Origin of the sequence: Dyadobacter sediminis (genome assembly GCF_005860765.1) — a bacterium.
Lineage (GTDB): Bacteria > Bacteroidota > Bacteroidia > Cytophagales > Spirosomataceae > Dyadobacter > Dyadobacter sediminis.
Genome location: NZ_VCEI01000011.1, coordinates 1,095,756 through 1,211,098 on the forward strand (window position 1 = coordinate 1,095,756; position 115,343 = coordinate 1,211,098).

The 115,343-nt window shown below is 43.6% G+C and carries 75 protein-coding genes (2 of these 75 cut by a window edge); 22 read left to right on the top strand and 53 right to left on the bottom strand.

Annotation, left to right across the window (positions count from 1 at the left end):
• The 10 genes from FEM55_RS05275 to FEM55_RS05320 all read right to left on the bottom strand — a co-directional run.
• A protein-coding gene (locus FEM55_RS05275) for a DarT ssDNA thymidine ADP-ribosyltransferase family protein (protein WP_171036473.1) crosses the window boundary here: on the bottom strand, positions 1–3,959 show its 5' portion. It extends 481 nt beyond the left edge of the window; 3,959 of the gene's 4,440 nt are visible here — the first part of the coding sequence; it begins with the start codon at positions 3,957–3,959; its stop codon lies off the left edge, out of view.
• Positions 3,952–7,413: a DEAD/DEAH box helicase gene (locus tag FEM55_RS05280; protein ID WP_138280237.1), complete on the bottom strand. Its 3,462-nt coding sequence runs from the start codon at positions 7,411–7,413 to the stop codon at positions 3,952–3,954. The genes FEM55_RS05275 and FEM55_RS05280 overlap by 8 nt, the downstream gene beginning before the upstream one ends.
• A 169-nt stretch (positions 7,414–7,582) precedes the next feature.
• Positions 7,583–8,581, bottom strand: coding sequence for a GIY-YIG nuclease family protein (locus FEM55_RS05285; protein WP_138280238.1), 999 nt, complete (start codon positions 8,579–8,581; stop codon positions 7,583–7,585).
• Between the two features lie 87 nt (positions 8,582–8,668).
• On the bottom strand, positions 8,669–9,322 hold the full coding sequence (locus FEM55_RS05290; RefSeq protein WP_138280239.1) for a hypothetical protein: 654 nt from the start codon (positions 9,320–9,322) through the stop codon (positions 8,669–8,671).
• A 34-nt stretch (positions 9,323–9,356) separates the two neighbouring features.
• Entirely contained in the window at positions 9,357–12,731 is a 3,375-nt protein-coding gene (locus tag FEM55_RS05295) for a TM0106 family RecB-like putative nuclease (RefSeq protein ID WP_138280240.1), read from the bottom strand.
• Positions 12,732–12,761: 30 nt separating this feature from the next.
• Positions 12,762–13,418: a DUF4391 domain-containing protein gene (locus FEM55_RS05300; protein WP_138280241.1), complete on the bottom strand. Its 657-nt coding sequence runs from the start codon at positions 13,416–13,418 to the stop codon at positions 12,762–12,764.
• Positions 13,418–16,645, bottom strand: a complete 3,228-nt coding sequence (locus FEM55_RS05305) for a helicase-related protein (protein ID WP_138280242.1) — start codon at positions 16,643–16,645, stop codon at positions 13,418–13,420. The genes FEM55_RS05300 and FEM55_RS05305 overlap by 1 nt, the downstream gene beginning before the upstream one ends.
• Positions 16,646–16,660: 15 nt before the next feature.
• A complete protein-coding gene (locus FEM55_RS05310) occupies positions 16,661–18,295 on the bottom strand; it encodes an ATP-dependent nuclease (RefSeq protein WP_138280243.1) in 1,635 nt (544 codons plus the stop codon).
• A gap of 30 nt (positions 18,296–18,325) precedes the next feature.
• Positions 18,326–21,445, bottom strand: a complete 3,120-nt coding sequence (locus FEM55_RS05315) for a type III restriction-modification system endonuclease (protein ID WP_138280244.1) — start codon at positions 21,443–21,445, stop codon at positions 18,326–18,328.
• Between the two features lie 3 nt (positions 21,446–21,448).
• Positions 21,449–23,422, bottom strand: a complete 1,974-nt coding sequence (locus FEM55_RS05320) for a site-specific DNA-methyltransferase (RefSeq protein ID WP_212748291.1) — start codon at positions 23,420–23,422, stop codon at positions 21,449–21,451.
• 295 nt (positions 23,423–23,717) lie between these two features.
• On the opposite strand from FEM55_RS05320, the gene FEM55_RS05325 reads away from it, so the two are divergent.
• Positions 23,718–24,818, top strand: a complete 1,101-nt coding sequence (locus FEM55_RS05325) for a Fic family protein (protein WP_138280245.1) — start codon at positions 23,718–23,720, stop codon at positions 24,816–24,818.
• Between the two features lie 35 nt (positions 24,819–24,853).
• Here the strand turns inward: FEM55_RS05325 and FEM55_RS05330 are convergent, their stop codons facing one another.
• From FEM55_RS05330 to FEM55_RS05385, 12 genes are all read right to left on the bottom strand, one after another.
• The gene (locus FEM55_RS05330) at positions 24,854–25,186 is read right to left on the bottom strand and encodes a hypothetical protein (protein WP_138280246.1); all 333 of its coding nucleotides are present in this window, start codon (positions 25,184–25,186) and stop codon (positions 24,854–24,856) included.
• Positions 25,187–25,210: 24 nt separating this feature from the next.
• Positions 25,211–25,480 carry a hypothetical protein gene (locus FEM55_RS05335; RefSeq protein WP_138280247.1) on the bottom strand — a complete coding sequence of 90 codons (270 nt, stop codon included), beginning with the start codon at positions 25,478–25,480 and terminating at the stop codon, positions 25,211–25,213.
• Positions 25,481–25,526: 46 nt separating this feature from the next.
• Positions 25,527–26,411 (bottom strand): hypothetical protein, encoded by an 885-nt coding sequence (locus FEM55_RS05340; protein WP_138280248.1) that lies wholly within the window; start codon positions 26,409–26,411, stop codon positions 25,527–25,529.
• Positions 26,408–27,232, bottom strand: coding sequence for a relaxase/mobilization nuclease domain-containing protein (locus tag FEM55_RS05345; RefSeq protein WP_138280249.1), 825 nt, complete (start codon positions 27,230–27,232; stop codon positions 26,408–26,410). The genes FEM55_RS05340 and FEM55_RS05345 overlap by 4 nt, the downstream gene beginning before the upstream one ends.
• A complete protein-coding gene (locus FEM55_RS05350) occupies positions 27,229–27,873 on the bottom strand; it encodes a hypothetical protein (RefSeq protein ID WP_138280250.1) in 645 nt (214 codons plus the stop codon). Before FEM55_RS05350 ends, FEM55_RS05345 begins: the two co-directional genes overlap by 4 nt.
• A gap of 172 nt (positions 27,874–28,045) precedes the next feature.
• Positions 28,046–28,579: a hypothetical protein gene (locus tag FEM55_RS05355; RefSeq protein ID WP_138280251.1), complete on the bottom strand. Its 534-nt coding sequence runs from the start codon at positions 28,577–28,579 to the stop codon at positions 28,046–28,048.
• Between the two features lie 5 nt (positions 28,580–28,584).
• Entirely contained in the window at positions 28,585–29,280 is a 696-nt protein-coding gene (locus FEM55_RS05360) for a P-loop NTPase family protein (protein WP_229209096.1), read from the bottom strand.
• Between the two features lie 2 nt (positions 29,281–29,282).
• Positions 29,283–29,630: a hypothetical protein gene (locus FEM55_RS05365; RefSeq protein ID WP_138280252.1), complete on the bottom strand. Its 348-nt coding sequence runs from the start codon at positions 29,628–29,630 to the stop codon at positions 29,283–29,285.
• A gap of 232 nt (positions 29,631–29,862) precedes the next feature.
• Positions 29,863–32,487, bottom strand: a complete 2,625-nt coding sequence (locus tag FEM55_RS05370; RefSeq protein WP_138280253.1) for a BT4734/BF3469 family protein — start codon at positions 32,485–32,487, stop codon at positions 29,863–29,865.
• A 64-nt stretch (positions 32,488–32,551) separates the two neighbouring features.
• Complete coding sequence (locus FEM55_RS05375; RefSeq protein WP_138280254.1) at positions 32,552–32,842, bottom strand: helix-turn-helix domain-containing protein; 291 nt, start codon at positions 32,840–32,842, stop codon at positions 32,552–32,554.
• Positions 32,843–32,976: 134 nt separating this feature from the next.
• Positions 32,977–34,464 carry a hypothetical protein gene (locus FEM55_RS05380; protein WP_138280255.1) on the bottom strand — a complete coding sequence of 496 codons (1,488 nt, stop codon included), beginning with the start codon at positions 34,462–34,464 and terminating at the stop codon, positions 32,977–32,979.
• Positions 34,452–35,678 (bottom strand): site-specific integrase, encoded by a 1,227-nt coding sequence (locus FEM55_RS05385; RefSeq protein ID WP_138280256.1) that lies wholly within the window; start codon positions 35,676–35,678, stop codon positions 34,452–34,454. The genes FEM55_RS05380 and FEM55_RS05385 overlap by 13 nt, the downstream gene beginning before the upstream one ends.
• A 2,345-nt stretch (positions 35,679–38,023) precedes the next feature.
• Here FEM55_RS05385 and FEM55_RS05390 point away from each other — a divergent pair.
• Both FEM55_RS05390 and FEM55_RS05395 read left to right on the top strand, forming a co-directional pair.
• A complete protein-coding gene (locus tag FEM55_RS05390) occupies positions 38,024–41,071 on the top strand; it encodes a SusC/RagA family TonB-linked outer membrane protein (protein ID WP_138280257.1) in 3,048 nt (1,015 codons plus the stop codon).
• 20 nt (positions 41,072–41,091) lie between these two features.
• Entirely contained in the window at positions 41,092–42,720 is a 1,629-nt protein-coding gene (locus tag FEM55_RS05395) for a RagB/SusD family nutrient uptake outer membrane protein (protein WP_138280258.1), read from the top strand.
• A 239-nt stretch (positions 42,721–42,959) separates the two neighbouring features.
• Here the strand turns inward: FEM55_RS05395 and FEM55_RS05400 are convergent, their stop codons facing one another.
• The 5 genes from FEM55_RS05400 to FEM55_RS05420 all read right to left on the bottom strand — a co-directional run bounded on the left by FEM55_RS05400 (position 42,960) and on the right by FEM55_RS05420 (position 49,002).
• Positions 42,960–44,162, bottom strand: a complete 1,203-nt coding sequence (locus FEM55_RS05400; protein ID WP_212748292.1) for a YncE family protein — start codon at positions 44,160–44,162, stop codon at positions 42,960–42,962.
• Positions 44,163–44,305: 143 nt separating this feature from the next.
• Complete coding sequence (locus FEM55_RS05405) at positions 44,306–44,779, bottom strand: DUF4625 domain-containing protein (protein ID WP_138280260.1); 474 nt, start codon at positions 44,777–44,779, stop codon at positions 44,306–44,308.
• Positions 44,780–44,872: 93 nt separating this feature from the next.
• A complete protein-coding gene (locus tag FEM55_RS05410) occupies positions 44,873–45,850 on the bottom strand; it encodes a DUF4625 domain-containing protein (RefSeq protein ID WP_138280261.1) in 978 nt (325 codons plus the stop codon).
• Positions 45,851–45,869: 19 nt separating this feature from the next.
• On the bottom strand, positions 45,870–46,577 hold the full coding sequence (locus tag FEM55_RS05415; protein WP_138280262.1) for a DUF4625 domain-containing protein: 708 nt from the start codon (positions 46,575–46,577) through the stop codon (positions 45,870–45,872).
• Between the two features lie 40 nt (positions 46,578–46,617).
• Complete coding sequence (locus FEM55_RS05420; RefSeq protein WP_138280263.1) at positions 46,618–49,002, bottom strand: TonB-dependent receptor; 2,385 nt, start codon at positions 49,000–49,002, stop codon at positions 46,618–46,620.
• Between the two features lie 202 nt (positions 49,003–49,204).
• On the opposite strand from FEM55_RS05420, the gene FEM55_RS05425 reads away from it, so the two are divergent.
• Positions 49,205–50,215 carry a succinylglutamate desuccinylase/aspartoacylase family protein gene (locus FEM55_RS05425; RefSeq protein WP_171036474.1) on the top strand — a complete coding sequence of 337 codons (1,011 nt, stop codon included), beginning with the start codon at positions 49,205–49,207 and terminating at the stop codon, positions 50,213–50,215.
• A 212-nt stretch (positions 50,216–50,427) separates the two neighbouring features.
• On the opposite strand, the gene FEM55_RS05430 is transcribed toward FEM55_RS05425, so the two are convergent.
• The 6 genes from FEM55_RS05430 to FEM55_RS05455 form a co-directional block, all read right to left on the bottom strand.
• The gene (locus tag FEM55_RS05430; RefSeq protein ID WP_229209097.1) at positions 50,428–52,050 is read right to left on the bottom strand and encodes an FAD-dependent oxidoreductase; all 1,623 of its coding nucleotides are present in this window, start codon (positions 52,048–52,050) and stop codon (positions 50,428–50,430) included.
• Positions 52,051–52,122: 72 nt separating this feature from the next.
• The gene (locus tag FEM55_RS05435) at positions 52,123–52,845 is read right to left on the bottom strand and encodes an SGNH/GDSL hydrolase family protein (protein WP_138280266.1); all 723 of its coding nucleotides are present in this window, start codon (positions 52,843–52,845) and stop codon (positions 52,123–52,125) included.
• Positions 52,846–52,850: 5 nt separating this feature from the next.
• Positions 52,851–54,281 carry a RagB/SusD family nutrient uptake outer membrane protein gene (locus FEM55_RS05440; RefSeq protein WP_138280267.1) on the bottom strand — a complete coding sequence of 477 codons (1,431 nt, stop codon included), beginning with the start codon at positions 54,279–54,281 and terminating at the stop codon, positions 52,851–52,853.
• 31 nt (positions 54,282–54,312) lie between these two features.
• Positions 54,313–57,705, bottom strand: coding sequence for a TonB-dependent receptor (locus tag FEM55_RS05445; RefSeq protein ID WP_229209098.1), 3,393 nt, complete (start codon positions 57,703–57,705; stop codon positions 54,313–54,315).
• A 184-nt stretch (positions 57,706–57,889) separates the two neighbouring features.
• Positions 57,890–59,005, bottom strand: a complete 1,116-nt coding sequence (locus FEM55_RS05450; RefSeq protein WP_138280268.1) for a FecR family protein — start codon at positions 59,003–59,005, stop codon at positions 57,890–57,892.
• Positions 59,006–59,121: 116 nt separating this feature from the next.
• Positions 59,122–59,721 carry an RNA polymerase sigma factor gene (locus tag FEM55_RS05455; protein WP_138280269.1) on the bottom strand — a complete coding sequence of 200 codons (600 nt, stop codon included), beginning with the start codon at positions 59,719–59,721 and terminating at the stop codon, positions 59,122–59,124.
• A gap of 486 nt (positions 59,722–60,207) precedes the next feature.
• Here FEM55_RS05455 and FEM55_RS05460 point away from each other — a divergent pair, with 486 nt between their 5' ends.
• The 3 genes from FEM55_RS05460 (at position 60,208) to FEM55_RS05470 (ending at position 63,349) form a co-directional block, all read left to right on the top strand.
• The gene (locus tag FEM55_RS05460; protein ID WP_138280270.1) at positions 60,208–60,564 is read left to right on the top strand and encodes a DUF305 domain-containing protein; all 357 of its coding nucleotides are present in this window, start codon (positions 60,208–60,210) and stop codon (positions 60,562–60,564) included.
• Positions 60,565–60,587: 23 nt separating this feature from the next.
• Positions 60,588–60,932 carry a four-helix bundle copper-binding protein gene (locus FEM55_RS25505; RefSeq protein WP_138280271.1) on the top strand — a complete coding sequence of 115 codons (345 nt, stop codon included), beginning with the start codon at positions 60,588–60,590 and terminating at the stop codon, positions 60,930–60,932.
• Between the two features lie 395 nt (positions 60,933–61,327).
• Positions 61,328–63,349 (top strand): BCCT family transporter, encoded by a 2,022-nt coding sequence (locus tag FEM55_RS05470; protein WP_138280272.1) that lies wholly within the window; start codon positions 61,328–61,330, stop codon positions 63,347–63,349.
• A gap of 546 nt (positions 63,350–63,895) precedes the next feature.
• On the opposite strand, the gene FEM55_RS05475 is transcribed toward FEM55_RS05470, so the two are convergent.
• From FEM55_RS05475 to FEM55_RS25465, 4 genes are all read right to left on the bottom strand, one after another.
• Positions 63,896–64,573 carry a potassium channel family protein gene (locus FEM55_RS05475; RefSeq protein ID WP_138280273.1) on the bottom strand — a complete coding sequence of 226 codons (678 nt, stop codon included), beginning with the start codon at positions 64,571–64,573 and terminating at the stop codon, positions 63,896–63,898.
• Positions 64,574–64,584: 11 nt separating this feature from the next.
• On the bottom strand, positions 64,585–66,324 hold the full coding sequence (locus tag FEM55_RS05480) for a TrkH family potassium uptake protein (protein WP_171036475.1): 1,740 nt from the start codon (positions 66,322–66,324) through the stop codon (positions 64,585–64,587).
• Positions 66,325–66,448: 124 nt separating this feature from the next.
• Positions 66,449–66,610, bottom strand: coding sequence for a hypothetical protein (locus FEM55_RS25460; RefSeq protein WP_308420189.1), 162 nt, complete (start codon positions 66,608–66,610; stop codon positions 66,449–66,451).
• Positions 66,607–66,861 (bottom strand): alanine:cation symporter family protein, encoded by a 255-nt coding sequence (locus tag FEM55_RS25465; protein WP_138280275.1) that lies wholly within the window; start codon positions 66,859–66,861, stop codon positions 66,607–66,609. The genes FEM55_RS25460 and FEM55_RS25465 overlap by 4 nt, the downstream gene beginning before the upstream one ends.
• Before the next feature lie 160 nt (positions 66,862–67,021).
• Here FEM55_RS25465 and nhaA point away from each other — a divergent pair, with 160 nt between their 5' ends.
• Positions 67,022–68,272 (top strand): Na+/H+ antiporter NhaA, encoded by a 1,251-nt coding sequence (gene nhaA, locus FEM55_RS05495; RefSeq protein WP_229209099.1) that lies wholly within the window; start codon positions 67,022–67,024, stop codon positions 68,270–68,272.
• An 82-nt stretch (positions 68,273–68,354) separates the two neighbouring features.
• Here nhaA and FEM55_RS05500 read toward each other — a convergent pair whose 3' ends face one another.
• The 8 genes from FEM55_RS05500 to FEM55_RS05535 form a co-directional block, all read right to left on the bottom strand.
• Positions 68,355–68,552, bottom strand: a complete 198-nt coding sequence (locus tag FEM55_RS05500) for a hypothetical protein (RefSeq protein WP_188584474.1) — start codon at positions 68,550–68,552, stop codon at positions 68,355–68,357.
• Positions 68,539–69,633, bottom strand: a complete 1,095-nt coding sequence (arsB, locus tag FEM55_RS05505) for an ACR3 family arsenite efflux transporter (RefSeq protein ID WP_138280276.1) — start codon at positions 69,631–69,633, stop codon at positions 68,539–68,541. The genes FEM55_RS05500 and arsB overlap by 14 nt, the downstream gene beginning before the upstream one ends.
• A gap of 8 nt (positions 69,634–69,641) precedes the next feature.
• The gene (locus tag FEM55_RS05510; RefSeq protein ID WP_138280277.1) at positions 69,642–70,055 is read right to left on the bottom strand and encodes an arsenate reductase ArsC; all 414 of its coding nucleotides are present in this window, start codon (positions 70,053–70,055) and stop codon (positions 69,642–69,644) included.
• A gap of 78 nt (positions 70,056–70,133) precedes the next feature.
• Entirely contained in the window at positions 70,134–70,724 is a 591-nt protein-coding gene (locus FEM55_RS05515) for a DUF6428 family protein (protein ID WP_229209100.1), read from the bottom strand.
• 55 nt (positions 70,725–70,779) lie between these two features.
• On the bottom strand, positions 70,780–71,112 hold the full coding sequence (locus FEM55_RS05520; protein WP_138280278.1) for an ArsR/SmtB family transcription factor: 333 nt from the start codon (positions 71,110–71,112) through the stop codon (positions 70,780–70,782).
• A gap of 144 nt (positions 71,113–71,256) precedes the next feature.
• Positions 71,257–71,910 carry a Na+/H+ antiporter NhaA gene (locus FEM55_RS05525; protein ID WP_229209101.1) on the bottom strand — a complete coding sequence of 218 codons (654 nt, stop codon included), beginning with the start codon at positions 71,908–71,910 and terminating at the stop codon, positions 71,257–71,259.
• A gap of 202 nt (positions 71,911–72,112) precedes the next feature.
• On the bottom strand, positions 72,113–72,427 hold the full coding sequence (locus tag FEM55_RS05530; protein WP_138280279.1) for an HPF/RaiA family ribosome-associated protein: 315 nt from the start codon (positions 72,425–72,427) through the stop codon (positions 72,113–72,115).
• Positions 72,428–72,486: 59 nt separating this feature from the next.
• Positions 72,487–73,644: a baeRF3 domain-containing protein gene (locus FEM55_RS05535; protein ID WP_138280280.1), complete on the bottom strand. Its 1,158-nt coding sequence runs from the start codon at positions 73,642–73,644 to the stop codon at positions 72,487–72,489.
• Between the two features lie 804 nt (positions 73,645–74,448).
• On the opposite strand from FEM55_RS05535, the gene FEM55_RS05540 reads away from it, so the two are divergent.
• The 5 genes from FEM55_RS05540 (at position 74,449) to FEM55_RS05560 (ending at position 79,146) form a co-directional block, all read left to right on the top strand.
• Entirely contained in the window at positions 74,449–75,315 is an 867-nt protein-coding gene (locus FEM55_RS05540; protein WP_138280281.1) for an alpha/beta hydrolase, read from the top strand.
• Positions 75,316–75,339: 24 nt separating this feature from the next.
• Positions 75,340–76,635, top strand: coding sequence for a CitMHS family transporter (locus FEM55_RS05545; RefSeq protein WP_138280282.1), 1,296 nt, complete (start codon positions 75,340–75,342; stop codon positions 76,633–76,635).
• A complete protein-coding gene (locus FEM55_RS05550) occupies positions 76,635–77,978 on the top strand; it encodes an acyclic terpene utilization AtuA family protein (protein ID WP_138280283.1) in 1,344 nt (447 codons plus the stop codon). Before FEM55_RS05545 ends, FEM55_RS05550 begins: the two co-directional genes overlap by 1 nt.
• The gene (locus tag FEM55_RS05555; RefSeq protein ID WP_138280284.1) at positions 77,959–78,279 is read left to right on the top strand and encodes an AtuA-related protein; all 321 of its coding nucleotides are present in this window, start codon (positions 77,959–77,961) and stop codon (positions 78,277–78,279) included. Before FEM55_RS05550 ends, FEM55_RS05555 begins: the two co-directional genes overlap by 20 nt.
• 159 nt (positions 78,280–78,438) lie before the next feature.
• Positions 78,439–79,146: a 3-keto-disaccharide hydrolase gene (locus FEM55_RS05560; protein WP_138280285.1), complete on the top strand. Its 708-nt coding sequence runs from the start codon at positions 78,439–78,441 to the stop codon at positions 79,144–79,146.
• A gap of 560 nt (positions 79,147–79,706) precedes the next feature.
• Here FEM55_RS05560 and FEM55_RS05565 read toward each other — a convergent pair.
• Positions 79,707–81,482 (bottom strand): arylsulfatase, encoded by a 1,776-nt coding sequence (locus FEM55_RS05565; RefSeq protein WP_212748293.1) that lies wholly within the window; start codon positions 81,480–81,482, stop codon positions 79,707–79,709.
• A gap of 411 nt (positions 81,483–81,893) precedes the next feature.
• On the opposite strand from FEM55_RS05565, the gene abc-f reads away from it, so the two are divergent.
• The 6 genes from abc-f to FEM55_RS05595 all read left to right on the top strand — a co-directional run bounded on the left by abc-f (position 81,894) and on the right by FEM55_RS05595 (position 94,629).
• Positions 81,894–83,489, top strand: coding sequence for a ribosomal protection-like ABC-F family protein (gene abc-f / locus FEM55_RS05570; RefSeq protein ID WP_138280286.1), 1,596 nt, complete (start codon positions 81,894–81,896; stop codon positions 83,487–83,489).
• A 206-nt stretch (positions 83,490–83,695) separates the two neighbouring features.
• Entirely contained in the window at positions 83,696–84,625 is a 930-nt protein-coding gene (locus tag FEM55_RS05575) for a ligand-binding sensor domain-containing protein (protein ID WP_138280287.1), read from the top strand.
• Entirely contained in the window at positions 84,516–87,905 is a 3,390-nt protein-coding gene (locus tag FEM55_RS05580; RefSeq protein ID WP_138280288.1) for a hybrid sensor histidine kinase/response regulator transcription factor, read from the top strand. The genes FEM55_RS05575 and FEM55_RS05580 overlap by 110 nt, the downstream gene beginning before the upstream one ends.
• A 288-nt stretch (positions 87,906–88,193) precedes the next feature.
• Positions 88,194–91,316 (top strand): SusC/RagA family TonB-linked outer membrane protein, encoded by a 3,123-nt coding sequence (locus tag FEM55_RS05585; protein WP_138280289.1) that lies wholly within the window; start codon positions 88,194–88,196, stop codon positions 91,314–91,316.
• 30 nt (positions 91,317–91,346) lie between these two features.
• Positions 91,347–93,008 carry a RagB/SusD family nutrient uptake outer membrane protein gene (locus tag FEM55_RS05590; RefSeq protein WP_229209102.1) on the top strand — a complete coding sequence of 554 codons (1,662 nt, stop codon included), beginning with the start codon at positions 91,347–91,349 and terminating at the stop codon, positions 93,006–93,008.
• A 4-nt stretch (positions 93,009–93,012) separates the two neighbouring features.
• Complete coding sequence (locus tag FEM55_RS05595; RefSeq protein ID WP_212748294.1) at positions 93,013–94,629, top strand: glycoside hydrolase; 1,617 nt, start codon at positions 93,013–93,015, stop codon at positions 94,627–94,629.
• A gap of 175 nt (positions 94,630–94,804) precedes the next feature.
• Here the strand turns inward: FEM55_RS05595 and FEM55_RS05600 are convergent, their stop codons facing one another.
• The 6 genes from FEM55_RS05600 to FEM55_RS05625 form a co-directional block, all read right to left on the bottom strand.
• Complete coding sequence (locus FEM55_RS05600; protein WP_138280292.1) at positions 94,805–97,843, bottom strand: CBM96 family carbohydrate-binding protein; 3,039 nt, start codon at positions 97,841–97,843, stop codon at positions 94,805–94,807.
• Positions 97,844–98,937: 1,094 nt separating this feature from the next.
• Positions 98,938–100,521: an arylsulfatase gene (locus tag FEM55_RS05605; RefSeq protein WP_229209103.1), complete on the bottom strand. Its 1,584-nt coding sequence runs from the start codon at positions 100,519–100,521 to the stop codon at positions 98,938–98,940.
• 85 nt (positions 100,522–100,606) lie between these two features.
• Positions 100,607–102,172, bottom strand: a complete 1,566-nt coding sequence (locus FEM55_RS05610) for a RagB/SusD family nutrient uptake outer membrane protein (RefSeq protein ID WP_138280294.1) — start codon at positions 102,170–102,172, stop codon at positions 100,607–100,609.
• Between the two features lie 24 nt (positions 102,173–102,196).
• Positions 102,197–105,250 (bottom strand): SusC/RagA family TonB-linked outer membrane protein, encoded by a 3,054-nt coding sequence (locus tag FEM55_RS05615; protein ID WP_229209104.1) that lies wholly within the window; start codon positions 105,248–105,250, stop codon positions 102,197–102,199.
• A gap of 35 nt (positions 105,251–105,285) precedes the next feature.
• On the bottom strand, positions 105,286–106,350 hold the full coding sequence (locus FEM55_RS05620; RefSeq protein WP_138280296.1) for a sterol desaturase family protein: 1,065 nt from the start codon (positions 106,348–106,350) through the stop codon (positions 105,286–105,288).
• 545 nt (positions 106,351–106,895) lie between these two features.
• Positions 106,896–107,957 carry a helix-turn-helix transcriptional regulator gene (locus tag FEM55_RS05625; RefSeq protein WP_138280297.1) on the bottom strand — a complete coding sequence of 354 codons (1,062 nt, stop codon included), beginning with the start codon at positions 107,955–107,957 and terminating at the stop codon, positions 106,896–106,898.
• Positions 107,958–108,079: 122 nt separating this feature from the next.
• Between FEM55_RS05625 and FEM55_RS05630 the strand changes: the two genes are divergently transcribed.
• From FEM55_RS05630 to FEM55_RS05640, 3 genes are all read left to right on the top strand, one after another.
• On the top strand, positions 108,080–109,654 hold the full coding sequence (locus tag FEM55_RS05630) for a TROVE domain-containing protein (RefSeq protein ID WP_138280298.1): 1,575 nt from the start codon (positions 108,080–108,082) through the stop codon (positions 109,652–109,654).
• A 921-nt stretch (positions 109,655–110,575) separates the two neighbouring features.
• Entirely contained in the window at positions 110,576–111,814 is a 1,239-nt protein-coding gene (locus tag FEM55_RS05635) for a cation:proton antiporter (RefSeq protein WP_138280299.1), read from the top strand.
• Positions 111,815–111,944: 130 nt separating this feature from the next.
• The gene (locus FEM55_RS05640; protein ID WP_212748295.1) at positions 111,945–112,829 is read left to right on the top strand and encodes an alpha/beta hydrolase; all 885 of its coding nucleotides are present in this window, start codon (positions 111,945–111,947) and stop codon (positions 112,827–112,829) included.
• A 996-nt stretch (positions 112,830–113,825) separates the two neighbouring features.
• On the opposite strand, the gene FEM55_RS05645 is transcribed toward FEM55_RS05640, so the two are convergent.
• Positions 113,826–115,343: the 3' portion of a DUF6797 domain-containing protein gene (locus FEM55_RS05645; RefSeq protein WP_138280300.1), read on the bottom strand. The gene runs 1,266 nt beyond the window's last position; 1,518 of the gene's 2,784 nt are visible here — the last part of the coding sequence; its start codon lies beyond the right edge, outside the window; the stop codon is at positions 113,826–113,828.

The window sequence follows — 115,343 nt, forward strand, 5'->3', positions numbered from 1 at the left end:
AAATCATCAAAACCAAATTTGTTAAGCATTTTATCAATAGAACCAAATAGTGTAGCGCTTGTTTGCATATTTCCATTACTAACACAACAATTCGAACCATTCTTAAAAAGAACCTCCTTCAAAGAAAACCGAAAAAATATTGGGATCGGACATTTTGGAAAACCAAGGCTCCTTGCTTTTTCATACCAGGACACCCACCCTGTGTTCTTTTTATTATATCCATCTCCTACACTTTTACCTAGAAACTCATTATAAAATTGTGTAGGCGTCTGTGGCCGAAAGTAAAACCTCGCAAAATTGTGGGCCTCACCTCGTAAATGAACTACACTACCCGCGGCATCAGCTAATATAGTCGCTTTGTTTCTACTCTGAATCTTCCTATTTTTGATTATTTCAACTGCATTCTCAATATGTGTAAAGTGATATATGCTTCCTTTCCATTCTGACCATTGTTGTTCAATCTTATCAAGAAAAGTTAGAATCCCAGATTGTGCTATCTCATCCCTAACATAGGTACCAACCTTCTCAACTACCCCTAGATTATTTTTTAGTAGTGTCCAATTCCATGAGGTCCTAAATTTGCCAATCATCTCCTTCGAAAAATCAATATTTGGATTCGACGATATCAAATCCCAATCTAAATACTGGCTAAATTTATCCAGTATTATTTGACTCATTTGAATCTTTGAATTTTGGCACAAAAAGTTCCAATCCCATCTATGTGCGAACCGTTCAATTAAGTCCATTTCTAAAAATTCGACATCTATATTCCTTGTCACATAATCCCAATGTAACGTGTCTTCAAATTTATCAAGTAGCTGAGATGAAACCTCTAATCTAGAATGGTTAGAAATATATTTCCAATCCAAATCAAACTCCGAAGTCTGGCTAAGTATTCTATAAGATGGAACAAAACTCTTGTGCTGCGAAACGATAAACCAGTTCCATGGTTTAAGTTTAGTAGTATTTATAAACTCCTCAGTAAAATCCACATTCTCGCTACTCGACAGATATTTCCAATCCAAATCTAAATTTAACGATCTCAATATCATTTCATTAGAATAGAATAAATTAGTTCTTCGGGAGATTGCATGCCAATCCCAGTCCTTATCGATCAAATCAAACAAAAGTTCAGCTGAAATATCAGCATTCCTATTCTCAGATAGGGTTTTCCAATCCCAATTTTTATTTTTTGTAGAAACTATTAAATCACGACTTATAATTATATCTTCTCTCTTGGAAAGAAGTTCAAATTTAATCCCAGGTAGCTGAGAAATAACCTCTTGTAAATAAGTATCTCCATCTCCCTTCTCAGGTAAAAGAAAACCGCCAAATTCCGTTAAATACTCCCAATCTAAATTCTCTGACCTAAACTTCTTTATTAAATTCCGATTCGTACTAATGGATTTATGCCTAGACAATACACTCCAATCCCAATACGTCCGGAAACTCCTTAAATATCCGTTAATATTTACTAGCCATTCCTTATTACTATTCCATGTATCACGACTAAATTTTTGAATAACCAATTGACTACCAGACAAAACACTCCAATTAATTCTATGTTTGTACTTATGTAAACTGCCCATATCGGTAGGAAAGTATTTATGACCAGAGAGAAAATCCCAGTCCCAATCATAAGACTCAAGGTCATATGTCAATTCCACATAATGGAATAGTACATCAAAAGCGTATATCCTCGTCAAATATTTCCATAGCTCCGCCCTCAGTTTATGATTTAAACTAGCTATACAAGCAACGATTCGTTCGAACTCCCTACCTAGTACAAGTTCGGATTCAACGGAAAATAAATCATTAATAAGATACTTCCAATCAAGAAATGGAGATAAGTATTCCATTCTATCAAGAATGGTAACTCTATCAATCTTCCTAGTAGCAATCTCCCAATTAAATTTCTCTAATAAAACTTCCGAGTTAAGGCTCTTAGCAATAGTACTACTAGATATATTTTCAGTAACAAAATCCCAGTCCCATGGATATCGTGTATTCGATAAGACAAAATTCTCTGTCTGCAACTTGGTGAGCTCCTTCCAAAAATCAACCTGTCTCAAGCTGTCTGTTGAAATGAAAAATGAATCCAAATGTTGATTCCAAAATTCTACTCCTAGAGTCGAATTAATTAAAATATCACTCCAATTAAGATAATTGGAATATGATAGTCTCCCCAAAAAAGAATTTCTAATAAAATCAACATTTTTTATCAGATGTTCGTTTTTAGATATTCCAATCCAATTCCAGCAAAAATTAGGAAACCTTTCTATTAAGCCATAATCCGTAATTCGATTACTAACATTAAAATATCCTTTTGAAGTTTTAATTCGGCCATGATATCTCATAAAAATATCATTATCCCAATCAACGTAAACATTTGTGTCAAACCCATTAATAAATGATGCACTGTCCCATTGAATCAAATTCTCATTTTCAAAAAAATCAATTAACCCTATTGTCCAAAAATATTTTTGGTGAGCAACTACAAAGTTTAAGGGAAGATTTTTCTTTAATGCAGACCTAAACGTATGATCTTCTAAGCATTTATTGGTTATTTCTTTGTCACCAAAGAATCTTTGAAGTATTATCGGCCAATCGAATTTAACTCCTAGTAATAAGGTCTGATCATAGAGAAATTTAATATCAAACTTATTGGAAATAAATTTCCAGTTCCAGGGCTTGGCTAGTAGGGTTTTTGCGTATTCAAAATTGCTCTTCTGTCCCTTTAAAAACAAATTTCTCAAAACATGACTTTTGAACTCAGTTATTAAATAGAAGTCCCATGGGAAATCATCGATATATTCTTCAATGAAATCATCAGGTAAATTCTTTGACAAATAACTCCAATCCCAATCACGGTTCTTAAGTGTTGGCATTAAAAGTAGTGATGTTACAACTTCCTCGTCCTTATAAGATATCTCTTCAAAGTCCCACTGAATCCATTCACAATAGAGTTTAATGAATTCGCTATCAACCCTTTGCGTCAGTTCTGTCCAGTTCCAATAGTCTGTATATTCCCGAATTACTGACACAATACTCTCAACTGGCGCCAATTTTGATATTATACTCCAACTGCCGCCATCCCCATACATACGAAACATTTCAAAGACTTCCTTATCGTTCCAAGCAACCCGGGGATTTCCAGCCAACTCTTTCCAATCCCATAAGTCAACGTATGCTATAATGTCTTGTGCAGAGATTAGATTTTTACTTTTAAGAACGTAGTGATACATTCCTTTGCGCAGCAATCGGTCTTTTAAATCTTCATTATTGGGTAAATTAATTATTGCTTCAATTTCAGGCTTTATAATATCCGATTCGTAAAATTCAAATTGAAAAGAGTCATTACGTAGGAAAATCTCACATCTCACTGTAACGTCTTTGTAATTCGTCTCAGACGTACCATCCAGCAAATCAACTATTTCTCCTTTATATATATCATTTTCAAAAACCTGAAATTGGAGTCTTTGTTTCAGGTCTATATTATTAACCGATTCCGACCTCGCATTTGGCTTATAAGATAACTTATTCTCAAAATTGAATACCTTTCTAAAACAAAAATCTGCAACATCTTCTTTAACTACCTGATTTTGAAACAATTCCGTTTTAGCACAAAAGTATTTAAACTTTAATTTATCAGTTAATGCGTGTTGCCCTTGTTCAGTCAACTCTACGGAATCTTGATCAATTTTAATCAGATCATATTCCAAAATTCCACTTAGATAAGTATTGAAAATATCCGCCTCTGCCAGATCCTGCAAATTGAAACCTAATATTTTCCCTAACTCAGATATGCTTGTCCGATTCCCCCTTCGACTAATAATTGTGCAAAAAATCTCATCAGTAACCTCTACATCAAAAGCCTTTCTATAAAAGATTTCGTAGGAAGTAGATTTAACTATCCATGTAAATGAAAAAGAAGAGTATGGCACTACGACATTATCCATATTCCTCAACAGATTTGTGCAAATCTCCTGCACCAATGATTTTTCCATTCCGTTGAATAGAGTCATATACCTTTTTGTAGATATCCTTCTTACCAAAATGCTTGCCGTTACCCACTACAATCAATAATCTCCTTGCTCTTGACAAGGCAACGTTCAGACGATTTGGCGATTCGGCAAAACCTAAACTTTCTTGCTTTGGAAAGCCCAACTCTCCGTAAAAGTCTAAGTTTGGCTGTTGATCCTCTGATGCTGCGATTATATTACTTCGAACCATAGATACAATGATGATGTTTCTCTCCATTCCCTGAAATCTATCTACTGTACTTAACCGAATGGGCACATCACTATGTTTCCTTTTCAACATCTTACCTATCTGCTGAATTTGGCTGCCATAAAAACTGATAACTCCGATTTCCTTCTCTTCCACACTTTGCTTGGACAACCATTGGTCAAATTCTCTTCTCCCTTCACAATTTTTAAGCACCGTAAGAATATTACCAATAGCTTCGATCTCACCAAAATTCACCCTGGAGGTACCCTCCTGAATTTCTGGTGTCGTTACATTAATCCAAATTGTATGTATTTCTGGAGCAATGATATTTTTGTAGTTAAGCCCGTGATATCGGGAATCCCATCTATCAAATGAACTATGATATATTTCTTCTAACGGCAATCCACAATTCAATCCTCCGTCATTTTTATAAAATTGAGCAATCACATCATTGATTGCAGGGTGCATTCTGTATTGAGTATCAAAAGTCCCCTTTATGCTTTCATCTATTTGCATGAATAATCGTTCAAACTGTGATATCTGAAAATCTTTTCCTGATAGGGTTTTGGCCACATCTTGTTCACCTATTGAAACAAGCAAATCCTTGATTTCTTCACCGTCAACCATAGGGGGTAATTGTCTGTGGTCACCTACAACAATAGATTTTTTTCCGAAAAGCACAGGCAGAGCAAGTTCGGGAGGTGTGGCCTTGCTAGCCTCATCCATTATAACTGTATCAAAGCTTATACTAACTTTATTCAACTCGCTAAAATTCCTACTTTCATAGCTATCTCTATTGAAAACGTTCAAATATGATCGAAAAAATGAAGTCCACTTATTTTCTGAGTTTAATTTACCGATAGAACTTCCAGTTGCACCAATCAGGTTCGCATACTCCAAATACTTATCAGCAAATAGTTTCCTAGTTTCACCGTTTGGATTCAATAAATGATCTTTCCACTTTTCCAAGGCTGAATCTATCTTTACATCATCTTGATTTAAAACCCTGCTTACGATGTTATCAACCCAGTGAGCAACTGTATTATTCTGCTTTTCAATTCCAACTTTCCACTTCTGTATCGCTTCCAAAGAATAGAAGTAGCCCTCAGATTCTAAATTATCTGCATTTCCAAAACGAATTGGCTTTACGACATTATTATTTCCATTTTTTAGTCTATCAATAGCATTATCAACGGCAAGATTAGTTTCAGATGTTAAAAGAATTCTAGTGTTTCGCTTTTCAGTTTGAGATTGTCGAACATGCTGCCAAATAATTTCAGCTATGGCTGTTGATTTACCTGTTCCAGGAGGACCTTGTATTATTGAAAGTTCCTCGGCGTGAACTGATTTAAAAATAGCACGTTTTTGCGAATCGTTCAAAGATTTTGAAAACAGATTTTTTTCAAAATCTTTCCATTCCGAACTTGCTCTATTAAGCAGATATTCAATATTTTCAATCTTTTTCGCCTTAGATGAATCATATAAAAAAACTTTTGCATTATCATTTGGCAATTTATCCTTCGAATCAATTTTAATTCCAGTATCCTCTAAACGCTTTATTTTGTCTCTATCTCCTTTTAAATCTGGAAAAATTGCTTTTACCTCATTTTCGTTAATATTTAATTTCACCTCTTCAAGCCTCTCACTATCAACCACAAAATACAAATCAGGATAATCAACTTTTTGCAACTTTCCCAGATACAACTTATCCCTAGGAGTGCCAAAATAAAAATCCTCTCTTAGAAGATTTGAAAGCTTTTCTTCTTCCCATTCAACTTTTTTATCAAAATTTTCTTCACATAAATATTTCTCATCGAAGGTATCATTGATAATATATTTAAATTTTACAGAATCAACTACTTCATCTAGTTGATTTCTCAACCTTGCTAATATTTCAGTTTTATTTCCCGTCTTGTAAAACTGCCTAAATATCAATTTTTGACCATTTTTAGTTATTCTGGTCGATATTTCAGGACACTTTACTCTAAGAATGTCCCGCAGTTCAGGTAATCCCGTTTCAAATTTTACATTAAATTTATATGAGTGCTTATTGCCTCTATCATAGACACTAAAAAATGGAATTGATTTGATTAAACTTTGCTTTCCTAATAACTCTTCTTTCGTCTCAAAGTTAAAATAAATGGCTCTTAATGAATTATCAAATCTGAATCCTCCGTTTACATCTAACTGAGAAATATTATCTTCAAACTTTTTTTTGAGTTCTATCGCCTTATCTGACGCATAATAGTTCCAATTAAAATTTTTACAGGAATAATAATACTTAGCCGATATTTGGTAAGTCGACTCAATATAATTTTGAGTCAATAAATTTTCAACCTCTCTGATTGCTTCCTTAAATGTCGTGTGTCCAACCTTTTTCAGTTTTCTCCTTTCAAGTATGATCACTATTTCATCATTACTGATCATCGGAAAGAATCTAGTACACTCTTTAATTTTTATTCTTACTTTGTTAAGAGCACTCTCACGGTCAATAGTATCCAATTTAACATAAATCCTTACCTCCTTCGTTTCTAAATCAAAATAGGTGTTTAAGCACTGTGACACCTCACTAGATAACTCTTCTCTGCTAACAAGCCCATTATCTCCATCAAGAAAAATCTGGCTATTAAATATAGCTTCTGTGATAAACTTAGGAGAAGGACTAATATTAAATCTTGCGCTGGGTTTATCCGTTGAAGTTTTAAAACTCAATTTTTCAATCAGTTGACACTGTTCCCACTCTTCCATGGTCAAGTGTATCTCACCCTTAGATTGGAATTGATCATTATCTGGGAGTTCACCAATTATTTTTCTTAATTCCTCTTTTATTAAGCGATCGTTGCCCTCAATTGATCCTTCAATAATTGGATTCTCATTAAACTCAATGTAGCAGATTTCAGCAAGTTCTTTCAATTTTGAAAGATCCAATTGTGCTATATTTTCGCTTTCTTCGATACCCTGCAAAATGTAACCACGGCTGAAGTCAAAATCTTTAACCTTAAATATCCTTTCAACTTCTGATTGAAAAACTTTTTTGAAAATTTCTTGGTCAATTGACAAGGTCAGTTTTTGCCCTTGTAAACGCGCCTGTATAGAAGTATCTACACCAATAGGCTTGGATTTATGTGCTAAAATCTTCGATTGTGCCGTGATGTATTTTTTCCAAATATCTTTTTGACTCATCGCTTTTTTATTTTTTTCAACTATCTAGCCATAACTGACCTTCAACTCCAATTCACTCAACGCATTAGGTTCACAAAAGGTATTTTGAGAAAGAATCTCAGCTACATTCTACTCTGTATCTTTGAGAAACCAAGAGAGTACAACTTATCCGCAGCAAGACTATATACAATCAACTTACCAAGTCATTTAGACTTAACTCACTTTCGGCTAATCTCAATTGATCATTTTGCCATTCATGGTAGTTCTTCCTGGTTCCTCGTACTAACCACTCCTTACGACCATTTGCCGCTCTTGCAAATACACAAGCGGCGGCAGCACTAGGACTAGCAAATGCCACATCTTCCTGAAATACCCCCCTGGTTTTAACGTCATCAATGCGGATTTTACCTTCAACAATCAAAGTTTCAAAGAGCTTTCGATAACTATGCCCAGTAGTCCGTTCCCATGCACTTTTAGTTTCTGACCCTGCTAAAACAATAAAATCGCCATCCACTTCTTTCGCTAATGCTCGCAAATTATATTTACTGCTTATGATTTCGAAGTTGGGACCATCAATAGTATCTTGGACTGGCTGCCTGAGTTCGGTACTCCGCGAAAAGTCTTTCGATGGAAAGGGCAAGACGGTCGGTAATGTATTAGTAATTTTAGGTTTATCTCGTAAGAAATCAAGCCCAAGAACAGGTAAGACCAAACGAACTTGAGAAATAAAATATTCCATATCCGAGATATCTGCCTCCGGCAGCCCATCATTTTTGGGTGAAGTATTATTAAAAAGATTTGCAGCACCAGTCGTCTGAATAATAGAAATAAATCTTGCTTCTAGGTAACGTATGTGAGCCTTAGTGAGGTTTTGGTCTTTACTGGTTATAATACAGGCGCGCTCCCAAAAATCCTTTCCCTCATCCTTATTGTGCTGCATTAATCGGTGACCAACATTATCACTTTCTCCAACATATACCGCCAAGCGCTCCAATCCATCTGGATCTGGGCCAGTCAAAAAGTAGATCCCTGTTTTCTTCATTTCAGGGCGTTGTATAATTTCCGTAATTTTGGTACGAGGGCCCATCAAGATATGCCCCGTCCAATTCATTACTTCAAGTGTTAGCACACCATGTGAAGAACCATCTACTAAGAATAATTTGATCGATTTACCTAATGTATGGTTCATAAGAAATTTCAATAATTAAGGTTTTCACAAATGACTATATTTTTGATTATCAGAGCATTTTGTGATTTTAACAAATTCTAATAGCCCTTACCGCTTCGCATACTTACCCAAAGCAAACAAAACTCTGTCAATGTAATAACTGTAATTGTTGATTGCCCGTAACTCAGGCTGAATAATATCGGAAGATAACCAGTCAATATACTCTTTGATTAAGTCATGATGGGCGCTTGTTACTAGCTTAAAAGTCCTCCAAGGTGCTACTTCTCTCAAATTTGACGCTTTAAATATCCCAAACGCCCTCAATACATGCTGGTCAATTATGGGTTCACCACTTTTTCCAGAAAGATATTTACCAAACTGATAAAAGACAATTGCATCATCTGGCAACGTTCCACTATTAATATTTGAAGTTTCAGCTGCACCTCTAATAATGTGTTTTATTTTTTTGAGATCTCCATTTTTCCAAATCATGGCGTACAATATTTTGGTTAACGGATCTTCTATACTATCCACCCCACCTTTTACCAGTTCGTAATTCTCACTAAGTACCCCCCTCTCTTTCAGAATTTTGATTTCATTTGGTGTTATCATAAAACCAATTTTAGGGTACGTTTCCGCATCCATTTTATAATTACGAAGAATGTTACTGTTCTCAATTGAAATTAACTCCTCAATTGTCTTTGCACTTTGGATGATTCGAAATTTCTCCTTTATGAACTTTGATTTTTCTACATCTGGCATTTCTGTTGCTTAGAATGGGGTTGATAATATTTTTTTATTGAGCTAACTCTAGATACCTGCAAAACGCATTAGCCAGCCTCATCTGACCTGGGCTTTTGCACTCAGGCTCAAATAGTCTCGGGCTCGCTACTAAAATACAGGCGGACCTCGCACGTGAAACGGCTACGTTGAGCCGATTCAAACTATACAGAAACTCCATTCCTCGTGGCGCATCTTCCGGCGTTGATGTGCTCATTGAGAAAATTACCACCGGAGCTTCTTGTCCCTGAAATTTATCGACAGTTCCAATGTGAGTACCTGAGGGCAAGGCAGACTCCAAACCAACTACCTGGGCATTATAGGGAGCGATTACCATAATATCAGACAATGTCAGCACTCTCCTTACATTTCCTCCGTCAGTCCAAAACACATCTCCTTTAATTAGCTCCGAGACAATTTCATGTACACGATGAACTTCTTCCAAGGATAAACTCTGATTACCCTCATGTACCACTGGCTCATACCACAATCCAGCACCGGTATATTTTGTATTCCCGTCAAGTAACTGTTGGATCAAATGCGACTTGGAGCCTAGTCTACTTTCATAAAAAAGCTGGGACGTAAAGGCACAGATTTCTGGATGCAAGCGCCAGGTTGTATCCAAAAATATTCCCCTATCCGATGGTATCGTTTTCTGGCCATTTAGGATATGTTCAAGTGCCGAAACTTCCGTTCCTTCTGGATGACTTCCTTGTTGTGGTTGCTGTAATTGTTGCGGATCTCCTAAAAGCACGATATTCTTAGCTGAAAGTGATACAGCCAAAGTATCAATTAACGACAACTGCCCAGCCTCGTCAACGAAAAGCACATCAACAACACTTCCAAAATCTTCTCGTGCCCATAGCCAGGAAGTTCCTGCAGCAATGTTGGCTCGCCCCGTCACAAGCGCTTCTAATACTCTTTCGTTCGTTGTAACCTCCAATAATCTTGGATTCGGATTCTCAGATCTGGCTTTAACTTTTTGAACACAGGTTAATTCAACGTTTTGTTCATCGGCGGTTCTGATCACCTTATCCAATAAACCACTTATAACTTTATGACTAAGTGCTGTAACACCTACTTTTTTCCCAGCTGCCACTAATGCAATTATCATATTTGCTGCGGTATGACTCTTCCCTGCCCCAGGCGGACCTTGAATAGGCAGCACTCCCTGATTTAGTGCTAACACTATATCTACTGCCGATGTCTGTGCATCATCGGACATTTCGTAGTTATGGCTTGTACGCGGAGCATTTTTTAACAACAGATCTCGTCCTGACCGGAAAAACCCATCGGAATCAATCCCATTATCTGCTACCCAACTAGCAAGTCGAAAAATAGCTTGTTCCTTCACCGAATCGTTTACAATTGTATGTTTGAAAACAGATATGGGATGATGGTTCATAATAGCTGCCCCCTTTCTGATATTAATTACACATGTATCAAGATTGATTGCCTCAACGGTTCCCGCATTCAACCCCTCGCTATTTTTTAATGAATCTCCCTTACGAATATCACAATCTTGCGAAGGGTATTGATAAGAGTCTATAACACTTGCACCTACCTGCTCCCTGTATCCAGTAAAATTTAATCCTGAAAGAGCTGCCTTTTCTTCAATCAATTCTTCAGGAGGTAAAGACAGCATTCGGAAATACTCCCACCAAATCGCTTTCTTCTCACGCCGATACCAGTCTAGCATGTTTGCCAACAGGCACCTTGCGTGCTGCTCCTTACTTCTTTCTTCAAAATTGATTGATACATCATGTGCTAGTATATCATACAGCTCTTGAACTCGCTGCTGATGCTCAGTTAAGACTTCACTTGCTTCACCCGTACCGATTTGTGGTCTCGAAATTTCATACCCCTCGCCCAATAAGTTTTCCCGAATAGTCTCCAACCAATTCCTCAGATTCTTTGTTGATAAACAGTCCTCATGATTATAACTTTCAATAGCCTGAATTGTATCCTCCGGAATCCTGTCACGATGATTTGTTTCAATAAGTCTTTCGAAGGTTCTCAAATGCTGGGATGCATCTCTGAGCTCCATATTTCTTTGAAACTCATAAAAAACCTCCAATTCTTTCAAGGAATACCGTTCAATTCCAGCTCTTATGGCTTGTTTTACAATGCTGTATATGTCAATAAAAATATTTCCTCTAAGCATTTTGTCAATCTCAGCCTCTCGCGTTGCATACTTGCCCATCAGCCTTTTCAAAGCGCTGGGCTCATATGCCGTATAATGGTAAATATGAAGATCGGGATAAGCTTCCCATCGCTCCATGACCAGATCAACAAAAGTTTCGAAAGCATCCTTTTCTTCTGATGCGTTCAATGCCCAAATCTTGTGGTAGCGATCATCGTCTGCAAACACCCATCCAAATAAATATTCCAATCCGGTTCTACCCACAAATGGATCTCCTTCAAAGTCAAAAAAGATGTCTCCAACTGACGGTTCCGGAAGCCTGCTGACTCCAGTTAAATTTTTATGTGGCAAAAGTTCATACACTGGCACTTGTGTTTCCCGAGCTTGTAACTGAACCCTGGCTTGCTCCCGCACTCGAACATATGTTTCAATTGCACCACGTGCAGGTACTTGTGCTAACGGCAAAGCAACACCGGCAAGTTTTTCAAGTGTATCAACTCCCCATTTATTAATTTCACTAGTCTGAGAACCTGACAAACCTGCCACAAAAGAAAGATGATCATCATCTCTTCTGCGTTGATCGCATTTTTGCCACCACCTACAAATGTCGCATTGAGCCACAGGAACTGGATAAAGTTCGACGTCCGTTGGCTCGATAGCACTTAGTAATCTATTTTTAATTAGGCGGTAGTAGGCAAGATAATCGTCAAGCCTGAAAGTATGCATGCTAAATCCGTCTTCAGGAGTCATCACATGCATCTGATCTGGCATGATTCCCTGAATTTCAGAAATCAATTCCGAGTATAGACATATTTGCAAAATTGTCCCGGCACGAGTCTCGTTGGCAAGTTTGGAATCAATTACTTCATAAGACCAACTCCCCAGGTTACTCGGCTTGTCGACCTTTTTTAAAAAATCTGCACGACCTAACCAAATTTCACTTTTTAGACTCGCTTGGTAGATAATATCCACGCCAGACTTCATTGCAGAAATAGTCCGATCAATGGCATTAGTCTCTTCGACTCCTGTTTCAAAGATACTGTAACCCTGTTCGTTTAGGTGGCTGAGATATTCCAGTTCAAATTCTAAGCCGCGTTCTTGTAAGATCGCAAGTGATGGGTCCCGATAAGTTGGCTGTTCAATAAACCCATACGCAGCAGCAAGATCTAAAGATGTCAAATGACGGCATGCACTATGATTAGACAGGTCTTCCGCCGAAATAATAATTCCGTGCTCGGTTTTTCTCATAACGTATTTTTTTAGAGGGGGTCGAAAATTCTAGTTGTATTCCTTATCTAATTCTTTATACTCAGCTTTTTTCTTTTGAAGCTCAATATTTAGCTCTACTCTCTTGTTAAATTGCTTGCATTTTGCAACTTCACTTTCAAGTTTACTAATAGATGAGCTCAGTTTTTTTATTTTTTGTTCATAAATCGTTAACTCAGCCAGACCCGTTATTTTTTCTGACTTACCAGACAATTGCCGACAGAAATCAAAATACACAAAATCTAAATTCCTCCTCAGATGCAATTCAAAAGAGTGATTTTCAGTACCCAGCCATTCACTCTTGTACACCCAATCAACTATCGCTACGTCAGCATTAGTTGGGTGGGGATGTTTTTGGCACGCGGAAAACATAACTTTATCGTCCAGTACTACACAGAAGATGATTGGATATGGAACCGCTCGGTTTATTATTTCCAATAGCTCTTCAAACCCTTCATCATTCCTTAATTCAAGCAAAAAAATCTGTATCTCACGAATGTCTGTACCACTCAAATTTATGGTTTCAGAACTAAGTTTATTAGACCAGCGTATCCGCTCTACAAGATCAACAAATTTCTTTTTTTGCTGCGAAGTTGTAAATGTGTCAAAGGCATTTTTAGGAATGATCTTATCGACTCTTGTAGTTGAAGGCAAATTCAGGAGATTCATTACTTCACAACGATAAAGGTGATAAGATTAAAGTCTTCTGTACCCTTCATTCCAGCTGCATGAGCGGTGGTACCTCCGGATTTAAACAAACTAAGAACCTCTTTCTCCTCTTCCAATTTCAGTATTGAGCCAATGCTTTTCTGCAACAGCTGCGTATATACGTGCATGTCCCGGTAGTCTCTTGTCTCTTTGCTTAATTGATGACATAGCGCTTCTAATGGCTCTGTTTGCCCTTTACAAAGGACACGAATCATATCGAGTGTTTTTTTTGCATCCAAATGACCATGCAAAACTTTTCCGCTATCCAGCACATACACCAGGTAAAAAGGTGCAAGGCGATTGAGTTTATCTATGTTTACTGAATTGTTTAGATTTTTAAGAACATAAATCACTCCCCTCTTGTCGGGATCAGTAGCTTTCGTTACTGCATGCAATCCCAGCGGTATGGATTTTAGGTTACCGTATGTCTTGGTAAAGTTTGACAGGTCAACTCTAAAATCGTTTAGGCCCAGATCTGTGATACTGACGCCTTCACGTAGATCTTCCAAGTCAACCACTTCCTCCTGAAGTTTACGAAGTTGTATTTTTCGGTATTCCAGGTCTTTCTCTTCTGTGTTTAAAATGTTGTCATCCCCTGTGCTAGCGAGATTGCTAATCAACATCTTGCTTTCCACGCGCTGTTTCAGGTTGATGTAGGCGTCTAAGGTAACATCAGGCCAGAAATTCACCATTGTGATGCTACTGTTAATGGAGCCAATCCGATCAACCCTTCCAAAACGTTGAATGATACGAACCGGATTCCAATGTATATCGTAGTTCACCAGGTAATCGCAGTCTTGCAAATTTTGACCTTCTGAAATACAATCTGTTGCAATTAAAACATCAATTTCTTCCTTTATGGAAGGAAATATAATGTCCTTCCCTTTTGAAATCGGCGAAAAACAGGTTAACAATGCATTCAGATCAGACGGAATTTCTTTTGACGACGAAAGACGCTTGGAGCCCGTTATGAGTGCTGTGTTTAATCCGAAATTTGTTTTCAGATAATCCTTCAAATGTGTAAACAGGTAATTTGCAGTATCGGCAAATGCTGTAAAGACGATAATTTTTTTGTTCCCGGGATTGATCGGATTCTGGATCTTACCGGAGATAAGCTGCATGAGCTTATTTAATTTCAGATCTTCAATCCCCTTCAACGTGGTAATTTCGGTAAGAAGCTCGTCAATGACTTGCATATCAGCCGAAAGATCTTCGCCCCATCGAACCACGTCCATATCAGCGATATGTACTTTGACTTTATTGCCAAAAACATTCTCTTCCTCTCCCCACTCCGCTTCCCAGTCAAAATCTTCGGAAGAAGTATCTGCCTGGACACCTGACACAGTTTCTGCATTTTCTTTGTGAATGGCATCTAAGGCTTCCGCAATGAGCTTTCTAATATTTTGAAGGGTTAGCACAAATGAATCTACCGAGCTTTCTATACGTTTGAGCAGATTGATCCGCATCAAAAGTTGTAAACTCTTTTCCCGATCCTGCTGCCGGAAAGTTCCGGATTTTACCTTTTTATCGTAGCGTGCGGCATAAACTGGCACCCTACTTGGCAATATATAGTTTAAAGGAGAATAGACCGACAGGTTTAAAAACTCCAGCCAGTCAGCAATGTCTTTGTAATTGACACCCTTCCCTTCTTTCAGGGCACTGTGAATGGAGATAGGTTTATTGCGAATCGGGAATTTACCGATTGCAGTAGTGTCGTAATAAGTGGTTATGTGCTTGCGGGAGCGCGCAATCGTAAGACTATCCAGGATTTCAAAAAAATCAAAATCAAGCATTTCCAATAAACGTTCGGAGGTTCTTTTGTCCGTCGGATATTTTGACCAGGTATTAAATGCTTGTTGTGCCCTTCTGAAAACCAATTCTATTCCGTGTTCGGTATCAAGCTTTGCGTCAATCGTGTCAGGTGCTCCCTCGTAAGCTATTGCCAATTGATTTCTAAGATCATTAAACCGGTTATTTACCGGTGTCGCAGATAGCATCAAAACCTTTGTCTCAATACCCTCCTGAATGATTTTCCTGAGTAACTTTTGATAACGATTTTCCTTCCCGACAACAGTATTGTTATTTCTGAAATTGTGGGACTCATCTATGACCACTAATCCGTAATTACCCCAATTGACGCTTTCCAGTATGCGGCCATTACTTACACCTTTTTCACGAGAAAGATCTGTATGAAATAAAACGTCATAACCGAATTTATCTTTGGCGAGTATGTTGTTTTTGTCATTATGGCGGTAAGTATTCCAGTTGGCCTCTAATTTCTTTGGACAAAGCACCAAAACATCTTTGTTCCGCTTTTCATAGTATTTAATTACACCCAACGCTGTAAACGTTTTCCCAAGACCAACGCTATCTGCAATAATACAACCGTTGTACTTTTCCAACTTGTTGATCGCACCTAGCACAGCGTCTTGTTGAAAGTTATACAGCTTGTTCCAAATGACTGTATCTTTAAAACCAATACTTTCATTGGGTAAAGCCCCAAGGGATAGATCGTTTAAAAAATCCTGAAACAAATTGTAGAGTGTGACGAAATAGATAAATTCCGGGCTATTCTCCTTATAAGCACTTTCAAAATAACTCTGCACAGCATCCGTTACATCAGCAAGATTTTCCTGATTGTCCCAGACTTCACTAAACCACTCCAGATAGGCATTACTCTGAGGGTATTCCGTTTTTTGAATTAATGTTGGAAAACCTTTTTTTGCAGTAAAACCGAGATCAGCAGTTGTAAATCCATTTTGGTTAACATACGCAGCACCTTCTTCCTTTCCATTGCCCACATGAATCAACCCGGTCAGCGGTAAACTTGCCTGTGTGTTGGATTTGAATATTACTTTCTCCTTTACCCATTGTGCGCATTCTCTGGCAATAGCCCTTTGATTCAACTCGTTCTTGAGACGTACTTCGAATTCTCCACAACAAAGGTCTGCTTCATGAAGAACATGCGGTATATAAAATTCTCTGGATTCCTTTTTTATTTTCTCCTCTATAAAAGTCGGTGAAGTAAAAATAAATTGCAGGGAGTCAATTCCTCTCAATTCCTTTTTCAACGCCTCAAAGGCATAGATGGAGAAGCTGGAAGCGGCTATCGATAATTTACTACCCCGTTTAATTTCGGTTTTCAAGTCATCGCCCAGGCGATTAGATATATTATCAAAAAGTTTCATTACAAGACAGAATTCTTAAATTTCAAATGAAAGTTCCCACGCCTTGCTAAGTGCTTCAAAGCACACTTTCAGATCTGTTTCGAATTCTATTTGGGAAATATTAGCCCCTACATATTTTGCTAGTTGTTTCTTTTTGCGTCCTGTCATGCCATCACACTCTTCTTGACTCTTTTGCCAATTTCCATATGTTGCGCACTGCTTGTTTGGGTAACATTGTTCTAAATCTCTTTGAGCTAAAACATAAACCTGGCTATTGGCTCTCAAATGTTTATTGTTGTCCAAAAACTGATCAAATCCACCTTTTTTTTGTGCACTTGGCAAATCGAGCAAGATGATAGTTTTGTTCTTATAAATACTTCCGCTTATCGGTGTAAAAGCTTTCTCAATTGCGTTGATAGTGCGCTCCGCTTGATCTATATCTCCGTTAGCTCGCAGAATTTGAATATTCGGTTTATCCGAATAGAAACGTTTTATTACCCTGGACAACAATTCGTATTCACTCAAACCCTCCACTATGATAAAATTTTGCGGCATTAAAATGTCAGATGGACTACCACCAAGAAGCTCAAAGACAACATAGGGTTTATCACCTTCGTCAACTGGTATAATTTCCGTTACCCCTTCAATCTTTTCAGCTTTAAACAAGGACTGATTTGATAGATTATCTGCGACAAAAACAGAAGAATGAGTATTGATAAATACTTGATCGGTCTCAACAGATAAGCTGTGCAGAACGTTTTTCAATTTTCTTTGAGCAGTCGGGTGTAAATGTAATTCCGCCTCATCTATCAAAAATAGAAACGATTTTCCGAGGTCATCGTTTGCTCTCCGGAATTCGGCATAGGCTTGAATAATTGCAAGCATGAGAGCTCTCTGCATGCCATCACCTTTTTCTTCGGCCGAAGTTTCCACTCCGTCATCTATGGAGGTACTGAAATTTTTTAGCAAATCCTCAAAAGCAGGCGGACTCACTTCGAATCTTACCTTCGTAGTATCTGGAAACTGTTTTTCAAGATATCCTTTAACGCTCTTACCAATTGTTTCAAATTGAATTTTTATTGCCGATTTTTCATCTTCAAAGAGTTCATTGAATTTTTTCTGAAAAGCTAAATATTGGGGATTCTTTTCTAAAATTATCGAGAGCACCCCCGACAGCATGATCCCTATTGGGGTTGTTTTTGAGAACTTCGCTACGGCATCGTAATACTGCTTGGTGTTGATATATTCTAATTTTGGCAAAAAGTCATTCAATGCCTTATCGAAACCTGTACCTGGGCTAACCTCTTTCCCATTTACGCTCATTGTTCGTTTTGCAACATCATTACTTGATCTTCTAAATGAGACAGTATCTGACCCCGCAAGAGCCGCCAAGATCTTGGTTTTATTCGAAGGATTTTGCATAATCTCTGCTCCCCCAAGAGCACCGGTAAATTCAAGCTCTACGACAATTTCTAATCTTGAATTTCTTTTATATTTGAGATCTGTGATTGATGCTCCGCGTGATAAGCCGTTGAAGAAAAATTCTATAGCTTCAAAGAAATTTGTTTTTCCACAGTTATTCTGACCAACTAGAATGTTAAAATCCGTTGTAGCAAATTCTACACTCTGCAACGATCTAAAATTTTCTACTTTAACTTTTGATATTTTCATAGGGAGGGTTGCTTTGCTTATAATAAGACCTTACTTAACCTGTACAATCTCCAACATCTTCTCATAACTGCTCACTTTCGAAAATTGCACTTCTTGCCCACTAATGGTTTTGAAATGTTCGCCGGCGCAGTGAATCTTTAAAGCTTCAATTTTTCGAAGTTCCAGATCGGAATCGGAACCTTTGGTTTCAGCCACGAAATAAATGTGTCTTACAGATTCTTTATCAAACACAATTGCCCAGTCCGGGCTGTAATTCGCTACGGGAGTCGTGATATAAAAGCTCCTGGGCAGTTTGGCATACACATATACATTTTTACTATTTTCGAGTGCCTTAGCAAAAGTTGCTTCCGTTGTAGAGTCCGTCGTCAAATAATCGTAGATGTGTTTTCGTAGAAATTCAGACTGACGAATGGCAGACTTATCATTTGCAAATACCGTTTTGGCATCATGACGATCTTCCGTCTTATGATAAACAATATTGTTGATGATCAGGCTTGCTTTTTCCTCATTAATCAGCTTGGCAGACTTTGCGATAAATTCCTCCGGATTTTTTCTCAAAAGGAAAAACTTCTCCATATTGATAGCTTTCAATATCTCTACAACTGTACGGCGGGTCAGATTTGTTATTTTGACGATTTCACCAACTATATCATATACCGTATTTGTATAAATATCGGATTTCAGCTGTTTACTCTCTCTGTCCGTTTCCTTGAAACCTTCTTTTTGAACCAGTTCCTCTTTTGTTGTTTCTTTAAGCTCACCACTTCTAACTTCATAAGTACGCTCTGCAATATGTAACTCCGCATTGATCCTAATCTTTGCATCGTTAATTAACTTCACGGAATCAAATTGAACCTCATAAATCGTTTTCAGATTTATCTTACTCCAAAGTTCCTGAAACTCTTTCTTATAAAAATTGGGATTGATCGTGAGCGTGATTTTGTCTCTATCGTTTTCTGGCAAGATCCCTTCACCGGTATAAATAGAACGTAGTAAGCTGGTTAAGCTCGCTCGATAGGTTTCCAGATTATCCGGGATAGGAACCGTATTCCCTTCTATAAACTGACGCCCCTCAGCTGTGATCTTATCATCTTCGTCTAATACGTCGTGCTTGTATAAGAATTTATTCAGCTTCTTGGCTTCGTCTGGGGTAAGCCGTAGCTGATTTCCTTTCTCATCCGTAATCAAACGTCCAGCTAAGAATTCCACTGACGCTTTCTGTGGTCGGTCTTTTAACGTTTCTGCAATTTCACTTTGTAAGCCTTTGGCAAATGTTTCGTAGCTTTCTGAAGCAACAATTGTCAGCTTGTTAATGTCATGTACCTGCTCACCAACTGTCTCATAATCTTGCCTAATACCATGATCATTGACACAAAGGCGCATCCCACGCCCTACTTCCTGGCGACGACGAATGTTGGCGTCTGAATGTTTAAGCGTACAGATCTGGAAAACATTCGGATTATCCCAACCCTCTTTCAAAGCAGAGTGAGAGAACAGAAAGCGAGTAGGTTCCTCAAAACTCAGTAGCCGTTCCTTGTCCTTCATGATCAGATCATAGGCACTGATGTCATCTGTATCCTCCTTTCCCCGCTTTAATGCCGGATCAATGAGTTTTTTGTTTTTATCAATCGAGAAATATCCATTGTGTACACGCTCAGCATCATCACGTTGCAGATATTGGGTGTATTCATTAGGCATATAGCCCTTATGAATGTGCCCTGGATCGGTGTCATACAAATATTGGTTATAGTCCTGGTGGAATAAATCGATATATTCGTTTCGTTGAAGATTATATTCTTCTTCAAAAATCTTTGCATACTCCCCCAGCTGCTGTTCCCCATTCTGGTCATACACCCGATACTTCTCAACAGAATCAATGAAGAAAAGTGATAGTACTTTTATTCCCTTTTCGAACAGATCGCGTTCCTTACTAAGATGTGAAATAATGGTTTCACGTATTTGAATACGGCGGAAAGCTCTCTCGTCCAGATCACCTATGGCTTCGCCTGCTATAATCTCCTGTCCATTGATGATCACCTTGTTGAAATAACCATCTACATCCTGGACGATCCAGTTTTTGTATTGGGGCATTTCACCAGATAGCTCAAAAAGGTTAGCTCCTTTTTCGAGTTTTTCGCGGACACGCTTTACCGCTGTCCCACTACGTTTCTCATACTCAATAATTGCAACAGGTGCTTTGTTCGTTGAAAGCTGAATCTGCTCCAAATACAAATACCCCGTAGTGCCAGTGCTGCCTTTGAGGCTAATACCTTTAACCTGTATCTTTTTAACCAGCTTTTTATTGTATGCATCCAATGCGTCCAGCCGATACACTTTGTTGTATTCATTCTTATGCGTCGCCGAATAGCGAAGCGTAAAAAGCGGACGGAAATCCTGCATACTTTCCAACGTCTTATCTCCATCAACGGACTGAGGTTCGTCAATAATAAGTATTGGATTGGTTTGCGCTATAATTTCGATAGGACGCCGGGATGCAAACTGATCTAGCTCCATATATATCCTACGGGCATCTTTGCCTTTTGCATTAAATGCCTGGGTATTGATAATCATCACACTAATACGGCTATCGGACGCAAAATTTTCAATATCCTGGGGACGACCGGAATTGTAAATAAACGGACTGATACGGTGACCGTACAGTTCCTGAAAATGGTCTTGAGTAACTTCGAACGACTTATATACCCCTTCCCGTATGGCGATGCTGGGCACTATAATGATGAACTTGCTCCAACCATAAAGCTCATGCAATTCGTACATGGTACGGATGTAGGTATATGTTTTACCTGTTCCCGTCTCCATTTCGATGGTTAAGTTATAACCAAGTTTCAGGCCTTTGGGCCGTTCAAGCTTGTCACTTTCCGGTATATCGTTTTCGTGTTGTACAAGTTTAATATTTTTAAGCAATTGATCTTCGGTGATTTGGATTGGGCGGTTACGGTAACCAATTGTTTCCATGACATCCATCTCCAAATCCGTTTGACCAACACTTGCTGCTTTGGCTTTGCGGATAATTTCTTTACTTCTTTCGAGCGTAAAACGGTTGGTTTCTCTTGGCTGGCCCGCAAAGCAATCTGTAACCGCCTTCACTGCCTGAGCCTGAAAGTCCTGTTCCTTAAATTGTAATTTCATAGCTTAGATTACGCGCATTTCGGTTTCAGGACTCAATTGTTTCAGTAACTGCCTCACATTTTCCTTAGCAGTGTCATTCTTAAATCCTTTATCCCGGAATACGATACGCATAGGCTTATAGACAGCAACTTCCTTTGCAAACATCTCGTCGATAGTGTTATCAAAGCAAGCCATGAGTGAATTTTGAGCCACCTGAAAGACCTGTTTTCCTGAAACTGAAAGCTGATCAATTTTGTACGAAAGTGGCAAGCCCCAATCTATCATAACCTGCGCAAGTAGATCGTCTGAGGTACGATCAGGTTTTATGTTATCCGCAAAAATTTCCAGTTGCTCTTGGTTGTAATCTTGGGGACGATAATAGATATCCTGCATATTGCTTTCATCAAGTCGATAAACTCGGAAACCAGTGTCCAGATTTGCCAATCGCTCATGGTTAAAATCCAGCTCACTAGCTTTTTTTAATATTAAATCCCCTTTAATTCTTTCACCAACGCGACGGATGCGCTCTTTGCCAATTTCACAAATATTTCTATATCCAGCTTTAAAGGCCTCACTTTCCTTGTTGATAATTTCTGGTAATTGTACCATAATAAATTTTCGTGTACCACCATCCTCGGAATTAAGCTGCATAGCCGCGTGAGCAGTCGAGCCAGCACCAGAAAAGAAATCGAGAATTATTGAATCTTCTGAAGCGGCAATCTCAATAATCTTCCGTAAGAGGTTGATTGGTTTCGGAAAGTCAAAAACACCTTTGCCTAACAAATTTTGTAATTCCGCAGTGCCTTTATTTGATATAATTTCTTTGTCATTCCACACAGATTTGGCCATTTGAGTCAGCTTTCTTTCCTTCTGAAAAATCCGAATTTCCCCATCGTTTCCGTAATATGCTGCCAATTTGCTTTTTTCAAGCTCTGCTTTTTCATGTCCCCAACGCCATACACTTTTTAAACCATTTACCTCACTTGGATATACCTTTATAAAACCTTCTCGCTCTATGGTTGAAACGGGAAACATTCCATTCTCATCAGGATTTGCCACATCTATATAGAAAGGATATCTCAAATTGGGCCGGTTTAAAGAATTAAAAGCTTGTACGTTTCTATTTCTTAGTCCTTTCACATTAAAGCCTCCCTGTTGGTCATAGAATTGATAGTCGCTACCTAAAACAGTGATTTCATTCAGAACACATTCATTGGAATCCTTAGCAATCACTAGGATATATTCATGAGTTTTGGCTATATGCCCATATCGTCTACCTTCAGGCTTAACAATCACCGTAACAATTCCGACAAAATTATCCGGGCCAAATATTTCATCACAAATCTTTCTCAAATTATGTACTTCGTTATCATCAATCGAAATAAATATAAGCCCATCATCTGTTAGAAGATTACGAGAAAGCTTCAAACGAGGGTAGATCATACTCAACCAATCAGAATGGTAACGCCCTGAAGTTTCAGGGTTGGCTACTAAGCGTTGGTTTTGTGCATCAAGTAGACCGGTATCTATTTTGAATTCATTTATATCTTGAGCAAAATTGTCTTTATAAACAAAATCTTTTCCTGTATTATATGGTGGATCAATATATATTAGTTTGATTTTGCCAAAGTAACTTTCCTGCAAAAGCTTTAATACTTCCAGATTGTCCCCTTCAATGTAAAGATTCTCAGTATTATCAAAGTCAACGGAATCTTCACGTACCGGGCGTAACGTTTTGGTAGTAGGAAGATTTGCCGTTACAATCGCTTCCCGCTTTCCCGGCCATTCCAGGCGGTAACGTTCCTTATTGCCTTCGATAATCTGATGGTTTAACTCCTGTTTGAGTAAGTCAAAATCAACTGCTTTTCCATCAGCTGTTTCGGTTACGCAATTAGGGAATAAGACTGCAAGAGCTTCTATATTATGTTGCACCAAGTCGGTGCTTGCCATATCAAGGCGGTCAGGATGGGTATTTTCAGACATAAAGGGCAATTCCATACTTAATATAATGTTCTTTTATCTTAACCTATGAGAACAGGATTGCAAAGCCTGGATCTACATCAAGTTACTTACGGTTTATTCCAAAGTAAGCAATTTTAACTCAGTTTAACCTCGAAATGTTTACATAAATACGTATGATTTTAATCATCTGAATGGTATTCGAATCTCCCATATTGTATAGTATGTAAAATCATACGGCAATTAGCAACCTCATTCACCGCACAAGGTACGGCAATTATTATACTATGCGGAGAATAAACCATATATTTGTCGCATAAAATGCGGTGAAAATATGTATATCCATCAAAAATACCAGTGGCCAGACTTTACCTGGAATGCAGCTGCCACATCAGAATTACTCGGAACAGTTCGCCACAAACAAGGACGGCTGCTAGGGCGTATGGAAAGCCTCGGGTTTTCTCTAAGAGAAGAAGCGGTGTTACAAACTTTGACGCTTGATGTTCTCAAAACAGGCGAAATAGAAGGTGAAGTTCTGAATGTTGACCAGGTAAGATCATCGCTCGCCCGTAGACTTGGGATGGATATCGGTGCATTGGCGCCCGCTGACCTGCACGTGGATGGCGTCGTGGAGATGCTTCTGGATGCAACTCAGCACTTCACAAGTCCACTTTCGGAAGATCGACTGTTTGGCTGGCACTCGGCGATGTTTCCAATAGGACGAAGCGGAATGTATAAAATCACTGTGGGCCAATGGCGCGATGATGCGACCGGCCCCATGCAGGTGGTATCAGGGGCAATGGGACGAGAGAAAGTGCATTTTGAAGCTCCCCCCTCCAAACTGATTCCTGCCGAAATGAACACTTTCATCAGCTGGTTTAATGCAAACCAGGATCATGACCTTGTACTCAAGGCCGCTATTGCACATCTGTGGTTTGTGACCATACACCCATTTGACGATGGAAACGGGCGAATAGCGCGTTCTATTGCAGATTTACAACTGGCAAGATCCGACAACAGCGCACAAAGGTTTTACAGTATGTCCGCACAAATCCAGCTGGAACGAAAACACTATTACGACATCCTCGAAAAAACCCAGAAGGGTGATCTGGATATCACTGAATGGTTAGTTTGGTTTTTATCATGCCTGGATAGAGCGCTCACCGCTACCGACACGCTTCTAAATGCGGTGCTGGTAAAAGCCCGCTATTGGGAGTTCCTGGTTTCTAAAAACATCAGCGAACGTCAGAAACTGATGCTCAACAAACTTCTGGATGGTTTTGAAGGGAAACTCAATACGTCAAAATGGGCCAAGATCACAAAGGTCTCCAATGACACCGCCCTGCGGGATATACTGGATCTTGTAAATCAGGAGGTACTTGTAAAAGAAGATTCCGGCGGCCGGAGTACGAGTTACCGACTGGCGGATTTATAGGACCTGTCTTTGATTTATTCTATTGCCTTAAATCATCATACGGTCTCATTTATGCATCTGTAATAGAGATTTTTGTATTCCATGCCTACATTATAAACCTGACCCTTATTCATTTGCAGATATTTCAAAAAGAGCATGTCATAATCCTCAGACGAGAGGTTAGGGATTTTTGCTGTCTGACGATCCTCTCTAAGCATATCCATAAATTTCTCTTTAAAAGCCTTGTCAAAGGGATCTGAATACAGTCTATAATAATTGCTTTCCTTATCAATATCAGGAGACGAAAAGATTTCCCAATGCGCCAGATTGGCTTGCGCTTGGGAAATTTGTTCATTTACAAGATGCTGATTTACATCAATGTAGTCCATATTTTTTTTAGTGAATGATAATTTTTACCCCGTTTTGAAGATATCCCTTTCAACTTCTGATACTGTCATAACCCGCCCCCTTTTCAAGTCAGTTAATATCATTTCCAACACTTCAATAAGCTCTTCCTGGCTTTCATAATGCTCCAATGTTATCGGATTTTCGGTATGTGCGACAACTCTTTTTGTCGCCACATCAAAATACATTTCATGAACAGAGCAATCCGGCTGCTCCTTTGTGCCATGATCGACAACCTGATAACACCACTTTACATCCTCAAAATCTGAGATTCCCATAAAATCTAATTTAGCTTAATGATTTACAAGAAAATAATATACAAATTTATTCAAGTTCTTCCGCACGTTTCACAATCTGATCTGCCGGAGTAATTTTCAAATTCATACTACCGTCAGGTAACTCCCGAAGACCACATAAATAAGTTTTATGGGGTTCCAGTACCCGAATTGTATCAAACACAATCGTATTTCTAAAAACCGGAGCTGTGGGGCTAATAGTACTTTCGTTCTTTTTTAAGTGAATGCTCAATTCATTATGCGTTCGTTTATTAAGATAGAGATTCGGAAAGACTGCATTGTTCAGAAGGACTTTTTGGATCTTTTCAGGGTTGTCGAAGCGGTATTGCAGGTGTATCAGGCCAAGTTTGTCGAAGAGATCAAGATATAGCTTCATCTGATTTGAAAACTTGCCGTAATAGTAGTTTTTACGCCCTAACTGATAAAAGTCGTCAGTTTTATAAAGTTGCCGGAGAATCAGAATACCCTCGTCATCGAGATTCAACCACGTTTCTTTTTCCATGGCGATTGCCATTTTCTCCTTTCTAATCTCCTCCTGCGTCTGAAAATATTCTTCTTCTTTTTTTTGCTCAGCTACTCTCTCGGCAATAATCCTCTCCCGCTCAGCTTTTTGCAATGATAATTGTTCTGTAAAGCAAATCACACAAATAGCATTTCCGACTTTGTGCGCTAGATCAGCTCTGGATGTAACTTTAATGGTAAACCCGTTGTCACAATTGCTGCATTCACCTTTGGCTACCACATCTGCTTGAAATTTAACCAGGTATTTTAAGTCCGCATCTGTGATACTATGTTTCCGGGCAATTTCTTTCGGCTTTTGTCCGGATGACAAATTCCAGTAATCTTCTAAAATGATTTTTTCAGTATCCTTAACGTTGTCACAATATTTAATTTCCAATTGATAGTTTTTCATAACGATAATCCTTTTTTGACAGACTTGACCTGTTCAGCTGTCGTATTCACAAGTACGAATTGATTTTTTAAATTTTGTAAACTGTATTCTCTTGATAGGTCGGAACCCTTGACCCGTTGGTTTGTCTGAGCATGGATAAAGGTCAAACCCCGACCAATGTCACACTTGACTCCTTGTTTCTTCATACGGGCTGTAAACTCGTTGAAGTGTTTTGATTCTTTTATCGCCTTCGGTACTTCCATCAAAAGCTCAGCTTTGAAATCAACTCCGGAAACAACTTTTTCTTTATTCTCGCGCTGCTTCATTTCCGGAGTGATGCTTAAACCCAATTCCAGTTCTATTTTCCGGCAGAAGTCTCCAGTACGGCGATAATTATTGAAGTGATCTGCTGTATTTTTGCCATTCCCGGAAACCCGGTTTGCCACAATATGAAAGTGCTGGTGAGCGGTGTCCTTATGGATAAAAGCAACCATCTGGTTATCCCCGAATCCGAACTCTTCCGAAAACCTTTCACAAATAGTACGCATCGTTTCCGGTTTCACCTTCTCTTCCGGAGGAAAACTAAACGTTTGATGCCACACAAATTTGTTAAGGTTTTTATTATTTTCCCTGTTGTGGACGAACTGTTTGGACAGGTAGTCAATGTTTAATCTCCCATCTGGTTTGAAATCTAATCCGAGATTTTGAATGTAAACCAATTCTCCACGAACGTCATTGATGGTAAGCGCTTCCCGCTTACGTTCTGAAAGGTTATTCTTCTCGTAATAGCAATACTCCAATATACCTTTGGCGTAATTACCCAGTCCCGCTTTACCAATCATAAGGATTCCAGAATTAGCCTAACCTGGATTTTAATTTCTGCATGAACATCTTCTAACGCTGTAACTTTTTCAGTCTGAAAAATGGACAGATCATGATCCAGGCTGCCATAGTAGCGTTTGTACTTTGCGAAGACTAGCTCATTTCTCTTATGAAGTTTGTAAATTTCAGATAGGTAAATTCTCTGCTCTTCGGTCTGTTCTCCTGATCCAATCAGTTGAATCAAGTGCTCATAGGACTGGATGTTTGCCTCGAAAAAAGTCTGCAGTGCAGGTATTTCAAATTGCTCGAAGAGCCATTTTGAAACCAGTTCAGAAAGCCGTCTGATTACCTGGGAGCTCTTCACCCATTCAGAAGTAATCAACTGCTTGTCCTTCGTCCGGTGGGCATAGAAAGCAAGGATACCAGATAGTTTTTCCAGGTTAATTATTAGCCGGGAGATGTGATCCGGAATATCCCGACGGGCTGGTAATTTTACCGGTACCAGTTCAAGCTGAGCCAGGATGTATTGACTGGCCGAAAGGTTACTTTTTGAAATACGCTCATCAATCTTCTGTTTTTGTTCTTCATTTAGCCATACGGAGTAATGAAGTCTCTTCTGCCTTTTAGGCGGCAACGACGGTCTTCCTTTTATTTTTTCCATTTCCTTTTTTAATATGAGCCTAAGCGAATATTTTTTGGGGCTTGGGGTTTCCCCAACAAGTTCTCGCCTGTACGCTCGCTTTTCGCGACGTACAGGCGATAGCTTGCTTTTAAACCGGTTGCATTGGTTGGTTCAACCGCGATCAATTAGGTTTAAACCGGTTCAACTGGTATCATTCCGTTCCAATTGGTATCAAAACCCGATTGTTTTCCTTGTCATACAGATAGTTACGGGCGAACTCAATATTACCTTCCTTTCTTGGGTACACTACCAGAAATTCATACCCGTTTTCGCTGATAGTCTTACCATTCAAATAAATGCTTTGAAATTTTTCAATGGAAGGGTGCTGGTTGACAAACTCTAACTTGTCAGAAAAATCAGTTTGGGTAGTATAAATCCAGATAACCGAACAGATACCGATAGTGCTAGTCAAACCATAAAGAAGGTGCCTACCCAATCCATAGAAGAAAGCTTGCTTTTGATTATCGAAATGGACTTGCTGTACCTGCCCTTTAATCTTTTCAGACGCTTCGTTGATTTCTTTGATACCTTCACTGAGTTTCGAGCTATTCTCTCTTCTTATTACCCCGACTGCTTCGCTCACCTCGTGCAGAATGATCGCAGTCCAGTCATCCATTGCTGTGGCATACTTTTCCGTGTAGCGTCCCTTGATCCGATTGAGAAACTCTTGATTGACTTGCTCCATCGATCCTAAAAGTTAATGTTTTCACTAAGTTCTTTTCGCATACGAAGTCTCGCACCAGGGCTATATTGTTCTAATGGCAAACCAAGCCTTATCGAGTCCAAAATTTGCCCCCCTAGATGACTCTGAGGATCAAAATCTCCAAACTTTCGAAACTTCAATCCCATCTTGTCGCAGTTGTTTTCCAACTCTTTTAGTAGCACTGGCTGTTGATTAAACGTTGTTATAGATGCCCATACATTCAGAGTAGTTTTGTTGTTTACGATCCTGTAAAGGTTTTGAAGGAATTGCACTGAGGGAATGTATGCGCTACCTCCACCAATGACGACATGATAATGAACTTCCAATTGGAGCATATCCATAAATTCCTCAAATGGTAGGTCTCTCTCGATTAACGCGGGAAACTGTTCAGACTCTGGTGCGCCGAAGTCAAAAAATATTTGATCGAATGGTGTGTCTGCAAGACTTTCCAGGTAAGAAATCAAATTGTCCCTGACGAGAACTTCCTTATCGTTAAGTAAAGAAACTGCTTCCAATCTGCTTGTACCTAAAAATTTCAACTGTCTCATGGAGGATTTGGTACTGCTGTCCATGTCAACAAATCCTATGGATTCTTTGTCATGAAATTTCAAAGCGATGGTACTTGCCAAGGTGCTTTTACCGACGCCGCCTTTGCTTTGGAGAATAAAATGTATCTGTGTCATAATCATTTAGAAAATTTAGATTTTAAACTGTTTTGATTGTTGGTGACTTCATCCGGGTTCGTCCAGGATACGCCTTCTGCGGGTCGAGTTGGAAGTATCTCTTCCGGAACATTGACTTTTACTGCCAGAGAGGATTTGGGTACGATTTGCAACTGGCTTCTAAAGTGGTGCCTTATGTACTTGATATCCTGTTCTGCGACCAGGTCAAAGTCTAGGTCACGGTTGATCCGTTCCTGAATAAATTTCAGAGAGGTATCCATGAAGAGCCATGCTGAGTAAGCTTTAAAAAGAGCGAGTTTCCTCCTTCGATCTTTTCGCTCGTAAAGTTCTTTTACCGTTTTTTTGTCCATTTTTTTTATTTTTTGATATGTATAATCGTTGCCACAGTGCCACGGAATGTTATCGCCTTAATAATGAACTATTTAAGTCCATTTTTGCGTGGCATTTGGGTGCCACGCTGTGCCACGATGCCACAAATGCCACGCAATGCCACGGCAAATGCCACGTATTTTTTTTATATAATTGATTGATATATAGTTATTTAATATCCCTTATTATTAAGCGTGGCGACGTGGCATTTTTTTAGCTGAATTCAAAATCGAATTTTTCTTTCAATAATCTACAATCGACTGAAAATGAATCTCTTGCAAAATCGATTTTTCCAGGTTCATTTTCTTTTACAAAACGTAGCTTTTTAAAGAATTCAGATTCCGGCTTATTGACGAGTTGTAAAAGCTCTTCTCTTAACACATGAATCGATGGTGGAGCGACTTCAAAACGGTTCAAACGTCGAAATTCAAATTCAAATTTTTGATAGATTCTGCGGAAGTTAACAGTCACTTCTGAACCATGAAGCCGGTAATGAACATTTGACACCAGAGAACCCTTATCTAGGAGTTCTTGGACTACACCGAAGAATTCTTGTAAAGACGACTTGTCTTTTGAAATCGATTCGGAGGTTAATATCGCCTTCTTCCCATGCTCCAAGAAAAAATTGAGTAAATCTGTTTCATCCGTCATCGTAATAAGACCCCGAGTCGCAAGAATATATGGAACAGATAAGAGTTGAGCTACATTATGCGTATATCTATGATTACTAATTTGATAGTTTACAAGTGTTTCTTCAAATGCAGACTTCAATTCATCGTATGTTCTTTTAAAATCCTTCTTTATAATATCCCGATAGGACCAAAGCTGTCTTAAAACTGAGGTAATCCCTTCCTGTTCCATCACCTGAAGTTTTTTGTAAGCGGCTTTTTGAAATTCAGAAGGGTTTCGATTGTTGTTGAAAATGAGAATCAAGCGGCTAAAAAACGGCTCATCTGATGGTAAGTCTGGTAGGAAATTTGAAGCAATCCCCACTGTGCATTTCGGAATCAAATCAATAGTGTCTATGTGATTTTCCGAAAATTGATTAAGCTTTGAATAAGCCTTGTTATCAAATGATGCTTGAAACAGCGGCGTCAATGGATGATTAGGATAGTAATCGTCCGCAAACTGAAAACCATTATACCGCTGTTCCATTTTAGCAACCACTGCTGCCTCAGTATTCTTACCTTTTAAGTTTACAGTCATCCCTTTTCCATCTGTACCAAATACGTAATTTAGATGGATAAAAGTGGTGCTCTTGCCCGACCCAGCCACACCTGTGATGAAAAGAATGGGTGAAAAGTTATTTGCTTTAATGCCTACGTCCCTGAATATGCTGAAGAGTAAGAAGGAGGCTGTTAGAAACCCTATATACTCTCCTTGGGCATTCGAAAAGAGTTCAAACCAATCGTTAAAGGTTACTTTATTTTCTGAATACTCAAATGCCGACGGGATTCCTTTTTGAAAGTTTGGAAGCTTAAAATATTGATCATCATAATTGATAACACCATGTATATCTGGCCTGAGAATTTCCCCGGCTTTACTGATTGCAAGATTTGAAAAGAAATAGAGTTCGGAAGTGGGTTCCATACCGTACCTCAAAACTGACTTGGCCATAGGGAAAGTTGTGCTATCAAACAGAAACTTTCTCAGTTTTTGTAACTGAAGTGGGTTTAATGAAAAGCTAAGTTTGTATCCACCGAAAATCTTCTCTATTGCTCTCGCATCAAAAAGGTCGTCATGTGGAACAGTAATGTAGATATTATCTTCCTCAGGACGACGAATCTCTATTATCCAGGTAATTCGTTCCTTCTCATCTTTTGTTTGAAATTTGATAAAAACAAGAAAGTTTTCAGCTACTACAAATACACCCTTTCCGGATCTGATGGTAATTTCAAAGTTTTGAAGATCATAAGTAATTATACTGTCTTTAATATATAGCTCATTTCTAATTATTGGTTCGGCGCTTGATTCAATATTGCTCTTTTTAAGAATGGCTATTCCAGCATCCTTAGCAGCCTTAAAAAAATAAGCGGGAGATACGAATTTTCCATTTTTTAGGCAGTCGGAAAATTTCTGATCTGTGGTTTCAGCATGGTATGATATACTTTTCGACGATACTTGATGGAAAATCTCCCTACCATCCTCCCCGAACGTCGCCAAGGCAAAACCAATTTTAAGCCAATTGTCATACCCTTCGGTTATATCTACAACGGAGGTGGTTATACGTTCGGCTACTAACCTAGCCCTTTCTAAATCAGACTTTTGATATTTTACAGTGTCTGAGCGTGTAGAAGACTTCACTGTATAAACCGCAGCAGATAGATTCAAATGTGCGTTTGGATCATAACTCACAAAACAGGCCCTTACTGCATCCTTCCCAGATTTGTCGGCCTCTATTCCAAAATGTTTTCTAAAATAACCAGCTAGCTGCTCCCAGGCTAGCTTGAAATCAGTTGTCGCAATTTTTGCGACAACTTTCAACCCATTACCTGAAGGACTTAGGAAGCAGAGAGTTACATACTTATCGTCGCATACTTCGCCTTTGATTTTTTCCAAGTCCGCGACATTATCAAAATCAAGACATATCAGTCCAGAGTACCTTTCAATGTTACTTGATGACCGTTTTTCTTTTATGACTACACCAAAAACGAAATAGTCAAGTTTCTTTTTAAGTTCATCAATTACAGACTTTTCTTTACTTTTACGTATCGCTTCAATTTGAGTTTTATAATCAGAAGATTGTACGATTCGAAAAGCCTCTTGTAAAGTAATATTTTTTGTAGGTACAATATTACCTATCCCTCCTTGAAAGAAGGAGAATTCAGTTTTTTCCATGCGTTAATTATTTGAATTACCCAGAGTAGCTTATAAAGTTTGCAAAGCGTAACCATGGCGGTGGTTACGCTTTTTTTTGCCCCTGTTTCCTTCCGTAATCAAGTAATTCTGCCTTGGAATAAAGGTATCTACCGTTGAAGTTATAATGCGGTAGCCCTTTACGCTTACGCCACTCTATGATTGTGGCGACGGAAATTTGTAGGACTTTTGCTGCTTCCGCCTGCGGAATCAGCTCGTCGATTTCCTCGGGCGTTTTCTTTTCTTTAACGAGCAATAAGCTGTTAGCCTTTTGAAGGATAATTTCAACGGCTTTTTCTAGGTCTCCCTTTGCGTGGGAATAGAGTTGAACTGACATGATCTTTGACTGTTTTGAATGAATTTTAACTATTCTTGACGAATGGCACAAAGATTATAAAGATGTCATTTCGTATTTATCGAGGTCGATTTTTTTATATAATTCTCTGATTAATAAATAGTTACAACCAATATTTATTTTTTCGACTTTGATTTTCTGATATGTTCATATATCACATTCCCCGCCGTATTACAATCATTAAACTCTTTCTTGAAAATTTTAACGATATCCGATGAAGACCAGCCTCTTTTAATTATTTGCGCCCCAAGGAACAGTTCTATTTTAGACCGCTTTTTCAGCATGAATGCCCTGTTCGAATAGCTTTTGTAAGAATTATTGTATCTTCTGTTTTCAAACCCAACAAAGCAGTTATTCACAAAAATTAATAGGTCGCCTATATTTTCTTCGGACAATCGGATTCTTTTTGTTTCTAAAAACTTGACAAGATCTGAGTGAATATCAATAGTTGTGCAACTATCATCAAGCTTAAATACGTCCCGCGTTTGCCTGCTAGGAAAATTTCTTCCTCTCTCATAAGACGTTTGGGTTAAGGCCTTTTTAATTTCTTCTGATACTGGATTTATAATTTCTTCTTTCAAGCTGGTCAAATCCTTACTTGTTGCCGCAGATTCAGAAATGCCACTAATTGTATTTGATAAATTTTTTAATTCAATATCAAACTGTTTATGCCATGAGTGGAACCCTTCCAAATCTCTCGATTCCGTTAAAAGATTCTTGACTACAGTCAAGTCTTCATCTATGTGTTTGTCATTTATTATTGAGTTGACCCTCAAATCAACCTGAGCAAGACCACTAAGCAGTTCCAGATGGTTACTTTCTTTCTCGGTTTGATCTGAAACCCATCTAAAATGCTCAAAAACGGATTTTGAGTCATAGTGAAGGCCTTGGATGTCATCAAAATCCAGGAACTGAGGAAGTGAGAGAACTGAAACAGCTTTTGATAGTTGGGATTCACTAAGCTGAAAAAAGGTCGAGAATGATTCGATGTCCCGGAGTATCTGAAATATGTTTTCCTTAAAATCTTTACAGAAAAGATCTGCTACCGAACGATTTGATTCGGAGAACCTAAGCTTCGAATCAAATGTCTCAAAACTCATTAGAATAGCTACATCAGGCAAAAACCTTGTCGTTATCAGATTGTATAAGAAGGAATTTTTTATGCAAGTTGTATCTATTTTTCGAACACCAGTTACCATTGCTGCATGAGTTTCCCTTCTCCTTGGGATGGAAAGTGTTCGATAATAGTGGACAGAGAAAGCATTTTGCTGAATGGAAAAATAGTCTTGATCAGCACCAATTATCATAAAAAGCTTGAAAACCACTACAAAACCGGAAATAAGTATTACCAATAGCAAAGAATTAATCCACCACGCACAATTTTCTGAATATGCGCAGTGAACAAAATAAGAAATGTACAGCGCAAAAAATCCGGAAATTCCAAAACGCGCTGAATTAATCGAAGGAAAAAAAAGATTCTGAACACAAAATTCTATCTGTCTCTTAAAGATCCGGTTTGTCAGGACAATCCCTCCCCAGATGATAGCCAATACGAAAAGTGAGAGTAAAAAAAATATTCGTAAGTCAAAAACTACTTGTTCCATGCGTTATCCATTTGAGAGTCCGTAAAAGCTTCTGTTACTTTCATATATTTATCCAAAACTGCGTCTTTCTTGATATTGGCAATTTTCTTGATTGCCTTTGGCTCCATGCCTAGAAGCAAGGAATTCGTAATGAACGTTTTTCGGGCAGTATGGCTAGTAATGAACTTGCACTTTGGCTGAGTAAGCGATTTTTTTTCTACTCCAACAAACCAATGTGCTGTAAATTGTTGAGTTATACCTGCTAACTCACAACACTCTTTAATATAGTCATTGAATTTCTGGGAAGAAATTGTTGGCAGGGGCTCATACACTGTATTTTTATACTTTTCTAGAATGGCCTTTGCATATTTGTTCAACTTTATGGCGTGATTTTGAGTTTTCGTTTTCTGAATGGATATAACAATGTGCTGATCACTGATATTTGCTAAATGTAACTTGGACAAATCCGAAAATCTCAGCCCGGTAAAGCAACCCATGCAATAAAAATCACGAACGTGGGCGAGCCTGTTATTCTCAAACTCGTGATTATATAAGCGCATTAGCTCCTCGAAAGTGAGATAAACAATGTCCACGTCATGCTCTGAGGCTCTAAAATTCTCAAAGTCCCGATTTTGACTATATCCTTTTTTGATACTCCAACGCAGCATGCTTTTCATTACCGCAACTATCTTTGCGAAATAATTATTCTTGACTTTTCTGTCGTTGATAGCATATCTTGACAGCTCTGTAAAAAACACCTCATTGATGGATTCAAACAAAAGTTTCGAACCCAAATCCACTTCAAACTGCTTCAAGAAGTTCATTGCTGACGTTTGAGCTTTAATTGTGTTGTAGGTTTTGGTTAGCTTGCCAGATTTGATAAATTCCTCGAAGCATTCAAAGAAATCAAAGGTGGCTACTTTGAGTTCCACCTCACTGTCAAACTTACTGAGGAAAAGTTCTTTTGAAAAAGGAAGCTTATTTGCTTGAAAAAAGAGAAAAATATCACTTATCTTCTCCTCCACTGTTTGCAATTTCTTATTGATATCAATGTAATTGTTTTTCGGCTCTCGTTTTAGATTCGGTTTGACCCTGGAACCATCCCAGTATTTTTCTAACACAGACACTCCTACGTTCCGCCGGATCCGAACACCTTCTGCCCGTAAAACAAACTGGACTGGGATTAATCTATTTGAATTAGCTTTCTCTTTTCTCAACTCAAAACTTACCTTCATTTCAATTAAAGCTATTTAAATACCGTTAAAGGGTGGTCAAAAGGGTGGCTAAATGTAAATCAAAACTAGTTCAAAACATTAACACAACCACTCCATAAATCCTTGCCACAATCAAATATACTGATATATAGGCGATTAAAAATAGTTAAAGATCATTAAGAAAGTATGGTACTCCGGCTCCGGGTACACAAACACCTGACAATCGCTTGATTGTCAGGTGTTTTAATTTGTAAGGGTGGCTAATAAATTTATTATCAAATACAGAGACCACTATCGCCATAAAAAAAACAAGCTTAATCTCATATGTTAATATACTAGTTCTTAATTAATTTTGTAATTTCTATCTTGAAGAGTTAAAATTTCAAGTTCTACATTCTGATAGACGTATTCGAAGTATTCATTATCAAGCATTTTATTAGCTATAACTTGAGCAGATGGATAAATTGTACAGTTAGCTTCCTTGCAGTCGCAATTATAAAATCAGAATCATTAAGTTTATTTGGTCACACAAGATTCAAAATCCTCTCTTGATTTAAAATGGCGTCCTCATTTCCTATTCTATAATGAAGTACTCCCTACTTTTCGGGTCATAAATTGATCATTCGTAATTAAATTCAAGCTGCATTCAGGTAAAGATTTACTGGTTTCTTACGGCCAATACCTAGATGCATTCTGGAATTATACCGTTTGCTAAAACGATTGATTCCTTGATAAAGGTCAAGACCGTTTTTCTCAGGATTCAGATAGATGTATTTCTGTCGCCCGGCGCCCCGGTTGATCGTCCGAAACCAGCGCTCAATTCCATTGCGGCAATAAACGCATGATCTGTTGATCTTCCCTGGTCATCCCGCGCAACGTCCTCATACTAATTCTAATTTTAAGATCGTTCATTTGCTTTGACTGCATTTAACACACTCATTTTAACTTTCCCATCTTTTAATTTCCGCTGATAAATTGGCGGTATCGAAGAATGAAAAGTCCTGCTTTATATAATTGATTGTTCTCTACACCAATCTTCTACAAAAAGAAGAAATGTAATTCAGGCGTTAACTCGCTATTGTCGGCGCGAAAATGTGGAATCGGAAGGCAAGCTCTGCAGGATTTAAGGCGTTCTTAGCTTTGTCGCGCAGATTCAGTTTTAACATGTTCTTCATCCAGACAACACGTTACATGTAGTATTCCAGACAGCCAAAAGTTTGGCTGCTACTCTACTATTTCAAGAGGTATGCATTAATAAAGTGTTTTCTAATCCTATCTACTAAGCTACTACCTAAAATAAAGCCAGATCCACATCACACCACTCAAAAAAGCCAGGCTACCTGTAAGACGGTGGTTTGTCTCCGGTCTGGGCACCTCCCTCATTGGCCTCTTTTCGCGATACACAATCCAGGCCTGGCTCAAATATGGCCATAAATGTGCCGATACCAAGAAACAATAGATCATTGCGATTAAGCCATACCATGTTTTATCACTCCACATAGGCTTTGTTTTCATTCATATGTTTCCCCTAAGTTAAGCATTTTGTTTCTTTGTTTCGTCACTAAATATAAAATTCGTCATTCGCACGGGATGGCAGTTTTCACGGCAAAACTCGTACCTAATCAAAGAATTGCTGGTACATATCCAATGATTGAGTCATTAAACTTGAAATCCTAATGGGTTCACAAAGATGAAACGGCTTTTAAATCTTATCTACCGGGGTTAAACGCTTTGGAAATCATGATGAGAACATATTCTTCATGATGGTGCCAGGGGGTCACAAAAGCGTAGTATTTACGAACATACTTGATGGATACTTGCTAATATTAACGGGTAGGTATCTTGTCAGGTGCTTTTACCCAAATGCAAAGCGTTTAAAAGCATGAATCAAAGATGCTCAAACTAATGATTTCTCACAACGCAAGTAGCGGTAATATCAACTTATCAACTGGCATTAACCGGCTTGTATATCCAGTCATCGTGGCACTTGCGTTGATTTTCTTCATCATATTACAAAGAATGATCCCATCATGAATACTGCTAATATTTGCATGTTTTTGAAACATTCGAATAAATAATATCAAAATTAAGCCATAAGTTATCAATTACGGCAACTTTTATAGCATTATTTCTCCTTAAAATTGCAATGTATTACTATATCGGATAAGGTTACGTCAGCTAAGCTGCGTATATGCAGTTACGGTAGGCACTTTGTCTTGTGTCTCGCCTGATGCGGCAGAATATGTGCCTCTTCAGAAAAGTACAGGCATGCTGTTAAATTAATTGCGTCATATGATAAAAACACTTTCTCAAATGTAAAGCCAGATGTATTCATTCATTCACAGTTAACTAAAACGATTGTTATTATGACTAAAATACTACCAAACCCGCTGTCAGGGTTAGGCAAGCCTCTTTGTGCCATGCTGATCGTGGGATCAACACTTTCATATCAGCTGAAAGCTGCTGTTCTCATGCCTGCTTCCTTGGAGGTCCAGGCGCCTTTGCTCGTTGAAAAAGTACTTAAAGGCAAAGTGCTGGACGATAAAAAAATGGGGTTACCAGGCGTAAGTGTGGTTGTCAAGGGAACGTCAACAGGTACTATTACGGACCCTGATGGAAATTTTGAGTTGAAAACAGAAGACAGTGCAGCAATGCTGGTTTTTTCTTTTATCGGATATGAAACAAAAGAAGTTGAAATCGGAAACCAGTCGAGCTTTGAGGTTACGCTTGCTACCGACAGCAAGGAACTCACAGAAGTGGTGGTTGTAGGCTACGGAAGTCAGCGTAAGGCAGATATTACCAGCTCGGTTGTACGCGTTACGCAGGAAAACTTTGTAAAAACACCCGCTCTGGACGCAGGTCAGCTTTTGCAGGGAAAGGTAGCCGGTCTTACCATTTCAGCGCCAAGTGGTGATCCTACCCAAGGCTCCCAGATACTGCTGCGAGGGAATACCACACTTTTGGGTGCCAATTCCAATCCGCTGGTACTCATCGACGGTGTACCGGGCGACTTAAAGACCGTGGCGCCTGAGGACATTGAATCCATGGACGTTCTAAAAGATGGTTCCGCAGCTGCAATTTACGGAACGCGCGGCACAAACGGGGTTATCATTGTAACCACCAAACGCGCAGGTGGCAACTACAACAGTTCAGTAGAATACAACACTTCTTTCAGCACGCAAACGGTGGCGCGTCAACTGAATTTGCTTACTGCCGCAGATTACCGGGAACACATTGCACAGGGAATACGCGAGCCTTCGTGGGACCTGGGCTCGGATACAGACTGGATGAAGGAAATCTCCAAAAAACCATTAAGTCAGGTCCATAACCTCACCTTCCGCGGGGGCAGTCACCGCACTAATTACCTGGTAAACCTGAATTACCGGAAGCTGGACGGGATCTTTATTAAATCAGAAAACAAGACTTTCAATGGGCGTGCCGATGTGAACCATACCATGTTCAATGATAAACTGAACATTAATCTTGGTTTTATCAATTCATACAACAGTTTTCCTACTACCGGTGACGGCATAAGCTTCAATGGCTACACCTACCGCCAGGCGATTATCCAGAATCCCACGGCACCCTTGCAAAACCCGGACGGAACGTGGTTTCAGCAAACGGGAATTTTCAATTATGATAATCCCGTGGCGCGCTTGCGGGAAAGTGACGGGAAAAACAATTCCCAGAATACAAGGGTACAGACTAACCTGAGCTATAATCCGATTGAAGATTTGAAGCTGTCCGCCTTATTTTCTTACAACCAGTACAATCAGAACCGGGGTTACTCAGAGACTAAAAGCCACGTATCGGCATTGAGGGACGGGCGAAATGGCTATGCGTCCATTGGTTCGGTACGTTCTATAGACAAGTTAATGGAACTTACGGCTCAGTATTCCAAGAATATAAACAGCCACAAAATGACATTGCTAGGCGGTTATAGCTATCAGGATAACTCCTTTTCGGATTCTTTCATGCAGAACTGGGATTTTCCGACCGATAAGTTCTCCTATAATAATATCGGCATTGGAGATGCCTTGAAAACGGGCCTTGCGCCGATCGGAAGCTCGAAAAGGGAAACCAATCTGATCGGCTTTTTTGCGAGGGCAACCTATAATTACGATGATCGTTACCTGTTACTGGCCAGTATCAGGCACGAAGGGGCAAGTCAGCTTTACGGCGCGAAAAACCCCTGGGGAACATTCCCGGCCGTTTCACTGGGCTGGCGCATCAGCAATGAAGCTTTTATGAAAGGCCAGACTATCTTCGATGACCTGAAACTCAGAGCGGGTTATGGTGTCACCGGCACGCAGCCGAATAACCTGTTTCTTGGCGTTGCAATCCTGAACTATCAGAAATTCTTTTACAGCAATGGAAAGTGGGTTCAAACGCTCGTACCCGCACAGAATCCTAACCCGGACCTGAGATGGGAAGAAAAGCACGAATCCAATATCGGTCTTGATTTTGCTATTCTTAAAAACAGGGTCAGTGGTAGTATTGATTTATATAACAGGAAGATTAAGGGCCTGTTGTATGATTTTCAGGTGCCCAGCCCGCCAAACCTGTATACCTCGACCCGCGCAAATGTGGGGGTAATGGAAAACATGGGACTGGAAATACTGGTCAACTTTGTGCCGGTACAAAAAAATAATTTCACCTGGAATGCGAGCGTCAATTACTCAACCAACACCAATAAGCTCGTCAGCCTGTCGAACGACATATACAAAACGACCAACGACTTTTTCACCACGGGTGCCACAGGCGATCCGGTTCAAACCTTTACCCACATTGTGCGCATCGGTGATCAGGTGGGGGATTTTTACGGGTTCAAAGTGGTGGATATCTCAGAAGATGGAAAGTGGATCTACGAAGGCCGGGATGGTCAGCCGCAGAGTTATGACGAGTTTCAGCACGCCTTTGAAGACAAGCGCGTACTGGGCAACGGTCTGCCGAAATTTTATCTTAATTTCAACAACAACCTTCGGTACAAGAACTTCGATCTGGGCGTAACCATGCGTGGCGCATTCAAATATCAGATCCTGAACTACCAGCGCATGTTCTTCGAAAGTACGGGCCTGCAGCAATACAATAACCTCAAATCATCGTATGACAAGGTTTTTGACAAAGCGGTACTGAGCCCGACTATGCCCCAGGAGTTCAACAGCTACTATATTGAAAATGGTGATTTCTGGAAGATTGACAACATTAATGTGGGCTATGATATCAGGAAGCTTAAAACCAAATACATAAAATCGATTCGCATTTACGGCTCTACGCTGAACACATTTACATTTACCAAATACAAAGGGGTAGATCCTGAGGTGGACAGACTGGGCTTATCACCAGGAAATGACAGCCGCGACAAATATCCGATGACCAGGACCTTTACGCTGGGATTAAACCTGTCCCTTTAAACACTTCTAAAATAGTCATTATGAAAAATATAGCATTTGGATTGAAAAGTAAATTCGCCGCTGTTGTGCTGTTACTTGGCACCTCGTGCACCGATCTGAAAGATGAAAGCTTCGACCGGATCATTGCCAACCAGTTTAATCCGTCTTCCGGCGACGTAGCCTCGCTTATAGGTGCTGCCTATACTAACTGGCGGGATGTTATGCAGCAATGGAACGGGCTTTTCCGTACCCAGGAAATCTCCGGCGACCAGCTTGTGATCCCATCACGGCCCAACGGCTGGGTCGATGGCGGAGTATACCGCAGGATCCATGATCACAAATGGACAGCCGATGACGAGATCGCCATCAATAACTGGAACAGGTCTTATGCGGGTATTGCCAACTGTAACAGGCTTATTTACCAGATCGAATCGGGTAGCATTCCGTTTACAGATGGAAAAGAAGCAGTGATCGCCGAACTGAAAGTACTTCGTGCATCTTACTATTATGTGCTTTGCGACCTTTTCGGAAATGTTCCCGTTATCACACAGTTTGATGTTCCGGCTGGCTTTATTCCCAAGCAAAGTACGCGCAAAGAGGTTTTTGACTTCATCGTAAAGGATATTACCGACAATGCACCATTATTATCGGACAAAAACGACCCGACTACTTATGGCCGTTTCAATAAATGGGGAGCTCATACCCTGCTTGCCAAAATGTACCTTAATGCGGAGGTTTACACCGGAACTCCCGCCTGGGAGAAGTGTATCGAGCAATGCAACCTGGTAATCAACTCGGGCGCGGGATATGCGCTGGAAGCAACTCAGAAAGAGGTATTCAAAACCAATAACGAGTCTTCGAAAGAGATCATTTTCGCTATACCTTTTGATATAAAATATGTTACGGACTGGAATGGTTTTTCTATTCACATGGAAACATTGCAGCCTGCCAATCAGGCCACTTACAATCTGTTGAACACACCCTGGGGAGGGATTTGCGCCATTCCGCAGTTTATTGATTCGTTTGATAAAGATGACGAGCGGCTTGTAAGCAACTGGATTCAGGGGCCGCAATACTCTGCGGGAGGCACACCGCTAAAAAGCACACTGGGTGCATTTGCGGGAAAGCCGCTAAGCTATATCAACCAGTTGCCCGGGGTAGATCAGTCCGAAGAGGTTCACGGGTTCAGACTTGGGAAATTTGAAATTGAAAAAGGTACCACCGTTAATTTAAGTAACGACTGGCCTTTGCTACGCTATGCTGATGTGTTGCTCATGAAGGCCGAATCACTTTTACGCAGCGGAAAGGCTGCCGAGGCGGCTGCTATTGTTACTACGGTAAGGGAGCGGAATTTTAAAGCCAATCCTGTCAAAGCGGTCGTGACTGCCGCTGATCTTCAAAAAGGAAGCAGTTATGCGTATGGATTGAAGAACCACAATACAACCACCAACGAAGGCGGAGCTGATATCAAATACGGCCGGTTTCTAGATGAGTTAGGATGGGAATTTGCACAGGAAGGCCGTCGCCGGCAGGATCTGATCCGTTTTGGTGTTTTCACAACAAAGTCATGGCTGTCGCACGTGCCCAATGGTGCCTACCGCAGTCTGTTGCCGATCCCAAGACCTGAACTGAACAAGAATGCCAACTTGAAGCAAAATAACGGATACTAATCCTGCTTGAAGCTTCCTTAGTTTTTGACCGGTGTCCCCTTAAGGCGCCGGTTTTCTGTTTTTGTACGTACCAGAATGAGTTATCGAAAATGCTAAATCAAAAAGACAGATTTGCTGCTAAACTAAATGTTTGAATAATACTTCGCAGGTTTATCTTAAATAGCCGACCAGGACATTCTACTGTATAAATAAGAAAAGGAGCCTTGTAACAAGGCTCCTTAACATCATGGGTCTATCGGTTATTCTCCGTGAGCGGCATTGTTTTCAAATCCAAACAAGGTAAGTCTTACCGGTCGGGAAGAAACTTTATGCTTGATCACACTGCTCAGGTTTTCCAGGTCAATCTGGTAAACTTCCCCGCTGGAAGGAAGAGCGATATAAGCAAACTTTGCAGTAGCTTCCAGCACGGGTTTGTAGGTGTCCGTCGAGCCAACCGGGGAGATAATACTTCCTTCTTTTTTAAGAGCCCCTGTTGACAGATCATAAATCCGCAGCTTTCCATCCAATGTAAGTACCAGAAGGTTTTTACCCGCATAATCCACCTTGCACTGAAAAGCATCACTGCCCGCATAGATCGACGTAATTTTATCTGTTTTGATATCGATCAGATAAGCTCCTTTGGTCGCTACAAAACCAATAAATTTCTGAGCTGACGAGGCATAATATACGTTAGCTAACCGGAATGCTCCGAAACCTTCCGGGTTCGGGATCAACCGCTGCTCGCCAGAAGCACTTACAACCAGTACGCCTCCGGCTGTTGCGGCAGAGTTGGTAAACCCGCCAAATACAGCCACATTCCCGTCCGTTGCATTGCCGTGGATATTACCAATCTCCAAAGTAGAAGCATGCACCAGATTACCATTTTTATCAATAATCTGAACACGGTTTGGTGAAGCCCCGGCTGCAGGTGCGGTAGTTACCGCATAATTGCCATTGTCAAACTGAGCCATCGCCCCATGATGTGGCAGCAACCCGGCTTTGATCATACGGAATTTGGCACCGGCTTTATTGAACTCGGCTTCGTTACCTGCGCTTAAAGTACCATCGTTATCATTAAAAATCAGCGATTCTGCACCCTTGCTTTTGAAATGGGTCGGCTTTAACCCGTCCGCTGTAATTGTCGCCCATTTTGGTGCGTTCATTTCATCAATATGGTCCGTATGGGATTGAAGGCCACTGTCAAAAACCTCAACCAGATTCTGGTTTTGGTACAAAACGGCTGCATACCTGCCGGATGCTGTTGCATAAAGGTTAGCGAGCGGAAACTTTCCATCGAATGTCGAAACCTTGCTTGTAAACGGATCGATAAAGCTGATTTGATTGCTCACTTCATCACTGACGAGCAGACGGACATATTTGAATTCCTTAGTCGTTTCTGGCTGTGGTGCAGGCTCGTTCTGATCTTTGTCACATGCCGTAAACACGGCTGCAAGAGTCAGCATCAGACCTAATTTCTTTAAGTTGCTTTTAGAATGCATAAATTGAATTTAAAAAAAATGAAAATTGGAATGTGTTACAACAGGATATAGGATTGGCAGATAGTTTAGCCAATCAAAAGTTTAGCTCTCCGGTCTTTGCTGAGCACTTATTGAATTTTAATGCTTATTCCTCTGAGCGTTTGCCAGCCTTCCTTATCGGTGAGCCGGATCATAAAATGATAATCGCCGGGATCGATGTCGGCCGGCACTTCAATTTCCTGAATCGCTGCGTAGGCTTTCTGACTTTCGGGAATGTCAAAGGTTTTGATCAAAAGAAAAGGGTTAACCGGCTTTTTGACCGGATCGGTACTGCAGTCGCTTACCTCTGTACTGTGGGTATGGTGATCAAAGTTGTGATGAATGTCCAGACTGTATGATCCCAGTGCCATGTTATCCGAAAATGCAGCCTTGAACGTGAATTTTTCACCTCTTTTCACCGTGCTGCATTGAACCGGGAAAGTACCCGGCGCATTTGCATCAATAACGGGATACTCGGTATCTATGCCTGTTTCATCCTTATCACAGGCGGTGGTGAACAAGGCAATTGCTGCTGTTACAAAAAGTTGTTTTATATATTTCATTTGCTAAAAGGAATTCGGGCCGGCTTATGGCTTTGCTGGCCCGATGGTTTTCATGATTGCTGATTATTGAAGAAATTCCATTTGAAAAAGCTGTCAATCGAAGTCGATACCAAAAGGCACGATTTTGTTGATCGTCTGGCCGGAAGTGAAATTTTTATAAATCACCGCCAGATTGTACTCTCCCGTTTGCCATGCCTTGCTGCCGGTAATCGCATTTTTAGCCGGTGCGTTGTTATCCTGTTCTGCCCCGATAACCAGGTCCGGAATGTCCCGGATCACCGTATAGCTTTCCATATCGAATTCCGAATTGCCGAAATCATAAATGCTTTGCTCATCTTTGTGCTCATGCACGTCATAGACAATGGCTTTGCTTAAATCAACTTCTTCAATCGTCTGCGGATTGTAACTGGCCGACTTTCTGATCAGCAGCAGATACAGTTTCCCATCGCCTTTTACAAAGGAGATATTGGCCTGCACCTGAATCGTATCACCTTTTCTGTAATGCTGGGTTGGATAATTGTCCTTGTCAGCATGGAAATCGTACATGGGCGTCCAGTTTTTATGCATCCATAATCCTGAGATCATTGGCCTTAGCGGCAGGTTTGCCCGGGTGTAGATTTCAAAATCCCTTTTGACTTCCAGCTTGGAGCCATTCTCGTCGTAGACAATGACCACAAGATCATACTTGCCCTCGGCCGCATCCTCAGGGATATTGAAATGCTTGTGTATGTTCGCATTTTTCAGGCCCTTGTACTGGTTCCATACAATTTCATGTTTCCAGGGCTTGCTGTAATTTTCACCTTCTTTCGGCAGGATCTTTACTTCTACCTTGTCGATCTTGTCAACGGCCAGCATGTCGCCTTCAAAGTGAAAGTCCTCTCCGATCACACCGATTCCGCAATTTCCTAAACCCAGTTCCAGGTTTTCCAAAGCAGGTTTGGGCAGCTCCGGTTCAGGCATTGGCTCCGGCTCATTTTTATCACAAGCCGCAAAGGTGAGCAGGATCAGGATTAATGCTGACAGCAACACGGACCGGCTTTTTGGCTGGCGCATTCTTATATGATTGTTCATGGCTAATATCTTTTGTAGCTTATTTATCAAAATGTTCTTCAAATTCGTTTTCCTTCCCGGCCTGGTCCGTCACTTTCAGATGCACATGATAATGACCGGCAGGTGCCGCCGTGATGTCCAAATGCTTGTGAAAGTCAAAGGCCGTTTGCCCGACCATGGCAGCGTCTTTGAACTCAAATTCCTTTTCCCATTTTTCGCCATGCACTTCCACGGTCACAGCGGCAATTTTGTTCGGTGCGGCAATGGCGGCTTCCAAATGCAGGCTTTTGCCGGCATCTTCCGCTTCCACGGCAAATCCGGTTACCGCAGGCAGTGACGGGTCGTTGATCACGTCCAGCTCCGAGCCGATCTCGGCTTTGTTGCCGTTCTTGTCCGTTACCGTCAGATGAAGGTCATATTTTCCCAAAGCTGCACTGGCGGGCACGTCAATATGCTTGTGAAGCTCGGCATTTTTCAGGCCGGCCAGCCCTTCGGTGTAAACCGTGTCCAGTTTCCAGCCACTGCCATTTACAGGATGGATTTCCAGCTGCACACGCTCGATGCCGCCGGGTGCCACGATCTGCGCCTCGATGTGAAAGTCACTGCCCGGATGTGCTTGTTTGTTGTTGCCCGAACCGATTTCCACACCAGAAAGGGTCGGTGCGGCCACGTTTACATCGTCGTCATCGTTACAGGAAGCAAAAAGGGTCCCGGCCAGCAGCAGGGCAAGCATTGATTTGATTTGCATGGTATTAGAAATTATGGTGAGTATTCGAATTTGCAGGGTATCAGCTTGTGGATTTTCCTTTGATGACAAAAGGTATCTTTACAGCCAGGATGACATTGCGGCCTGCTTCGGGCAAGCCGATCAGCCGGTAAAAACTGGTATGGCTCAAATAGCGTGTATTCCATGTATTCTGCACCTGCAGGCTCACTGATATGTACTGTGCGCCTGTTTTCACTTTGCCGCCGGCACTGAAACTGAAAACCTGGTATGCAGGCGTGGGCCTTTCCGGGGGCACGATCCGGTTCTGGCGTGCGGTAAGCCTGCAATCCAACGTGAAATAAGCATCCGTCAGCAGCTTGTCCCAATTTGGCTTGTATGTGATGCCGGCCAATGCAGAAGCCGGGGGCGAAAAAGGCAGTGCATAGCCCCGCTTAGCACCTGAAAGCTGGCGGGTATACAGGTATTCGCCGGCCAGAGATGCATTCCAGTTACTGAGAAAACGGTATGTCAGCTGCAACTCCGATCCGTAACGCAGCACGCGGCTTTGTGCATAATTGAAAACCTGGTTGCCGGCGCCATAGAAATAATCGTGACGCGCAGTCGGGTTCAGGTAAATGTAGTTGGGAAAATAATTCAGAAAAGGCGTAAGCTCTGCGGTAAACTTTTCAGCATTGATCCCTGTTCCCAGATCGAGCTGGTAAGACTTCTCGGCTGACAGGGAAGGATCGCCTTTTTCATACCGGAAGTAATGATAGTTGATCCCGTTCGCAGCCAGTTCTTTGGCAATCGGCATCCGGAAACTACTGCCCGCATTGACTTTAAGAAAAAATTTTCCCGGTGTATAATTCAGTCCTGCCGACCAGTTTACATTTTTGAATGTGCGTGTAATCGCTTCTGCGCGTGTCAGATATGTGCTGTTTCCGCTTTCGGACTGCGAAGTAAACCAGTCATTATATTCCCTGATATGGATCCTTCCCAGATCGTACCGGAGCGCACCTTGCAAAAGCAGCTTTTCATTGACTTTAAATTTATCGAGTATAAAAGCACCGGCACTGGTCTGGGTGAATGCCGGGATCAGAAAACCCCATCCACCGATGGTATTGCGCTGCTGCTCGCCGCTTGTGCCAATCGTCAGCGTGTGGTTTTTATAAGTCAGTTCATTTTTGAAATTGGCCGAAAAAACCGTTTTGTCATACGCACGTTCCAGCGTCTCGGGGGCTGACTGCTCCGAAGGATAAACCGGTGGCATATACCCGTGATTGACATATTGGCTGTGCTCCTGACGGAAATTGCGCTGATAACCCAGTTCCATATCAAATCTGTTTTGCCCGTACCGGAACTCACTTTGGCTGATGATTTTAGTGTGTGAAACCTGCTGGAAAGGCAGCTGCATGTCTCTTGAAGAGCGGTCATGCAAGTCCAGATCAACGCGCCTTGGCTCCAGTCCGTGTGCATTGGCAAAAAAGCCGCTTTGGCTGAATGTGTGGCTAAGGTAAAATACCGATTGAAACTGCGATGTAAGCCAGCCTGTACGCAAATGCACGTTCCGCTCCTGCCCTGCCGTGTTGCGCAGGCGGTTTTCATGAAGTGGCACCGCATAGTCGTACACATACATGGTATCTGCCGGCACGCGGTAATCGCCGTACTCCTGCCATGTCATGCGGGCATCGGCAAAGACGCGCTGCTTGCGGGCATACAGATTCACTGATCCTCCGTAAAGCCCGTTGTTGCTTTTGGCCATAAGGTCTGCACTTCCGCCTGCCGTATGCCCGGCTGGCAGTACAGCAGGCTTGATGTCAACGGCGCCGCCTATGGCCTCGGAACCGTACAAAAACGCGGACGGCCCTTTGATGACCTCTACCCTGCCGGCAGCAAACTGATCGATTTCCAGCGCATGATCGGCGCACCACTGCTGGCCTTCATGCCGGATGCCGTTTTCCACTACTACCACCTGATTGAACCCCAGTCCACGGATCAGCGGCTTTGAGCCGCCGGAACCGATACCGATGGTTTTGATACCGGGCAGTTTTTCCAGCGACTGCATCAGGCTTCCGCCCAGATTACGCCTCAGGTAATCAGCGCCGACAATTTCCATGCTGAGTGAGACCTGCTGCCGGCGCAGCTGCTGGTAATCTTCTTTGATCGTAATCTCCTGCAACTGCCCTTCCTCTGCCCTGAGTATGATGTCTTTCAGCAGCAAAGAATCCGAAGACATGATAAACAAGCTGGCGAAGGTTTTGTAACCCACAAAAGAAATCCTTAAACTATGTCTTCCCTTCTTCACAGCCTCAAACCGGAAAGTGCCGTTGACATCGCTCGGAAGGGCAATTTTTTCAGGCATTAATGTAATCGTTGCACCGGTAAGCGGCTGACCTGTACTGCTGACGACCTTGCCGGATAACGTTTGTCCCACCAGCTTCGCAGGAAGTGCAAACAACAGTATCATTAAGCAAACAAGTACACGTATCTTCATTAAACCCGTTTTCTGACCGGTAAAAGCACCAGCCTAAATGAAACAACGTTGCAAATAAAGCGTTAACATTTTAAACTTGCAACGATGTTGCAAAAAATTCTTAGATTAGCTGTCAAGTCAACTATCATTATGCATCATGAAATTTTTTATCTTACTTCTATCCGTAATATTGTCCATGTCCATCTTGGATGCGGTAGCCCAGCTGCCGGTTAATCTGAATTTTAATATACAGTCCGCTTCAACTTCCGAGCAGGTGTTGACCGTAAGCAATCGCATTGACACCGCCAGTTTGCCCGTTAAAATCATCAAAGGAAAAATGGATGGGCCTGTTTTTTCCATCGTTGCCGGGATTCATGGCTACGAGTACCCGCCTATTATGGCAGTCCAGCAAATCATGGCCGAGATTGATCCCGACAAACTGAAAGGAACATTACTGATCGTCCCCGTTGCCAATACGACTGCCTTTTTTGGCAGGACTGTTTTCTACAACCCTGCGGATGGCAAGAATCTGAACCGTGTTTTTCCCGGAAAGCCGGACGGTACTATTTCCGAGCGGCTGGCCCATTTGATAACCATACAGATCATTACCCGGTCAACGGTTTTTCTGGATGTGCATGCAGGCGATGCGGGAGAAGACCTGACGGACTTTGTATGCTACTACGACAATAAAAATACCCCTGAACAGACTGATCTGGCCAGGCGTCTGGCTGAAGGTACAGGGTTCCCTCTGCTGGTGACTTACCCTTTTAACCTGGCTAAAACGGAGCCCGCTGAATATGCTTTTAAACATGCTACCCAGCAAGGAATCACTGCGCTGAGTATGGAAGCAGGAAAGCTGGGTGGTGTTCAGCAGAGATCCGTGCAGCAAATCAAAACGGGAATTTATAACATACTCCGGGAACTGGATATGTATGCATCTGCGGGCAAGCCTGTACCCCGGCCTGTCATTCTGAACAGGCAGCATTACCTGAAATCGCCCGAGAAAGGAATATTTTACAGTGATCTGAAAAGCGGGGACACCGTTTCGAAAGGGCAAAAGATCGGCATGATATCCGATGTATTTGGCAAAACCATAGCTGATATAAATGCAGAACAGGCCGGGATCATCTTGTACAAGATCGGTACTCCACCGGTCAATAAAGGAGAGACCATCTTATGCATCGGGTACCATTGCACTGCTAAATGACAGAAAATTTCAAATGGTCAACTGAGATAAATAACCTTATAAAAATGTGCTTCAACACATAGTAGCCTATAAAAAAGAAATTATCCTGTGTTTTGTTTTAACCGCCGACTTTCGCACACCAAGTAAGAAAACGAATTGTGTTATTGTGAAACCATGTTAAAGCTATCGCCTTACTAGCTTGTTTTGATAAGGCGACAGCTTTATACATCGATTTATTCAAGCTTCTGTTTGTCCTTCAATAGCTGCGCTTTTAATTGGGTATAATCCACATCCTGCACGGATACTTTACGATCAATTGCCTGTACGGCCGCCGTGGCTGCACTCTGCCCTAAAATCATAAATACCGGTTCCATCCGGATTGAACCATAAGCAATGTGCGAGCTTGACAGGCAAACTGGCACCAGCAGATTTTCGCATTCCGCTTTTTTTGGGATTATAGATGCGTAAGAAATGCTATAAGGCTTTTTTGGATGCATACCGATATCACCTTCATTCTGTACAAATCCGTCTTCCTTAATATAGCGTTGTGCATTGTGTGCATCCAGTGCATAAGATCCCATCCCGATTGGTTCAGAAACGGCTTTTTTGCCTAACGTTTCATTTTCTGTCATCACACCAAGACCAATCATACGGCGTGCCTCGCGAACGTAAATCTGGTGCGGCCAGCCCCCATTATCTTTAAACTCATCTTTGGGCAGCCCCCATTTACCTGCTTCTGCGCGGACATCGGCCGGAACAGCCGGGTCGTTGGCCAAGAAGTACATCAGGCCTTTTTGGTATAACTCGTGTTCCTTGATAATCTCCTTACGGCGTTCGTAAGTTGCCTCGGGGTAATCGTAATTTTGGCCGATAAAGTCTGTACTAAACGGGCCGTGATTGTTGGTATCTGTCTTGCGGTTGGGAATAGGATCATATTTTTTGAACGTTTCTGTCCAGCCGGCTTTGTATACACGTGCAAGAAGCTCGTACCTGGACGGATCGTAACCCTCGGGTTTGGTGAAGGGAATGTGGTTATCAGGATGCGAGGAAAGGCACATACGGAAGCAATAAGCCTGGATTTTACTGTCTCCATCGCCATTTTTACCTATTTTTTCATCCGAAACATAGGGTAACAATCCACTTTTTGGATCGCCTTCTATTTTGTACGGACTGACATTTTTTTGAAAATAATGATTATGCTGGAATACACCAGCCTGAATACCATTCCATTCTTCATTATACACACTGTTTGCCTCGCGACCCACGTGATATTTGACACCGGCAGTGGCCATCAGGTCACCTTCATAGGTGGCGTCGATGAACATTTTGCCTTTGAAAGTTTTCCCGCTCAAAGTTTTGAATGAAGCAATGCGGCCCTTGTTTTTTTGTACACCGTTTTTGCTGCGATCGAGCCACTCGTCGCGGTAAATCTTGATATTGTTTTCTTTTACAAAATCCTCAAAAATCTGCTCGGCCACGTGCGGCTCGAAGATCCACATCGTGCGCTCGGCCCCATCCATAGCCGGGGTTCCCTGCCCTTTGTTGCCGTATTCTTCTTTTTTCTGCCATTTCCAGGTTTCGGGCTTGTCGTAACGCATGTAGATCCGGTGATAAAACTCCCGCGCCAGCCCGCCAATCACTGATTTGTCACCGGTATCAGTAAAGCCCAAACCGCCGGCTGAAAGTCCGCCCAAGTGCTTGTCGGGAGAAACGACCAAAACCGTTTTTCCGGATTGAACCACTTGCATTGCAGCCGTTACGGCCGCCGATGTGCCTCCATAAATGATGACATCTGCTTCGAAAGATTGTGAAAAAGCGTTGATGCGCATTCCCGTTAAAAGGGCAGTTGTGAGCATCACCAATCGGATTATTTTTATATTTAGAAACATAAATTCTGATTTGTGTTAAAACATTTAGAAAGTCCTGCATTAATATCCCAGCAGCTTTTTCAACAGCGCCGGGTAGCTGTTGCCTTCCACGCCACCGCCGCCGTTGGTAATGCTGTCGCCAAAGCAAACCAGGCGTTTGTACGGGGAGTGAATCGTAAGCAATTTTTCGTAAACTGCCACGGCCATGGTGCGGTAACCGTCCGGTGTAGGGTGTATTCCGTCATCTTTCTTGCTATTGGCTATATTTTGGATCAGACTGCTGGATTCTTCACCGACGTTGCCTACCCTGTCAAAAACCCAGTGCAGGTCCAGGAAATGCAGTTTTAGATCGGCTGCCACTTTTTTTATCGCCGTGTTCACCTGCGTTAATCTGGACCGGTATCCGTCGGGCTCGTAAAATGATTTGAGATGACGGGTAAATAAATACGGCTCGTAACCAGGCAAAATAGTCATGAGTAACACCTGGCTGCCTGAGCTGGTGATCATTCCAATGATCTTCCGGAGATTCTGCTCAAATTCCGCCAGCGGCACGTGCTTGCGGCTGTTCATATCATTTGTGCCGATCATCAGGATCGTCATATCCGGCTTGTGCGCCAGACAATCCTTTTCAATGCGTGCCAGCAAATCGAAGGTGTTGTTACCCCCTACCCCCGAATTGATAATAAACGGTTCATCCGCAGCTGATGTCCGCGGCAAAGCATTACCGGCCAGGGTTGTGGCCGGCAACGCAAGTGCTGTGTGCAAAAATGCTCTTCGATGCATGATTATCAATAGCCTGGATTTTGAGTAAGAATGGGGTTTACGTCACGCTCGGTTTGTGGAATTGGAAAGAGCAAATGATCCTGCGTTACTTGGATCGTCGGATTTTGTGCCTTGATTGCTTCTACCAGTTTTCCGGTACGCACCAGATCATACCAACGGTGGCCTTCAAAAGCCAGCTCCAACCTTCGTTCCAAGGCGATCGCATTGCGGAATGCACTCTGGCTGAGAGATGCAGGAAGCGCTGCCAGCCCTGCGCGTATCCGGATCCTGTTCACTGCTGCAAATGCATCGACGTTACCTGCTGCCTGCTCGTTCAAAGCTTCGGCATACATTAACAATACATCGGCATAGCGTATCACCGGAAAGTTGTTGCTGCCTTCATTGTTGCCGGTTGCAGAAAGATCCAGATATTTATAGACATATCCCGGAAAATCAACGCTTGCAGGCGCTGCCGGTGTAGTCGTTGCCGAATAAACACGGATGTTCACATCGCGGCGCTTATCAGCAGCTGTATAAGTATCATAAAGATTTTTGCTAACAGGGTCATCCCCGAAGCCAGAAATGTTGTTGACGCGGTCGAAATTGGGACGCATGTAACCCTGCATCCAGCTTCCCTCGCCAAAACCGCCACCAAGCGCCTGTACTTCAAACACAGCTTCTTTTCCATTTTTGTTGGCAATCGCAAATGCCTCGGCATAGGTGTCCCACAGGTCATATACACCTGAATCGATTACCTGCTTGGCTTTGGAAGCAGCAGTTGCCCAATCCTTCCGGGTAAGATGCACTTTCGCTAAAAAAGCAGTTGCGGCTCCCTTAGTAGCACGGCCACGGTCAGCGCCTGAATAAGCTGCTGGCAGCATTGCCTCTGCTTCGGTAAAATCTTTGATAATCTGCGCATATACTTCCTCTGCCGGCGTTCTCGGCATTTGCAAGTCGACCAGCGAAGTGGTTTCCGTAAGCGTCAGCGGTACGTCACCGAACAGCCGCACAAGAGTAAAATAGTAGAAGGCGCGCATAAACTTGGCTTCTGCAATCAGGCGGCCCTGTAAGGCGGGGTCCATGGTAATCGCCGGAATGCGCTCGATGGCTGCATTTGCGCGGTTGATACCTCTGTACTGCGCGCTCCAAGTCGACTGGAATGTGCTGGTAGCAGGTGTAAAAGTATATTTGTCAAGATCGTTTTTCGCCTGATTGGCTGTCGAACGTCCGCCGCCCCATTCCGCATCATCTGTAGCCTGGTCCTGAATAATCCACATTACCTGGTTATACAAATCCTGCGTATTCAGCGGATCGTACACTGCGCTCACTGCGGCAATGGCGTCGTCGGAATTTTTGTAAAAATTGGTTGGTGTAAAGGCGGATTCAGGTACCTGATCCAGCACGTTACACGAGCTCGCAACCGACAGTGTTACCATAAATGCTAGTATCTTCTTCATTTGAGATCTGCTTTAAAATGCTTTTGAATTCTTAGAAACCTATATTCAGACCGAAAATCAGCGTTTTGGCTGCCGGGTAGCTTGCATAGTCAAAACCCTGGCTGCGGCTGTCCTGTCCAAAACGGTTTACCTCCGGGTCATACCCGGAATATTTTGTCCAGGTCAGGTAGTTCTGCGCCGACACGTAGAAGCGTATACCTTGTAAATGCAATGCTTTCATTGCGTTCGATGGCAGTGTGTAGGCAAGCTGGATATTTTTTAGGCGCAAATACGAGCCGTCCTCGATCTGGCGTGTCGAAATGCGGTTTGCCGGACGGGTTGTTGAAGCTCTGGGAACGTCGGTATGGATATTGTCAGGTGTCCAGCGGTTGAGCATGTCGCGGCTCTGGTTATTGGTGCCGTTCAGGTATTCAAGCTCGAATCGGTTTGCATTCAGGATTTCATTTCCATACACACCCTGGAAAAAGACCGTCAGGTCAAGGCCTTTGTAAGAGAATGTATTACTGATACCACCGATAAACCTGGGCTGCGCGCGGCCGACAATGGTACGGTCGTTATCGTCGATCCGGCCATCTCCGTTCAGATCTTTATACTTGCGGTCGCCAGGCTTGCGTGCATTCGCATCCACGAGCGCTTTCAGCTCTTCGTCAGTTTGATATAATCCGTCTGTTTCATAGCCGAAGAATGATCCCAACGGTTCTCCAACGCGTACAATGCCGGAATTTACATTCTGGGCGATGTTGGCTACATCGCCTGCAAATAGCTGGGGCGCACCGCCAATGTCTAGCACTTTATTGCGGTTGACTGCGTAGTTGAAATCGGTTTTCCACTTGAATGCTCCATCGATATTATAGGAGGTGATACTGAGTTCAATGCCTTTGTTTTCAACCTTTCCAAGATTCTGGATTGCACTGGAAAAACCAGAAATGCTCGGGATCGTTACACTGAGCAGCAGATTACGGGTGCGCTTGATATAGGCGTCTGCAGTAAAGCTAAGTCGGTTCCGGAACAGGCTCAGATCGATACCAATGTCCGATTGTGTTGTGGTTTCCCAGGAAAGATCCGGGTTGGCGATCTGGTTAGGGCCGATACCCGTGGATACATTGTTGCCAAGTACGTAGTTCTGTGTTCCCAGAAGCGAGTACGCCGGATAGTTTCCAATTCCATCCTGATTCCCAGTCGAGCCGATGGTAGCACGCACTTTCAGCTCACTGATCGACTGGATGTTTTTGATAAATGACTCCTCAGAGGCACGCCAGGCCAATGCCACCGATGGGAAAAACCCATAGCGCTTGTTGGCCCCGAAACGCGACGAACCATCCGCGCGAAACGAAGCCGTAAACAGGTATTTTTCATTAAACTCATAATTGACTCTTCCCAGGTAAGACTCCAGTCCCCATGAACCAATGCTGGATGACGGCACGAGTGCTACCGATCCGGATCCGATATTTCCGGTGCCCAAATTGTCGTTTACAAAATTCCGTGATGCGGCAACCGTATTGTCGGTGCGATTGGCTTGCTGGGTATAGCCAAGTAATACGGTCAGGTTATGCAGTTTGTTAAAATTTTTCGTGTAGGTCAATAGATTCTCGTTCAGCCAGGTAACGGACTGCGTGTTTCTGATATTTGCCACCCCACCCTGCGACAAGCCGCTGGCTACGCTTCTTGGAAGATAGCTGTCTTGCTTTTGCAAGATACCGTCGATGCCTAACACCACGCGCAGGTTCAGTCCCTGAATGATCTGGTACTCGCCGAAGATATTCCCGAAAACACGATAAGCAGTATTCTGGTTCTTGCTTTCCCGCGCCAACGCAGCCGGGTTGTCGGCCGTGAAGTTCAGAGCCGGGTGCGTCATCAGGTACGTTCCATCAGGGTTGTAAACGGGCAGAATCGAAGGGAATTGCAGTGCAGCCATGGTCACCAGTCCGGCGCTACCCAGGTTACCATCCGTGCGCGATTGGTTCGTAACGGTTCTATTGACAGTCAAGCTGTTGCCTATTTTGATTTTGTTGGTTAGTTTTCTGTCCAGATTTACCCGAAACGAGTAGCGGTCGAAGTCGGAATTGGTCACAATTCCTTCCTGCTTGTAATACCCCCCCGAAAGTGCATACTGCATTTTGTCGTCACCACCGCTAGCCGAAAGCTGGAAGTTGTAAGTCGGCGCGCTGCGAAAAATCTCATCCTGCCAGTCAGTACCTTCGCCAAATGCATCAATTTGCTGTGGTGTGTAGACGGCATTGCGCCCTTCATTGGTATTGGCATCATTTACAAACTGTGCATATTCCCGCGCATTCAGCACGGGATATTTTCTGCGGACCGTTTGTACACCGTAAAACGCATCCAGACTGACTGTCGATTTGCCGGCTTTCCCTCGCTTGGTTGTGATAATTACTACCCCATTTGCCCCTCTTGAACCGTAAATGGCTGTGGAAGAAGCATCTTTCAGAATCGTCATCGACTCAATATCGCTTGGGTTGAGCGTGCTGAGTACGTTGAAATTAGACCCACTGTTGGCAGCGTCATTTTTAAATGGAATCCCGTCGATCACATACAGCGGCTCGTTATCACCCTGAATGGAATTACCGCCACGTATACGAATGGTCGTTGCGCCACCCGGTGCGCCTGAGTTCTGCGTAATCTGTACACCTGCCGCCCGTCCCTGCAATGCCTGATCCATGGAGGTAACGGCTACCTTTTTGATCTCGTCGACAGGAATCGTCGAAACTGAACCTGTCAGATCACTTTTCTTGACCTGACCGTAACCTACGACCACAACTTCCTGGAGCGACTGGTCTTCCGGAGCCATGCTTACATCGATCGTGCTCTGGGTTCCGACAGGCAGTTCCTTTGTAACATACCCGACAAAACTGAGTACCAGTATCGCATTGTCACTTTCAACATTTATCTGAAAAGTACCATCTGCGTTGGTCGTGGTTCCGGTCTGGGTGCCTTTGATGACCACACTTACGCCTGGAAGCGGCTGGTTGTTTTCATCGGATACCTTACCTGAAACCTGTTTTTTGACTCCTTTCCCCTGAATAGGCGCATCGTTTTTTGGTATATCCGTTCTCTTGAGTATAATGATCTTTCCGGAGATTTCATATTCGAGATCCAGTGGCGTCAGTATTTCGTCCAGTACTTCGTAAAGTGGCTTTTTACTGGCATTGACATTCACTTTCCGGGCCGATTTGATGATTTTCGAACTAAACACAAACCGGACGTCGACCTGCTTTTCTACCTGTGAGAGCACTTTTCTAACTTCGCTGCCAGCGGCATTAATCGTAATTTTTTGGGAAAGAAGAGATTGTCCATGGCTGTTGTGCGCATAACCTGCACCCATGAACAAGATCGCAAGCATTAGCTGTGTGACTGTTATTCGCATCGTCCAAAGTAATACCCAGTGGTATTTAAAGGGTTTTTTCATAAATTTGATTGTTTTGTAAGATTGAAAATTTGGCAAAACGATCCCTGCCTCCTTTGCGGGAGGGAAATGGCGACGAACCAATCGGGAAAATTCCGGAGCCGGTGATGCGGGAACATTGCCGGCTCTTTTATTAGGTAAGCTTTCTGTTTCTTATGGAATGAAGCGGTTTACGTGATGGAATAAATTAATTTTTGCAGCCTTTACTATGGATGATTACCTGCCCGTCAACGATCTCGTAACTGGATTCTACGGCTTTGCAAATGATATTGAGTTTATCCTGGAGCGTTAATCCTTCGAGAACAGCTGTTAGCGGGCAGTCTTTCAACAGCGCAGCATCGTAAATGATGTCAATGCCATAAGTCTTTCCCAAGGTATTGAACACCTCACTGGCTGGGGTATCTTCGAAATCAAGTCTTGAGATTTGCGATTTGGGAACGACAATCTCGGGTTTTTCCACGAGGGTTTTCACCATCTTGACTTCATTAAGGGCATAAATGATCTTTTGGTTTGGTTTTAGAATGACCCCCTGCAATGCATTGTCCTCAACTTTTTTCTTCGACTGCGGATCGCGCTCGGTAAATACAGCCACTTTCCCGGATTTAACCTCAACGGTCACCTGGTCAACGCCTTCGTATGCCTTGATCCTAAAACTGGTCCCCAGCACTTTGGTTATTAAACCATTTGCAAATACGAGGAAGGGGCGGTCAGGATCTTTCGCAATCTGAAAAAATGCTTCACCTGTTAGATAAACTTCCCGCCGTTGCCCATGAAAGGGCTTGCGGTAGCGCACGCGGCCTTGGGGAGCAAGGCTAATACTGCTTCCATCGCTCAGCACAAGTTGCCTGGTGCGGGAAGTACTGTTCGTTTCTTCAACAAAATAACTGCTTGCTTTAAGCTGCTGTCCCAGCTGTGGCTCTTGCTGTTTTCTCACCAATACTGAATAGGTTGTCCACCCAAGCAGGATAATCAGGGCAATGCAGGCCGCAAGGCGCATCCATGTAGTAAAAAGTACAGGCGTTTTCCGGTGGGAAAGTTGTGTGGTTGCCGTATTTGCTACGTTAACAAGGCCAACTGTCCGCCTGACAACTTCATTAATTTCTGCATCAGTGATTTCGGGCTCTTCCAGCCGCATAGACAGTAAAATACGCCGGGCCTGTTCCATTTTGCCGAGCATTTCAGGATTCTCACTGATCCAATTATTCCAAAGTGCATTGGTCTCGGAAGTAGGCGAAAAGATCCATTGACGAAAAAAATCATCCCAGACCAAGTCTTCGACAGAAAAGTCGGAGTAGCGGTTCATACCTGATTATTGTGTTCATATGTAGATAGACACAAAATCGCCAGCGATACCAATTATTTTTAAATTATTTCTTAGAAAAAGGAAAAATAGAAATGGAAGGTCTGATACTCTGTGTATTAGAATAGCAGATACCAAAGAATAATTAATACATATCCTTCCTTTGTGAACTCCTTCATCTGCCGGATGGCGATTTGGAGAAGATTTGAAACCGTCTGAGGGGTAATGTTCATAATTTGTGCAATCTGGTCGCGGCTCAGCTCCTGGAAGAACTTAAGATATACCACTTCTTTTTGGCGACGTGGCAGTGTGCTGATCAGGTTCTGTATGTGCAATGAACGGGCGGTTGTTACTTCATCAGCAATATATTGTTCTTCTACCGAGAATTCGACTGCAAAATAATTCTCCACCTCCTGCGAAGCTTGGCCGCCTTGCCCAGTACGTTCAGAAAGCTGTCTGTGCATCAGTCTTCGAAGGGAGGCCATCAGGTAAGGTTTGACCGCCGCTTCGGGGTTGAGATTATCACGCTTTTCCCATAGCATCATAAAAAGATCCTGAATGCTATCTTTTACAAATTCACGGTCTTTCGAAAACTTACTTCCGTATCGAAAAAGCAGACGGAAATGATCAGACATCAACTTTTCGAACGAACGAACGTCACCTACAAGGAAATTCTGCCAAAGCATCCGGTCTTCTACAGAAAAGGGCGTTGATTTCATAACTTGCTGAATGGAATAACTAAGTAAGGAAAGCCAAACCACGATGTTACTATACTCTAAAAGATTAGTTTAAAGTTATCTGGGTATCATCCAATTGCTGCACAGAATCTATTTTTCCGATCGGAATCTTTCAATATACCGTAATTCGGCTGAACAAATCATATGATGCAAATCAGAAAAGCAAAATCCCTGACTGCTACACACCTGTTTGGCTCATTAAGATACGTCCATGCATTGTGCAATTGGATACAATGGGAATAGCTATTCCATTGGCTGCTGGTGTTTGATACCATTCCCGTTAAGTCCTGAAGTATGTGCATTCCTGATAAATACATTCATAATCGTAGTTGCTTTCTATGCCAAGCTGCTAAGAGTGTAATAAGGAAAGTCTGTTGATTAAGCTAAGGTGCATTGACGGCATAGTTGTTTTAAAATCATAATAGATCAAAAACAAAGACATTAATCTGTTACTTCAACAACACCTTTATGAAACCAACCTGCAAAATTTTAGGATTCGCTGCAACGACAGCCTTTTCAACTGCATGTTCGGATCATGAGGACAACAATCCAATTTTCATTCAAGCACATGACGGAAATCAAATGATGGCACTCATGCACAATATGATGGATGAGATGCATACCATGAAAGTAACACAGGATCCCGACATGGATTATGCAAGTATGATGAGCATGCACCACATGGGTGTTATTGATATGGCACAGATGCATTTATTAACGGGTAAGGATGCTGGCCTGAGAGAATCAGCTTCTATGATCATTGAAGGGCAGAACAAAGAAATGGCCGATTTCCAGACCTGGCTACTGGCGAACAGAAATAATTAACCACCAATCTAACCTTAAAACTTATGGCAAATCAACAATTTAAAGAATGTATCGATGCATGCGTGGCATGCGCCATTGCCTGCAGTTACTGCGCAACGGAATGTTTGAAAGAAGAGCACGTAGGACATATGGCAAAGTGCATCCAGCTTGATTTAGAGTGCGCAGCTATCTGCCGGAGTGCCGCCGAAGTCATGAGCCTTGGCAGCAGTTTCAGTGCACACCTTTGCCGTATTTGTGCAGACGCGTGTAATGCATGTGCTAACGAATGTGAAAAACATGCTGAAATGGGTATGGACCATTGCCGCCAATGTGCAGAAGCTTGCCGTAACTGCGCCAGCGTATGTGAAGAAATGGCAACGCCTGTTTGATCTGAGCTAGCGGTAGAATGCGAGAAGGGTAATCAAAACGGTTACCTTTTTTATAATATGATCCAGTAGCACTTGGAAAAGGGATCATTATCATTTTGCTAACTTGTGAATTGTGTCCTTTACCAGTCAGGAGTTGGTTCGCCGCTACTAACAAACTGGTAATCACTAAACTTCAATCCGCTTTTTAAGCTACGATTGTATAGTCAGATTCTGGTAAATCATTCTTAGTTGAAATTCCAGATTAGGAAAGCCGGTTGACTCACTGTACTTTGTGCTGCATCTGACTGGAGAAGTTTTTCTTATATTAACCGCTTAATTCTCACCATCCGGGTGTCTGTGTTTTAAGGTAGCAACCTGACACAAGTTATCATAAACACTACAACTCGCTCCAAGACATGATTAAACTTGCCAATACCAAAACAACCTTCGACCGGGCAGTGATCGTACCTGGCCTGTCATTTATTATAGGTATCTGCCTTTTATCAGTGTTGTTTCCAAATCCTACAGAAACCGTCCTCAATCGGGTTAAAGAGTTCATTTTCGTAAACCTGAACTGGGTTTATGTATGGTCCGTAACCATTTTTGTCATCTTTCTGATTTACCTGATGTTCAGTAAATACGGAGACATTAAATTAGGAGCAAACGACAGCATTCCCGAGTATTCCTTTTTTTCATGGATCTCAATGCTGTTTGCCGCCGGAATGGGAATAGGTCTGATGTATTTTGGGGTTGCCGAACCAATGTCCCATTATGCCACAGACGCCTTTGATGCAAATCTGTATGTCAACAAAGCTAAAAACGCGCAGCTTTACACTTTTTTCCATTGGGGAATACATGCCTGGTCTGTGTATGGCCTGGTAGGACTGTCTCTTGCTTATTTTACTTTCAGATACCGGCTGCCATTATCCTTACGGAGTTGTCTGTATCCTCTGCTGAAAGATAAAATAAATAGCAACTGGGGAACAGCTATTGACGTTTTTGCATTGTGCAGTACTTTCTTTGGCATAACAACGACGCTGGGATTTGGTGTAATCCAAATTAACACGGGCCTGAAAACTCTGGGCATATTGCCCGGTACGAGCTTTGTGTACCAGATCGGAATTGTAATTGTCCTTGTCATGCTTGCAATCTTTTCAGCAACCTCGGGCTTAGACAAGGGTATAAAAATTCTAAGCAACATCAACATTGGCGCAGCAGTTTTGCTACTGTTGTTTGTGCTCGCCTTCGGCCCGACAGTATATCTGATCGGCAGCTTCACGGAAGGGCTTGGCAACTATATCAATAACTTCTTCAATATTACCTTCAATACGCATGTTTACGATCAGGCAACACTTCCCTGGTTTTACAACTGGAGTATTTTATACTGGGCCTGGTGGATTTCCTGGGCACCCTTTGTAGGATTGTTTATTGCCAGAATTTCAAAAGGGCGCACCATTAAGTCATTTGTTGCCGCAGTTCTAATTGTACCTACTCTTTTTAATTTTATCTGGATGTCCATTTTTGGAAACAGCGCAATCTGGACTGATTTTAATGTAGCTGAGGGAGCTTTAAGCAGACTGGTGAACAATCCTGATGCCCTGATGTTTGCCTTTCTGCAATATCTGCCACTTTCAACAATATCCAGCACGCTGGTTATTTGTATCGTGATTATCTTTTTTATGACTTCGGCAGATTCCGGGATTCTCGTTCTGGACAGCATTGCAACAAAAAATTCGAGCAGATCCCCAGTCTGGCAGAAAATTTTCTGGGGAGTTTTACTTGCCGTACTGGCACTGATGCTTTTAAATGCTGGCGGATTGAAAGCCTTGCAAACGATGACGCTGATTACAGCGCTGCCCTTCTCGTTGATTATGCTGCTTTTCGTAATATCGCTAATGAAGGCACTTGCTATTGATTATGAGTATTATCAACGCAGCTTTTCTGTTTCGACCGTTCCATGGTCTGGCGAGTTCTGGAAGACGCGCTTAAGCCAAATGGTTTCTAAAAAAACACGTCGTTCTGTCGAGGACTATATCAATGTTACTGTCAAGGAAGCATTTTCAGACCTTCAGAAAGAATTCGCTTTAAACAGCATCCATGTTAAAATCAGCTCCGGCACAGATCCGGTCAGCTTGGAAATTGAAATTGAACATAACATCATTAACAACTTCAAATACGGGGTCAGGTGTCAGGAAAAGCTTGTATCCGAATTCCTGATGGAAGACAAAAACCTGCCGGACATCAATGAGAAAATCACATACTATCCAAAATCCTATTTCGGTGACACCCGGGAAGGGTACGATGTGCAGTACTTTACAAAAAATGAGCTGATCAGTGATGTCTTGAAACATTATGAACGGTTTTTTGCCATCATATCAGAAGAAGCAAATGAAATGTTCATAACCAGCAATGCCAATATCAATAAGCATGGAGCTTAATAAATGATTTTTGTTAAAATGAAAGAGCAAGCCTTTGAAGTAATCTGACTTTGCGAGAAAACTGTATAGCTGCTAGTCTTGCCGGCATCCGCATGAAAGGCTTGCTGCTCTGCCGAGCAGTACCTGACTTCAGGGAAAAGGGGCTTGATTTCCTTATACAAAACATTGGTAAACATCTTGGCCAATGCTGTCCTGCTTTTGGATATTACGGCTCAGTTCAGTTTTGAGCTGATTGATCTCAGCCTGGCAGCGGTTACTTTGCGAGAGCTCGGCAGGGACATCGTTGATAGAGAACCCCTGCTGAATAGTAAGGGTTTTCGCGGCTAATCCATAAATTCCTTTCCGGTTCCTCCAACCGCTTCTTTTCAGGACCGGCTATGAGCCTGCCCCCATAAATAAGTTTGATGTGCTTTTTCCCGTATCGTGAATCTTTGTATACTCCTCGCGTTCAGAAGAAATGTCAAATCTTCTCAGTAGCTTTTCAATGATCATAGCATGGTTTATGGAAACATTAAATCAATCAGCTAGCGCCTTAGCGCGGTTAAACTAATGCATCAGTTTTTCTATGTCATTTAATGACCCGAACAGCACCAATACTTCGTCTTCATGCATGATTGTGGTGGGTGTGGCAATGCCTGAAGCCCGTTTAAAGATTTTGGCCAGACCGTTTTCGGACTGTTTTGATAAGGTCAGCACGGTGAGTACGATCACATTATAGCGGTTGGTTAAATCCGCTTCGGCAAGGCTCATGCCTACGTACCGCTGCGGAACCCTGGTTTCAATAATGCTGTATTTTTCAGAAATCTTGAATGAATCCACAATACCCGAGTTGTCCAGTCGCATGGCCAGCCTTTCGGCAGATTCTTCTTCGGGCAGAATGTATTCTTCGATTTGCATCGCTTCCAAAACTGTTTTCTGCAGATCAGAAACGACCCTTCCAATAATCTTTTTTACACCCAGTTGTTTAAGCAGCGCCGTTGTCAGCAGGGAGGCACCTTCATCTTCGCCTATGGCAACAATGGCTGAATCCGCATCTTTAAGCGGCAGTGAGCTCACTGCGTTTTTATCAGTACAGTCCATGCAAACTGTATGCGTAATGCGATCTTTAAGCTGCTCGACCTTTTGCATGTTGTTGTCCACCCCGATGGTTTCATGCCCCAGCTCTGTCAGGCGAATGGCAAGGGATTTGCCAAAGCTTCCCAATCCGAATATGATATACTTCATTTCCTTTCTGTTTAAAAATTCATTTGCTCTGCCGGAAGCTGATAATTCGTAGGTTTTGCCTTTCTGACAAAGGCTACAAGCAACGTCAGTGAGCCGACCCGGCCGACAAACATAGTTAAAATGATCACCAGTCGTCCTGCACTGCTCAGTTGCGGAGTTACACCCAGGCTAAGACCTGTGGTACTGTAAGCAGAAAATGTTTCAAAGGCCAGCGACAAAAGATTTTGATCCGGATCAGTCACCGAAAGCATGAATATAGCTGCACCTAAAAAAATCAGCGACAGTGAAATGATGCTGAATGCCCTTGAAACAGAGTTATCAGATACTTTTCTTCCAAAGACTTCAATCCGGTCTTTGCCGCGGGTTACCGTAAAGATATTCAGAATGGCAAGCGCAAATGTCGTCACTTTGATGCCGCCACCTGTGGAGCCCGGTGCAGCCCCGATCCACATCAGCAAAAATATCAGCATCACAGTTGGGAAGGCTAGTCCGCCCATCATGACTGTATTAAAACCTGCGGAACGGGGACTGGTGCCAATAAACAATGCGGTAACTATTTTGCCGTAAATGCTCTCATGTGCCCGCAACGTATGATTATATTCCAGGACAAATACCAGTACAAAGCTGAAAAGCACAAGAAAAAAGCTCGTGTAGGCAATGATTTTAGAGTTGAAAGCGATCACGCGTGCCCGGTAGATAAAATGACGCCGGTACCTGAGCTTATAATAGAAGTTAAAAGCCCAGCGCTTTATGAATTCATACGAATTGAAAATGATCCCGAAGCCCAGGCCACCCATTACATATAATCCAATAATGGAAAGATGAAGCCCGTAATTGAACCGGACTGCCGTGTTGCTTAGGCCATCGGGCAGCGTAGAGAAACCGGCATTGCAAAAGGCCGTTATGGCATGAAAAATGGTAAAATAAAGCTGTTCGGCACGACTTTCAAATTGGTCGGGGTCCAGGCTCAGGTATATGAAAACGCCTCCCAGTATCTCAAAGAAGAAGGTAACCAGGATAATTTTGTATAGAGTGGATATTACGGAACTCACCTTGTTCTCACCGATCAGTTCGGTAAACATCAACTGGTTTTTATACGAAAAACCACCGGAGAAAAAATAACCGAAAAAGCCTGTGAATGTCATAATCCCAAGCCCGCCAATCTGCACAAGTACCAGTATGATGGTCTGCCCGAAACCGGTAAATTCTGTGGCTATATCCACCACCGACAAACCCGTTATACAAACGGCACTTGTAGCCAGAAAAAGCGCATCTACAAAAGTAAGCTGCTGCTGGTAAGTTGTTTTGGGCAGCAGCAAAAGCGCCGTACCAATCAGGATTAGCGCCAGAAAACTCAGTACAAAAAGCAGTGTCGGATTAAAATAAAACTTATCAAAAAACAGGGTTTGCTTGGAAACTTCAATGATCAAAATGGCAAAAATCCCCAGGTACATCCATTCCGGTTTGACGAGCTCAGTGCCGTCCACGGCTGAAAAATGGTAACTGTCAGCAATGATAACGGCCAGAAAGTAAAACAGAAGCAACGCCTCGCCCGCCCGGGATATAACCGATGATTTGCTTTTGAACGCCGTAAAAGTCTTGGCTGCCATGGCCAGTGCGAAAAAAAGAAAACACCATTCCAGTATCCGGTTGGTAAGCCGCTCAATCTCCGGATCCGTATTATAACCGAGATGAAAAACAACCACCAAGGAGCAAACAAAGCTCATTGCGATCAGAAGGTGATCAAGCAATTTTCGTAAGTTTCTTATTTTTTCATCCATTCTATCTCAATTCCATTCATCTGCATTTTTAACTCTCGTACGGATGCCCTGTATACAGGATATATACCTTGTTTTTTCTGCCGCTGGTCATCTTTTAAAGCATCAAGGCTGGCTTTCCTAGCGGTAGAATCGCTATAATGTTAAGCCAGGCCATCGGACCCACACCAATGTCCCCGATTGCCATCCCTTGCACATGCGCTACAAGGAACGCGCCGCCTGAATTGACTACATTGTATTTTCCTGTAAACAAAATCATGAGTAAATTCCCCGCTTAACACCCCAGGAAACGGCCATACCAAAAATGCCTGCAAATGCTGGCTCCATATTGAAGGCCGAACGGATGATCAGACTGAATACGGCGGGCACCTCTGTGATGTTGATTGCAATGATAACAAGTGCCATCAGAATGTATGCACCTGCCATGAAAGGCACCACCAGTTCAGCGACTTTGCCAATCCGCTTTATGCTCCATGCGATACGGTTTACTGCATTAATAATTTGCTTCATAAAACGGGTTTAGCGAGAGAAGGCTTTAAAAACTCTGCTGTTTAATTTCTAAATAAAATCAAAATTTGCTAACCTGTAAGCACTTCTCGAAAATTTGGATGCCGGGTCCGGCCATTCCCAGGCCAATAATTTGAGTAGATTAAACCCTTTTGTGGTGTAATTGCAAGCCTTAGTAGTTAGTTTTACCGCTATGGCAAAACTAATCAACCTTCATTCATTCAAAAATTTCTTTCAGTCCAGCTCAACCGGCGGCACTATCCTGATTATCTGCGTGATTGTTTCCATGATCATTGCAAACTCGGGCGCAGGGCCTGGCTTTGAAGCACTTCTTGCCCGTCAGCTTGGTGGGGACATTGCGGGGATCCATCTCCGCTATCCTGTTTTATTATGGATCAATGACGGTCTGATGGCGATCTTTTTCCTTTTGGTAGGCCTTGAGATCAAACGGGAAATGATAGAAGGTGAACTTTCCTCCATTAAAAAAGCATCGCTGCCCATCCTGGCTGCTGTGGGAGGCGTTATGGCACCTGCATTGATTTACTTCGCATTCAATGCAGGCACTGAAACAGCAGGTGGATGGGGCATTCCCATGGCGACTGATATTGCATTTGCAATTGCCATTATATCCATGCTTGGAAAACGTGTGCCGTCTTCTCTGAAAATCTTTCTTTCGGCACTGGCTATCGTTGATGATTTAATGGCTATCCTGGTCATTGCCATCTTTTATTCGACTGACATCCACTTCACCTATATTTTATACGCATTCGGTATATTTACCTTCCTGTTGCTACTTAACAAGCTGAAAGTTAAAAATTTGGCTGCTTATTTGATTCCCGGGCTTTTTATCTGGTATTTTATCCATCATTCGGGCGTGCATGCCACTATTGCAGGCGTGCTGACTGCATTTGCCATCCCTACTACGCCTGATGCAACCGAGTCACCCCTGGAAAAGCTCGAACATATGCTGGTTACCCCGGTCAACTTCATCATCATGCCCCTTTTTGCACTGGCCAATACCAACATTCAATTTGAACCCGGAATGCTGCAAGGATTGACTACGGTACTTGGGCTGGGGATTATAGCTGGACTTGTAATCGGCAAACCTTTAGGCATCGCCCTTTTTTCCTGGATTGCTGTTAGGCTAGGAATAGGCAAAATGCCAAAACATGCTACCTGGATGCACATTATAGGCGTTGGCATGCTTGGCGGCATTGGCTTTACCATGTCCATATTCATTGCTTTGCTATCTTTTTCCGGAAATCAACTGATCCTTTCTGAAGCTAAATTTTCTATACTGACAGCATCGGTAATCTCAGGAATCATTGGCTATTTTTGGCTATACCGAATCGAAAAGCGGAAGAAGAAAACAGAGCTGGTTTATAAAAAGAATAAACCTGGAAATGCAATTTGATACCAAAATTTTGATTCACCTTTACCGAATCCGGTCATGCGTAATCCAGCACCTGTTGTTCCGGTGGAAACCCGCTATCTGATTATGGCATCATCCACCCCGGCAGCGAACTGTACTCGGCTGGGGAAAACAATGTAAGTGAATTCCAGGCATATTGCCAGGCTCCCCCATCCTGCTGCTGGTCATCCGGAATAATGTATTTCAGACCCGCACGGCGAAGGAAATAACCACATGCCAACCCGTTCTGACCGCCGGTCACAATCAGATCATACACTTCCATGGGGTACCTGGATATTTTCCGGTTTGTAGTATTTATCGCGTAGCCAGAAAGCCACATTTACCAATGCAATCAAGGCAGGCACTTCCACCAGCGGCCCGATTACGCCCACAAAAGCCTGTCCGGAATTAATTCCAAAAACGCCAATGGCCACCGCGATTGCAAGCTCAAAGTTATTTCCCGCAGCTGTGAAGGAAATCGATGCGTTCTGTGAATAGTCCGCCCCCTGGGACTTAGCCGCAAAAAAGCTGACCAGAAACATGATCACAAAGTAGATAACCAGTGGAATTGCGATCAAAAGCACATCGCCCGGCAGCTGCACGATCAGCTCTCCTTTTAGGGAAAACATTAAAATGATTGTTAACAAAAGTGCAACCAACGTAATGGGGGAAATAAAGGGGATAAACTTCTGCTCATACCACTGCTCGCCTTTGAGTGCCGTCAGCCCAATGCGGCTCAGCACACCAGTTGCAAAAGGGATACCCAGATAGATACCTACGCTGACCGCGATTTCAGCAATGGTTATGTTTACAGCCAATCCTTTGAGCCCCACCAAAGGAGGCAAAACGGTAATAAAAAAGTAGGCGTAAAAACTGTAAAGTAAAACCTGGAATACACTGTTGAGCGCCACCAGACCTGCTGCATATTCCCGGCTTCCTTCGGCCAGCTCATTCCAGACCAGCACCATCGCAATACAACGCGCCAGTCCGATCAGGATCAAGCCAATCCTATATTCAGGATGGTTTGGAAGGAAAAAAATAGCTAGCATGAACATCAGTACAGGCCCGATAATCCAGTTTAGGATCAGTGAAACGCCCATCACTTTGGTGTTTCGGAATACTTCTCCCATTTTGTTGTATTTCACTTTGGCAAGCGGCGGGTACATCATCAGGATCAGTCCGATTGCAAGGGGAATGTTGGTTGTTCCGCTTGAAAAAGTGCTGATGTATGCAGGTATTGAAGGCACAAAGTTGCCTAATCCAACACCGATGGCCATGGCAATAAAGATCCATAAAGTCAAATAGCGGTCCAGAAAGCCAAGTTTCTTACGATTTGACGCTGGGGCGCAGTTATTTGCTGACATAATCTATTTTATATATTTTCTTTGATGAAGTTCTCACAATAGGTTTTTATCATATCCCTGACCGTGCAAAATTCTTCTTTTACCTGCTGCCCGCTACCAGTAACTTTGCCAGGATCAGGAAAGTTGTGATGGAATCTCTTTGCATTGGTCGGAAAATACGGGCAGCGCTCTTTGGCATTATCACAGACAGTGATCACAAAATCAAAGTCGATTCCGGTGTATTCTTCAATGTTATTAGAGGTATGATTTGATATGTCAATGCCATCTTCGGCCATGATGGCGATTGCTGTGGAGTTGACACCATGCGTCTCAACTCCTGCACTATATACATCTGCTTTTTCACCAGCAAATTTTCTGAGATAACCTTCGGCCATCTGGCTCCGGCAGCTATTACCGGTGCAAAGCACTAAAATTTTTTTCATATTGCAGTATTTAAATTGAACCTGGCTTATCCGGCATTCCTTAAGGAAAGCCAGGCAGAAAGCTTATGCCAACAGCTACTAGCAGCATCCGCCACCAGGTTGGCAGCTTTGGTTTTCGGCGCCTATTTTTTCCAGTACTAGCGTTTGCTTTGTAGCTATGGTATTGGTGGCCGGTGTGCAGCATGCTTCCCTTAAGGGTGTTGTCCCGCAGCTTCCTACTCTGGTTAAGGCTTTGCATTGTGTAAAATCAGCTTCCAGCTTTACAGTGAAATTGTCTCCCAGTGAAACGAGCTCACCAGGATACATCTGGCGCGTATCGAATTTTGAATTACCAAACTCAATTTTGACAACACCAAGCGGATTGAGTAGCAGTGATTTTTCAACCAGTTTCACAATTTCGAGTGCTTTACTAACTTTCATCGCCCTATCTTTTTCAGCAACTGATGGCTCCCAGAGTTGCACAATGATTTCGGTCCAGCTATTCATCACGCCACCGCAGTCCACCGAAACAATCGGAGCCTGTTTGATTTCAGTGATGTGGTAAGAAGCATCTACAAATTGGTTTTCCTCATATTGAAATTTTAGTTCCCGATCAGGATTTTGCTCCAAAGTTCTTTTAAAATCACTCCAGGTCATCGGGTCGCGGGCGGTAGGAATATCTTGGCTCATGATTTCTATTGGTTAAATGTATTATTGCGATTAATTCTTTCAAAAAAATACCTTGCTAATTACAGCAGGCTGTGGTAAGTACAAATGTATTCAGCAATGTTCCAAAGCTTTCTTGTGCTTCCTGCCAAACAACCGGGTTGATACAATAACATACCCGTGGAGGATTAATTTCCCCCTGGATTATCCCGATCCGCTTCAATTCTTTTAAATGCTGGGAAACAGTTGCCTGCGCAAGTTCGAGCTCTTCTACCAGATCACCACATATACAGGCCTTTCTCTCAACTATCAATTGCAGAATCGCTACCCTGGCTGGATGCGAAAATGCCTTGGCCAAATCAGCGATACGATTTTGCTGCTCAGTAAATATTTCGGTTTTTGTTACTCCCATGTTCCAAATATAAAATACAAAAATCTAATTGCAATATTGCGATTGATATTTTTGGTAATCTTCTACCCAGATTACTCCTAAAAATATGGTGAAACTTCTCCGAAATATCTATCAAAGACTTTAAAATGAGCAGATTAATTAAGTCTATAATGTAGAGCGTTCACTTTCTGGTTTGTCCAATTGGCTTTTTACCTTTCTCAACCAGAAATAACCCACTAGGCCAGAGATAACAGAGGCAGTGAGTATGGAAAACTTTGCCTCGGAGAGAATCGGCCCCTGTCCGGCGGAAGACAAAAGAGCAATAAATATCAGCATGGTAAAACCAATACCCCCTAACATTCCTACGCCAAGAATGTGCCTCCATGTAGCATGTTTGGGCATCGTTGCCACACTAAGCTTAACAGCAATGCAGGAGAAAAGGCTAACACCTACTGTTTTGCCGGTAACGCGTCCTGCTATAATCCCTGAACCCAGAGCTGAAGTGAGTCCTGACAGCATTTGTGGTTCAAAAGTAATGTTCGTATTGGCTAGTGCAAAAATGGGCATTATTGCAAAACTGAAGGGATTAAGATGATAAGGTTCTAGTTTTTCCAGGAATGATTCGGTTGCGTCTTTGGTAGTAGGAATAATCACTAAGGCAAAGGCAATGTCTGTTGTCATGGGAATTGCCCAGCCATCAGCAGTTTCAGTGCCCATATTAAAGGCAAGGTAAATCAATGCTGGCGGGAAGGCTCCATCGAGTGCTGCCAGGACGGGGAGTGATGCCTTTTTAAAGGATGAAAGTTCGCTTTCTATCAATTCCCGCTTGATCGCTAAGCCTACAAATCACACAAATGATTAAAAAGATTCCACTTGCTGAGCTGGACCTGAAGAATCTTTTGAAGGTTTCAAGGTTGATGGTGTTTGCCATAGATAGGAGGATACTACAAGGTAAGGTTCAAATTTCGCCAAAATGCCCGGGTATGCATTATTACACACCCGGGCAATATACTTCCTTATTTTAGTAATTTCTTGCCCGTCCGACGATGGTTTCAAGTGCATTTTTAAGCTTGTCGCTGGCTCCTTTAACCGCCAGATAGCTGGAATCTGCATCATTGGAGACTGCCATCGGCTGCCGGCCTTCCAGCCTTGCTTCGATCCGGCAACGTACGTCGTTCTGTCCTTCTTTGGGACCATTCTCGTCAGAGAGATGTACTTCAAGTCGGGTAATGTGCTTACTGAACCTGCTCAGGTCATTTGTCAAGAAATCAACGAGCGAGGCGCTTGTTTTCTCATTGGTAGTTATATTCTTATCGGTATTTAACTGAATTTGCATGATTACGAATGTTATGGTTAATTGGCTTTTCTGACAAGCCCAGTAATAAAATAATCTGATCAGTATCTGAAAATAGCGGCCGAACCGGAGGTTACAGGCATTTTATCAGCCGGAACTACGACCACTTTCCCTCCCAACTTCTCAACAATTTCCCCTATGTCGTCCAAAAGATCATCCGTTTCAGGGTCGGAAAGCTCGCCGGTTTCTATGCGACCGGTGGATTCATCTATTATTTTTCCAGGGATGATCCTGTCGGATTCCAGTAACAGGGTTTCCACTCTGCCTTCAGTTGCCGCCGCTACAATATCGCCGATCAGGTCACTGCCTTTTTGGTCAGCAATGGCCTGACCTGCCTTTTCAGACCAGCCTTTTAACCTTTGGTTATACTCTGGCTCCATCACTTCCCAGGCCATTGCTGTTAACCTGTCAGCTGGCAACGCGTCTGGATTCAGCGCAATTCCATGATCCAGCAAAAGCGGATTTTTATTTACCTTTTTGAAAAGATTATGGTGTTCCGGAAGCGCTGCCAAAATAAGTGGGAGTCCTGATACCTTTGAAAATTTCTCATGTACCGTTTCTGCGACAACCCTGAAAAACCGCTCGGCATCGATATCTGTTTCATCCTTTTTGGAACCATGCCCATGGTGCATATTCCCGCTTCCTCCGCCAACTCCTCCGTATGAAGCGACGGTCGTATGTTTCTCAGTAAGTTCGTCTCCCAAAGCCTCTTTAATGGTTTTAGGGATGTCATCACCCAGTTCTATCTCAGAAATAGAATGCCTGTTACCCTCAAACATACGCATTTCATGCAGGCTCAGACCAAGAATCTGGAACCTGTCTTCTGTTTGCAAATACTTGCGAATAGGCTTGGTGTGAAAGCTGTCAGCAACAATGGCCAGCTCGGCAACAGGAACAGGCAGGCTTACCATTTCAAAAATGTCGCCATAGCTAAAAATGGCCAGTCCATCCAGATTGTAGTTCCAGATATTCCTGTCTTCTTTGATCTTGTCAAAAGGCTGCAAATAAGATTTTACCTCGTTTACTGAATATTTCTGCGACAAAGAAGTTTCTAACTTGTTTAACAGGTTCTGAAACCGGATCGGATCTTGTCCATTGTCGGGGTGAGTCCGGTGTGTCGGCAAGTATACTGATATGCAAGGTCCTGTTGCCGCTGCTGACGACAGTTCTTGAATGATCTCTTTGGTCGGAAATTTCATAATTTTTATTATTTAATATAATACTTTTTGAAAACCGACTACTTGGAATAACCATGCCAACATTAATGTTTTGATATTAGAAAAACATTAGAGTGTTCATTATCTTGAATTTAGCATTCTTTATGATAGAGGATTGATTTTACTTAATTCAGATTTGTACAGGCCTGGATTTGTATCCAATTACGAATATCTACTTAGAGCAAACTTTAAATAAAGGCAGGGATTATCTCTGATAAGTATGAAAACGTTTACGGCATACCGCTGCTTGTATTGCAGGCACTTGTCGTTTTTAGAAATTCATAACCTTTTTCTGATCCAATTTCCACTAGTTTTAAAGAATATCTTATATCATCAGCTACTTACAGACAGTCATATACTTTTTCCGAAGAAACTTTCTGAGTGCTGTTCGAAGACATTCAAAGCAGCTACCTATTGAAGGATTCCATCTTGCTCCTTAATGGTTCAAGTCAGAAGTACATTACTCACCGTTACCAGGTAACAGTAAGCAACTTTATCTAACTGGATTAAAAAGAACCGTGTCTAAAGGTATGGCAAGGCAGCATGGATGAAATTTAACAATGCACAAATCCCGCGTATCCATTTTTATTTTTGATTCATGGCAATGTAGAAGTTTGATGATAGATGAGATAATCATGCCGAATTGCTTTAACTATATAATCGGCCATAATGGGCTCGACTTGGCAGTTCCGCTTTTAAATAAAAGTTTTAATTAACAGCAAAAGAAATAAAGAAGCCAGTCTCATGTTGCTGATTCCAATGGTCTTTACAATTAAACATACCCATATGAAAAAACTGTATTTCTTACTGGCTTTTCTGATGCTGAGCAACCTATGCGCTTATGCATCAAGAGTTGACACCATCCAGGTGCCCAGTGCCGTGATGAACAAAACCTTCAAAGCAGCCATTGTTTTCCCGGATAGCTATGCTAAAAGCAAAAAGGATTTCCCGGTATTATACTTACTTCATGGAGGATTCGGCCACTTCGATGACTGGCTGCTTAAAACGCCGGACAAGATGCTGGTCCGCAACCTTGCTGATCAATATAATACAATCATTGTGATGCCTGAGGGCGAAATTTTCAGTTATTATATCGACAGTCCGGTGGATCCGAACAGCAAATTTGAAACTTATTTTATCAAGGAAGTAATCCCGTTTATAGATAGCAAGTACCGCACGGTAAAGGATAAAAAGGGCCGCCTGATTACAGGTTTGTCCATGGGCGGTTATGGCTCACTTTATCTTTCAACCAGACATCCCGATCTCTTTGTTGCCGCAGGCACTATGAGCGGGGCCTTGGATCCCAATATGACAACCTGGAACCTCACCCCCGAACGGTTTAATGGTCTCTCCAAGTTTCTCGAGAAAATCTTGGGTCCTATGACGCCGGATAGTTACCTGCCCTATTCTATTGTCAACATGGCTGATCAGATTCGCAGAAACGGAATGCCGCTGGTAATGGATATCGGGGTAGATGATTTTTTACTGGAACCCAACCGGGAATTACATCGACGGCTGGTATACAATCATACAGCGCACGACTATACTGAACGCCCCGGCGGCCATACCTGGGATTTTTGGCAATCCGCATTGCCAAGCCAGTTATTATTTTTCAGTAAAGTGCTGAAAGTCAATAACACGACTGTTGAGTAATTTAGGTTTGAGAAATAAAATCAGATGCTGTCACTGCTTGGCTTTCTAACCATCTGCGTTTTCTTAGGATTGATCCTGACGAAACGCTTGTCTGTACTGCTTTCACTGATCCTGGTGCCGGTGGTATTCGGGTTGATTGCCGGCTTCGGGCCAAAGGAGATTGGCGAAATGGTATTGGGCGGGATCAGACAAGTGGCCCCTACCGGCATCCTGCTGATCTTTGCAGTACTCTATTTTAGTATGATGATCGATACCGGGCTTTTCGACCCGGTGATCAGCGGTATTATTCGCTTCGCCCAAGGCGACCCTCTCAAAATTACTTTATGCACCGCCGTTTTAACTATGCTGGTTCACCTGGATGGGGATGGCACCGCCACATTTATGATCACTGTCACAGCCTTGTTCCCTGTTTACAAAAAGCTGGGGATGAACAAGTTGATACTTCCCTGTATTGTCGCACTGAGTGCGGGGGTCATGCACCTGGTGCCGTGGTCGGGCACCGTGGCAAGAGCTTTGAACGTCATGAAAACCGATCCGGCGCATCTGATCATTCCGATCCTGCCCGCTATGATCGGCGGAGTACTCTGGGTGCTTTTCGTAGCATTCTTTCTCGGTAAAAAGGAACGTAAAAGATTAGGGGTTGTTCACCTGGATTACGATCATCGGCAGCAACTTTCTGATGAACAAAAAGAAAGCCGCCGGCCGGCGTTATTTTGGCTGAACGCTGTTTTGACGATTGTTTTGATTGCAGCGCTTATGTTGTCGCTGGCTCCGCCGTCAGCTTTGTTCATTGTCGGTTTTGCGGTGGCGATTCTGATCAATTATCCGTCACAGACCGATCAAAGAAAGCGGATCCAGGCGCATGCTGCCAATGTGTTTTCGGTTTCCATCATTGTTTTTGCAGCCGGGGTTTTTTCAGGCATCCTGACAGGAACTAAAATGATCGATGCCATGGCATTGTCGATCGTTACCATGATCCCAAACGAGCACGCAGCTTATCTTCCGGCATTGGTTGGCGTTACCAGCATGCCATTGAGTCTGGTTTTTACACCGGACGCCTATTACTTTGGAGTAGTCCCTGTTCTAAAAACAGCCGCTACCCATTATGGGTTAAATCCGATAGAAATTGGCAGGGCCGCAATTTTAGGGCAAATGACTACCGGTTTCCCGTTAAGCCCGTTAACCGCATCCACTTTTGTTTTAGTTGGATTGTCCGAGGTGGAACTGGGAGATCATCAGAAATTTACTTTCAAATGGGCGTTCGGCACGACCATACTCATGACCATAATAGCAATCGCATCCGGAGCGATAAGTATTTAATGAAACAAAAATATAAAGTCCGTATTGGCTGTGGGGCCGGTTTTTCGGGAGACAGGCTCGAACCTGCAGTGATCTTGGCCGAAAAAGGTGATCTGGATTACCTGGTACTCGAATGCCTGGCAGAACGGACCATTGCGTTGGCCCAAAAACGAAAAGCGACAGACCCTACACAGGGTTATGACCCGCTATTAGAGCGTCGCATAGAATCACTGCTGCCATTACTTAAAAAAAATAAAATCCGGCTCATCACCAATATGGGTGCAGCAAATCCGGTCGCAGCAGCGGACAAGATCATCGGGATAGCAAAAAAAATGGGAATTTCCATCAAAGTAGCCGCAGTTACAGGGGATGATGTTTTGGTGCACATCCGCGGCGATGAGATCGCCATGGAAACAGGAAATCCCATTTCCTGGTCAGGGCAGCTCGTATCAGCCAATGCTTATTTAGGTGCCGACGCTATTTTACCTGCCTTGCAAACAGGCGCTGATATTATTATAACCGGGCGAGTTGCTGATCCATCCTTGTTTGTAGCGCCGCTGGTACATGCGTTCGGATGGTCGCTGGATGATGCCGATATGATTGCCAAAGGGACTGTAATCGGACATTTGATGGAATGTGCAGGACAAATAACAGGCGGTTATTTTGCCGATCCAATTACAAAGCCGGTTGAGAATATGAGCACGCTGGGCCACCCTTTTGCCGATGTTTATCCGGATGGCCGCGCAATGATAGGGAAGATAGATGGAACAGGAGGTACTATAACCCTGGCTACCGCTAAGGAACAGCTACTGTACGAGGTAACAAACCCTTACCAGTACATGACGCCCGATGTTTCAGCAGATTTCACCACTGTATACTTAGAACAGAATGGGAAAGATCGTATTGCAGTGACTGGCGGCGGCGGCAGCAAAAAGCCATCGACGCTGAAAGTCAGCATTGGGTACAAAGCAGGCTTTACCGGTGAAGGTGAGATTACTTATGCAGGGGCAAATGCATTGGAAAGAGCCCGTTTGGCCGGAGAAACCATACAGCAGCGATTAAACACTCAATTTCCTGGCTTAAGGGTTGACTACATCGGTCACACATCGGTACACCCTCATTCACTCGCGAACAACTATAAACCCTATGAAGTGAGATTACGCGTAACCGGAAAAGCTGCAACTGCGGATGAAGCAGCTATAATCGGTCAAGAAGTAGAAGCCCTCTACACCAATGGCCCGGCTGGTGGCGGAGGAGTCCGGAAGTATTTGAATGAAATAATTGGTATTGTATCCATTTTGATCGACAGAAACAAAACAACGTCATCAGTAATCGTGAAAAGTTATGAGCACCAAACTTTATAACATCGCACATAGCCGCGCAGGAGATAAGGGCAATACATTAATTTTATCACTGATTCCTTATGACGAAAAGAATTATGAACTGCTGTGCAAATTGGTAACTGTGGATAAAGTAAAAGAACATTTCAAGGAGATCATACATGGCCCAATCGTCAGATATGAACTGCCAAATATCTCAGCTTTGCAGTTTGTATGTCAGCAGGCTTTGGCAGGCGGAGTTACCACCTCGTTAGTAATGGACACACACGGAAAGACGTTAAGCTACGCCTTACTGGAAATGTGCATTGAATTACCCGGCGGTTAAGGTTGCCATAATGTTCACTTATACCACCGATTTTAGTAGATGCTACCTGGTATACATTAATCAGTATCTGCCCTTTCGTATATTAGGACAAATTTCAAAACTTGTTAAATCAGCTCTTATGCGGTATTTTTAGATTTAGCAACATTTATCAATTATTCTATGACTATAAAGTCTTCTTTTGTTGGCCTGATTATCCTATTTGCTGCTTTTTTAAGTACCACGACTATATACGCTCAGCAGGCATCCGAATGGAGCTACCTTTTCGATGGTAAAAAGACGGACTCACTGAGAGGATACAAAATGTCTGGTTTTCCCAATAAAGCCTGGATTGTTGAAGATGGTGCCTTGGTTGCACAGACAGGATTGCCTAATATTGATCTGGTGACTAAGCAGCCTTATAAAAACTTTGAGCTTACGCTTGACTGGAAAGTATCGAAAGCCGGCAACAGCGGAATATTTTTTTACATTGACGAAGCCGCTGACCAAGAAGCTGGTAATGGAAACAGTCCAAACTGGCTGGATAATTTTGAGATGCAACTGCTAGACGATGTCAATTTCAATGATACTGCTGCTATTCGTTCTGCGGGTTCATTATATGATCTGATTGCACCAACCAACAAAACACTAAAACCGGTTGGGCAGTATAACCAAGCCAGATTAATTGTTAACAACAATCATGTCGAACAATGGCTTAATGGCGTTAAAGTAGTCGAATATCAGATTGGTTCCCCGCAGCTCAATCAATTGATCAGCAGTAGTAAATACAAGAACAATCCTAAATTTGCTAAATCGACCAATGGCCTTATTATGTTCCAGCATCATGGACAGAAGGTTTGGTTGAAAAACATAAAAGTTAGAAGACTGTGATCAATCAGAAGTCTACCCCGGAAACCGAATTGATTTGTCGTAAAAATCTACGTGATTGCAATCAGTAATTTGTATTGGCAGCGCCAAAATATAAACGTCCGGTCTGCAGAAATCGCCAAACCTGCTCTGTCAAACGAAAAACTGATACCTCTCTGGGCTCAGCTTCATTGAGCGAATTATAAAATCTACTACGCGATAAAATATTTATAAAAAAGAAAAAAGTCCTTATCTGCATTGATTTCGAAATGTAATTTGCAAGATAGTACACAAGCAAAACAGGCCCGCAAAAAAACAAATTATCACCTAATCTAAGCTGATAATCAAGAGGCTATATATGACATCAATATTAACTAGAATGTTAAATTCAGGAAAACTGTAACGGAACCAACGAAAAGAACGAAAAAACAGGAAGTTCATGATTTTTTGAGATTCAATCTCAAAAATACCTCTGCTAAAACATGTGAAATATTTTTGTGCAAATAAGTCAGCACTGTCACTACTATTCCTATCGCGATGTATTTTGTAATGATCAGAAAACCAGTTTTTAAATCAAACGGAATTTATCTTACAAGTACCAATTCAATGGCACGAATGTCTGCAAACCTGGTTCCTTTCAGTTCGGTAATAGCGAGCTTCAGTTCACCGGTTCCTTTTTCCAGAGCCCAGTTCCCGACATACAGCTTTTTAAATACCTTTTCATAAGATTCCGCCTGCCGCTTTACCCGGTCGGGACTTGGAATAAGTTCGGGATCAAAGGCTTCTGTAATTTTACCGGAAATCTTTTTGCCATTCAGTTCGGCCTCAAATGCATCGCCAATGCCGGATTGCGGACTTGTATAAAATACATTCACCTTATACTGGCCTGCGGTATGAATATCCACATTCCATGATACATAGGACTCGGTGTCATCCCAGTTTGTGATCCAGGATGAATTAGGCGCCGAGCTGCTGTAAGACAGTTTTCCGGTTGGCGACGGATGCAAAGTTGCATCCTGTGAAGGAAGTATCGTTTTGGGAAATTGCGGATAACCGACTGGCATCGAACGAACGGTATCCATTCCCTGAAAGCTTTCTTTATACCATTTGTCCAGCGCGGTACTTAGGCCGGCTGCAAGTTCGGGATACTGACCGGCAACGTTGTTCTGCTGCGTGGAATCTTTTGACAGGTCGTACAAGGCATTATTCAGAAACAGGAAATTTCCTTTTCTGACACTATGATGGTTATTAATGGAAAGAAACAGCAATCGTTCAGGTACCGCTTCCACTTTGCCTATCAGTATGGGTTTAAGACTGATGCCGTCCAGGGTTTTTGTTCCGTTCACCGGAATTCCTGCCAGATCCGTCAGTGTCGGAAGCAGATCGATGTAGGCTGCATTTCCGTTCACCACTTTTCCCTTGGGAATAATGCCCGGCCAACGGATAATAAACGGAACACGCACGCCCCCTTCATCCGCAGTACCTTTACGCCCTTTCATATCCCCGTTCCAACGCCATGAATTAGGCCCGTTGTCTGTCATATAAATAACAATGGTATTTTCGGCAATTTTAAGATCCTGCAGTTTTTTCATAATCCGTCCGACGTTGTCGTCAATATTTTCACACATTGCCAACGCCGTAACGGTCACTTCGGGATCTTCTTCGGCTTTGTTATGGCTGAACTGCCTGATTCCCCTGGCTTTGACACGGTTATAATATGCGTCGGGCACCTGAAACGGCGAATGCGGCGTATTGTAAGGAATGTAACATACAAATGGCTTCTGCCTGTTTTTCTCCATAAATTCCATTGCCTTGTCGGTAAGGTCATCGGCAATGTAACCTTTACTGCGCACTGCATCGCCGTTATGATCTACTACCGTATTGAAATAATTTGCATAATGCCCGCTCAGCATACCATAAAACTCGTCAAATCCGCGGCCATTGGGATGATACGGATATTGGCTGCCATTGTGCCATTTACCAAAACATCCGGTTGCATATCCTGCTTTTTTAAACAAATCGGCAAAAGTTACTTCATCCAGGTTCATAAATTCCCTTGAATTGCTGACGCCCCAGACTCCGGTGCGGTAATGATACCTGCCGGTCAGCAATCCTGCGCGTGTAGGCGCGCACAGCGGAGAAACATAGAAACGGGAAAACATGGCACCGTCGCGGGCAAGCTGGTCAATATGCGGAGTACGTACATTTACATTGCCGTTGATTCCCAGATCACCCCATCCCTGATCGTCAGTCAGGATGAAAACGATATTCGGGCGCTTTTGCGCAGTGCTGATTCCACTCGAATAGAGCATGCATAGCAGCGTACAAAGCAACTGAAAGGAGTACGTAATATTTTTCATCAGATTCTGGAAAAGATCAATTTGAAACCAGACATGCCGTGGAAGACTAAAAAAACCGGAAATGAACCCACACTGCAAACGTAAAACAATAGTACCAGTTTGTACCGGTACAATACCAAGCATCCAGGCCATGCATACAAAAAAATTCTACAAACCAGAAAGACAAATAAACTGAACAGTTCTGAAACTGACAACAGGTCTGTTCTCTCAACACCCTGAACTGAAACTTCAGCCATACCATTTGAACAGGTTCATGATGAACTTTTTGCCGGTCATACTGGCATTTTGTTTATATTTGCGTTCTCAACTCCTTTCAAATTTCCATGTAAGAGCTTCTTTCTTTTAGGAAAAATCAAGCGGCGCCACCCACTGCGGCATGCCCATTTATTTACGCTATCAAAGAAAGAAATCATGCTTTTTCTTCAAGATGTCGCTTATGCACATCCGAACAGAGACCTTTTGTTCTCTGATATCAACCTTTCTGTCAACAGGCAGGATAAAATTGCGCTCGTAGGCCATAATGGTGCGGGCAAATCCACACTTTTGAAGATACTGGCCGGATGGTTGAAGCCAACCAATGGAAGGGTAAACGCCGGTTCAGAGCCTTATTATGTACCGCAGCTTTTTGGGCAGTTCAATGATTTTACCATTGCGCAGGCGTTGCGCGTGTCCGACAAACTGACTGCACTGAAAGCCATTCTCGAAGGTGAGCTTACCGATTCCAACCTTACTTTGCTGGGAGATGACTGGGCAATTCAGGAGCGTTGCGAGCAGGCGCTGGCGCACTGGAAACTGGATGCACTGGACTTGAGCCAGCGTATGGAAACTCTGAGCGGCGGTCAGAAAACCAGGGTTTTCCTGTCAGGCATTATGATCCATAATCCTGAAATTATATTGCTGGACGAACCCGGCAATCATCTGGACAGGCAAGGCAGGAACACCTTGTATGAATACATTACATCCACTACCGGCACACTGCTCGTTGTAAGCCACGACCGCATCTTGCTTAACCTGCTGAATACTGTTTTCGAACTTGACAAACGCGGCATTTCGGTTTACGGAGGCAATTATGATTTTTATGCCGCCCAAAAAGCCATTGAAAGTGACGCTTTGAACCAGGAACTGAAAAGTACGGAAAAAGCCTTGCGCAAAGCCAGGGAAACGGAACGCGAAACCATGCAGCGACAACAGAAACTGGATGCCCGCGGCAAGAAAAAGCAGGAAAAAGCCGGCCTGCCCACCATTGTAATGAACACGCTGAAAAACAATGCAGAGAAGAGTACTTCCAGAATCAAGGGGGTTCATACGGAAAAGACAGAATCCATAGCCAAAGATCTCGGCCAGTTGCGCAGCCAGCTTCCGGATACCGGTAAAATGAAGCTGGATCTTGACAATTCTGCCCTGCACAAAGGAAAAATCCTGGTGACTGCTGAAAATCTGAATGCAGGCTTTGGACATTTACTTTGGAAAAAACGCCTTGACTTTCAGATTCTGGGCGGTGACCGCATGATGATAAAAGGACTAAACGGTACCGGAAAGACCACCTTGATCAAACTTATTCTGGGCCATATCCAACCGGTTTCCGGAACCCTTGAACGCGCGGATTTCAGAGCCATTTATATAGATCAGGATTATTCGTTCATTGATAATCATCTGAGCGTTTATGAGCAGACTCAACGCTGCAACACGGGTGCCTTGCAGGAACATGAAATCAGAACGCGCCTGAACCGGTTTTTATTCAACAAGGAATATTGGGACAAACCCTGCTCTGCGCTCAGCGGCGGTGAGAAAATGCGCCTGATGCTTTGTACACTCACCATTGGCAACCAGGCACCGGACATGATCATACTGGATGAACCCACGAACAACCTGGATATGCAGAATATTGAGATCCTGATTGGTGCAGTCAATGAATATCAGGGAACGCTGCTGGTCGTGTCTCACGACACCTATTTTCTGGAACAGGTACGAGCCGGAAAAGTAATCGACCTCGACGAACTTGTATAAACGCAGCTTACGACATGCCGGATTCGGCCAGCCACCGGTCTTGCGGCACACGCAATTTGCAGAAAGTGCAAACTCAAATGGAATATGTTATAAATTGCCGGACTTTTCTTGAATATGCACAATGCTATTCTTGTAAAACAGGGAATCTGAAGACGCACTTCAAGACAGCGTCATTTAACTGATCAAGAAAGATCGGACTTGCAGAAATGATAAACAGAAGTAGGATTGTGGAGAAAAATGATGCGGGGATGCTCACAATCGTGTTTGGCTTGTTGCTTGGCCTGACTTTACCCGGTTTGACTTACGGACAAGGCTTAGGCCGGATAACAAGATATTCCATACAAAATGGCCTTTCGTTTGGTGTCGTAAACAGTATAGCACAGGACAACAAAGGATTTGTATGGTTTGCTACCGGCGATGGACTGAACCGGTTCGACGGTTACTCGTTCAAGGTATTCAGGCACAATCCGGAAGACAAATCCAGCCTTTCGGGAAATTATGTCAAATCTTTACTGAAAGACCGTGACGGTACTATCTGGGTGTCGTCGCGCAGCGGGCTTCATGCTTTTGTTGCTGCAAAGGAAAACTTTGTCCACTTCGTACCTTCCCGGCAAAAGCACGGCATTTCTGATGATGTTAGTGATATTTCGCACGCAGGAAACGGCGACTTATGGGTTTCGCTGAACGGTTCCGGGTTTGCTGCTTTCAACAAGAAAAGTAAAAAATTCCAGTATTATGACCAGGCAACTCTTCCGGGGCTGCGTACCAATTCCATCCTGAATGTTTACGAGGATTCCCGTGGTTTGCTCTGGCTCGGAACCCGAGACTCCGGTATCGAGGTTTTTGAAATAGATAATAACAGAAAAGTAAAGAAATCGGCGATTGATATCAGTCTTTTGCCCAAAGGCCGCATTAACCAGATTTATGAAGACCATTTTCACAATATCTGGATAGCGTCCGGCAAAGGGCTTTTTCTTTACAAGAGAAACGAGGCCAAATTCTACACGCTGCATATCAATACCTTTCATGACAGCAATATTTATCTGTCGCTCGTTGAAAACCGGTCGGGTAAATTGCTGGTCGGCGTTCAGGACGGCGGCGTTTACAGCCTGGACCGCACAGCAGACAGCCCCTGAAAATTATTTGTTCGAACAGGTTAAAAACACCCGTAACCAAGGAATTACCCAACGCTCGGTACAATCCCTTTTTCTGGACAAGGACGATAATATCTGGCTGGGAACTTATGGCGAAGGCGTATATCTGATCGGCAGCATACCCGAAAAATTTCGCCTGTTTGAGAAAAAAGTAATCGACAGCCGGGCGGAAACCTACCTGCGGTATTACGGCATGTGTACAGACCGTGCAGGAAATCTCTGGCTGGGAACCGATGGTGACGGTATTTACAAAGCCAATTCGTCCGGTCAGGTGCTCAAACACTACCGTGCCGACGGCAGGCCGGGAAGCATTACAGACGGCGCTGTCATTTCGGCATACAGAGACAGCGGCGGCAATCTCTGGTTTGGTACTTATTCCCGGGGTTTGTTTCTGTACAATCCGGCCAACGACTCATTTACACCATTTAACAACGATCCCGGAAAACCGGGAAGCCTTCCGGCCAATGACGTAAGGGTTATTTTTGAAGATTCAAAAAAAACCATCTGGGTAGGAACGAATGGCGGCGGACTGGCGCGTCTGGATCGCCGTACAGGAAATTTTACCCGTTTTATCCCATCCAGCAGCAGCATCAACTCCAATGATATCAGGGCCATAACCGAGGACAAAAAAGGCAATCTCTGGATCGGAACGTACGGCGGCGGGCTGAACTACCTGGATACCGGGACCATGCAGTTCACACAATTTTTCAACAATCCGAAAAAAGGCATTCATCTTTCCAACAAAATCATATTCTCCCTGTATCTCGATGCCCGCGACAGGCTGTTTGTCGGATCGGAAGGAAACGGTCTTCTGCTATATGATACAAACAGGAAAACAGCGGTACAGTATCTGGAAAAGAATGGATTGGCCAGCAATGTGATCAATGCAATTCAGCCGGAGAGCACGGATAAAATCTGGGTCAGTACCAACAAAGGCCTTTCCAGAATTGACCTTTCCACCAGTAAAATAGAAAACTTTGACCAAAGTGACGGACTGCAGTCGGGCCAGTTCAATCCGGGTTCGGTGCTGCACAATGCCAAGGAGGGCTATATCTGCTTCGGCGGGACCGAGGGCTGGAATTTATTTTATCCCAAACAGATCATTACTTCAAAATACAAGCCTTCCGTACTGGTCACCGGCATCCAGTTGTTTGGAAAAAAAGTGGAAGTCGGCAGCAGACAAAACGGCAAAGTCCTTCTCAATGAACCCATCGGGGATAAAACCAGAATTACGCTGGAACCGGACCAATCGGTTTTTTCCATCCAGTACGCTGCCCTGAATTATGCATATCCGGAAAAAAGCCAGTTTGCCTACAAGCTCGAAGGTCTGGATGCCGACTGGAACTACGTGCAGTATGAACGCACGGCCACTTACAGATATTTGCCCGCCGGCGATTATGAATTCAGGGTAAAATCTGCCAATCAGGATGGTGTCTGGTCTGAAGATTACAGCAGCCTGTACATCCGCATTCTGCCTCCCTGGTACCAGACGTGGTGGGCTTACCTGCTTTATGTAACGGCCGTTGGCGCAATGATCTGCTATTACCGGAAATATCAGGACAGACAGGCAAAACTGAAATACGAAATCCAGCTGGCGCAGTTTGAAACGCAAAAGGAAAAAGAACTGAACGAACGCAAGATTTCGTATTTTACCAACATCTCGCACGAATTCAGAACACCGCTTACCCTGATTATAAATCCGGTAAGAGAGTTACTTAAAAATGACCCGAACCAGGATGCAGCAAACCTCAACATCATTCACCGGAATGCAAAAAGGCTGCTCAGCCTTGTGGACCAGTTGCTGCTTTTCCGTAAAGCCGACCAGAAACAGGACGAGCTGAACCTGGGCGTTCACGACCTGCCTATGCTGATCAAAGATGTGTTTCAATGCTTTATGCATCAGGCTGAACAAAAGAATATTCAGTATGAATTTGTTTGCGAAAAGGAGGATCTGAAAATTACGGCGGACATTGAAAAACTGGAAATTGCGCTGTTCAATCTGATTTCAAATGCCATTAAATTCACACCCGATCATGGCCGTGTGACGGTCAGGCTTTCGGATGAGGGCGAGCAGGTCGAAATTCGGGTTGAAGATACGGGCATAGGAATCCCTGCCGATGCCGGCGATCAGATTTTCTCTGTATTTCATCAGTATCCCGACCAACGGGCCGTGTCCAAAGGCGGATTCGGCATCGGTCTTTTTCTGGCAAAAACCTTTGTACAAAATCATTTTGGGGAACTTACCTATTCGTCAAGGCCATCGGAAGGAACTACTTTTAAAATGCGGCTCTGGAAAAATCACCCTGAGTTGAAATTAAGTAAAGCCGAAGAAAATCATCTGCATCATTTCTCGGTTTTTCTGGAAGAATTATCCGTTCCCGACATGGTACCTTCCGGCGAAACGGACAGCGAAGCGGAAAATGCAAAGCCGGTTACCGAGCAACTGAATGCGAAAAAACCCACCATGCTGATCGTGGACGACGACGAGGAAATGCTCAAATACCTGGCCGGGATGTTTCAGGAACAATACAGGCTCATCGAAGCCGGAAGCGGCGAACAGGGATTGCAGCAGATCAAAAAACATGCGCCGGATATTGTCATCAGCGATGTGATGATGGGCGGCATGTCGGGCATCGAAATGTGTTCCAAAATGAAAGAGGACATGGCGGTAAGCCATATCCCGGTAGTATTGCTGACAGCCAGCTCATCGCTAGAATCGAGGCTGAAAGGAATTGAAGGCGGCGCGGACGATTACATCAGCAAACCTTTCGATAAGGACCTTTTAATGGCAAGGGTTACTTCCATTCTCAAGAACAGGAACGATCTGCAAAAATACTTTTACAATGAAATCACGCTGCAGTCCGGCGATACCAAAATTTCACCGGAGTACAAGGAATTCCTGCAGCGCTGCATTGCCATTGTAGAAAGCCACATAACCAATCCTGAATTCAACATCAAAGTGCTGGCATCGGAAATCGGGATGAGCCATTCTACTTTATACAACCGGATCAAATCCATTTCAGGTCAGTCTACAAACGGGTTTATACGGTTTATCCGGTTGCGGCGCGCGGCTGAAATAATGATCAGCAGCGACATGACGATTATGGAAACGGCGGAACAGGTAGGCATCAACGACATCAAGTATTTCCGGGAACAATTCAGCAATCTGTTTGGCATGAAGCCTTCTGAATATATAAAAAAATACAGAAAACCCTTTCACCGTAAACATTCGCTCAGCAAGGAAATTTTCAAACCAAAATGAAGATTTGTCACCGGAATATTGAAATATGTTAAGTTGCAAATGCCTGATTCCAATAAAATCAGGCATTTTTATGGATATACCCCCCTTTTAATGTGAAAATGCCCCCTGCCGGCAACATTTAAATAATCCTACTTTTGGTTGGTCAGTTAATAATTCCGAATCCGGTTTCAGGACATGGTTATTATTTCAGGATCGGCATTTTTTCTACCGTTCCTGCCGGGATGAAAGAGCCTCACGGAATTATTTCTGATTCACAAGCCCATTATTTACCCATCAAATCATTTATGTATGAAAAAAATTTTTCATAAACAGGCTGTATGTTGTCAGCTGTTTTACGGAAAACTCAGGCCGGCTGTGCTGTTCACCATGCTGCTCTCGGCACTGTCTGCACTTTCCTATGGACAGACATTTACGGTAAAAGGAGTAATCACCGCCGAGAACGGCGAAACGCTTCCGGGAGCCAGTGTGATCCTGAAAGGAACCTCCACCGGTACCACTACGGATGCAGACGGACAATATGCGCTTAACCTTGCCGACGGCAACGGAACGCTCGTATTTACCTACATCGGCTATGTGGCGCAGGAAGTGGCCGTTGCAAACCGCAGCCAGATCGACATCAAGCTGGCCGCCAATGACAAGACGCTAAACGAAATCGTCGTTGTTGGATATGGTACACAGAAAAAAGCAACGCTGACGGGTTCGGTATCCGAAGTAAAAGGGGCCGACATTGTAAAGAGTCCGCAGCCGAATCTTTCCAACTCACTGGCAGGACGATTTTCCGGTTTTGTGGCCAACAACCGCGGCGGCGAGCCGGGTTATGACGGATCGAGCTACACGATACGCGGTTTTGCTTCAACGGGCAATAATGACGTACTGATCGTTGTGGACGGAATTCCCGGACAGGTCGGCGGCCTGGATCGCCTTGACCCGAATGATATTGAAAGCATTTCCATTCTTAAAGATGCTTCGGCAGCCGTATATGGAAGCCGCGCTGCAAACGGCGTCATTCTGGTAACCACCAAGCGCGGAACGACCGGAAAACCTGTTATTTCTTACAGTTTCAATCAGGGTTTCTCCTCTCCTACCCGTTTGCCCAAACTGGCCGATGCAGCAACTTATGCAACGATCCTGAACGAAATAGACTATTACAACAATCCCGCCGGCGGAATGAACCAGTATTATTCGGCGGAGGAAATTGAAAAATTCAGGAACGGATCGGACCCTGTGAATTATCCGAATACGAACTGGCAAAAAGTGGCGCTGAAAAACTTTGCATTGCAGAATCAGCATAATCTGGGCATCAACGGCGGTACCGAAAATGTCAAATATTATGTCTCGCTCGGAACGATTTATCAGGACGGGCTTTACCGCAGCGGCGCTACGAAATACAAGCAATACAACTTCCGCTCGAATATCGACGCCAATATTACGAAAGATTTCAAAGTGAGCCTCGGGTTGTCAGGCCGGCAGGAAAACAGGAATTTCCCGATTTCTTCAGCTGAAAATACGTTCCGTTCCATTTACCGCGCCTACCCTACTGTCATCGACCGTTTCCCGAACGGAAATTATTCCACAGGTGTCGAAAACAGCAATCCCGCCGTTCTGGGAACCGATTTAGGCGGTACAAGCAGCAACCCGACTTCGATTTTTAACGGGATCGTGAGAGCAAGTTACAACTTGCCTTTTGTAGACGGCTTGTCGGTGGACGGTTTTTATTCGGTAGATAAATCGTTCAATTTCACAAAGACATTCTCCGTTCCGTATACGCTTTACAATTACAGCAAAACCACTGACAGTTATTCGCAGGTTGTAACAGGCGGTTCCGCGGGCAAAGCTTCACTTGCCCAGAAACAGATCAATCTGACGAACATTACGCAGAATATCAGACTGAGTTACCTGAAACACATTGGCAAGCACAACATCAATACGTTTGTCGCATACGAGCAGAACAAGAGAAACGAAATCACTTTTGAAGCTTCAAGGATCAACTATCCGACGGTGTCAACGCCAGAATTGTCGCAGGGCGGCGCTGCTGCCACTGACAAGTACAACTCCGGAAGCAGCTACAATTTTACCCGGAAAAGCTTCATCGGACGTTTTGCCTACGATTTCAGTGAAAAATACCTGGCAGAAGTACAGGCTCGCGTGGACGGATCGTCTATTTTCCCGAAAGGCAAGCAATATGGCTTTTTTCCTTCTGTTTCTGCCGGGTACCGCATTTCGGAAGAGGACTGGTTCAAGAATGCGGTCCGTTTTATCGATGACCTGAAATTCCGCGCTTCTTACGGATCATTGGGTAATGACAACGTGGGACAGTTTCAGTTCTACAACAACTATTCTTTCAACAACCAGTATGTTCTTGGCAATAACGTCATTACACCCGGAATTGACCTGACCAAGCTGGCGAATCCGAACATCACATGGGAAACGGCCAAGAAAATGGATATCGGTCTGAACGCGATATTTCTGAAAAACTTCAATGTTGAAGTCATCTACTTCAATCAGAAACGTTCCAATATCCTGGCCGCACGCAATGCATCGATCCCGAACACTTCCGGTATTGTCAATCCGCACGGCTCCGGTGCACTGGTGCCGGATGAAAATCTTGGAAAGGTTAACAGCAGCGGTTTTGAAGCCACGCTGGGCTACAATCATGCCGGGACTTTCAGATATAACATTTCGGGTAACATCACTTATGCCAAAAGCAAGATCATTTTCAAAGATGAAGCGCCCGGCGCACTCGATTACCAGCGCGAAACAGGCGGACCGCTTTATACGTATCTGGTTTACAAAACAACGGGCATTTACCGCACGCAGGCTGATCTGGACCTGTACCCGCACCTGGAAGGCGCCCAGTTGGGTGACCTGATTCTGGAAGATTACAATAAGGACGGCAAGATCACGGCAGACGACAAAGTAAGAACGGAATACGGAAATGTGCCTTTGCTTACATACGGCGTGGTTTTCAATGGCGGATACAAGGCATTTGACCTTTCCGTTGTTTTTTCAGGACAAGGAATGGTTAATCAGTATGTACTTCCCGAATCGGGCCAGGTCGGCAACTTTTACAGCAGCTGGGCTGACAACCGATGGAGCCCGTCGAACCCGGAAGGAAGTTTTCCGCGCGCCGATACCCGTGCTTCGTCGTCGATCAACGGCGGGTTGAACCAGAACGATTTCTGGCTGAACAATGCCTCGTTTGTAAGGCTTAAAAATGTGGAGCTGGGCTACACGCTACCGAAAGCGGCTTTGTCCAAAATCAGAATCTCGTCATTAAGAATTTATGCCAGCGGATTCAACCTGTTCACACTGACCGGTGTAAAAGACTACGATCCGGAAGGAAGTCAGGGAAGCGGACAGTTTTACCCGCAGCAACGAATCATGAACCTTGGACTGAATATCAAGTTTTAATTGAAAAGAAAAATGAAGTATATAAAAAGAATGACCGTTTTATCAGTGCTTGCTGCGTCGATGTGCCTGGTATCCTGCAAGGAAAATTTCCTCGATGTAGTTCCCACCGACCGCGTATCAGATGCTTCTATCCTGTCGGACTCGGTGCTGTTTGAGGCTTTTGTGACCAACCGTTATATGGGTACCAGGCTTACAGACAAAGAAGCCGAAGGAACACTGCCCGGATTCGGACGCGGTTTTGAGTATGCCATGTGGTCATCGCTGACAGATGAATCCATTTACAATAACGACGACAACACCTGGCTGATCCAGCGCGGACAGATCGCTCCCGAAAACACCGGCATTGCAGGTACTTTCTGGGGAAGAAGCTACCGCAGCATCCGCGAAATAAACTATGCGCTTGCCAATATAGACAAGGTTCCGATGAGTGAAGAAAAAAAGAAAATGCTCCGGGGCGAACTGCAGTTTATCCGCGCATTCCGCTATCATGACCTTATCCGAAACTACGGCGGTGTGGTGCTGATGGGCGACAAGGTAAGCGAGATCAGCGATGACCTGACAAGCCAGGATCTTTTCAACCGTGCAGACATCAAAGCCAGCATTGACTACGCAACGGCTCAGCTTGATGAAGCGGCTGCATTGCTGCCCGAGTCCAATGACAACAACACATGGAAACTGGGCAGAGCGACAAAAGGTGCCGCCATGGCGTTAAAATCGCGGTTGTTGCTTTATGCAGCCAGTCCGTTGTACAATGCCGGCACATGGCAACAAGCGGCTGCGGCAGCCAAGGCAGTAATGGATATGAACAAATACAGCCTGTACACAGGTGGTTATGGCAGCCTTTTTACCACAACGGATAATCCGGAAATCATTTTTGGAAGATTGTATGCCGTCGGTGCGCGTCACGTATGCTTGGAAATAGCAAACGGGCCGAACAGCTATAATGCATGGGGCGGCAATGTGCCTTTGCAGAACATCGTGGATGATTACGAAATGATGGACGGCACCAAAATCACCGACGCAAAAACAAGTTACGACCCGCAGAATCCGTACAAAAACCGTGATCCGCGGTTTTACGCAACTATTTTGTACAATGGCGCAACGTACAGAAACAGCATCATCGAGACTTACACGCCGGGCGGAAAAGACAGTAAAGACGGCCCTTCCAACTGGAATACTTCCAAAACGGGCTATTATCTGAGAAAATTCATGAACGACAATCTTCCCATTGACAATCCGTGGGACGTAGCCGGGACACAAACATGGATTTACTTCCGTTATGCAGAAATCCTGCTGAATTATGCCGAAGCGCAAAATGAAGCCGCCGGGCCGGATGCTTCTGTATACGCAGCGATCAATGCAGTTCGTCAACGCGTCGGGGTTGCCATGCCCGCTATTCCTGCCGGACTGACGCAGGCTCAGATGCGAGAACGCATCCGCAACGAGCGCCGCATTGAACTGGCTTTTGAAGAGCACCGTTTTTATGATGTCCGCCGCTGGAAAATTGCTCCGGAAAAAGAAAACAAGCCTGCATACGGCATCGAAATCGGCAAGAACGGGACGGCTTATACCTACAAGCAAAAAGAAGCGCTGACAGGGAAAAGCTTTACCGAAAAGCAATACTGGCTGCCGATTCCGCGTGCAGAAATTCAGGCTTCGAACAATAAGCTTACACAAAATCAGGGATATTAATTGAATGAAAACGGCCCTTTTCTCTAACCGGGAAAAGGGTTTTTTATATACCTCAGCCATGCCATCGAACAGTACTTATAACTTATTGTCACTTTTATGTTTTTTCCTGACATTACCTTCCTGCAAATCCGCTGAAAAAACAGCCGGGATCCCGGAAAATGACCAAACCCTGACCATCACCCTCAATCCTGCCAGAACGTATCAGTCCATCGATCATTTCGGTGCTTCGGATGCATGGGCGTGCCAGTTTGCAGGCAACTGGCCGGATGCGAAAAGGAATGCCATTGCGGATCTTCTTTTCAGTCAGGAATCCGGCGAGGACGGCCGGCCAAAAGGCATCGGCTTGTCGATCTGGCGATTCAATATCGGAGCAGGTACGGCCGAACAGGGCGAGCAAAGCGGAATCCGGGACGAATGGCGCCGTGCCGAATCGTTTCTGAATGATGACGGAACTTATAACTGGGACAAACAAGCCGGCCAGATCTGGTTTCTGAATGCAGCCAAGGCGCGAGGCGTCAATGCATTTCTTGCCTTTCCGAACAGTCCGCCGGTGCAGCTCACGATCAACAAAAAAGGATATGCGGATAACGGAAAACCTAACCTTGCTGCTTCGAACTTTCCTCGGTTTGCAATGTACCTTGCCGATGTAATCACGGGTGTAAGCAAAAAAACGGGCATTACTTTCAATCACATCAGTCCGGTCAATGAACCGCAATGGGACTGGAGTGACGGCGGCCAGGAAGGAACGCCTTTTTACAACAATGAAATTGCGCAGATCACCCGTTCGCTCAGTTCCGCTTTATCCGGGCAAAAACTCAGTACAAAAATTGATATTGCCGAAGCCGGACAAATTGAATACCTGTATTCAGAACATAACAAACAGGATCGTCAGAATCAGATTTATTCCTTTTTTGACAAAGCCTCTGCCAATTATGTCGGCGACCTGCCGAATCTTTCCCGATCCATTTCCGGCCACAGCTATTTCACTACGTCGCCGTACAAAGCCGCGGCTGAGAAAAGAACCAGGCTTGCCGAAAGCCTGAGAAACGTCAGCGGCCTGAAATACTGGATGTCGGAATATTGCATACTGGGCGATAACGAAGGAGAAATCAAAGGGGAAGGAAAAGATCTGGGCATAGATGCCGGACTTTACATTGCAAGGGTGATTCACAATGATCTTGTAAATGCCAATGCTTCGGCCTGGCACTGGTGGCTGGCCATTTCGCCGTATGATTATAAAGACGGGCTGATCTCGATCGATAAAAACAAAACAGACGGAAACTTTCAGCCTACCAAAATGCTCTGGGCACTGGGACAATACAGCCGTTTTGTACGTCCGGGTGCGGTAAGAACAGAAGTTACAGTGGCCGGAGATGCGAAGGATCTGCTGGTTTCTTCCTATTTGAACACAAATGGAGAACTTGTCAGTGTCATCATCAATTCCGGAACGCAGGCCCGGAAACTTTCTTTGAAATCAGGTCAGAATAATTTTTCTGTTCAAAGTGCATACCAGACTTCCGACAATGCCAGCCTCGAACCGGTAAATACAACCGGCTTTTCAAAGGAATTTGCAGTTCATCCAAAAAGCATTTTAACAATCATCGGAAAAGCGGGAAAATAAATAAGTTAGTAAGACGAATGAGTTTATAATTTGTTTTACAAATCCATATTCAGAAAGCCCGGCGAACTGATTCTCAATTAGCCGGGCCTTTTTCGTTAACAAGATTTACATTCTATCAAAAAAGCATTTTACATATGACAGTTTACAAAGGGCATTCAAACAGCGTACCTTACCCTCATTCCGTAACAAGCACTTTCAGCACTTCGGTTGCGGCGGCAGAACGGACTTTCAACAGATAAAGCCCTTTGTTCAGCGATAGTCCGGATAGGTCTACTTCGGTCTTCGCCGACTTTTGTTGAGGCAGTGCAAGATCATAAGCTCTTCCAAGCCTGCTGATCAGCTGCAACGAAACGGCGCCTTCATGTTTGTCCGACAGTTTGAGTGTAAACTGCTTTTTAACAGGATTCGGGTAAACCGTCGACTTTCCGTTTTCAGATTTTGGAAAAGCAGCCGGAGAAGTAATTTCCTGATTTATGCGGGTCTCTGCGAAATATGGTGCGGTGGTCAGGATTACAAGCTGCGGAGCATTGCCCGACGGATTTTCTTTGCTGTGAAAATACAGTTTCCGGTTTCTGTCCGTAGGATTTTTCAATAAAATGCTCACGATCCGGCCAGATCCAAACTGGGCACGTACATGTTCGGTTACATCCAGTTCATAGTATTTGGCTTCGTCATTAACATCTGCATAGCTCAGCGGGATAAAACCGCCTACCGGTGCATTTTCCCATGTAATACCCGATTCTGTCCATTCATTGTTGTCGATTCCGTAAGCAGAGACATTGGTTTTTCCGGTATTTTCAGCGTTGTAGCCATAAATGCGGAGCTTTGCCGAAATAAGGGCGTCCTTTTCAAGGAGCCCTCTTACCGAGAACTGCAGATACGTGTTCCGGGTGACATCTTCCGATCCGGACTTTACTTCCAGCAATCCGGATGCACCAAAATTCTGGTTTGCGAATTCGCCGTCCCGCACATGTACATCGGCCAATGCCGGCAATACAATCCTGTTGACATATTCCGAAGATGGAATTACTTCAATGGCAGCAACCGAAGGCTGATTTGCACCTGCGTTCAGGAAATCAATGTTCAAAATGCCGTCGGATACGGTTATATTGGTATATTCCTCTTCAACCGCCGTCATCGGACCGCCTGCATATGCGATGATATTATACTCATCTGCGCGATTAACACCTTCAAAATCAATATTGAACAATCGCTGGCGAAGTCCTTTTGGCACACCGCCCGGCGCACCAAAATAGATTTCGGCAAAATGCAGTACAACGACATACTCACCGTTAGTTACCGGAATATTATAGCTGAACGACTGTGCACTGCGCTCGGAACGGTAAAGTTCATCGTCTTCCGTTTTCAGAATATCAAAATTCCCGATCGTATTGGTACGGTCAAGGCCTCCGTTGTACTTGTCTGCTTCAAAGACCTTGCCATCCGCCGTTGTGTATGCGCCTCCGCCCGCATTGATGCGCACGGTTGTGCCGGTATTTGCAGGTTTAACCGTTAATTTTACCGTTAGTGTTGCGCTGATGTAACCCGCAGCTGCCGCAGTGACCGTAGCCGTATATTTTCCCGGAGCAAGCCCGGTGGCATCCATGCCAAAGGTCAGTTTGCCTAATGAAGCAGAAGGAATCGTAAGCCAGTCACTGTTCTCCGACTTTGTAAATGTTACCGCAGTGGAATCCGCACTGGCTGCAAGGTTTACGGACTGAGATGCCGTTGTTGTGCCATTTTCAAGTGTAACGTTCAGTAATCCGCTTGAAAATACCAAAAACTGGTTTTCAGTCTCCGGAGCCAGTTTGACGATCCAGAAATCACTCCCGCCCCTGTAACCTTCGGTTTTATCCGCTCCTGCCCAGGATTCAGAGGATCCGCCCAGTAAATATCCGCCGTCCGAAGTTTGGACGAGGCCGCTGAAATAATCAATGTATAAACCGCCGATTGTTTTGTCCCATTGTTTGGTTCCGTCTTCTGCTATTTTTACGATCCAGTAATCATCCACTCCTTTTGAGTTTTGCGATTTTTCGTTACCGGCATCTCCGTTGGAATATCCGCCGATGATATAGCCTCCGTCTTTGGTCTGCGTAATACTAACCAGGTTTTCTATACTGTTTTCGGTCTCAAAATATTTTCCGCTGTATGACTTGTTCCAGACCAGATTTGCGCTTGCATCCAGTTTTACAACCACATAATCCTGATTGGGCAATTCTGTGGTCACACCCAGAATATAGCCGCCGTCGGAAGTTGTTTGACCTACTGTCAAACCGCCCAGCCCGTTTGTGGGTATAAATTTTTCCCATTGCATGGAGCCATCCGCTGCAAATCTGGCCAGATACCATTGAAAAGCGCTGCCCGTAGCATTCGAATTTCCTGCAACAAAATATCCGCCATCCGCCGTAATTTCCAGAGATACTATATAATCGTAATATTTTGTCCCGAATGTTTTGTCCCATTCCTTATCCCCGTTTTCGGATAGCTTCACGATCCAGTTGTCATGAGGAAAAGAAGTTTCCAGTGCATCCTGTGACTTGTCCGCACCCTTCCCCGACTGCGAAAACCCGGCCAGTATATATCCTTTATCCGGAGTTTGCTTTACGGAGGTAAGAAAATCGCTGCCGGTACCGCCGATGGTTTTGTCCCATTGTTTGGTTCCGTCCGACGAAATTTTCACAATCCAGTAATCGCCTTTTCCACCCTCCGTAACGCTACGGTCATCGCTGCTTTTGTCACCTCCTGCATCCGAATCCGACCTTCCTCCCAGAATATAACCGCCATCTGAAGTTTGATGAATGGCAATAAGCTGATCATAACCGCTGCCTCCGTAAGTTTGGTCCCATTCCTTTGTACCGTCTGCAGAAATCTTTACAATCCAGTAGTCGGCACTACCTTTGCCGGCCTGCGACTTTTCACCACTGATGCCGGACTTGGAAGTTCCTCCCAGAATGTAACCGCCGTCTGTTGTAAGCTCCAATTTTTCCAGAACATCATCTTCATTTCCTCCATACGTTTTATCCCAGGAAATTACAGGCTGTGCAAACAGATTTGCCGAATAAAAAAGAAGAACCAGCAACAGTAAGGGACGTGCATACGGAACATAAAAATCTAGATTGAATTCATACCGAAACGGTAAAGTACCCGGTTTGAGAAACAGCGTTCCGGAAGCATTTTTGGTCCGGCAAATGAATGGAAGTAGCGTTGATTTCATAAATAAGAGCAGCGTTAAAAGTGATTGGATTAATGGTTTGATCAGGTGTAAGCAGGAAATATGTCGGCAGCAATGGTAATGACTGAAGGAAATGCCAGAATGAAGTAGACGGTGCGTGTTTATTGCTATTGGAATCTGTATTCTTTTTTGCTTATGCGAGTACACATAAGTCACCGATACTGTATATTACCAAATATAATTATAATAAATATATAAATATTATAATCACCTGAAAAAACATTCCGTTTGATTCAGGATTTTCTGAAGATAGAAAGGCTGATCAGGATTTACACAAACTCATAAAAGCAAACAGTATAACAGCCCTGCATTCTTTATAGGATAAAATAGAATTGGATACAGTTTACAACCACTTGAAATTGCGGTTAGTTTTACAAAAGGAGTTGCCTGAACATCAACCTTTTTATTGGCTTTCTTAATCTCGAAGTAGTTTTTTAGCAGTTCGTTGATAATTCTTTTCAGAGCAACAGCGCCGCGGTTAGTTGTAGCTCCGGAGGAGCTCTCTGTTTATAGCAAATTGCATGCGGTATTTGGTATGTTCGCTCCGGAGGAGCGTCCTGCCAATTGCAAAAGGAAACCCCATCCGGAGTTAAATTCAATTTTTTGGATTTCCTGTTTGCTACAAACAGCAAACCGCTCCGCGGTTATTAATAGCTCCGGAGGAACTTTCTGTTTGTAGCAAATTACATATGGTATTTGGTATGTTCGCTCCGGAGGAGCGTCCTGTCGATGACAAAAGGAAACCCCGTCCGGGGTTAAAATTCATTTTTCATGGATTCCATGTTTGCTACAAACAGGAAACCGCTCCACGGTTATTAATAGCTCCGGAGGAGCTTTCTGTTTGTAGCAAATTGCATGCGGTATTTGGTATGTTCGCTCCGGAGGAGCGTCCTGTCAATTGCAAAAGGAAACCCCATCCGGGGTTTAACAATTTTTTATGTATTCCACTATCTGCTACAAACAGGAAACCGCTCTGCGGTTTCTGTCACGTAACTTTAATTAAATATGATTTATATAAAAACAAAAAAATAAAGACCTTCATAGGAAAGTCTTTATTAACGTTAAAACCAGAATATTTACTTTATTGACGCTGCTTCGTTTTTTGCTTTTTCGTAATCATAAAACCATTTGAAATCCTTGTCATAGGGTTCTGCGCCTACTCTTTTGTACCACGCTGCATACTTTCTTTCCAGCTCCTTAACCACTTCCGGATATTTCGAAGAAAGATCGACCAGTTCGGTGCGGTCTTTATCTATGTCATACAACTGCCATTTTTCCGAGCGTTCAGCAACCAGTTTCCATTTTCCGTCCCGGATGGCGCGGTTTCCTTCATGTTCCCAGAAAAGCGGGTTTTTCCGGTTGATCGGCTTTCCGGTAAACGCCGGCCTCAAACTGGTACCTTCCAATGGCTGAATAGGCTGGTTATTAAAAGTTTCCGGATATTCTGCACCGCCAAGATCAGCCAGCGTAGCCATGATATCAATGATGTGTGCGGGCTGTTTTTCAAATTTCCCGTTCCGGCTTGCCGGTATTCCAGCCGGCCAGGATATGATGCCCGGCGACGAAATGCCGCCTTCATGCGTATGATGCTTGTAAGCCCAGAACGGCGTACAAGCCGCCTCCGCCCATCCCTGACCGATAAACACCGAAGACTCTGCCGAGCCTGGTTTTTCTCCTTCAAACTTCCCTTCTATGCCCGGCTCGGCGTTGCCGCCGTTGTCTGAAACAAAAAGAATGACGGTATTATCAAAAACGCCTCTCTTTTTCAAACCGTTCACCAGATCTCCGATGCTCTTATCGAGCCTGTAAATCACAGCGGCATAAACTGCCATCATATGGTCGTATTTTTCCTTCTCTGCCTGGCTCAGACTTTCCCACTTCGGTACATTGGGATTCATCGGCGGCAGTTTCCACGACGGATCAATAAGGCCGAGGCGGATCTGCTTTTCATAGCGTTCCTGACGAAGTTTTTCATATCCTTTCCGATATTTTCCTCTGAATCTGGCTATGTCTTCTTCCGGAGCCTGCAAAGGAAAATGCGGTGCATTGTGCGCCAGATACAGCATAAAAGGCTTTTTGGCAGCAATTCCTTCATCGATAAACCGCAGCCCGAAATCGGTCCAGAGATCTGTAGTATACCAGTTTTCCGGAAGCTTGTCCGAATCATTGGCAAGTTCTTCGCCATCCAGAAACAGCTTTGCTCCTTTTCCGGCGCCATAATAAAACCCGCCCGCAGGCGCATTGAGCGAACGGTCGAAGCCGCGCTTCCAAGGAACGGTTCCGTGCGGCTGCCCCACATGCCATTTTCCGGTCATGGCCGTAAAGTAGCCAGCGTTTTTCATCACTTCGGCAATAGTCACACTTTTGTCATTCAGCTGTGCGCGGTAAGCAGGATGGTCTGCGCCTTTGTCTTCCATCATGTGGCCGATTCCGGCCTGATGACTGTATACGCCTGTCAGCAACGCCGCGCGGGTCGGGCAGCAACGTGCTGTATTGTAAAAACTTGTAAGCCGCAACCCATTCTGCGCCAGCTTGTCCAGGTTCGGCGTCGGAATTTCACTGCCGTAGCATCCCAGATCGGCGTATCCGAGATCATCTGCAAGTATGACAATCACGTTCGGCTTTTGCTGAGCAAAAGTGGCATAAGTTGTAAAAAGCATCAACAGTAATGCTGATTTCCATTTAGTATGCATGTTCCCTGCGTTTTAGTCCGTTACAACATTTATTATTTTATAAAATGATCTCTTATTCCCAAAGTACATTCTGCTTAAGAAGCGGATTGTTATCAAGCTCCGTTTGCGGGATCGGGTACAAATAATTTTTCTCGGTAGCATTGGTTTTACCTACTTTCTGCAGACTTTTCAGTAAAATTCCTTTACCGTCTGCGTCTTTCTCACGAATGAGGTCAAACCATCGCTGGTATTCGTATACGAGTTCCAGCCTTCTTTCAAAATAAACCGAATCACGAAACTGGTTTTTTGTTAATCCCGCCGTCAGGTTCGGGAGACCGGCTCTGGCCCGCACTCGGTTAATTGATTTATAGGCTTTTACAGTCGGGCCGTTTACTTCATTTTCAGCTTCGGCGTGGATCAGGAGCAGTTCCGCATAACGGATGATCGGCACGTTGGCTTCGGAGTTCGAAGTTACAGCCGTGTTGTTCGGGTCCCACCATTTGTTCCAGAACGGCGTCGAATCATTTGGCACAGCGGGATTGACAAGCGGCAATGCATATTTTTTTCCATTGGCCGGACTGGTAAAACTTCTTACAAAAGTCACATCCCTGCGCTTGTCTGCAGGTTTGAAAAGTTTGTAAATACTGAAAAACTTATCTTCTCCTTCCGTGTAGTAACGAACCATATGCGCATAGTTTCCGGTCAGTCCGGGAATGGCGGAGAAAATCGCACGGGACATTTCATTATTTCCCTGATTATAGGAATTCGCTTTCATCTGAGCAGAAAATATATGCTCCGTGCCATTTTTGAAAGCCGGCAGAAAAACTTTTGCATAATCCGCTGCCAGATCATAACCGTAAGCTCCCGTTCCGCCGTCGGACGGCGACAAGGCTTCTTCCGCTTTGGAAATGGCCTTTTGGTAATTTTCCGTCAGCTTCAAAGGAAGCGATGCCTTGATCAGATATACTTTTGCCAGCAGCGCTCTGGCAGCTCCGGAAGTTGCTCTTCCCAAATCGGGCGAACTGTAAGAGGTTGGCAAAACGGATGCAGCTTCAGTTAAATCTTTCTCAATCTGCGCATAAACGTCAGCGGACGGACTTTTTGCAATGGCATAATCAGACGGTGAAACAAAATTCTGATATTCTGTAACCAGCGGCACATCGCCGTAAAGCCGTACAAGGTTGAAGTAAAACAATGCTCTCAGAAATTTGGCTTCGCCCAGAATCCTTTCCTTGTTGCCCGGAATACTGAAACTGATTGCCGGAATTTTGTTTAAAACCACATTGGCCTTGCGGATAGCGGCATAATGCTGCTGCCAGATTTCATAAACTCGCAGATTACTGGAAGAATGCGACTGCACCGCCAGCGACCTTACGTCCGGATTGGTTGCGCCCGGTCCCGGATCTTCGTCATCGCTGCCCATGTTCATGCCCGTGTTGAACAAGGTATTGTAAGGTGTCTGGATCCTTCCGGAATTCAGGAAAAAGTACACGGCATTAATCGCAGTATTGGCATCGGATTCTGTTTTGTAATACTGTTCTTCGGTTATTACCGAAGCAGGTTCTTCGGTCAGGAAGTCTTTGCAGGAGGCAATGAAAAGCGTGCTGAGTGCGAGAACGAGGTAAGAATATTTTTTCATTTCAGGAATCAATTTGAATGACTATCAGAATGTCAGCGATAAACCGACCTGATAAGATTTGTTGTTCGGGTACACACTGTCGTCCACTCCTTTGTTGATCAGGCTTTGTCCGTTGGAACTCACTTCCGGATCAAAACCTGTGTATTTGGTCCAGGTAATGGCATTCTGGGCAGACACATAAATCCGCAGCGACTGAATGCGCACTTGCGAGAGCAATGCTTTCGGCAATGAATAACCAAAGGAAATGTTTTTCAGCCTGTAATACGTGGCATCTTCAATGAAGCGGTCCGAAATGGTGATCGCAGGGTCCTGATATGCTTCTTTCACGTCCGTATCGGTGTTTGTCGGGGAATAACGGTTCAGGAGTGCACGCGACGCATTGGTGTAACCCGTTCCCAGTTCAAGGTTTGCACGGTTTACATTGTACAGTTTGCCGCCGACGGAAGTCTGGAAGAAAACGGCCAGGTCAAATCCCTTGTAATTGAACGTATTGGTTAGTCCGGCAGTAAATCTGATCTGGTTGTCTATTACTTCCCTGTCGCCGGCCTGCGTGATTTTGCCGTCCCCGTCCAGATCTTTAAACTGCTGTCCGCCCGGTCCTTTGTTGGCCTGCGGCGTGAGTGCCGTTTCACCATCCTGAATCACACCGTCCGTTTTATACACGATGAATGAACCCAGCGGATGGCCGACTTTCGCGATGGATGGTGCCGAACTGGAAGGAATATACTGATTGACGCCTTCTCCAAGGTCCAGGATTTTGTTTGTATTGCGGGCAAAAATGAAGATCGAATTCCACTTCAGATCGCCCGTAAGGTTCTGGGAATTAACGGCCAGTTCAAAACCTTTGTTCGAAACTGCGCCTACATTCTGGTAAATCGTGGAACCTTGCCCGGAATAGAAATCGGATAATCCTGATGTTCCCGGTACCGTTCTCGTAAGCAGCAGATCCGTGGTCTTTTTGTAGTAATAATCAGCAGTAATGTTCAGGCGGTCTTTGTACAGACCGATGTCCAGACCGGCATCCACCTGAAAAGTCTTTTCCCATCCCAGATTTTTGTTGGATACCGTACTCGGCGCATAGCCCGAAACCGTACTCGATGAAAAATTATACGGATAATAAGTCAGCTGCGCAAGCGATTGATACGGCGGAATGCTCTGGTTTCCGGTCGATCCGGCGCTCAACCGCAGTTTCAGCAGGCTTACTTTCGTAATATTTTTAAAAAATGGCTCATTGGCAATATTCCAGCCCAATGCTGCGGAAGGAAAATAACCCCATTTGTTTCCGGCTCCGAATTTGGAAGAACCGTCTGCACGAAGCGTGAACGTCACCAGATAACGGTCATCAAAAACGTAATTGATACGGCCCAGATAAGATGCCAGCGCAAAGTCGGTCGAAGATGAGCCGGGAGTTCTGTTGGTGATTCCTGTTCCAAGATTATTGTAACCAAAAGCATCGGATGAAAATCCTGCTGCCTCGGCAATGGCCCCTTTTGATTGTGACTGCTGGGCAGTAAAACCGATTACGGCATTAATCCTGTTTTTATCATTCAGCTCTTTATCGTAGCTCAATGTATTTTCATTCAGCCAGTTGGCAGTAAAAATGGAACCCACCAGCGCATTTCCGTTCAGGGCCGTGCCTTCGTAAGTCGAAATCGGCAAATAGCGGTTCTGCTTGTTATCCACGACATCCGCACCCACCAGCACTTTGGCTTTGAGGCCTTCTATTATGGTATATTCAGCCGAAATATTTCCTAAAAAACGATTGGTAATGGTTTGGTTCAGCTGATTGTAAAGCGAATTGATCGGATTTGCGTAAACGGTTTCAAACGGGCTGAACCTGACAAATTTACCGTCTTCCTGATAAATGGGCAGCGATGGCGGCGTAAGAACCAGCGCGGAAACGACCGATGCGGGAGCCACGTTGGCTTTGGTATGGCTCCCGGTGATGCTGGACGTGAACCTTAATTTATCATTGTAACTGTGATCAATGTTGAAGCGGGCCGAAAGCCTGTTAAAGTCGGTATTCTGAAGAACGCCATTCTGTTTCAGGTAATTGGCCGAAATCCCGAGCCTTGTCTTGTCCGAACCGGAAAGAATGGAAATGCTGTGACTTTGCTGCGTTGCTTTTCTGAAGGCTGCTGCCTGCCAGTCGGTCCCCGCTCCCGTTGTATCCAGCGTGAACCCGATTACACCGGGCAGAACCGGCGTCTTACCCGAGTTAACGGCTGCATCTTTGCGGAGCTGCCACCATTCGCCTGCATTCATCAAGGGCAAAGTCCGGATCACTTCCTGCCTTCCGAAATAAGATTCATAAGTAATCGAGGATTTGTTTTTGGAACCGCCTTTTGTCGTGATAATCACAACGCCGTTGGCTCCTCTTGACCCGTAAATTGCTGTTGCCGAAGCATCTTTCAACACATCAATGGATTCAATATCAGCCGTATTCAGGAAGGAAAGCGGATTGATTTTGGAACCGGCCGTTACACCCGCATCACTCACACCATATTCATTATTGATCGGAAAACCGTCGATTACATACAACGGATCGCTTCCTGCAGTGATGGAATTGCTCCCTCTGATCTGGACGCTCACGCCACCGCCCGGCTGCCCGGAGGTCTGCGTCACGGTTGCTCCCGCAATAGAGCCCTGCAGTAACCTTTCTACGGAAACAACAGGCTGCGATTTGATTTCAATGGGAACGGAAGAAACGGAGCCGGTAATGTCTTTTCTCTTTTGCTCGCCATAACCGATCACCACCACTTCATTCAGCAAATTAGCCGTTTTCAGGACCACTTCAACAGGCTCGGCAGCCAGTTCGTAAATTTCAATTTCCTGCTGCTGGAAACCGGTGATATTGATCTGCAGAGTAAACGGAAACTCTTTGGAAGCCGCAATGCTGAATTTTCCGTCCAGGTCGGTGACGGTGTTTTTGGACATGCCTTTTTCAATGATGGTAGCGCCGGGCAAGCCCATTCCGGTTTCATCCTTTACAACTCCGGTGATGATATCCTGTGCATGGGCGAAGGTAGAGGCAAAGACGATAGTGCCCAATAATGCTATCAGGTAAATGTTTTTCATGATGACTTTTTTTAAAATAACTGCTCTGAACCGTTTCAGATGCGAATGGGTGATGGCAGGTTTTCAGGAAGTTTTTCGTTTTTGACTTCATCTCCGACCATAGGGCCGTCAGCAGCCAGTTCACTGCCGCTTTTTTTGGATTTCAGAATCGGCCACAACAATTGTGCATACCATTCTTCTTCCTTGTAATGTTTGATACCGAATGAAGTCGGGTATCTGCGGGTAATGATGCCGGTACTGAAAATGATGTCCCAGAGAAAAAACATGTTGCCGAAGTTGCCTTTGTAATAGCCTACGCCGTCGTCCGTTGTATCCGCATGATGCGCATAATGCGTGGCAGGCGTTGAAATAAATCTTTCCAGCACCCAGCCAACCGGGCTGAGCCATTTGATCGTATAAAACGGTTTATCCCAGGGAATACTGGAATGCGCACCGGTCACAATCAGCGACTTGACCACTTTTACAAACAAAGCCGCGTAACCAAGTCCGACGTAAGTCAGTGCTACGGTAAGGTAAGTCTGGGAAAAGAAAATCGTGTAGATGATATTCTGCCGCCCGGCCATCGCCATTCCCATGTACGGAGCACTGTGATGTGTTCTGTGAAAACGCCATAACCAGGGCAATTGATGATGCAGGCGGTGATACCAGTATTGCGTAAGGTCGTCGGCTACGGCTATGATCGCAAACGCCCACCAGAAAGGTACCCATGAAAAGTTATCCTTGATACCGGGCAGAACTTTCGGCAGCAGTTCCAGACTGAAATACGTTACAAGCGGCGCAATGATGATTTTGGGAAGCACATAGCATGCAACATCCAGAAAGCGTTCGTTTTTGGTCCATTTGTTTTCGTAAAGACCGGCAATAAATTCAATAATGCCGAGCACCAGTACAATAACCGGAAGTCCCCACGAACTCAGATGCGTGAAAACGCCTTCGATAAAATGAGGAACTTTGAAAGGCAGTGCGTTGCTGCCGGCCCAGGGCTTGTAATCCGTAAGATAAAACGCGGCAAACATTAAAAATACGGGTGCCAGATATAGGAATATACTGATCAATGCATCGCGCCTGATTTTCTGCACGACCTCTTTTTCAATTTTCATGATTGACAAGGATAACTGGAGTGAAAAATGATTACCGGATTATGCTATACGCAAGCCAGATTCCTCCGGCTATCAGAACAAACGGAACGATGGTGAGCAAGATACCGACTGCGATTTTTTTGGCAAGAAGTATTACGTCAGCGAAAGTCATAACAGAAATAGCTATATTGAATATGAATACCAGAATACCCCATGGACAGTCCGCCAGTTTACGCAAATTGACAACCACCGAAAATTTACCTGAATGGCGGTACTGCCAAATGGGATATTCCAGGATATAACCGAAACAAAAAGATATTACATGCTACAACAATCCGCGCTGAATGGATTGGAATGTAAGAAAACCACCTTGTTTGTCATGACTGACAAATCAGAAGAATGTAAAATAACCGCTTTCATATGCAAATGATTTCAGGTTTACTTATAGTGCCGGGTGGTTCAGAACTATAAGTCTATAAAATTGATAGACAAAGTAATGTTAATGGATTTTAAATTGCAAGCATTTGGATATTTATTTTTGATCCGTACCTCGGCAACACAGTTTGTCAATCCGGTTTCTGCCCGTTTTCAGCCTGTATTTCATTGGGTATGCCAATTTCATAAAACTTCATTGCTTCCGAAAGCTGTTCTGCAATGCGCTTGATCAGGATTCTTGGCGCCAAGATCCGGATTTTTGAACCAAAGCCTAAAAGCTCCCGTTCGAGCTCATAATTGTGAATTACCTGAATACTGAAAACAATGCCTTCTTCATCATTGCTGACGATTTTCTGTGTGGCATGCAGCGGTTTAGTAATTACATACGGCGCATCTTTATGATTCATCCAGAAAACCACTTTCATATCCCGCTGGCCAGGCGATTTGGTAACGCCCAGAACGTCCGCATAATAATTGGAAAGATCGAGCGTCTGGTTTTCACGGTAAATTTCACAACGGTCATTTTCAAGTGTTTGAAACCTGTCCAGCGCCAGTGTCAGCAACGGCGCATGCCGCTGATGCGATTGCCCGAGTACAAACCAGCGGTTCCTGTATTCTTTTAAAAGATACGGACTGAAACAAAAAGTGGCCGGCTGCCTGGCTTTAAAAGATTGATATGTAATACAGAGAACCGTTTTCGAAATGATGGCTTTTCGAATCCCTTCAATGAATTCCAATCCTTTGAGGTGATCATTTTTTTCGAAGTCAACAACGGGCAGACTTTGGGTTCTCTGCGCATAAATCCGGTCTTCCAGCTTGCTGACCATTTCCGACAAGTCCGTAAAATGGCTGAACCCTTTAAACTGTTTCAACAAGCCCGAAACCTCGCCGAGCACTTTCAGGTCTTCATGGCTGAGCGGAATGTTGGTAATGCTGTAATGCCTGTCGGAGTACGTATAATATTTTTTATCCACGACAACAATCGGTGCTTCGTAACCGAGCTTGTCACTCCGCATCATTTCAATATCCGCCTGAACAGAACGCCTGCTTACGCCTTTGTCAATCCCCTCAAACTCGTAAAGTGCAGCGGAACATGCTTCAATCAGATCATCCAGCGTCCATTTGCGAAAACGGTTCTGCAGACAATTGTCAATTGTACGGTAACGAATCAGTGCGTTGCGGTTTACTGGCATAAAAAATATTTGCGGAAAATATAAAAATAAATGCTTCTGCGCAAAAAGACTGCGCAGTCGGGTTGTTGGTTTGCATTGTCAGAGAGAAAATGTACACAACAAATAAACGAAAGGAGGTTACTATGAAATTCAATTCCCAGAAAAGCAGCACGCGGCAGACCGAAAATCACGAAGGTGCAAAAGCATTTGTAATGAATCCTGAAATGCAGCTTTATACAGCCGTAGTAACCTGGTCGCTGAATGATACCTTTTATGAAAAAAACGACGAACGGCTTAACCGCGTTCGAACGCTGATTACTACATGCGACCCATTGTTTGTGGCCAGACTTGCCGTATATGCCCGTCATAAAATGTACATGCGCTCTGCTCCGCTTGTACTGCTGACCGAACTGGCCCGGATTCACTCCGGCGATAACCTGATTGCCCGAACCACTGAAAAAGTAATTGCCCGCGCTGATGAAATTACGGAACTGCTCGCCTGTTATCAGCTCCTGAACGAACGTACAGGTCTGAAAAAGCTGAACCGATTGTCCAAGCAGTTACAAAAAGGACTGTCGGCTGCATTCAACCGTTTTGACGAATACCAGTTTTCGAAATACAACCGCAGTGGAGAGGTCAAACTTCGCGATGCATTGTTTCTCGTCCATCCGAAAGCCAAAGATGAAGCGCAGCAAATGCTTTTTAATAAAATGGCAGAAAACAGGCTTGAAACTGCTTATACGTGGGAAACGGAACTTTCAGCTTTGGGCCAAAACGATTTTGAAAATGAGTTTGCCCGCGCCGAAGCTTTCAAAAGCAAATGGGAAGAACTGATCGATAGTAACAAAGTCGGCTATATGGCTATGCTGCGCAATCTGCGGAATATTCTTCAGGCCGGCGTTTCGTACGGGCATTTGCAAAAGGTTTGTGAAATCATTTCATCAGCTGAAAAAGTGGCCAAAGCAAAGCAGTTTCCTTTTCGGTATCTGGCTGCCTACCGTGAATTACAAACAGGAATTCAGGTAACGGCACCACACTTTTCGGAAAAGATCAGAAGTCTTTTGTTTGGCAATGCGGGTTATACCGGTGATTTGCTGGAAGCACTTGAAAAAGCCGCTGCGCACAGCGCAGCTTCCATGGCCGGCTTTGACCAGCATACAAGGGTTCTGCTTGCGTGTGATGTTTCGGGTTCCATGCAGATGCCGGTTTCGCCCAAATCTAAAATCCAGCTTTTCGACATCGGGCTGATGCTTGCCATGCTGCTGCGGTCACGAAGTAAAAATGTAGTTGTCGGGATGTTTGGTGACAAATGGAAAACCATTACTGTTCCTAAAAATAACATTCTGGCCAATGTGCAGGAATTTTACAAACGTACGGGTGAAGTCGGGTACGCGACGAACGGTTATCTGGTAATAAAGGATTTGCTGGAAAGAAAAGTAATCATGGATAAAGTAATGCTGTTTACCGACTGCCAGCTCTGGAACAGCAGCGGCAGCCCGGAACATATCCATGCGCTCTGGATCCGGTATAAACGAGAAATTGCGCCTGATGCAAAATTGTACCTTTTCGATTTGAGGGGTTATGGCCAGTCGCCTTTGCAGCTTGTACAGCATGACGTGTACTTGCTTGCCGGATGGAGCGACAAAATTTTTGACATCCTGAATGCGCTTGAAAAGGGCCGTACGGCTTTGCAGGAAATCAATTCCATCATGCTTTGAAATGCTGAAACCTAACAAATACGCATGCGTTCCATTTGAAAATATTTAAAAATGACATTTGGCCAACTATTAAAATATCTGACAGCTAAGAGCTAACGATCAAAAGCTGATCAACAATCATTAAGGATGCCGTAGAAACAGGATACTTCGCTGCACTTACGGGGCGGGCATTATGGTGAAAGCCAGGATGGAGGTTCGAGTCCTCAAAGCGGTTCCCCGGCCTGTTTTGCCTGTCGCTCCTTAAAAAAAAAAGGTGTCGTAAATGCGTGTTACTTCGATCTGTCACATCCCGGGTCGCCGGTTCGAGTCCGGCTCTGCTGTGCAAGCAGCAGATAGCTCAGTTGGTAGAGCAGGGCACCGCAAGGTGCATGTCACGCATTGTTTTTTACCCTTTTTGTTATTTGAAAGATGTCGTACGAATGTGTTACTTCTTCTGGTAGAAACCGTGCAGACGGTCAGGTTCGAATCCTGTTTCACACATCCGGTTTGTTACTCTTTCAATTTAAATCGATTCGGTGCAGAGGCTGGATTAGTGTTTCCGGATGTTTGAAAATTGTTATACGATGCTATTTATTGTCATGTATGGTTGTTTGTAGTCATTTGTAGTTATGTATGGTCATATCATACATTTTTGATTTTGAGTATTCATAATGGCGGTTTCCGGTTTTTCTGAATATCTGGCTGAATTGACAAAGTTCTGGAAGGAACGTTTTTCTGTTTAGTACATCATCCTGTGCTATGGCAGACAGTACTGAAAACCCGGCCCTTTTGTTTATACGCTCGCCGTTCGGAAATTTTCCAGTTTTATAAAAGCAATTTTCAGACTGAACGCATGAACCGGAATGGTGTTTTAATAAGTTAAACGGGTTTAGCTTCCTTGCCAAACTGCGCAATTTATTCCCGAAATCCCAAAAACACCCCATGGATATATTGACTATTATTACATCTCTGATCATAACCAGTGCGGCATTTTCCTACCTCAACCAGCGTTTTCTCAGACTTCCGGGAACCATCGGCGTAATGACGATTTCCATTGTGGTTTCGCTCTTTATCATACTGATCGGCAAGACAGGATTTGAAAATTCCGGACTGATCAAAACGCTGACCTATAACATTGATTTTTCCAAAGTGCTGCTGGATGTCATGCTGGGATTTTTGCTGTTTGCCATGGCCATGCATTTTGACTATCAGGATCTTAAAAAGCTGAGAGCACCGGTGATATTGCTAAGTACCATTGGTGTTATTGTTTCCGCCGGTGTATTTGGCGGACTTTTCCATCTGGCAACCGTCCTCTTGAAAGTGGAAGTGCCGCTGATCTATTCATTTGTTTTCGGCGCACTGATTTCACCCACAGACCCGATCGCCGTTGCTTCCATTTTGAAGCAGTCCAGGATTCCTGCCCGGCTGGAAACCATTATTTCAGGTGAATCCATGTTCAATGACGCTGTGGGGCTTATCCTGTTTGTCACTTTGCTCAGCATTGCCGATCAGTCGCAGGAAAGTTTGTCGCTCATGCAATCACTGGTACTTTTTTCAGAGGAAGTCATCGGCGGTATCGTAATCGGTCTGATGGCAGGTTATGCGGGTTACCGGCTCATGAAATCAATCAGCGATTTTCAGACAATTTTTCTGATTTCAGTTGCACTTGTCTTAGGGCTTTCCGTTATAGCCGGACGTTTTCATGCCTCGGTTCCATTGTCTGCAGTTACCGCGGGACTGATTATAGGCAATAACCGCTTCGGAAGGTCGCATCCTGCCGAAGAATCCCTGAGCATGGTGTGGAAGTTGCTGGATGAAGTTCTGAATACGATTCTGTTTGTCATGATCGGTTTGCAGCTGATCATGCTTCCGTTTTTTAGCAATTACCTGCTCATTGGCTGTGTTTCGGTCGTTATCGTTCTTTTTGCCAGAATGATCAGCATTTCTATTCCTTCTATATTCATACTGCGCAGAATGAACCCGAGCAACCTTGCTATATTGACCTGGGCCGGACTGCGCGGCGGCATATCCGTTGCCATGGCGCTGCTGCTTCCGGCTTCTCCATACCGGGAAGCAATTCTGTCATGCTGTTATTTCATTGTGATCTTTTCAGTCATTGTCCAGGGCCTTACCCTGAACCGTGTTGTAAACAAATTTGCAGACGACAAGGATCTGTTGTAATTGTTTTTTTAAGCAAGCCGCTCATTTTGGAAACAAAAACGATTCGGTTTACAGGGTATAAAGGACATCGGGTATAATATAAGCAGATCGGGCTTTTCTGTTCTATACACCTGTAACACAGCAATCTTTTATGAAATTTACAAAAATGCGGTATCCCGCGCCGGTCTGGTTTCTTGCATTGTCCGCTTTCTATTTACTGCCCGCTTCCGGCTTTTCACAAACTGCTTCAAACATCATTCCATTATGGAAAAACGGACCTCCCGGATTTGAGAAAAAGTCGGCAGAGCCGGAATCTGCCAAGGATTACTGGGTTAAAAATATCCATAATCCGTCCCTTCAGGTATTTCTTCCGCCAGCTGGAAAGGCCAATGGAACGGCAGTTGTTGTTTGTCCCGGCGGCGGTTTCCGGCTGCTGGTTTACAATGCTGAGGGCGTTGAGCCGGCAGCATATCTTGCCAGACTCGGCATTACGGTTTTTGTATTGAAGTACCGGCTTCCGCGCGAAGAAGGCTCACCCTACTCGCTCGACAAGCATCCGCGCGAAGATGCGCTGCGTGCGGTACGGCTGGTTCGGAGCCGTGCCAAAGAATACGATATTGATACAGCACGTGTCGGAATGCTCGGATTTTCAGCTGGCGGAGAAGTCGTTGCTGCTGTGGCATATGCTTCCGGAAAAGGCGATCCGGCTGCCGAAGACCCGATTGACAGGCTAAATGGGAAACCTGATTTCCAGATGCTTGTTTATCCCGGTCCGCTCGGGATTCCGGACGTCGTTCCTGCGGACGCGCCGCCTGCTTTTTTACTGGCCGCCAACGACGATCCGTGCTGCGGCGTCACTACGGCCAGTCTTCTGATCAAGTACAGGGAAGCCAAGCGGCCCGTTGAAGCGCATCTTTATACCAAAGGCGATCACGGGTTCAACATGGGAAACCGTTCTGAACTCCAGAGTATCAAATCCTGGCCTCAACGAATGGCAGACTGGCTCAGCGACAGCGGTTATCTGAAGAAAAATTGAGATAGCTGTTGGCTTTCTGTTTTCAGTACATTATGTGCGGCTAGATTTATTTTGCCCCCTAGAAGCATCCTGTCAATTAAAAAAGGGAATCCCGGCCGGGGTTTATTATTTCCAATTACACATTTCATTTCCTAGAAACAGGAAACCGCTCTGCGGTTATGCTCCGCTCCGGAAGAGCTCCCTGTTTGTAGCAAATTGCGTGAGACGTTATTTTGCTCCGCAGGAGCATCCTGTCAATTGAAAAAGGAAACCCCGGCCGGGGTTTATTATTTACAATTACACATTTCATTTCCTAGAAACAGGAAACCGCTCTGCGGTTATTAGCAGCTCCGCAGGAGCTCCCTGTTTGTAGCAAATTGCATAAGACGTTATTTTGCTCCGCAGGAGCATCCTGTCAATTGAAAAAGGAAATCCCGGTTGGGGTTTATTATTTCCAATTACACATTTCATTTTCTAGAAACAGGAAACCGCTCTGCGGTTATGCTCCGCTCCGGAGGAGCTCCCTGTTTGTAGCAAATTGCATAAGACGTTATTTTGCTCCGCAGGAGCATCCTGTCAATTGAAAAAGGGAACCCCAGCCGGGGTTTGCAATTTGCAATTTCAACTTTTTCTATAAAAAGGAAACCGCTCTGCGGTTATGCTCCACTCCGGAGGAGCTCCCTGTTTGTAGCAAATTGCATGAGACGTTGATTTTGCTCCGCAGAAGCATCCTGTCAATTGAAAAAGGGAACCCCGGCCGGGGTTAGCAATTTACAATTTCAACTTTTTCTATAAACAGGAAACCGCTCTGCGGTTATTAGCAGTTCCCGTAAAGCTGCTAGCTATAAGCCTTTATTTACCAACTATTTAGCTAATTGCCTCTATCCAATCACTAACAACAAAAGACTAAAATGGCCAAGTTAAAGACCAGTAAAAACGAACAAAAAATGACCGAAAATCATTGATTATAACGAATAACAACCAATGACTGAAAGCCAGCAGCTAAAAGCTAACAGCTTATTTCAACGATTTGATAAACAATGTAACGGATTCAATGTCGGAATCAGACAATATGCCGACGAACGAAGGCATTTCTTCATTGTAACCTTTCACGATTTTTTTGCCCGGAGTCAGAATGGATTCACGGATGTACTTTTCATCTGCAATGGCTGTTGTGCCGTCCTCAAAATGCCTTTCCGATTTGTACAGATGCTGAAAAGGCGGACCGTACATACCGTCCGTTTTCAGTCCTTCCGAATGACAGCCGGAACATGCCATTTTCTGGAACAATGCTTTTCCTCTTGCTGCCGAAACGGCCTCTTCTTTTTCTGCCTCAGCCGGCTCTTCCTGTTTTTTTACCGCAAGCAGCGCCAGATCCACATGCTGAAATCCAAAATCCTTTGCATTCAGTTCAGACATATTGTTTACAGTAAACCAGAAACTGTCGTGCATTTTCTTGCCGTCTTTGGCTTTTAGCCGGTAAGCAACGTCCATTTGCATGATTTCGGTCATATCCGGCACAAGCAGCAGTATTTTCTTGCGGTCGGCTGACAAATAGGAGGCTGCAACCGTCATCGTCTCTTCCCCCGAACTGCCGTTTGTTTTAAAATGTCCTGATCCATACTCTTCCGTACGCTGGTAATTCCATCTTTTCACATCAAAATTGGAAAGGTCCACAGCATTTTTGTCATCTAGTTCGGTATCAAAACCGAGAACAATTCCCTGCTTCACAGCCCGGAACTCGTTAGGCATGTAACTTGGCTTTCCTGTATAACGTAGCCTCAGCAATGCACTGATGCCGTTGGAACTGGAACCCCAGAGATTGAAACCGGCAATATACAACTGACCATCAGCCGGATTGATTGCCCCTTTGGATGTCGGGGCCGGATAATCGGCATGAATAACAGCGACGCCGCCCTGAATCACACGGGAAGAACTGTCGATCAAAACCCTGAACAATCCTGGCCGTCCGAATGAAAAATGGATCAGGCTGCCGTTCAGCGGCCCCATTTTATTTCCCGTAATCCACGCCTGCCCGAGACTCGAACGATCCACACTATGCGGAATCCAGGTCAGCGGCGGCGCAACTTCGGGATTATCCTTGCGGTGCATAGTGGGTTCCACACCATAATAATCGCCTTTTTTGATCCAGAAAATCGGAGATGAAGGCACAAAGTTACCCTGCTGGTCGGTAGCCGTTAAAATTCCTTTTTCGGGATGTATTCCAAGGTAAGGACCCCGGAAGCCGGTTGCAATGACTTCAAACTGCTTTCCGTCCGGCGAAATACGCAGTACGGTTCCATTCTGCTGCGAGCCTGCACGAAAGCCTTTTCCGGCCTTGTCAGTCATGCCCGGACCGTTGTCCAGGCTACCGCCTTTGGCAATGTAAAAGCTTTTGTCAGGCGCATAAACCATATCTGCAGCCCATTCCCTCGACTCGGGCGATTGCTCCATCACGTTGGAGAAATTCTCATAAAAATCGGCTTCACCGTCTTTGTTCAGGTCATGCAGTCGAACGATTCCTTCCCTTCCGAA

Bases quoted from the DNA above. Each gene is read 5' to 3' on its own strand.
- FEM55_RS05310 (WP_138280243.1), bottom strand. From the start codon at position 18,295: ATGAAAATATCAAAAGTTAAAGTAGAAAATTTTAGATCGTTGCAGAGT.
- FEM55_RS05365 (WP_138280252.1), bottom strand. From the start codon at position 29,630: ATGGACAAAAAAACGGTAAAAGAACTTTACGAGCGAAAAGATCGAAGG.
- FEM55_RS05545 (WP_138280282.1), top strand. From the start codon at position 75,340: ATGCTGTCACTGCTTGGCTTTCTAACCATCTGCGTTTTCTTAGGATTG.
- FEM55_RS05535 (WP_138280280.1), bottom strand. From the start codon at position 73,644: ATGAAATTTCCGACCAAAGAGATCATTCAAGAACTGTCGTCAGCAGCG.
- FEM55_RS05455 (WP_138280269.1), bottom strand. From the start codon at position 59,721: ATGAAATCAACGCCCTTTTCTGTAGAAGACCGGATGCTTTGGCAGAAT.
- FEM55_RS05345 (WP_138280249.1), bottom strand. From the start codon at position 27,232: ATGATTGGTAAAGCGGGACTGGGTAATTACGCCAAAGGTATATTGGAG.
- FEM55_RS25465 (WP_138280275.1), bottom strand. From the start codon at position 66,861: ATGAAGCAAATTATTAATGCAGTAAACCGTATCGCATGGAGCATAAAG.
- FEM55_RS05375 (WP_138280254.1), bottom strand. From the start codon at position 32,842: ATGTCAGTTCAACTCTATTCCCACGCAAAGGGAGACCTAGAAAAAGCC.
- FEM55_RS05325 (WP_138280245.1), top strand. From the start codon at position 23,718: ATGTATATCCATCAAAAATACCAGTGGCCAGACTTTACCTGGAATGCA.
- FEM55_RS05595 (WP_212748294.1), top strand. From the start codon at position 93,013: ATGAAAACGGCCCTTTTCTCTAACCGGGAAAAGGGTTTTTTATATACC.
- FEM55_RS05435 (WP_138280266.1), bottom strand. From the start codon at position 52,845: ATGCATCGAAGAGCATTTTTGCACACAGCACTTGCGTTGCCGGCCACA.
- FEM55_RS05280 (WP_138280237.1), bottom strand. From the start codon at position 7,413: ATGAGTCAAAAAGATATTTGGAAAAAATACATCACGGCACAATCGAAG.
- FEM55_RS05625 (WP_138280297.1), bottom strand. From the start codon at position 107,957: ATGCCAGTAAACCGCAACGCACTGATTCGTTACCGTACAATTGACAAT.
- FEM55_RS05380 (WP_138280255.1), bottom strand. From the start codon at position 34,464: ATGGAACAAGTAGTTTTTGACTTACGAATATTTTTTTTACTCTCACTT.
- FEM55_RS05600 (WP_138280292.1), bottom strand. From the start codon at position 97,843: ATGAAATCAACGCTACTTCCATTCATTTGCCGGACCAAAAATGCTTCC.
- FEM55_RS05630 (WP_138280298.1), top strand. From the start codon at position 108,080: ATGAAATTCAATTCCCAGAAAAGCAGCACGCGGCAGACCGAAAATCAC.
- FEM55_RS05360 (WP_229209096.1), bottom strand. From the start codon at position 29,280: ATGACACAGATACATTTTATTCTCCAAAGCAAAGGCGGCGTCGGTAAA.
- FEM55_RS05530 (WP_138280279.1), bottom strand. From the start codon at position 72,427: ATGCAAATTCAGTTAAATACCGATAAGAATATAACTACCAATGAGAAA.
- FEM55_RS05500 (WP_188584474.1), bottom strand. From the start codon at position 68,552: ATGGAAGTGTATGATCTGATTGTGACCGGCGGTCAGAACGGGTTGGCA.
- FEM55_RS05420 (WP_138280263.1), bottom strand. From the start codon at position 49,002: ATGATACTGTTGTTTGCACTTCCTGCGAAGCTGGTGGGACAAACGTTA.
- FEM55_RS05575 (WP_138280287.1), top strand. From the start codon at position 83,696: ATGATAAACAGAAGTAGGATTGTGGAGAAAAATGATGCGGGGATGCTC.
- FEM55_RS05605 (WP_229209103.1), bottom strand. From the start codon at position 100,521: ATGCTTTTTACAACTTATGCCACTTTTGCTCAGCAAAAGCCGAACGTG.
- FEM55_RS05635 (WP_138280299.1), top strand. From the start codon at position 110,576: ATGGATATATTGACTATTATTACATCTCTGATCATAACCAGTGCGGCA.
- FEM55_RS05615 (WP_229209104.1), bottom strand. From the start codon at position 105,250: ATGAAAAACATTTACCTGATAGCATTATTGGGCACTATCGTCTTTGCC.
- FEM55_RS05425 (WP_171036474.1), top strand. From the start codon at position 49,205: ATGTCCATCTTGGATGCGGTAGCCCAGCTGCCGGTTAATCTGAATTTT.
- FEM55_RS25505 (WP_138280271.1), top strand. From the start codon at position 60,588: ATGGCAAATCAACAATTTAAAGAATGTATCGATGCATGCGTGGCATGC.
- FEM55_RS25460 (WP_308420189.1), bottom strand. From the start codon at position 66,610: ATGATTTTGTTTACAGGAAAATACAATGTAGTCAATTCAGGCGGCGCG.
- FEM55_RS05385 (WP_138280256.1), bottom strand. From the start codon at position 35,678: ATGAAGGTAAGTTTTGAGTTGAGAAAAGAGAAAGCTAATTCAAATAGA.
- FEM55_RS05540 (WP_138280281.1), top strand. From the start codon at position 74,449: ATGAAAAAACTGTATTTCTTACTGGCTTTTCTGATGCTGAGCAACCTA.
- FEM55_RS05390 (WP_138280257.1), top strand. From the start codon at position 38,024: ATGACTAAAATACTACCAAACCCGCTGTCAGGGTTAGGCAAGCCTCTT.
- FEM55_RS05410 (WP_138280261.1), bottom strand. From the start codon at position 45,850: ATGAACAATCATATAAGAATGCGCCAGCCAAAAAGCCGGTCCGTGTTG.
- FEM55_RS05330 (WP_138280246.1), bottom strand. From the start codon at position 25,186: ATGGACTACATTGATGTAAATCAGCATCTTGTAAATGAACAAATTTCC.
- FEM55_RS05610 (WP_138280294.1), bottom strand. From the start codon at position 102,172: ATGAAAAAATATTCTTACCTCGTTCTCGCACTCAGCACGCTTTTCATT.
- FEM55_RS05350 (WP_138280250.1), bottom strand. From the start codon at position 27,873: ATGGAAAAAATAAAAGGAAGACCGTCGTTGCCGCCTAAAAGGCAGAAG.
- FEM55_RS05355 (WP_138280251.1), bottom strand. From the start codon at position 28,579: ATGGAGCAAGTCAATCAAGAGTTTCTCAATCGGATCAAGGGACGCTAC.
- FEM55_RS05295 (WP_138280240.1), bottom strand. From the start codon at position 12,731: ATGAGAAAAACCGAGCACGGAATTATTATTTCGGCGGAAGACCTGTCT.
- FEM55_RS05450 (WP_138280268.1), bottom strand. From the start codon at position 59,005: ATGAACCGCTACTCCGACTTTTCTGTCGAAGACTTGGTCTGGGATGAT.
- FEM55_RS05395 (WP_138280258.1), top strand. From the start codon at position 41,092: ATGAAAAATATAGCATTTGGATTGAAAAGTAAATTCGCCGCTGTTGTG.
- FEM55_RS05565 (WP_212748293.1), bottom strand. From the start codon at position 81,482: ATGAAAAATATTACGTACTCCTTTCAGTTGCTTTGTACGCTGCTATGC.
- FEM55_RS05445 (WP_229209098.1), bottom strand. From the start codon at position 57,705: ATGAAAAAACCCTTTAAATACCACTGGGTATTACTTTGGACGATGCGA.
- FEM55_RS05415 (WP_138280262.1), bottom strand. From the start codon at position 46,577: ATGCAAATCAAATCAATGCTTGCCCTGCTGCTGGCCGGGACCCTTTTT.
- FEM55_RS05510 (WP_138280277.1), bottom strand. From the start codon at position 70,055: ATGAAAAAAATTTTAGTGCTTTGCACCGGTAATAGCTGCCGGAGCCAG.
- FEM55_RS05550 (WP_138280283.1), top strand. From the start codon at position 76,635: ATGAAACAAAAATATAAAGTCCGTATTGGCTGTGGGGCCGGTTTTTCG.
- FEM55_RS05335 (WP_138280247.1), bottom strand. From the start codon at position 25,480: ATGGGAATCTCAGATTTTGAGGATGTAAAGTGGTGTTATCAGGTTGTC.
- FEM55_RS05560 (WP_138280285.1), top strand. From the start codon at position 78,439: ATGACTATAAAGTCTTCTTTTGTTGGCCTGATTATCCTATTTGCTGCT.
- FEM55_RS05475 (WP_138280273.1), bottom strand. From the start codon at position 64,573: ATGAAGTATATCATATTCGGATTGGGAAGCTTTGGCAAATCCCTTGCC.
- FEM55_RS05580 (WP_138280288.1), top strand. From the start codon at position 84,516: ATGACAGCAATATTTATCTGTCGCTCGTTGAAAACCGGTCGGGTAAAT.
- FEM55_RS05590 (WP_229209102.1), top strand. From the start codon at position 91,347: ATGACCGTTTTATCAGTGCTTGCTGCGTCGATGTGCCTGGTATCCTGC.
- FEM55_RS05285 (WP_138280238.1), bottom strand. From the start codon at position 8,581: ATGAACCATACATTAGGTAAATCGATCAAATTATTCTTAGTAGATGGT.
- abc-f (WP_138280286.1), top strand. From the start codon at position 81,894: ATGCTTTTTCTTCAAGATGTCGCTTATGCACATCCGAACAGAGACCTT.
- FEM55_RS05300 (WP_138280241.1), bottom strand. From the start codon at position 13,418: ATGAATCTCCTGAATTTGCCTTCAACTACAAGAGTCGATAAGATCATT.
- FEM55_RS05405 (WP_138280260.1), bottom strand. From the start codon at position 44,779: ATGAAATATATAAAACAACTTTTTGTAACAGCAGCAATTGCCTTGTTC.
- FEM55_RS05520 (WP_138280278.1), bottom strand. From the start codon at position 71,112: ATGGGAGTAACAAAAACCGAAATATTTACTGAGCAGCAAAATCGTATC.
- FEM55_RS05460 (WP_138280270.1), top strand. From the start codon at position 60,208: ATGAAACCAACCTGCAAAATTTTAGGATTCGCTGCAACGACAGCCTTT.
- FEM55_RS05340 (WP_138280248.1), bottom strand. From the start codon at position 26,411: ATGAAAAACTATCAATTGGAAATTAAATATTGTGACAACGTTAAGGAT.
- arsB (WP_138280276.1), bottom strand. From the start codon at position 69,633: ATGTCAGCAAATAACTGCGCCCCAGCGTCAAATCGTAAGAAACTTGGC.
- FEM55_RS05440 (WP_138280267.1), bottom strand. From the start codon at position 54,281: ATGAAGAAGATACTAGCATTTATGGTAACACTGTCGGTTGCGAGCTCG.
- FEM55_RS05585 (WP_138280289.1), top strand. From the start codon at position 88,194: ATGAAAAAAATTTTTCATAAACAGGCTGTATGTTGTCAGCTGTTTTAC.
- FEM55_RS05515 (WP_229209100.1), bottom strand. From the start codon at position 70,724: ATGAGCCAAGATATTCCTACCGCCCGCGACCCGATGACCTGGAGTGAT.
- FEM55_RS05640 (WP_212748295.1), top strand. From the start codon at position 111,945: ATGAAATTTACAAAAATGCGGTATCCCGCGCCGGTCTGGTTTCTTGCA.
- FEM55_RS05290 (WP_138280239.1), bottom strand. From the start codon at position 9,322: ATGCCAGATGTAGAAAAATCAAAGTTCATAAAGGAGAAATTTCGAATC.
- FEM55_RS05315 (WP_138280244.1), bottom strand. From the start codon at position 21,445: ATGAAATTACAATTTAAGGAACAGGACTTTCAGGCTCAGGCAGTGAAG.
- FEM55_RS05430 (WP_229209097.1), bottom strand. From the start codon at position 52,050: ATGCTCACAACTGCCCTTTTAACGGGAATGCGCATCAACGCTTTTTCA.
- FEM55_RS05620 (WP_138280296.1), bottom strand. From the start codon at position 106,350: ATGAAAATTGAAAAAGAGGTCGTGCAGAAAATCAGGCGCGATGCATTG.
- FEM55_RS05555 (WP_138280284.1), top strand. From the start codon at position 77,959: ATGAGCACCAAACTTTATAACATCGCACATAGCCGCGCAGGAGATAAG.
- FEM55_RS05320 (WP_212748291.1), bottom strand. From the start codon at position 23,422: ATGGAATTGCCCTTTATGTCTGAAAATACCCATCCTGACCGCCTTGAT.
- FEM55_RS05400 (WP_212748292.1), bottom strand. From the start codon at position 44,162: ATGCTGACTCTTGCAGCCGTGTTTACGGCATGTGACAAAGATCAGAAC.
- FEM55_RS05470 (WP_138280272.1), top strand. From the start codon at position 61,328: ATGATTAAACTTGCCAATACCAAAACAACCTTCGACCGGGCAGTGATC.
- FEM55_RS05370 (WP_138280253.1), bottom strand. From the start codon at position 32,487: ATGGAAAAAACTGAATTCTCCTTCTTTCAAGGAGGGATAGGTAATATT.
- FEM55_RS05305 (WP_138280242.1), bottom strand. From the start codon at position 16,645: ATGAAACTTTTTGATAATATATCTAATCGCCTGGGCGATGACTTGAAA.